Below are 110,150 nucleotides of genomic sequence, written 5' to 3'. Positions count from 1 at the left end.
GCGGGATGCCCGGTCCGAAGGTCGTCGAGACGGCGCCCTTCGTGATGTAGCGGCCCTTCGAGGCGCTCGGCTTGAGGCGGACGATCTCCTCGAGCGCGGTCGAGATGTTCTCGTCGAGCTGCTCCGGGGTGAACGAGGCCTTGCCGACGACGAAGTGCACGTTGGCGTGCTTGTCGACGCGGAACTCGATCTTGCCGCCCTTGATGTCGCCGACGGCCTGCGCCACGTTCGGCGTCACGGTGCCGGTCTTCGGGTTCGGCATGAGGCCACGCGGGCCGAGCACCTTGCCCAGACGACCGACCTTGCCCATGAGGTCCGGCGTCGCGACGGCGGAGTCGAAGGCGGTGTAGCCCTCGGCGACCTTCGCGATGAGCTCGTCGCCACCGACCTCGTCGGCGCCTGCGGCGATGGCGGCCTCGGCCGCAGCGCCCACGGCGAAGACGATGACGCGGGCGGTCTTGCCGGTGCCGTGCGGCAGGATGACCGTGCCGCGGACCATCTGGTCAGCCTTGCGCGGGTCGACGCCGAGCTTCAGCGCGACCTCGACGGTGGAGTCGGTCTTCGCCGAGCCGGTCTCCTTCGCGAGGGCGACTGCCTCGCTCGGGGTGTAGAACTTGTCGGCCTCGATCTTCGCGGCCGCGGCCTGGTAGGCCTTGGACTTCTTCGCCATGGTGTTCTCCTTGCAGAGCTACGTGGTTGACGAGCCGGCGAGGCTCTCCCACGGAAGGGGTGAGGGGGTGTGCCTGGTCAGGCGGAGACTTACGCCTCGACCGTGATGCCCATCGAGCGCGCGGTGCCGGCGATGATCTTCGCGGCCTGCTCGATGTCGTTGGCGTTCAGGTCGGCCTGCTTGGTCTCGGCGATCTGACGGACCTGGTCCATCGAGATCTTCGCGACCTTGACCGTGTGCGGGGTCGACGACCCCTTCTGCACGCCCGCAGCCTTCTTGATGAGCTCGGCAGCCGGCGGGGTCTTGAGGACGAACGTGAACGAACGGTCCTCGTAGACGGTGATCTCGACCGGCACGACGTTGCCACGCTGCGACTCGGTCGCGGCGTTGTACGCCTTGCAGAACTCCATGATGTTCACGCCGTGCTGACCGAGCGCAGGACCGATCGGCGGGGCCGGGTTGGCGGCGCCCGCGTTGATCTGCAGCTTGATCAGGCCCGTGACCTTCTTCTTCGGTGCCATGGTGTGCTTCCTCCTGGAATCGAACGCACGGGGTCCCGTGCACTCTCCCGCTGGTCCGGCGGATCCGGACCGCGGTGAAGCCCCGCACGCTGGGCGCGCGGGGCCAAACCTCAGTAGTCTACCCGATCCTCCAGACCGGGTCGACGGGTGGGGACGACCTAGAGCTTCGTGACCTGGTCGAAGCTGAGCTCGACGGGGGTCTCGCGCTCGAACAGCGACACGAGGACGGTGAGCTTGCCGCTCTCCGGCTTGATCTCGGAGATCGAACCCGGCAGGCCCGCGAACGAGCCCTCCTTGATGGTGATGGTCTCGCCGATCTCGAAGTCGACCTCGGCCTGCGGCTGCGCCTGCACGGCACCGCCGGACTTGCCGCCGCCCTTGGTCGGGGCCGCCTCGGCGACCTGGACCAGCGACTTCAGCATGCCGAACGCCTCGTCGAAGCGGAGCGGGGTGGGGTTGTGCGCGTTGCCGACGAAGCCGGTGACACCCGGCGTGTGGCGCACGACGGACCACGAGTCCTCGTCGAGGTCCATGCGGACGAGCACGTACGAGGGGATCCGGACGCGGGTGACCAGCTTGCGCTGCCCGTTCTTGATCTCGACGACGTCCTCCATCGGGACCTCGACCTGGTAGATGTAGTCCTCCATCGACATCGAGACCATGCGGTTCTCGATGTTCGACTTCACGCGGCGCTCGAAGCCCGCGTAGGAGTGGATGACGTACCACTTGCCCGGCTTCATCCGCAGCTCGGCCTTGAAGGCCTCGTACGGGTCGACCTCGGCGGGCTCCTCGTCGGCGTCGTCGGCATCGAGGGCCTCGTCGGCGGCGAGCGTCTCGTTCGCGTCGGCGGCGGCGGCGTCCTCGAGCTCGGACTCCTCCTCGTCCTCGACCGCCTCGACGGCGGCCTCGGCCTCGTCGGCGGAGTCGATCTCGAGCGCGTCGTCCACGACGGCGTCGGCCTCGGGGTCGCGGGACTCGGCCAGGGCCGTCAGGGCCTCGTCGATCGAGGTGTCGACCGTGCCGTCGTCGGGCTCGTCGCTCAGGCCGAGGGAGTCGTCGTCCTCGTCCTCGACGGAGATCGCACGCTCCTCGGCGGACTCGACCGAACGGGCCTCTGCGGTCTCGACGTCGCCTTCCTGGTTCTCCTCGACCTCGGAGGACTGCTCGGCAGCCGTGGCGAGGTCGATGTCGTCGCGGGAGTAGTCAGACACTGCGGTTCTTTCCGTTCGGTGGTGCGGATCGGGTGGTCGGCCGGAGCGGTGCGCATCGGTCGACGTCTCGGTGGCGACCGTACTCCTGTCGGGATCCGGTCAGGCCAGCCGCCGTCGGACCGACCACCATCGGGCCGGCCGCCGTCGGGTCAGACCGTGGGACCGTTGCCGAAGACGTAACCGACGCCGAGACCGAAGACGAAGTCGAGGATCGAGACGAGGATCATCATGACGACGACGAAGACGAGCACGACGCCGGTGTAGCTGAAGAGCTCCTTGCGCGTCGGCGTGACGACCTTGCGGAGCTCGCCGATGACCTGGCGGATGAAGAGCGCGATGGCAGCGAACGGCCCTCCGCGCGCGGCGCGGTCGGCCTTCGCCTTCGCGACGACGTCGTCCGTCGTCGTCTCCATGTCCTTGCTCGCCAACTTCACACCTTCCGGAACTTGCAGGGCGGACAGGACTCGAACCTGCAACCTGCGGTTTTGGAGACCGCTGCTCTACCAATTGAGCCACCGCCCTAGAGGGGACGAACCCCTCGGGGCACGGAGCGAGACCGTTCCGTGCGCCGGTGGTCGAGTGTACGGGAGTCCGTCACACGCTGTCCACTCGGCCCCCGCCACGGCGTGCCGCGTCGGTAGGCTGGGGACCGTGAGCACCGCAGCCCCCGGCCCCGAGTCCACCGCCCCCGAGTCCGCGACCACCGACCACCCGCGCATCGCCTCGCGCATCGCCGCGATCGCGGAGTCGGCGACCCTCAAGGTCGATGCCAAGGCCAAGGCGCTCAAGGCCGCCGGCCGCCCGGTCGTCTCGTTCGCCGCGGGCGAGCCCGACTTCGCGACCCCGCAGCACGTCGTCGAGGCGGCCGTCCTCGCCGTGCAGGACCCGGCCAACCACCGGTACACGCCGGCCACGGGTCTGCCGGAGCTCAAGCGCGCCGTCGCCGAGAAGACCGCGCGCGAGTCCGGCGTGACGGTCGACCCCGCGCAGGTCATCGTGACGAACGGCGGCAAGCAGGCCGTCTACCAGGCGTTCCAGACTGTCGTCGACACCGGGGACGAGGTCCTGCTCCCCGCGCCGTACTGGACCACGTACCCGGAGGCGATCCGGCTCGCGGGCGGCACCCCGGTCGAGGTCTTCGCCGGCAGTGACCAGGAGTACCTGGTCACCGTCGAGCAGCTCGAGGCCGCCCGGACGCCCCGCACCAAGGCGCTGCTGTTCTGCTCGCCGTCGAACCCCACCGGGTCGGTGTACTCCGCCGAGCAGACCCGGGCGATCGGCGAGTGGGCGCTCGAGCACGGCATCTGGGTGATCAGCGACGAGATCTACCAGGACCTGGTCTACGACGACGTCCGGTTCACCGGCATCCTCGAGGCGGTCCCCGCCCTCGCCGACACCACCATCCTAGTGAACGGCGTCGCGAAGACCTACGCGATGACCGGCTGGCGCGTCGGCTGGTTCATCGGCCCGGCCGACGCCGTGAAGGCCGCGTCGAACCTGCAGTCGCACCTGTCGTCGAACGTCGCGAACGTGTCGCAGCGTGCGGCGATCGCCGCGCTCACCGGTCCGCAGGAGCCGGTCGCGGCCATGCGCGAGGCGTTCGACCGCCGTCGCCGCGCGATCGTCGAGGGGCTCAACGCGATCCCGGGCTTCGTCACGCCGACGCCGAAGGGCGCCTTCTACGTCTACCCGGACGTCACCGCGCTGCTCGGTCGCGAGTGGGCCGGCACGACCCCGACCACGACCCTCGAGCTGGCCGACCTGATCCTCGAACACGCCGAGGTCGCGGTCGTCCCGGGCGAGGCGTTCGGCCCGTCGGGCTACCTCCGCCTGTCGTACGCGCTGGGCGACGACGACATCGCCGAGGGCGTGCGTCGCCTGGCGGCGTTCTTCTCCGCGTGACACGGACGACGGCCCGCCTCCGGCAGGAGGCGGGCCGTCGGTCTGCGCCGTCGTCCTGCCGGGAGGCGCGTGACCGGCCCGGTGGTCAGCTCGCGGCGAGCAGGTCGCCGACCACGACGGGCTCCGGCACCAGGGAGACCCCGAAGCGGTTGAGCACCGTCACCTGCACGTAGCGGGCCAGCTCCGCGACCTGCGCAGCCGTCGCGTCGCCGCGGTTCGTCAGCGCGAGGGTGTGCTTCGAGGAGATCGCGGCGCGCGACCCGGGCACTGCGTACCCGCGGTGCACCCCGGCGTGCTCGATGAGCCAGGCGGCGCTGAGCTTGACGTCGTCGCCGGCCGGCCACCGGGGTGCCTCGGTCGGCAGCGTCTCGGCGAAGGCCGCGGACACGATCGGGTTCGTGAAGAACGACCCCGCGCTCCACGTGTCCAGGTCGGCGTCGTCGAGCACCATCCCCTTCGAGGACCGCAGGCGCAGCACCGTCCGCCGGATCGTGAGCGGGTCGACGGGCGTGCCGAGCTCGACGCCGAGCGACCCGGCGAGCTGGGCGTAACGGACCGGAACACCGGCGTCCGCCGCGGCCCCGAGCCGGAACTCCACGGTCAGCACGACCCCGCGCCGCCCGTGCTTCAGGGTCGAGGTGCGGTAGCCGAGCGCCAGCTCGGCCGCGTCCACCCACGCGCGGTCCCCCGTCGACGCGTCGAGGAACTCGATCCGGGTGAGCACGTCGGAGAGCTCGACCCCGTAGGCGCCGATGTTCTGCACGGGGGCGGCACCGACCGTGCCCGGGATGCCGCTCAGTGCCTCCAGGCCGGTCCAGCCGTTCTCGACGGTCGTGGCGACGAACCGGTCCCACGGCTCACCGGCCGCGACGCGGACGGTGACGCCGTCGTCGTCGGGATCGGCCTCGAGCCCGTGCGTGCGGACGAGCACGACCGTGCCGGCGAAGCCGTCGTCGGCGACGAGCAGGTTGCTGCCGCCGCCCACGACCAGCCACTCGTCGTCCTGCCACGCGGTGTGCGCGTGGGCGACGAGTTCCTCGGTCGTGTCGGCGGTCAGGAGCGTCGCGGCGGGTCCGCCCACGCGGAACGTGGTCAGGTCGGCCAACCGCGTCGACACGGTCAGCGGAACACCACCGTGACCTGCGCCTTGCCGAGCACGGTCTGCCCGGCGGCGGTCACGGTCAGGTCGATGCGCTGCGGACGACCCTGGTCGTCGACCGTGCCGACCTTGGCGACGACGCCGACGGTGGCGCCCTGCTCCGGGTCGACCACGACGGGGCGGGTGAACCGGACGCCGTAGCCCGCGACCCACCCGGTGTCGCCGAGCCACTCGGCGACCGGCTGCACGGCGAGGCCCATGGTGAGCATGCCGTGCGCGAGGACGCCGGGGAGCCCGACCGACGCGGCGACGTCGTCGCGGTAGTGGATCGGGTTGAAGTCGCCCGAGGCGCCGGCGTAGCGGACGAGGGCGTCGCGGGTCAGGTGGACCTCGCGCTCGGCGACGACGGTGCCGACCTCGAGCGCGGTGGCGGGTGCGGCGGTCATGCGTCGTCTCCTCGGACCACGAGGGTGGAGGTCGCCGTGACGACGTGCTCCCCCGTGGCGTCGTCCATCGTGCTCTCGGCCGTCACCATGGCGTTGCCGCCGAGGGTCTTGACGCTCGTCACCGTGAGGGTCGCGGTGAGCTCGTCGCCCGCCACGATCGGTCGGTCGTACGTGAAGGACTGCTCGCCGTGCACGACACGAGAGAAGTCGATGCCGGCGTCGGGCTCGGCGAGGAGCTGCGCGAGGGTGGCCTCCTGCACGACGACGGCGAAGGTCGGCGGCGCGACGACGTCGGCGTACCCGGCGGCGCGGGCGGCCTCGGGCTCGTGGTGGATCGGGTTCGTCGCGAACACGGCGCGCGAGAACTCGCGCACCTTCTCGCGACCGACCAGGTAGGGCTGGGCCGGCGGGAACGTCCTGCCGACGAGCTCGGGGTTCACTGACACGGACGGCAGTCTACCGAGCGCCCGCGACACGCCCCCGGTCGTGAGGTTGCATCGGCTATGCTCGTCGCACGGCTTCCGGGGGGAGGTCGGGGAGGACTCCGGGTTCGGGGAGGAACACATGGAGCACACGACGCAGTACGCCGTCCACACGGGAGACCGCTGCACCGCCATGGAGGTCGCCGGTGCGGCGCTCCGGCAGAGCGGCCACCGGGTCGAGTCGACCGGGGGCACGATCACGGCGACGACGGGGAACCGCCTGCTGACCATCCTGCTCGGGGCGATGGTGCACCCGTCGCGGGAGTTCCGGCGGTACGAGCTGTCGACGACCGTCACGGGGACCTCGACCACGATCACGCTCCGCCACGCGCAGCACGCCACGGCGGTGTCCGGCGGCAGCATCGGCGCGGGACGGCGGCGCACCGCGTGGCGGCAGGTCTCGACGACGCTGGAGCGGGCGCTCCGCGCCGCCGGGCTGCTGACCACTCCCACGCGCTGAGGGGCGGCGGGGGTCCGGGGGTCGGGGCGGACCGATACGGCGCTGTGCAGCTGCGGGGCCCCTGGCGAGTTCGGGCGTGCCCGGCGGGATCGGGAGTACCTGGCGAGTTCGGGCGTGCCTGGCGGGATCGGGCGTACCTGGTCGCAACGGACGACCAGGTGTGCCCGGTTCCGCTCGGTACCGCGCATGCGATGGGAAGGAACGGGCAGCGGGAGCGCCGGGCGCAGCGGGAGGGCGGACGCGCCCGGGAACGACGAAAGCCCGGCGAACTGATCGCCGGGCCCGTGGTAGCGAGGACGGGACTTGAACCCGTGACCCCACGATTATGAGTCGTGTGCTCTAACCAACTGAGCTACCCCGCCAGAGATCCGGAGCGACTGCCGCTCCGGGTCGGAGCCCCGAGTCAGGATTGAACTGACGACCCCTTCCTTACCATGGAAGTGCTCTACCACTGAGCTATCGGGGCGAGTGCCGCTCGGCGGCACCACACGAGAGTAGCAGACGCGCGGCGGTGGTCAGGAACCGGGCGTGACGCCCGGGCGTGCCGCCGCTCCCCCGCTAGTTCGCGTTGGCGCGGAGCCAGGTCAGCGGGTCCACCGGGACACCGTCGACGTGGATCTCCAGGTGCAGGTGCGGGCCGGTCGAGTTGCCCGTCGAGCCGACCTCGCCGAGCTCGTCACCCACGGCGACCTGCTGGCCGGTGACGACCTTGAACGTGCCGTCCTTCATGTGCCCGTAGACGCTGACGAACTGCTTGCCGTCGACGTCGTGCTGCACCCAGACGTCGTTGCCGAAGCCGCCGTCGTGCGCCTGCACCTTGATGACCGTGCCGGCAGCGACGGACCGGATGGGCGTGCCCTCGCCCGGGGCGAAGTCGACGCCCATGTGGTTCGTCGAGCAGAACGAGCAGCCCTCGACCTGCCGACCGCCGAAGCCCGACGTGATCGGGACCCCCGTGAGGAACGGCCACTGGATCGTGCCGTTCGGGTCGTTGGAGAACGAGGACGAGTCGACGTTGGCGTACTGCGTGGCCGCGGTCACGGAGTACTGGTCGCGCGCGGTCTCCGCGTCGCCGGCGGCCTGTCCGACGCTGAGCGACTGAGCGTCGCCCGCGGTCGTGCGGAGGGCGGTCGTGTCCGCCGGCGGGACCCAGAGCGCCTGCGCCGGCAGGGACGTCGAGACGACGAGCCCGGCGGCGAAGAGGAGTGCGCCGACGGCCGTCACGCGCGAGGCGGTCCGCCGGAAGGACACGCCCCGGTCGACGTGCGGAGCTGCCGCGGGTGCCTTCGGCGTGGCCGGGATGTGCCGGGTGGCCCGGTCGACGTGCACGGCGGCGGCGGCCCGGGACGCACGCGGCGGTCGGTCGGCTGAGGGCGCGCGTCCGGTCCCGCGACGCGCCCGCTCGGGCGCCGGGGCGACGGACGTCGGCGTGTGCGTCGCATCGGCCGCCGGGACCGCGTCGAGCACCGGCGCCACGTCCGGCGAGACCGGGGCCGGCGGCGTCACGGCGCCCGCCGAGGGGGAGGGGCGGACGGGCGAGGCCGGCGCGAGATCGATCGGCGAGACCGGGGCGGCAGGCGTCACCGGCGCGGCGGGACCGTCGATGGACGGCTGTACCGCGGCCGCAGCAGCCCGTCGCTCCGCTTCGATGCGTGCACGTCGGGTGAGGTGCACCACCGGCTGGGGACCGGTCGTGACGTCGGGCGAGGTGAGCGTTCGGGGAGCGTGGGGCATGTGTTCGGTGGTGATCCTGATCGGGGCGCGAGGCGCTCGTTGGTAACGAGCAGGTAACGGGACTGCAGCACGCTAGCAGGGGCCGCCGCGCGCCGCCAGTCGGGTGCACGTCGGTGCAGTGCCCAGAGGGAGAGCCGTCGGCGGTCAGCCCCCGAGGACGTCGGCCTCGAGCCGCCGGACCAGGGCCTCGAGCTCGTCGGCCACCGCGGGGGCGGTGAACAGGAAGGAGCGGGTGCCGCCGGCCTCCCACACGCGGACGACCGCACCGGCCTCGGCCGCCACCACCGCACCGGCCGCCATGTCCCACGGGTTGATGCCGCGCTCGTAGTACGCGTCGACCGTCCCGGCCCCGACCGCGCAGCAGTCGAGCGAGGCCGCTCCGGCACGCCGGACGTCGCGGACCTCTCCGATGAGCCCCGCCAGGACCGCGACCTGCTCGCGCCGCCGGTCGGCCGTGTAGCCGAAACCGGTCGCGACGAGCGTCTCCGCCAGCGACGCCGGAGCGGCGACCCGGAGCGGTGCGCCGTCGCGCGTCGCACCCTCGCCGCGGGCCGCCCGGAAGACGGTGCCGGTCGCGGGGACCACGACCACCCCGGCGAGTGCCTCCCAGGTCGTCGGGTCGGCACTCCCCCGCACGACGCCGATGCTGACGCCGTACTGCTCGCTGCCGTACAGGTAGTTGACCGTGCCGTCGATCGGGTCGACCACCCACGTGATGCCCGTGGTCCCCGCGCCCGACCCGGACTCCTCGCCGTGGAAGCCGTCGTCGGGTCGCGCCTCGGCGATGCGGGACCGGACGAGTGCCTCGACCTCACGGTCGGCGGCCGTGACCACGTCGACGATGCTCGACTTCCGGTCCGCGACCTCGACGCCCTCGGCCCGGCGGCGGGCGGCGAGGGCCGCGGCCTCCCGGGCGATCGACTCGGCGAGGTCGGCGAACTGCGTGGGCGTCAGCATGTCGGACATGCGACCAGCCTGCCCGAACGACGTCGTGCTCGCCGGGATCGCAACCGGTGGAACGAGAACAGCCCCGTCCGATCCGGACGGGGCTGTTCGATCCGTTGCGGACCGTGGCAAGTGAGGGATTCGAACCCCCGAAGGCTACGCCGGCTGATTTACAGTCAGATCCCTTTGGCCGCTTGGGTAACTTGCCGTGTGCGCACCCAGCCGGTGTGATCACCAACCGAAGGCGCGGTGAAGAGCATAGCCGATCCCGGAGGGTGCTCGTGACCACAGGGGGACGTGACGAGGCGCTCGTCCACAGCCGCCGGGAGTGACCGAACCGGGCCCGGCGTGCGCCGTTAGGCTGTCCGGCATGGCAGACAGTTCCTTCGACGTGGTCAGCAAGGTCGACAAGATGGAGGCGGAGAACGCCCTCAACCAGGCCGCCAAGGAGATCGAGCAGCGGTACGACTTCAAGGGCGCCGACGCGTCCATCGCCTTCAGCGGTGAGGACGTGCTCATCAAGGCGAACTCCGAGGAGCGCGCCAAGGCCGTCCTCGACGTGCTGCAGAGCAAGGCGATCAAGCGGAACATCTCGCTCAAGAGCCTCGACGCCGGCGACCCCTACCCCTCGGGCAAGGAGTACCGCATCGAGGTGAAGTTCAAGAACGGCATCGAGCAGGACGTCGCGAAGAAGATCGGGGCGTTCCTCCGGGCGAACGCGCCGAAGACCGTCAAGAACCAGATCCAGGGCGACGAGCTGCGCGTCTCGTCGAAGAGCCGCGACGACCTGCAGAACACGATCCAGCTCCTCAAGGGTGAAGAGTTCGACGTGCCGCTGCAGTTCATCAACTTCCGCTAGCGCCCCCGTGGAGCACTGGCTCGGCGTCGCGATCACCGTTCTCCTGGTCCTGCTGGACCTGGCGATCCGTGTCTTCTCGATCATCTACGTCCCGTACAACCGGAAGCCGCAGACCGCGACGGCCTGGCTGCTCGCGATCTTCCTCATCCCGTACATCGGGTTCATCGTCTTCCTGATCATCGGGTCGACGAAGCTCCCCCGGGCACGACGCGAGAAGCAGACCGAGATCAACGCGTACATCCTCGAGCAGACCGAGGGCATCGAGCGCGTGCGTCGCGACCACCCGTGGCCGCCGTGGCTGGAGAGCATCACGAAGCTCAACCGCGGGCTCGGCGCGATGCCCCTCGTGGGCGGCAACTCGGCCGAGCTCTACCCGGACTCGTACGAGTCGGTGCAGGAGATGACGCGGGAGATCGACCGGGCGCGGCGCTTCGTGCACGTCGAGTTCTACATCGCGACGCTCGACGACACGACCCGGCCGTACTTCGAGGCACTGGCGCGGGCACAGGCCCGCGGGGTCACGGTCCGGTTCCTCCTCGACCACTGGGCGAGCCGCGGGTACCCGGGCTTCAAGGACGCCCTCGCGTTCCTCGACCGCGCGGGCATCGAGTGGCACCTCATGCTCCCGCTGCAGCCGCTCCAGGGGAAGTTCCAGCGCCCGGACCTCCGCAACCACCGGAAGATCATGGTGATCGACGGGTCGGTGGCCTTCACCGGGTCCCAGAACCTGATCGACCCGTCGTACGACCTGAAGTCCCACATCGAGCGGGGCATGGTCTACAAGGACCTGTTCGCCCGGTTCGAGGGCCCGGTCGTCGCCGGCCTCAACGCCCTGTTCGTCACCGACTGGTACAGCGAGACCGACGAGCTCCTGCTCCGCGAGAGCGATCCCGTGCAGCGCGCGGACCGCGGGGACGCCCTCGACTGCCAGGTGGTCCCGTCGGGCCCCGGCTTCGACGGCGAGAACAACCTGCGCCTCTTCAACGCCCTGCTCTACGCCGCGCAGGAGAAGGTGTCGATCACCTCGCCGTACTTCGTGCCGGACGACTCGATGCTCTACGCCATCACGACGACGGCGCAGCGCGGGGTCGAGGTCGAGCTGTTCGTCGGCGAGATGGGCGACCACGCCATGACGTGGCACGCCCAGCGGTCGTACTACGAGGAACTCATGCGCGCCGGGGTCCGGATCTGGCTGTACCGCGCACCGACGATCCTGCACGCGAAGCACTTCACGATCGACGACGACGTGTCCGTGATCGGGTCGAGCAACATGGACATGCGGTCCTTCAGCCTCAACCTCGAGGTGTCGGTGATGGTGCGCGGCCGCCGGTTCGTCGACGCCCTCCGCGAGGTCCAGGACGCCTACAAGGAGGCGTCCTTCGAGCTCACGCTCGACTCGTGGCTCGAACGACCGCGCCGGTCCCAGGTGCTCGACAACATCGCGCGCCTGACCGCCGCCCTGCAGTAGCGTCCGGCCGGGAGGCACCTGCGCGCGTCCGTCACGCGGGTCGCGGGACGACGTGCCCGCCTGACGGCGTGGGACGGCGTGCCCACGGACGACGCGGGACGACGTGCCCACGGACGACGCGGGTCGTCAGCGCGGCGCCGTGACGACGTCCGCGACCCAGGCGACGAGGCGTTCGAGCGGGCCCCGTCCGAGGAACGCCCGCCACGACATCGCGAACAGGACCGACCCGATCGCGAACCAGGCCCACGCGGCACCGGAGTCCGGGTACCCGGGCAGGCAGGCGATGACGACGATGTGGCCCGCGTAGACCGTCAGCGGCATCGAGCCGACCGCGGCGAGGGGGTACGCGATGCGCGCGACCGTCCGCCCCCGGCCGTCGACGAGCAGCGTGCAGAGGGCGACCACCGCGACGGCGATCCCCGCCGTCCCGACGACGTCGACGATCGACGACGAGTGGTCCCGCGGCGACAGGAACAGCTGCGCCAGCGCCGCCGACGGCGAGCTGCCGTCGGGCGCGTACGGCACGCCGGGGAAGGCCAGCCCGGTGCTCGCGGGCACCGGGGCGAGCGCGTTCCCGACGGCGTACGCGGCGGCGGCGGCCACCGTGCCGGACGCGAGGAGCGCGACCTGCGCACGCCGCCCCTCCAGACCGACCCGGGCGACCGCGAGACCGACCAGCACGTACGCCAGGAAGGTGACCACGGGGTAGACGAGGCCCAACTGGACCTCCCACGTGCCGGCGCCCGCGTAGAGGGGCGCGACGGCGATCGCCACGAGTGGTGAGACCACCGCGCAGACGACAGCGAGCAGGACGAGCCAGACCGGGCGCACCCGGAGGACCGGCAGCACGAGCAGGAAGAGCGCCCCGTAGGTGGGCAGGATGACGTAGATCGGCGTCTCGAGCGCCATCAGGGCCAACCCGATCGCCACCACGACGATCGCGCGGACCGCGAGCCGGGCGCGGACCAGTCCGATCGCCGGCGGCCCGGGCGGACTGGTCCGACCGCTGGTGAGGCCGACCGAGACACCCGCGAGCACCGCGAACAGCGTCGAGGGCCGGCCGTGGGCGACGGCGGACCACGTGCCCGGGTCGGACCAGTCGACCTCGTCGGCGATCCCGCCGATGTGCGCGGCCATCATGCCGAGCAGCGCGAGCGCGCGGGCGACGTCGACCCCCTGCAGGCGGCCGGGAGCGACGAGCACGCCCCGCGTCGCGGTGGGCGGTGCGGGGCGTGCGGTGGTCATCGTGCGGCGCTCAGCTCGTCGCCGAGCTGACCCGACGCAGCGAGACGTCGACCATCTCGTCGCGCGGCACGACCTTGATGCGCTCCCGGCCCTCGGGGGCACCGAGCGCCTGCTCGTGCTCGTCGAGGGCGTGCCAGCCAGCGAGGTCGGTGAAGTCGACACCGCGGTCCCGGAGCAGCGCGGGGACGGCCTCGGGCGAGGGGTCCGCCGGGGTCCACCAGGACGCCTGGTCGTTCACGATGTGCTGCACGGTCTCCATGGCGTCGGACTTCGTGTGGCCGATCAGCCCGACCGGTCCGCGCTTGATCCACCCCGTGGCGTACACGCCGGGCACCTGGGAGCCGTCCTCGTCGAGCACCTGTCCCCCACGGTTCGGGATGACGCCGGTGCGCGCGTCGAACGGGACACCGGGCAGCGGTGACCCGAAGTAGCCGACGGCGCGGTAGACGGCCTGCACGGCGAGCTCGCGCACCTCGCCGGTGCCCTCGACGCCGCCCTGCCCGTCCGGCCGGGTCCGCTCGTACCGGATCGCGCTGACGTGGCCGTCCTCGCCGACGAACTCGAGCGGCTTCGCCCAGAAGTGCAGGTGGAGCCGGCGGCTCGCCCGGCCGACCTCGCGCGTGCGCCACTGCTCCAGGACCCGGTTCATCACCATGACCTGCTTGTTCGTCTGGATCGCCGTCAGCGATGCCTCGTCGTGGTCGAAGTCCTCGTCGTACACGACCATGTCGACGTCGCGGAGCTCGCCGAGTTCGCGGAGCTCGAGCGGCGTGAACTTCACCTGCGCCGGACCGCGGCGGCCGAAGACGTGCACGTCGGTGACGGGCGACGCCTTGAGCCCCTCGTACACGTTCGCGGGGATCTCGGTGGGGAGCAGGTCGTCGGCGTGCTTCGCCAGGATGCGCGAGACGTCGAGGGCGACGTTGCCGTTGCCGATCACCGCGACGCTCGACGCCGTCAGCGGCCAGGTGCGCGGGACGTCGGGGTGGCCGTCGAACCAGCTCACGAAGTCGGCCGCACCGTACGAGCCCTCGAGCTCGACGCCCGGGACGTCGAGCTCGGCGTCCTTGATCGCTCCCGTGGAGAACAGCACGGCGTGGTAGTGCTGCTTGAGGTCGTCGAGCGTGATGTCCTCGCCGAAGCGCACGTTGCCGAAGAGCCGGACGACACCGCGGTCGAGCACGTCGCGCAGCGCGTTGACGATGCCCTTGATCCGCGGGTGGTCGGGTGCCACGCCGTAGCGGACCAGGCCGTACGGCGCCGGCAGCTGCTCGAAGAGGTCGATCGACACGTCGGTGCCGTGGGCCTCGCGCAGCAGGATGTCGGCGGCGTAGATCCCGGCGGGACCGGCGCCGACGATGGCGAGTCGGAGGGTTGGCACGGATGGCTCCAGTTCGTTCGGGCGGGATGCTCCCGGTGGGTCAGCGGCTGCGTTCGACGACGGACTCGGCGAACCGGGTCAGCGCCCGCTTCACGGTGCCGCCGGGCAGCGGTTCCAGGGCCGCGACGGCCTCCTCCGCCCAGCGCACGGCGACGGCCCGGGTGGCCGTGGTCGCCTCGTGCTCGCGCAGGGCGGCGACGGCGGACTGGTACGGCGACGAATCGACGGCATCGTCGGGCGCGTCCTTGACGTCGTGCTCGATCCGGGCGACCAGCGCCGCGGCACCGTCGTCGCGCGTGGCGAGCCGGCGGAGCTGCAGCAGCGGCAGCGTGTCCACGCCGGCGCGCAGGTCGTTGCCGGCGATCTTGCCGGTGCGGGCCCCTGCCGGAGCGAGGTCGATGACGTCGTCGACGAGCTGGAAGGCCACGCCGACCTTCTCGCCGAACGTCCCGACCGCGTCGAGCCAGGCCCGGTCCGCACCCGAGAACATCACGCCGGCGCGGGCCGCGGTCGCGATGAGCGACCCGGTCTTGTCGCTGAGCACCTGGATGTAGTGCTCGACCGGGTCGTCGTCGGGCTGCGGGCCGGTGGTCTCGTGCAGCTGCCCCATGCAGAGGCGCTGGAAGGTCTCGGCCTGCATGCGGATGCCCTCGGTGCCGAGGTCGGCCGTGATGAGGCTGGCCCGGGCGAAGAGGAGGTCCCCCGTGAGGATGGCCACGTTGTTGCCGTAGGTCACGTGCGCGGCGGGGACGCCGCGGCGCACCGGCGCCTCGTCCATGACGTCGTCGTGGTACAACGAGGCCAGGTGCGTGGTCTCGATGCTCACGGCGGCCTTGACCACCGCGTCGGTCACGCCCTCGCCGAGCTGCGCGATGAGCAGCGTGAGGGTCGGACGGATCCGCTTGCCACCGGCGGAGAGCAGGTAGCGGCTCGTGGTGTCGGCCAGCGTGTCGGTCGACCGCATCGCCTCCTCGAGGCCCCGCTCGACGAGCTCGAGCCCGTCGTCGACCGCGGCGATGAAGCGTCGCTCGGACGGCGTGGCGAACAGTCGCTCGCCGATGCCCAGCGAGGCGCGGAGGCTCGGTGCGCGGCGTGCGACCGGGACGCTCGGGTTCAAGTGCTGCTCCGTGTTCGGGGTCGAGGACCGGTCAGGCGTCGGTCGGGTCGACGCTCGGCTGCTCACCGGTGTGCTGGTGCTCACGGCGTGCCCGGGCCCGTCGGGCGACGGACTCGCGGACGGTGCCCTCGACCGGCTTGCGCCCGCGGTGCAGGGCCACGATCCCGGCCGTCAGGTTGCGGTGCGCGACCATCGTGAAGCCGACGCCGCGCAGCCACTGGCTGAGCACGTGCTGGTCGGGCCATGCCTCGATGGACTCGGCGAGGTAGCGGTAGGCGGCCGGGTTGCTGCTCGACAGCCGCGCGATGCCGGGGAGCACGCGCTTGAGGTACGTGCCGTAGCCGAAGCGCAGGAGCGTCATCGGCGGCGTGGAGAACTCGCAGATCACGACGCGGCCACCGGGCTTGAGCACCCGGAGCATCTCGGTGATCGCCTGCATCGGGTCGTTGACGTTCCGCAGCCCGAAGGAGATGGTGACGGCGTCGAACGTGTCGTCGTCGAAGGGCAGCTGCTCGGCGTCGCCCTCGACGAAGGTGATCTCGGGGTGCCGCTCGCGTCCGACGGCGATCATGCCGGCCGACAGGTCGAGCGCGGTGACCTCCGCGCCCTTCTTCGCCAGGGCCGCGGCGCTCGTGCCCGTCCCGGCGGCGATGTCGAGGACACGCTCCCCCGGCTGCGGGTCGACCGCACGCACCGTCGCGACGCGCCACAGCGGGGCGTTGCCCGCCGACAGGATGTCGTTCGTGAGGTCGTACTTCGCGGCGACGTCGTCGAACATTGCCGCCACCTCGTCCGGCCGCTTGCTCAGGTCCGCTCTGCTCACCGCACCATCCTAGAGGTCCCGGCCCGACGGTGGCCGGACGCCCGGCCGGGGTCCGGCCACCGGCCGCGCGCGTACGATCGGTCCGTGACCCGAACCACCACGGCGGCCCCCTCGCTCACGGTCTCGACCCGGATCCTCGACGACCCGGGTGACGTCCTCCGCCACACCCTGCGGGACACCCCGTTGGCGTTCGTCCGGGGCGGCGACGGCATCGTCGGGATCGGCGAGGTACTCCGCTTCACGTTCTCGGGTCCGGACCGCATGCGCCGGGCGTCCGCCGTCTGGCGCGACCTCGTCGGCAGCGCGCGGGTGGACGACCCGGTGCAGCTGCGCGGGACCGGTCTCGTCGCGTTCGGGTCGTTCACGTTCGCCGACGACTCCGCCGAGGAGAGCGTGCTCGTCGTCCCGCGGGTCGTCATCGGCAAGCGGCGCGGGAAGGCGTGGCTCACCGCGGTCGACACGACCCCGGACCCCGAGCCCCTGGCGTTCTCCCGCACCTCGGCCCCGGTGCCGAGCGTCGGCGGCCACGTGTCGGTCGCCCTCCGACCGGGCAGCATCGACGAGGACGCCTACGCCGCCGCGGTCGCCGACGCCGTCCGCCGGATCGCCGCCGGCGAGGCCGACAAGGTCGTCCTCGCCCGCGACCTCGTGGGCACGCTGCCGCCCGGTGCCGACCGGCGCGCGGTCCTGCTGGACCTGGCGGCGGCGTACCCGCAGTGCGTGACGTTCGCCGTCGACGGACTGGTGGGGGCGACGCCGGAGACCCTGGCGCGCACCGACGGCACCGAGCTGTCCGCACGGGTGCTCGCCGGGAGCGCGGCCCGCGGGACCGACCCGGCGTCGGACCGTGCGGCCGCCGAGGCGCTGGCGTCGAGCGCGAAGGACGTCGAGGAGCACGGCTTCGCGATCGCGAGCCTGCTGCAGGCGCTCCGGCCGATCGCGACCGACCTCCGCGCCGACCCGGAGCCCTTCCGCCTGCAGCTGCCGAACCTCTGGCACCTCGCCACGGACGTGCGCGCGACCCTGCCGGTCGGGACCACGTCGCTCGACGTCGCGGACGCGCTCCACCCGACGGCAGCCGTGGCGGGCACCCCGACCAACGTCGCGGTGCGGCTCGTCGCGGAGCTCGAGGGCGTCGACCGTGGCCGCTACGCGGGACCGGTCGGGTGGCTCGGGGCGAACGGCGACGGCGAGTGGATGCTCGCGCTCCGCAGCGCCCGGATCGACGCCGACGGGACGGTCCGGGCATGGGCCGGTGCGGGGATCGTCGCCGGGTCGGACCCGGCGCGCGAGGTCGCCGAGACCGCCCTCAAGTTCCGTCCGGTGCGCGACGCCCTGGCCTGACGCGACGCGACCCGACGCACCGCACCGCACCGCTCCGGCCTGACCCGACGCAGCCGGCGCCGGCCGCCCGTCAGTCGGTCAGCGGCACCTCGACCACGAGCCGCTGCGCCGGGTCGGTGAGCACGGCCTCCAGGTCGCCCCACGTGGCCGCGCGCCGGTACTCCCAGCCGAGCCCGGTGACGACCCGCTCGACGTCGACGTGCTGCGGCGTGGTCATCATCCGGCGCATGTCCTCGTCCGGCGTGGTGCGTGCGACCTCGAGCCCGCGGAAGATCGCGCCGCCCGAGTCGTTGCCGACGACGACCTGCACGCGGTGCGTCCGCTCCTCGGTCCCGGTGACGAACGCGCCGAGGTCGTGCAGGAACGTCAGGTCACCGACGAGCACCCGCGTGGTGCCGACCGAGTCCGCCGTCCGCTCCAATGCCGCGGCGATGCCGAGCGCCGTCGACACGGTGCCGTCGATCCCCGCCAGGCCGCGGTTGGCGTGCACGCGGAGCTTCTTGCCCGCGACGTGCGCGTCCGCGACGCGGATGAGCTGCGACGCCCCGAGCACGAGCCGGTCGTGCGGCCACGTCACCCCCCACACGGCCTCGACCAGCATCGTGCGGTCGACGGACCGGCGGCGCAGTGCGACCTCGTCGCGCAGGAAGCGGTTCCGCTCCGCGCGGTCGCCCGAGCGCTTCGCGTCGAGGTCGGGACCGGCGTCGCCGTCGCCGAGCACCGCCCGGCTCGTCGTCACCCACCGGCCGACCCACGCGCGGTGTGCCGGGGTGGTCCGGCCGGTCACGCGGACGTCGGAGACGAACGTGGTCGCCGCGTCCGGACGGGAGGCGCGTGCCGGGTCGTACGGGTCGGCTCCCGCCCCGCGGACCACGATCGTCTCGACGTCGGGTCGCTGCAGGAGCGCGGGGACCTCTCGGCTGAGCGTGGGGTGGCCGAGCACGACGGCGCGGCGGACCGCACCGCCGAGCTCCGCGTCGCGGAGCAGGTCGCGGTAGGCCACGACCAGGTTCCGACCGAAGCGCGCACCGCTCGAGACCTCCGCCAGCAGCGGCGCACCGAGCTCCCACGCGATGCGCTCGGCGTCCGGCCCGGCGTCGTGCCCGGCGATCACGACGGTCGCGGGCTCGTCGTCCGGCGTCAGCTCGGCGACCGCGAGTCCGGCGTGCACCCGGCGCTGCGCGTGTTCGAGGTCGACCTCGTCGTCCGGTACGCCGGTGACGTCCTCGGCGCGGAGGCCGGCGGAGAGCGGTTCACGGAAGGCGACGTCGAGCTGCACGGGCCCGGGTTGGCCGGTGTGCCCGGCGGCGACCCCGACGGCCTCGCGCGCCAGCGAGCGCACCGCGTCGACGTCGACGCTGCCCGCCGTGGGTGCCTGGACGTCGCGCACGAAGGACACGGCCGGTCCGAAGAGTCCGGGCTGCACGGTCGTCTGGTTGCTGCCGATGCCCCGGAGCTCGGTCGGCCGGTCGGCGCTCAGCACGATCATCGGCACGCCGGAGTGGTGCGCCTCGAGCACGGCCGGGTGCAGGTTCGCCACCGCGGTGCCGGAGGTGGTGACGACGGCGGCGGGCCGACCGGACTCGACGGCGAGCCCGAGCGCGAAGAACCCCGCGGTCCGTTCGTCGAGCCGGACGTGCACGGTCACGCCGCCCGCGCGCTCGAGCGCGACCGCGGCCAGGGCGAGCGCCTGCGAGCGGGAGCCCGGACTGACCACGACGTCGGTGACGCCCGCGCGCGCGAGCTCCTGCAGCAGCGCCAGGGCGAAGTCGGTCGCCGGGCTGCCCGATCCGGCGGACCCGTCAGCGATCGGCGGTGCTGCCGTCGTCGCGTTCGTCCCGCTCGCGGAGTCGGTCTTCGAGGTCTCGGAGGGTTGCGTCGTCCTGGTCCGTTCCGGTGCGGGGTGACCCGGGGGCACGGGGGCCGCCGAGGAAGTCGGGGTCGTCTTCGGGACCACGGTACCGGGGCGTCGGTCCGGGCGTCGCCGGGGCGCGGCCGAGCACGAACCAGAGCAGTCCGCCGAGGACCGGCAGGACGATCACGAGCAGGATCCACCAGCCGCGACGCAGTGAGCGGATGCGTTCCCGGGGCATGGTCGCGCAGTCGATGGCCGCGTACACCGTGAACGCCACGGCGGCGACGGCGAGGACCAACCAGAGACGGACCATCCCAGGAGCCTACGGACCGCGCCTGGGACGTACCTGCCGGTCAGCCGTTCCCCCACCGCGGGTTCCGTAGACTCGTCGGGTGAAAGCGTGGCTCGTCTACACCCTTGCCCGACTCGGCATCTTCGCCGCGGCGCTGGCCGTCCTGCTCGTCATCGGCCTGCGGTGGTACTGGGCGGCGATCGGTGCGGCCCTGATCGGTCTGCTCGTGTCCTACATCGCCCTGCCGGGGCTGCGCGGCCGGGTGACGTCGAGCATCGCGTCGCGTCGCGCCCGACCGGAGCACGACGCGGACTCCGACTTCGAGGACGACTTCGTCGACGCCGCGGACTCGGACGCCGCTGACACCGCCGCTGCCGAGCACGCCGCGCCGGCCACGCGTCCGGTCTCCGACGCCGAGCGTCACCGCGTCCGTCACGAGCGCGACGAGGACTGACCCGGCACCCGACGGCAGGACCGAGCGGCTACGGCAGGAGCACGAGCGTCAGGCCGAGCACGACACCGAACGCCAGCGACGCGAACGACGACAGCTGCAGCGCGGTGACGAGCTCGCGGGGCTTCCGCGTGGAGACGCCGATGACGAGCGCCGGCAACGCCAGCAGCAGTGAGAAGTAGGCGAACCCGGTGCGGAAGTAGAGCAGGACGAACCAGAGCAGCACGACGTACGGCAGCATGAGGAACAGGCCGTACAGCACCCGGGCGACCGGACGTCCGACCACGACGGCGAGCGTCCGCTTGCCGGCCAGTCGGTCCTCGTCGATGTCGCGGATGTTGTTCACCATGAGCACGGCGCAGGCGAAGAAGCCGGCCGCGACCGCCGCTGCCCAGCCGCTCGTGGTGACCTCGCGGATCTGCACGTACTGCGTCCCGAGCACCGCGACCAGGCCGAAGAAGACGAAGACGAAGACCTCGCCGAGCGCGTTGTACCCGTACGGCTTCTTCCCGCCGGTGTAGAACCACGCGGCGACGATCGCGGCCGCACCGACGACCAGCAGCCACCAGAGGCCGGTGAGCGCGACGATGAGCAGGCCGGCGACCGCCGCGAGCCCGAAGAACGTCAGCGCGACGGTGAGCACCGTGCGGGGCTTCGCGAGCCCGGCGCCGGTCAGACGCGCCGGTCCGACGCGGAACTCGTCGGTCCCCCGGACACCGTCGGAGTAGTCGTTGCTGTAGTTCACACCGATCTGCAGGAAGAGTGCGACACCGAGGGCGAGGAGCGCGACCGCCAGGCGGTGGTCGTGCCCGAGGTAGGACCCGAAGTCGCCCGGCTCGCCGGAGTCGACGAACGCGACACCGGTGCCGAGCACGACCGGGACGACACCGAGCGTCAGCGTGCGGAGCCGGGCACCGCCGATCCAGTCACGGGCGGTCGCCCGCTGCTTGCCGCGCTGCGGTCGGGCGGCCTTCGCGGGGTTGCCGCTGCGGCCCTTGGTCCGGTTCGTGTTCTTCGTACGTGCCACGACCGACCATCGTATCCGCGCTCGCTACGCCGGCGGTGCACCGTCGGGGTCGGCGAGCACGCGGACGGCCCGTCGGTCGGGCTTCCCCGTGCCGAGCATCGGCACCGCGTCGACGACGAGGACGTCCGCCGGTCGGGCAGCCCGCCCGAGGAGGTCCCCGACGTGCGCGCGGACGGTGTCGAGGTCGAGCGGCTGCTCCGTGACGACGACCGGCACCTCGCCCCACTCCCCCGACGTCCGACGCGTCACGACCGCGGCGTCCTGCCCGGGGAGCTCGCGGACCCGCCGTTCGACCGCGCCGAGCGGCACCTTCTCGCCGCCCGACACGATGACGTCGTCGAGTCGGCCGAGCACCCGGAGCCGGCCGTCGTCGTCGAGCGCCGCGGCGTCGCCGGTGCGGTACCAGCGGAGCCCGTCCCGCTCGGTGAAGGTGCGCGCGGTGCGGTCCGGGTCGTCGAGGTACCCCTCGGCGAGCATCGGGCCGGCGAGCTCGAGCGCCCCGTCGACGAGTCCGACGCGGACGGTGCCGAAGGGGGTGCCGTCGTAGACGCAGCCGCCGCTCGTCTCGCTCGCCCCGTAGGTGGTGACCACCCGGACGCCCGCCTCGAGCGCGCGCCGGCGGAGCGGTGCCGGGGTCGCCTGACCGCCCACGAGGACGGCGTCGAAGCGGGTCGCCGCGGCCCGGGCCCGTGGGTCGTCGAGCACGCGGGCGAGCTGCACCGGGACGAGCGAGGTGTAGCGCCGCGGGGCCTCCGGACCGACGTCGAGCCGGTCGACCGCGTCGGCGAACGCGGCGGCCTCGAAGTGACCGGGTGGCACCACGACGGGCGAGGTGCCCGAGGCGATCGACCGCGTCAGGACGTTGAGGCCCGCGATGTAGTGCGTCGGCAGCGCGAGCACCCAGCGCCCCGGGCCGCCGAGTGCGGCGTCGGCCGAGGCGGCTCCGGCGAGGAGCGCATCGGCGGACAGCGCCACGCGCTTGCCGGTGCCGGTCGACCCGCTCGTCTCGACGACCAGGGCGACCCGCTGCGCGACGTGGGACGGTGGCGGCGTCGGCAGCGCCGGGGTGTCCACCGCGACCGGCAGGAGTGCGGGGCCGCCGGCGAGGGCGGCCTCCAGTCCGCGCAGCACGGCCGTCGGGTCCGACGCGCCCAGCGCGACCAGCGGACGGGTCACCGCAGGTCCCCGGCCCTCAGTAGTGCCACGGGAAGGCGGTCCAGTCGGGCTCGCGCTTCTGGAGGAAGGAGTCGCGCCCCTCGACCGCCTCGTCCGTGCCGTAGGCGAGCCGCGTCGCCTCGCCCGCGAAGACCTGCTGACCGACCATGCCGTCGTCGACCGCGTTGAAGGCGTACTTCAGCATCCGGATCGCCGTCGGCGACTTGCCGAGGATCGTCTCGCCCCAGCGGAGCGCCTCGCGCTCGAGGTCGGCGTGCGGCACGACCTTGTTCACCGCACCCATCTCGTACGCCCGCTGCGCGGAGTACTCCTCCGCCAGGAAGAAGACCTCGCGCGCGAGCTTCTGCCCGATCTGCCGGGCGTAGTACGCGCTGCCGTAGCCGCCGTCGAAGGACCCGACGTCGGCGTCGGTCTGCTTGAAGCGCCCGTGCTCGGCGCTCGCGATGGTCAGGTCGCAGATCGCGTGCAGGGAGTGCCCGCCGCCGGCGGCCCAGCCGGGCACGACCGCGACGACGACCTTCGGCATCATCCGGATGAGGCGCTGGACCTCGAGGATGTGCAGGCGGCCCATCGAGGCCTGCGCGGCGGCCGGGTCGACCCCCTCGGGCGGAGCGCCCTCGTCGCCGACGTACTGGTAGCCGCTCCGGCCGCGGATGCGCTGGTCGCCGCCGGAGCAGAACGCCCAGCCGCCGTCCTTCGGGCTCGGGCCGTTGCCGGTGAGCAGGACGACGCCGACGCGCGGGTCCTGCCGGGCGTCGTCGAGGGCGCGGTACAGCTCGTCGACCGTGCGGGGACGGAAGGCGTTGCGGACCTCCGGGCGGTCGAACGCGACCCGGACGATGCCCTGCGAGACGTGCTTGTGGTACGTGATGTCGGTGAACTGCGCCGCGACCGGGGCCTCGGTCCAGACGTCGGGGTCGAAGAGGTCGGAGACGGGAGCAGCCATGCCTCCACCGTACCGCCGGCGGATCACGTGCCACCGGTGCCACCGGCGCCACCGGGCTACATGCCGGTGAGAGCCTCCGGCGCGACGACGACGAGCAGCACGATGAGGATCACCGGGTTCGCGAAGAACGCCAGCACCACCCCGACCGCGCCGTACCACCGGCCGAAGGAGCCGACCGCGGCGATGAACCCGAGCACCGCGGCGATGAGCGTGAGGAACACGACCACGAAGCAGATGCCGAACGCGAAGGTGGTGTCGCCGCCCATGAACACCGCGAAGGCGCTGGCGTCGACCGCGGCGGACACCACCGCGAGACCGAGCGCGATCTTGCCGATGACCGGGTTGCGGCGCCGACGGCTCTGCGCGAGGGTCCGGGTGTCCACCGAGCCCCGCTGCAGCATCCGCTCGAAGTCGCCGTTCGCAGCGGTCGTGCCCGAGGTTCCTCGTCCGCGGGGCGACGCCGCAGCCCCCTCGGTCCGCTGCGGGGTGCGTTGGGCCGGACCACGCGGAGCGGCGGCACGCTGCGGCGCTGCTGCTCGCTGGGTCGCGGTGCGCTGCGCGGCGGCACGCTGCGCGGCGGCACGCTGTGCTGCGGCGCGCTGGGCGGCGGCGCGCTGGGCGGCCGCTCGCTGCTGGGCGGTCACGGGGTCGTCCGACGTCGGGCGGCCGGTTCGCTGGCCACGCTGCTGCGGATCCGACGCCACCGGCCCTCCCTCTCCTCGGTCGCCACACGTCCGTGCCGCGAGCTGCCGCGGCACCGCCGACGCTGGGCCGACCGGTGCATGCTAGTGCCCGGCCCTGGCGGTCGGCTCCGAGGTGTCGGCGCGAGCGCTGGGTGCCGTCGCGGTGGCACCGACCCCGACCGCGCGGGTGATGATGGGGTGTGCTCCCCGACCTCGACGACCTGACCGCCGACGCCCACGTCGTGGCCCTGCCGATGCGCGTGCGGTTCCGTGGCATCACCGTCCGCGAGGCCCTCGTCCTCCGCGGTCCCGCCGGCTGGACGGAGTTCTCGCCGTTCGTCGAGTACGACGACGCCGAGGCCGCCGCATGGCTCCGCGCCACGGTCGACTTCGGGTGGACCGACCACGAGCCGGCCGCGGACTCGGTGCCCGTCAACGCCACCGTGCCCGCGGTCGCCCCCGACGAGGTCGCCGGGCTCCTCGCCCGCTACCCCGGCTGCACGACCGCGAAGGTCAAGGTCGCCGAACCCGGCACGACCGTCGACGACGACGTCGCCCGGGTGGCGGAGGTCCGCCGGGTGATGGGTGTCGACGCGGACGTCCGGGTGGACGCGAACGGACTCTGGAGCGTCGACGAGGCCACCCGGGCCCTCGAGCGACTCGCGCCCTACGGCCTGCAGTACGCCGAGCAGCCCTGTCGGACCGTGCCGGAGCTCGCGGCCCTGCGCTCGCGCACCGCCGGGCTCGGCGTGCCGATCGCCGCGGACGAGAGCGTGCGGAAGGCCGCCGACCCCCTCGCCGTCGCGCGCGCGGGAGCCGCCGACGTGCTCGTCGTGAAGGCGCAGCCGCTCGGCGGCGTGACCGCGGCGCAGGCCGTGGTCGCGGACGCGGGACTGCCGTGCGTGGTGTCCAGCGCGCTGGACACGTCGGTCGGACTCGGCATCGGGGCGTTCCTCGCGGCGGCCGCGATGACCCCCGGCTACGCGGCCGGGCTCGGGACGGCGGCGATGTTCGCCTCCGACGTCACCGCGTCACCGCTGCTGCCCGTCGCCGGGCGGGTGCCGGTCCGGCGCATCGAGGTCTCGCGGGACCTGCTGGAGCGGAACGCGGCGTCGCCGGAGCGGACGGCGTGGTGGCTGGCGCGGCTCGCGCGCGTGCACGCGCTGCTCGCCGCGGCCTGACGACGGACGGGAGGCGCGGTGCCAGCTGGCACCGCGCCTCCCGTCCGTCGTGTCGTGTTCAGCGACTCACAGGCCCGAGTAGCTGTGCAGGCCCTTGAAGAAGACGTTGACGACGGAGAAGTTGAACATCACCGCGGCGAAGCCGATGAGCGCCAGCCACGACGAGCGGGCGCCGCGCCAGCCGCGCGTCGCGCGAGCGTGGATGTACCCGGCGTAGACGACCCAGATGATGAATGTCCAGACCTCCTTGGTGTCCCAGCCCCAGTAGCGACCCCACGCACGCTCGGCCCAGACGGCGCCGGCGATGAGGGTGAAGGTCCACAGCACGAAGCCGACCAGGACGACCCGGTAGGTCAGGACCTCGAGCCGGTCGGCGTCCGGCAGCGTCTCCATGAAGCGGAGCTGCTTGGAGACCGGGCGGCCCTGTCGGTAGGTCTGCACGAGCTGCGCCACCGCGAGCCCGGCGCCGAGCGCGAAGAAGCCGGTGCCAGCGATCGCCACGAAGACGTGGATGACGAGCCAGTAGGACTGGAGCGCGGGCTGCAGCGGGACGACCGGGACCCAGTAGTTCACGGTCGCGATGCCGAGCAGGATGATCGTCAGGCCCGTGATGAAGACGCCGAGGAACTTCAGGTTCTGCCAGAGCTGCACCAGCAGGAAGATCAGCGTGATGAGCGCCGTGCCGGTCAGCGAGAACTCGAACATGTTGCCCCACGGCACACGGTCCGCAGCGATGCCCCGCAGCACGGTGGCCGCGACGTGCAGCACCAGCGCGAGGATCGTCATCGCCATGCCGACCCGCTCGAACTTCGTGCCGCCACCGCCGGACCGACCGGAGGAGGTGTCGACCTTCTCGAGCACGACGGTCCCGCCCTGGACGGTCGCGACGGTCCGTTCCTCGGGCGCTGCGGCACCGGCAGCCGCCGTCACCTGACCCGCACGCTTGGCCATGTCGAGCGCGAACGAGATGAACGCGATGACGTAGACCGCCATGGCCGAGTACGTCAGCACGACCGAGTAGGTCGCCAGGTTCGTCGTCATGTCGTTCACGCAGGAATCCTAACTCCGAGGTCCGACAGGTGCCGGCGGGCGATGTCGTCGACGGCGCGCTCGAGGTTGGGGTCCTCGCCTCGCGCCAGGCCGGCGTACTCCAGGTCGTACTCGCCGTGCTCCGCGCCGCGGCGCGGGACGGCCTTCACCCACACGCGGCGGCGCGGGACGAACAGCGACACGAGCAGGCCGAGGGTGGAGAGCAGCGCGAATCCCGCGACGTACGCCTGCGACGGGTCGTGGTGCACGTCGAGCGAGACGTAGCGCTTCACGCCGTCGAACGTGATCGAGCCGGTGCCGTCGGGCAGGGTCTTCGTCTGTCCGGGCTTGAGCTCGATGCTCGCCGTCGACGACTGCCGTCCGGCGATCTGCTCGAGGCCGCTGGTGTCGAGCGAGTACACGCTCTGCGGGACCCCGCTGTCGAGCCCGAGGTCGCCGCGGTAGACCTGCAGCGTCAGGAGCGGGTTCTGCGCGTCCGGGTAGGCGCTCGCGAACGCCCCGGTCGAGAGCTTCGACGCCGTCGGGTAGAAGAAGCCGACCATGCCGAGCTGCGACGGCTTCGCGTCGGGCACCTTGAGCACACCCGTCGACGTGTAGTTCGCATCCTCCGGCAGGAAGGGCACGACGTCCTGGAACGCGACGTTGCCCTGCCCGTCGCGGACGGTGACCTGCATGGCGTAGCCGTTGCCGAGCAGGTAGACGTTCGTGCCGCCCACGGCGAGCGGGTCGTTCACCCCGATGCGGCTGGTCTTCGCAGCTTGCCCCTTCTCCTGGCTCGTGACGGTCGCCGAGTAGTCGAGCGCCTGCCCGAGGGCGTCGAGGTTCTTCTCCTCGTACGTGGTCGTGAACTTGTCGAGCGTCAGGTTGTAGCCCTTGAGGTCCGTCTGCCGGAACCACCGACCCGGGTTGAACGAGTCGTACGATCCGAGGACGTTCGAGAACGTCTGCCCCTCGACGAGCAGTCGCTGCCCGGTGTAGCTGAAGCCACCGCCGAGACCCACCGCGACGAGCACGCCGACCAGCGCCGCGTGGAAGACGAGGTTGCCGGTCTCGCGCAGGTAGCCGCGCTCCGCGCTCACCGAGTCGCCGAACCGCTCGACGCGGTAGCCGGAGCGCTTCAGGAGCGCCATGGCACGCGTGACGGCGTGGTCGACGGACGGGAGGCCCGTGGCCGCGTCCGTCGCACCGCTCGCGCGGGTGGCGGGCGCGGTCAGGGCGTCGGCGTCCACCGGCACGGACCGGTAGCCCGCCAGGCGGCCGAGTCGCACCGGGGTCCGGGGCGGTCGCGTCCGGAGCGCCTGCCAGTGGTGCTTCGTCCGCGGGACGATGCAGCCGATGAGCGAGACGAAGAGCAGCAGGTAGATCGCCGAGAACCACACCGAGGTGTAGGTGTCGAAGACCTGGAGCGCGTCGAGCACCGGGAAGAGCTGCGGGTGGTCCGACTTGTACTGCACCACACCGTTCGGGTCCGCCGTGCGCTGCGGCACGAGCGAGCCGGGGATCGCCGCGAGGGCGAGCAGCATGAGCAGGAACAGCGCCGTGCGCATGCTCGTCAGCTGCCGCCAGGCGAAGCGCAGCGACCCGACGAAGCCGAGCTTCGGCTGGGTCACGCCCCCGTCGTCGCCGGAGGCCGCCGGGGCTGCGCTGTCGACGTGGTCGGACGGCCGCATCGGGTCGCCGCCGGAGGTCGTGTCGTCGACGGGCGCCGGACCGGCGTCCGTGCCGACGGGCGTGGTGTCGTGCTCAGACCGCGGGGACAAAGCTCTGGATCACCGCCCCGACGCTCGACATGACGGCCGACCAGATGCCGGTGACCATGAGCAGACCGATGACGATCAGGATCGCTCCTCCGATGATGTTGACGGTGCGCATGTGGCGCTTCACGGCGCGGATCGCACCGGTCGCCCAGCCCGCACCGAGGGCGACGAGGACGAACGGGATCCCGAGGCCGAGGCAGTACGCGACGCCGAGCCACATGCCCTGCCACGCGCTGCCCGACTGGACGCTGAGCAGGTTGATCGCGGCCAGGGTCGGGCCGAGGCACGGGGTCCAGCCGAGCCCGAACACGATGCCGAGCAGCGGGGCACCGACGAGCCCGGTCGCGGGCGTCCACGACGGCTTGATCGTGCGCTGCAGGAACGTGAACCGACCGACGAACACGAGGCCCATCGCGATCACGACGACGCCGAGCACCTGCGTGATGAGGTCACGCCAGCGGACCAGCCAGAACCCGAGCGCGCCGAACACCGTCGTGTACGCCACGAACACGGCGGTGAAGCCGAGCACGAACAGGAGCACCCCGAGCACGACCCGACCGCGACGCTGCCCGCCCTCGGCGATGCCGCCGACGTACCCGAGGTAGCCGGGAACCAGGGGCAGCACGCACGGGGACAGGAACGAGACGAGCCCGGCGAGTGCGGCGACGGGGAGCGCCACCAGCATCTGGCCGCTCAGGATCGCGTCGGCGAAGGGGTTGCCGGGCACGGGTCAGGACGCCTTGCCGGAGAGCTCGTCGCTGACCAGGGTGTCGAGGATGCTCTTCCCGTCGATCGCACCCAGCACCCGGGCGGCGACCCGGCCCTGCTTGTCGAGGACGATCGTCGCCGGCACCGCGTTCGGGGCGATCTGGCCGGACAGCGCCAGCTGCACCGTGCCGTCACGGGCGTCGAGCACGGTCGGGTAGTCGACGCCGAAGGTGCGCTCGAACGCCGCCGCCGTCCCTTCCTCGTCGCGGACGTTGACGCCGACGAAGGCCACGTCGTCGTCCGCGTGCTCGTCGTGCACCTGGTTGAGGTACTTCGCCTCGGCACGGCACGGCGGGCAGCCGGCGTACCAGAAGTTGAGGACGACGACCTTGCCGCGCAGGGCCTTCGCCGAGACGGTGTCGCCGTCGGTGTCCTTCGTCGTGAAGTCCACCGGGTCAGTCCGCTTGTCCACCGCGACCTCGGTCACCGCGCCGGTACCGGAGATGTAGTTCTGGGTCGTCCCGCTGCCGTACTGCTCGGACAGCTTGTCGTTCGACGACGAGCACCCGGCGAGCGCCAGGGCTGCTATCACCGCCGTCGCCGCGAGGGTGGCGAACCGGGTCCGGGTGGGCATCAGACTGCTCCTTCGTCGACGGCGGACACGCGCAGGGACTGCGCCGGGTCCGCGTACCCGACCTCGGTGAAGCGACCGGACGAGGTGGCGGGCACACGCTCGAGGGTCGTGATGCTGGAGAGGTCGCACCGTCGCTTGCGCGGGTCGTGCCAGAGCGGCTCCCCCGCGAGCTTGCGGTGCACGGTCCAGATGGGCAGCTGGTGGCTGACGAGGACGACGTCGCCGCCGTCCGTGCTCTCCCACGCCGACGTGACCGCGGCGAGCATCCGGGACGCGATGGAGTCGTACGCCTCGCCCCAGCTCGGGCGGAACGGGTTCGCGATCCACGGCCACTCGGTCGGGCGGCCCACCGAGCGCTTCGTGAAGCCCGGCCGCTGCCCCTCGAAGCGGTTGGTCGGCTCGATGAGTCGTTCGTCGAGCGTGACGTCGAGCCCGTACGCGGCAGCCCACGGTGCGGCGGACTCCTGCGTGCGCTGGAGCGGCGAGGCGACGATCCGGCGGACGTCGACCCCGGCGTCGTGCCACGCGGTCGCCGAGGCGGCGGCCATCCGGGTGCCGAGCTCGCTCAGGCCGAAGCCGGGCAGTCGGCCGTAGAGCACTCGCCCCGGGTTGTGGACCTCGCCGTGCCGGACGAGGTGGATCCGTGTCGCGGGCATGGGTTCCAGTGTAGGTCGCTCCACCGACCTCACCCGCCCCACAGCGGATCCACGGCATGTGCGACCGTTCAGCCCGGCCGTCAGTCGAGACGGCCGGTCAACCTGCCGTGCAGGGCGACGGAGCCGGTGTTCAGGTTCACCACCTCGACGGTCGAGCCGTGCCGCGCGTACCGCTGCTCGATGCCGTCGAGCGCCGCGACCGTGCTCGCGTCGAAGACGTGGGCGTCGGACATGTCGATGACGACGCGCTGCGGGTCCTCGGCGTACGAGAACCGCGTGACGAGGTCGTTGGACGAGGCGAAGAACAGCGCACCGCGGACCCGGTAGCGCACCGTGTGCTCGTCGACCGGCTCGCGCACGACCGAGACGACGTGGGCTGCCCGCCGGGCGAAGACGAGCGCGGCCACCACGACGCCCACGATCACCCCGGTGGCGAGGTTGTCGGTCGCGACGACGACCACGACGGTGATCACCATGACCGCGGTCTCGCCGAGCGGCATCCGGCCGAGGGTGCGCGGTCGGACGCTGTGCCAGTCGAAGGTCGCGACGCACACCATGAGCATCACCGCGGTCAGCGCGGCCATCGGGATCTGGGCGACCAGGTCGTGGAGCACGATCGTCAGCACCAGGACCGATGCGCCCGCCGCGAAGGTCGACACCCGTGTCCGTGCCCCCGCGGTCTTCACGTTGATGACGGTCTGCCCGATCATCGCGCACCCGCCGGTCCCCCCGAAGAAGGCCGAGGCGATGTTCGCGATCCCCTGGCCCCACGACTCGCGCCACGCGCTCGACCGGGTCTCGGTGAGCGAGTCCACGAGCTGCGCGGTGAGGAGCGTCTCGATGAGCCCGACGATCGCGACGCCGAACGCGTACGGTGCGACGATCTGCAGGGTCTCGAGAGACAGGGGCACGGTGATGCCGCCGAAGCCGGGCAGCGCGGTGGGCAGGGCCCCCTCGTCGCCGACGGTCGGGACCACGACCCCGAAGACGATCGTGATCGTGGTGACCACGACGACCGCGATCAGCGGCGCGGGGACGGCCCTGGTCAGGAACGGGAAGCCGATGATAATGCCCACGCCGAGCGCGGTGAGCGGCCACACCACGAACGGGACGTCGGGTCCGAGCAGGTTCGGCAGCTGCGCGGTGAAGATGAGGATGGCCAGGGCGTTGACGAAGGCGACGTTGACGCTGCGCGGGATGAACCGCATGAGCCGGGCCACGCCGAGGAACCCGAGCACGACCTGGAACACGCCGCCGAGCACCACGGCGGGGACGAGGTAGGCGACGCCGTGGTCGCGGACGAGCGGTGCGATGACGAGTGCGACGGAGCCCGCCGCCGCGGAGATCATCGCCGGGCGGCCGCCCACGATCGAGATCACGACCGCGATCACCACGCTCGAGAACAGCCCGACGGCCGGATCGACGCCGGCCACGACCGAGAACGAGATCGCTTCGGGGATGAGGGCGAGCGCGGTGACGACACCGGCGAGGACCTCGCGCGTGAGCAGGCGGGGTGACCGGAGTGCACTGAGGACGCTGGGTGCCGCGGGGGCGTGGGGTGCGATGGACATCGTCCGTAACCCTACCCTGACGTGAGGGTAGGGTTGCCGCAGGGACCCGGGGACAGCCCGGAGGAAGGTCTGCGAGCATGACGTCCGTGAGCACCATCGAGCCAGGCGACGCGACCGAGAGCGCCGACACCATGCACATCGGCGAGCTCGCCGAGCGCGCCGGCATGTCCCTCCGCACCATCCGTCACTACGACGAGGTCGGCCTGCTCGTGCCCAGTGGACGGACCACCGGCGGGTTCCGCGTCTACACGGTCGGGGACCTCGAACGACTGCTCGTGATCCGACGCATGAAGCCACTCGGCTTCACGCTCGACGAGATGGCGGAACTCCTGCGCGTGGTCGACGCGCTCGCCACGGCCGACCCGGAGGGCCGCCCGGCCCTCGCCGCCCGTCTCGACGGGTACCTCGACGATGCCCGCGCCCGGCACGCGAAACTCGTGGAACGCGCGGGCATGGCCGAGGAGTTCATCGGCACGCTCGGCACCCTGCGCGCCTCGCTCCCCTAGCGGCGTCGACCGACCTGGAGCTCGCCGTTCCGGACCAACCTCGCGCGCTCCTGCCGCGCCACCCGCCACTCCTCCTGACGACGCAGCAGTTCGTCGTGCTCCCAGATGAGCCGCCGGGCCTTCCACGGGCGGAACCGGTAGCGCCGGCGGACGCGTTGCCGCCACTCTTCCTGCCGTCGCTCGATCAGGGCCAGTACCGGGTCGTCAGCCGTCATCGTCATCCCTTCCCGTGATGAGTCCCAGCACCAGCGTGCCGAACACCGAGTCGTCACCGCGAAGACCCTGCATGTCGTACATCGCGTTGGCACCGACAGTGCCGACCTCGGCGCGGCCGACATCGCCGTCACAGACCTGGTCGACCGTCCACACGAACCGCGCCCAGGCCCGGTCGCGTTCCTCCCGCGCCACGTCCCGCCGCCACCGCAGCACGGCCCACAGCCCGCCGACCAGTGCGCCGACCAGCGTCAGCGCCGACCCGACCGCCGCGGCCACCACCGCCGCCACCGCGGCGGGTGGCCAGGCCGCGAGTCCCACTCCCGTCGCCGTCATCCGGGACCCCCTCTCGACTCGCGACCCGACCACGCAGACGACGGTACGGATCCGCCCGACGCGACCCGGGCCTCCCGGCCGTATCTGTGGAGACGACCCACGAAAGCAGCCCCTGTGGAGGAGGCCGTAGACTCGACGACCGTGATCGAACGCACCCGCATCGCCGACCTCGCCGCCCTCCCCGACGGCCCCGTTGCCGTCGCCGGCTGGGTGGAGACCGTCCGCGACCAGAAGAAGGTCCAGTTCGTCGTGCTCCGCGACGAGACCGGCGCCGCCCAGCTCGTCAACCCGGCGACGCGCGAGGCCGAGGACGGTGACGACGACGCCCGGGCGCGACTCGCCATCACTGACGAGATCTCCGGGCTCGCCCACGGCACCTTCGTGCACGTCCGCGGGACGCTGAAGCACGACGAGCGCGTGAAGCTCGGCGGGCTCGAGGTGAAGGTCGGCTCGCTCGAGGTCGTCAGCGCCGCGAAGCCGGAGACGCCCATCGCGGACGACTCCTCGCTCGACAAGCGCCTCGACTGGCGCTTCCTCGACCTGCGCAACCGCAAGCAGAACCTGATCTTCCGCATCCAGACCACGATGGAGCACGCGTTCCGCACCTACTGGGTCGAGCGCGACTACATCGAGATCCACACCCCGAAGCTCATGGCGTCGGCGTCCGAGTCGCGCGCCGAGCTCTTCCAGCTCGAGTACTTCGAGACGACCGCCTACCTGGCGCAGTCGCCGCAGAACTTCAAGCAGATGGCGCAGCCCGCCGGCTTCGGCGCGGTGTTCGAGATCGCCGACGCCTTCCGCGCGGACCCGTCGTTCACCAGCCGCCACGCCACCGAGTTCACGAGCGTCGACGCCGAGATCTCCTGGGTCGAGTCGCACCACGACGTCATGGCGATGCACGAGGAGCTCCTCGTCGCGGGCTTCACCGCCGTCAAGGAGAAGTACGGCGAGGAGATCGAGGAGGTCTTCGGCTTCGAGTTCGTCGTGCCGACCGCCCCGTTCCCCCGCGTGACGCTCGCCGAGGCCCGGAAGATCGTCGCCGACAGCGGACACGACGTCGTGCGGGCGGACGGCGACCTCGACCCCGAGGGCGAGCGCCGCGTGAGCGCGTGGGCGAAGGAGACGCACGGCTCCGAGTTCGTGTTCGTGACCGACTACGACGCCACGATCCGGCCGTACTACCACATGCGGCACGCCGACGACCCGACGCTGACGAACAGCTACGACCTGCTGTTCAACGGCGCGGAGATCTCGACGGGCGCCCAGCGCGAGCACCGTGTGGAGACCCTCGAGGCGCAGGCCGTCGAGAAGGGTCTCGACCCGGAGGAGCTCGGCTGGTACCTCGACTTCTTCCGGTACGGCGTCCCGCCGCACGGCGGGTTCGGCATGGGCCTGGCGCGCGTGCTCATGCTCGCGCTGCACGAGCCGTCGATCCGCGAGGTCACGTACCTGTTCCGCGGCCCGACGCGCCTGACCCCGTAGACAGCGGGCGCGGCGCGACCTGCCGTCGCACAACAGGAAGCGGCTCGAACCGGGGAATCCCGTGGTTCGAGCCGCTTTCCGTTGTGCGGAGCGCGCAGCGGCGCAGCGGCGCAGCGCGGCCGTCGCAGCCCGAGGCCGCCGGCCGGGAGGCGCGCCTCACCCCTCCCAGTCGATGGCGGCCCGCCCCGTGACGAGTTCGCGGATCTGCGCGGCCGCAGCCTGGTGCTCCGGGTGGAACTGGTACTCGTCGAGCCCGGCGAGGTCGTCGAACGTCGCGACCACCGCGACGTCCTGGTTCTTCCCCGGGTAGGCGACGTTCTCGACCACCTCGAGCGAGCGGATCGACCCGATCGTGCCGACGAGGCCGGTCAGCAGCTCGCGGATGCGCGTGGTGACCTCCACGCGGTCGAGGTCCTCGCGGACGGTCCAGGAGACGACGTGGTGGATCATGCGCGGGCCTCCGCCTGCTCGAGGGCACGACGGAGCCGGTCGGCGTCGACGTGCCAGTTGCTGTGGACCCGGCCGTCGACGAGCACGACCGGGATGTCCTCGGCGTACTCCTTGCGCAGCGCGTCGTCGTCGAGGATCGACCGCTCCTCGAGGGTCGCGCCGGGGTGCGCCGCCACGACCTGCTCGACGACCGGTCGGGCGTCGTCGCAGAGGTGGCAGCCGGGCTTCGTCAGGAACGTCACGGCGGGCATGGCTCCATTATGACCATTCCGGGGAACACGAAAGCCCCGGCGGACCGGGGCTTCGGGTGCAAGTACTGGACTTGGCGCTTACTTCTTGTTGCGACGCTGGTGACGCGTCTTGCGAAGGAGCTTGCGGTGCTTCTTCTTCGCCATGCGCTTGCGACGCTTCTTGATGACAGAACCCATAGTGGACCTCGCTCGGAACGATGCTGATGTGTGGACACCGGGCCCGAAGAGACCGCGGAAAATCAACCCGGTCGAGTCTAGCGGAGCGCAGCGGTCCTGTCGAACGAGCCGCTCAGCCGACGTCGGCGATGCCGCCGCGCAGGAGCTCGGCGACCGCCGACTCGGGCACGCGGAACGAGCGGCCGAACCGGATCGCAGGGAGCTCGCCGGCGTGGACCATGCGGTAGACCGTCATCTTCGAGACGCGCATCATCTCGGCGACCTCAGCGACGGTGAGGAAGCGCACGTCGTCGAAACTGCCGGTCATGGTCCGCCTTCGGGTGGCCGTGCGCGTTCGGTTGGGCGCACGGATCGGTGTGACCTGTGTGGTCAGGGGTAACTGTAGGGGCGCGTGGGACCGCGTGTCCAGGAGACTCCGAGCGGACGCACGACCGGGTGCGTCAGTCGTCCTCGCCCTTGCGCGTGAAGCGCTTGCGGCTCCGGTCGACGACACGCTCCCAGCCCTGCTGGGCGCCCGTGAACGCCGCGGTCGCGCGGTGCGACGCCTCGGCCATCACCCGTCCGAGCTCGGTCCCGACCTCGACCCCGGACCGGCTCGGCGTGCCCGTCCGGCGGAACGACACCGGCTGGCCGTCGAGCGTCCAGGACGTCGTCGCCGGGGTGCCGTCGGCGTCGACGGCGCCGGTGAACGGCACGACCCACTCCTCGAGCCGCACGAGCGGTTCCGGGTCGAGGCGGTAGAAGCGGTGCTGCCCCTCCTCGCGACTCGACACCAGCCCGTGGTCGCGCAGGACCCGGAGGTGCTTGGACACGGTCGGCTGGCTGACGCCGATCTTCGCCACGAGCTGGCCGACGCTGAGCTCCCCGCCGGTCGCGTCCGACCCGTACGCCGTGAGCAGGGCGCCGAGCAGCTCCCGCCGGGTCGGGTCCGCCACGACGGTGAAGATGTCGGCCATGCGGCAAGGCTAGCCGCGCCGTCACGGATGTACCATGACCGCTGTCCGACGCCCATGTCCCCGGAGGCATACGATGCTCGACCGCACCGAGGCGCTCCCGCCGCAGGTGAGCGACTCCCGGCGGCAGGCTGGCCGGATCGCCGCCGTCCTCCGGTCGTCGCCGTCGCGGCTCGCGATCCTGGTCTTCGTCGCGCTGATCCTCGTCTTCACCGTGCTGTTCACGACCCCGCTGGCCTCGGCTGACGGCACCACGACGCACTTCGCGGACGCCCTCTTCACCGCAGCGTCGGTCGTGTGCGTCACCGGACTCGCGACGGTCGACATGGCCACGCACTGGTCCGTGTTCGGCAAGGTCCTCATCGTGGTCGGGACGCAGATCGGCGCCGTCGGCGTGCTGACCTTCGCGTCCATCCTCGGGCTCGTCGTCACGCGGCGGCTCGGCCTGCGCGCGAAGCTCATCGCCGCGGGTGACTCGAACCCGCTCCGCACCCACAGCGGCGCGGTGCCCGAGGGACAGGCCGTCCGCCTCGGCGAGGTCGGCACCCTCCTCCTGACCGTCGCCGTGAGCACCCTGACCATCGAGGCCGCCGTCGGCCTGCTCCTCCTGCCGTCGGTGCTCGTCGCGGGCTACCCCTTCTGGACGGCGGTCGGCGACTCCTTCTACTACGCCGCGATGGCGTTCACGAACACGGGCTTCTCGCCGAACGCCGAGGGGCTGGCCCCGTTCGCGAACGACTACTGGTTCCTCACCCTGCTCATGGTGGCGGTCTTCGCCGGGTCCATCGGGTTCCCGGTGATCCGGGCGCTGACCAAGCAGTTCCGCACCCCGCGACGCTGGCCCATCCACGTCAAGCTGACCCTGACCACGAGCGCCGTGCTGCTCGCCCTCGGCGCCGTGGTCTACACCGCGCTCGAGGCGTCGAACCCCCGGACCCTCGGCGACGCGGGAGCGGGGCACACGGCGTTCCAGGCGCTCTTCTTCTCGATGATGACCCGGTCGGGCGGCTTCGCGACGATCGACGTCGAGCAGATGCACGGCGCGAGCCTGCTCGTGACCGACATGCTCATGTTCATCGGCGGCGGATCGGCGTCGACGGCGGGCGGCATCAAGGTGACGACCCTCGCCGTGCTGTTCCTCGCCGCCGTCGCCGAGGCCCGCGGACGCCGGAGCATGGAGGCGTTCGGGCGCCGGATCCCGAGCGACGTGCTCCGCGTGGCCGTGGCCGTCGTGCTCTGGGGCGCGACCATCGTCGCCGTCATGACGATCGTGCTGCTGCAGATCACGGGCGACTCGCTCGACCGGGTGCTCTTCGAGGTCATCTCGGCCTTCGCCACCTGCGGACTGAGCTCCGGCATCTCCGCCGAGCTGCCGGAGGCCGGCAAGTACGTGCTCGCGGCCACGATGTTCCTGGGCCGGGTCGGTACAGTGACGATCGCCGCCGCGCTCGCCGCCAGTCAGAGCCGGCAGTTGTTCCGTCGTCCCGAGGAGAGGCCGATCGTTGGCTGACCGCCGTCCCCGCAGTGCACCCCACCCCGCCACCGGAGCCGTGAGCCACGACGCGCCCGTGCTCGTCCTCGGCCTCGGCCGGTTCGGCGCCGCGACCGCCGGGCAGCTCGAGCGCCAGCACCGCGAGGTGCTCGTCGTCGACACCGACGCGGGGCTCGTGCAGAAGTGGTCGGACCGGGTCACCCACGCGGTGCAGGCGGACGCGACCGACATCGACGCCCTCCGGCAGATCGGCGCGCAGGACTTCGCCATCGCCGTCGTCGCGGTCGGCTCGCACCTCGAGTCGAGCGTGCTCATCACGTCGAACCTCGTCGACCTCGGCATCCCGCAGATCTGGGCGAAGGCCGTCAGCCGCTCGCACGGCACGATCCTGTCGCGGATCGGGGCGAACCACGTCGTCTACCCCGAGCGCGAGGCCGGCGAGCGGACCGCGCACCTCGTGTCCGGTCGGATGCTCGACTTCATCGAGTTCGACGACGACTTCGCCGTGGTGAAGATGTTCCCGCCGCGCGCCGTGCGCGGGAAGGACCTCGCCACGACCGTGATCCGCACGCGGCACGGGCTCACCGTGCTCGGCATCAAGTCACCGGGTCGCGCCTTCGTGCCGGCGACGCCGGAGAGCGTCATCGGCGAGGACGACGTCATCATCGTCTCGGGGACCGAGACGGACCTCGAGCGGTTCGCGGCGCTCGAGTAGCGACTGCGAACGCACGGGCGGACGGACGGGAGGCACGGTGCGGGCCCGCACCGCGCCTCCCGTCCGTCGGTCGGTCACCGCGGCCGTCAGGACGCGGCGATCTCCTCGGCACGCGCGATCGCCGCGTGCGACGCGCGTGTGAAGGTGCCGGCCAGGTCGGCGTCCTGCAGGACGGCGATCGCCCGCTCGGTGGTGCCCTTCGGGCTGGTCACCGCGCGTCGGAGGTCGGCGGGCTCGCGTCCCGACGCGGCGAGGAGCTCGACCGCGCCCCGCAGCGTGCCCTGGACCATGACCGCCGCCTGCTCCGGCGTGAAGCCGAGGCCCTCGGCGGCCTGCTGCCACTGCTCGACGAGCAGGAAGACGTAGGCCGGGCCGGAACCCGACACGGCGGAGAGGGCGTCCAGTCGCGCCTCGGGCACCTCGATGACCTGTCCGGAGGCGGTGAAGACGGACGAGGCGAGGGCGACCGCTCCGGCGTCGGCGGTCGAGCCCGCGCTGATGCCGGTGACGCCGTGCCCGACGCCGATCGGGGTGTTCGGCAGGGCCCGGACCACGCGCACGCCGGCGGGCACGCGGGCCTCCATCGACGCGGTGGTGGTGCCGACCGCGACGCTGACCACCACGGCGCCCGGGTGCAGGGACGCGGCGACCTCGTCGAGGACCTCGCCGACCAGGTACGGCTTCACGCCGAGCACGACGAGTCCGGCATCGCGGACCGCCGCCCGGTTCGCATCGGGGTCGGTCTCCGTGGCCGCGGCGTCCAGCCCACGACCGCGCCAGGCCGCCGCGGAGCCCTCGGACCGGGTGGTGAGCGTCACGGTCGCGGGGTCGAGACCGGCCGCGAGGAGACCGTCGAGGACACTGCCGGACATCGACCCGACGCCGAGCATGGCGGTGCGGGGCAGTTCGATCGTCATGCTCCCGACCCTATCCACCGCCCGCGCCTAGGATCGGTGCCGTGAGCGCATCAGGAGGCACGCGGGCGATCTTCGCCGCACTGGCCGCGAACATCGGCATCGCGATCGTGAAGTTCGTCGCGGCGGCGATCAGCGGGTCGGCGGCGATGCTGGCCGAGGGCGTGCACTCCCTCGCCGACTCGGTGAACCAGCTCCTGCTCCTGCTCGGCGGGCGCCGTGCGCGCCGTGCCGCGGACGAGGAGCACCCGTTCGGCCACGGTCGCGAGCGCTACGTGTACGCCTTCGTCGTCTCGATCATCCTGTTCAGCATCGGTGGGGTCTTCTCGCTGTACGAGGGCATCGAGAAGCTCCGCGAGCCGCACCCGCTGACGAACTGGTGGCTCCCGGTCGCCGTGCTCGTGATCGCGATCGGGCTCGAGGGCTTCTCGCTCCGCACCGCCCTGCGCGAGGCGCGACCGCAGAAGGGCTCCCGGTCGTGGGTGCAGTTCGTGCGTCGCGCGAAGGCTCCCGAGCTCCCCGTCGTCATGCTCGAGGACACCGCTGCGCTGACCGGCCTGGTGTTCGCCTTGCTCGGCGTCGGCCTGACCGTCGTCACCGGCGACGGCGTGTTCGACGCGATCGGCACGATCCTCATCGCCCTGCTGCTCATCGCCGTGGCCGTCGTGCTCGGCATCGAGACGAAGAGCCTGCTCGTCGGCGAGGGTGCGACCGCCGCCGACGTCGAGCGGATCAAGGCCGCCGTGCTCGACGGGCCCGAGGTCGACTCGATCGTGCACCTGAAGACCCTGTACCTCGGGCCCGACGAGCTGATGGTGGGCATGAAGGTGGCCGTCGACGGCGACCGGCGGCTCGGCGACGTGGCGGCCGGGATCGACACCGTGGAGCAGCGGGTCCGGGAGGCGGTGCCGATCGCCCGCGTCATCTACATCGAGCCCGACGTGCTCCGGACCGGGCCCCGGCCACCGACCGAGGCGATCGTCATCCGCGCGGCCGACTGAGGGCTCGGCGCCGCTCGCGGAAGAACGCGTCGAGCAGGTCGGCGCACGCCTGCTCCCGGACCCCCGCCACGACCTCGGCGCGGTGGGGCAGGCGGCGGTCCCGCGCGATGTCGTACAGGCTGCCGCTGGCGCCCGCCTTCGGGTCCCAGGCACCGAAGACGATCCGCGGGACCCGTGCGGCCAGGGCGGCGCCCGCGCACATCAGGCACGGCTCGAGCGTGACGACCAGGGTGTGCTCCGCCAGGTGCCGGTCCCCCGTGACCGCCGCAGCGGCGCGGAGCGCGAGCACCTCGGCGTGCGCGGTGGGGTCCTGTCGTGCCTCGCGCTCGTTCCGCCCCACGGCGACGACCGCACCCGAGGCGTCGACCACCACGGCACCGACCGGCACGTCACCGGTCACCAGGCATGCGCGGGCCTCGTCGAGCGCGCGGTCCATCGCGGCGGTCCAGGGGCGGGCGGCTGGGTGTTCCACGCGTCGATCCTGCCCCATCGGCACGGTACGCTCGACTCCATGCGAGTCCACGTCGCCGACCACCCGCTCATCACCCACAAGCTCTCGGTGCTCCGCGACCGGACCACACCCTCCCCGACCTTCCGGGCCCTCACCGAGGAGCTCGTCACGCTCCTCGCGTACGAGGCGACGCGGAACGTCCGGGTGACGGCCACGCCGATCGACACCCCGGTCGCGCACACGATGGGCGTCTCGATCGCGAAGCCCCGCCCGCTCGTCGTCCCGATCCTCCGCGCCGGCCTCGGCATGCTCGAGGGCATGGTCAAGCTCGTCCCGACCGCCGAGGTCGGGTTCCTCGGCATGGCGCGCAACGAGGAGACGCTCGAACCGCAGACGTACGCGGAGCGGCTGCCCGACGACCTGTCCGGCCGCCAGTGCTTCGTCCTCGACCCGATGCTCGCGACCGGCGGCACGCTCGCCGCGGCGATCGACTTCCTGTTCGACCGCGGTGCCGAGGAGGTCACGTGCGTGTGCATCCTGGGCGCCCCCGAGGGCCTCGCGATGGTGGAGCAGGCCGTCGGCGACCGCAACGTGTCGATCGTCCTCGGCGCGCTCGACGAGAAGCTCGACGAGAACGGCTACATCGTCCCCGGTCTCGGCGACGCCGGCGACCGCCTCTACGGCCTGGCCGAGTAGCACCGCTTCCCCTCGACGCCGTCGTCCCGCGATCGCCCGCGCCGGGACGACGGCGTCGTCGCGCGCGGCCTGTCCACTCCGCCGCCACCGTCCGGTCGGACGGTTGACACCGCGTTGGTATACCGCCGATACTCGTGGCATGACTGCAACCGTGCCCACCCGAGTCCTCTGCGAGGCCCTGGGGACCGCCGGCACGATGATGCCGGCGACGGCGGTCATGCGTTGTCGAATGTGTGCCTGATCGGTACCCGTTCCAGCCGGATCCCCCGCGACACCACCCCGGTCGCGAGCGTGTGATCCCCGGGTGACGCCACCTCGTCGACGCGCAGGCATCGCGTCCGACGTGCCGGTCACCCTCCCGGAGGCCCCGGTCCACCGCAGGACCGCAGGGCGACACGGCGATCAGCCGTACCCGGACCGACGCATTCGACACCGCCGCGTTGCACCGCACCGCGACCACCCGCCCGGAGAACCACCATGTCGCTCACCATCGCCCAGCCCCGCACCACGCTCCGCACCGCCCCCGCTGCGCCGACCGACCTCGGCACGGTGACGCCGATCCGGGCTCGACGGCAGCCGGTGGCCCCGCCGGTGCCGACCGGCGTCCCGACCAGCCCGGTCGTCGCGCCGCAGCGGAACCGCGCGCTGCCCGAGGGCACCGAGGCCCGCGGCTTCGCGCTCTACGTGGGCATCGACGAGGCAGCGGCCGCGGCCGCCGGCACGACCCTCGCGGCCGTGGTCGAGCAGCTCAAGGCACTGACGGCACAGCTCGTCCCCTCGTCGGAGACGTACGCGGCCGTCGCGGTCGCCGCGGAGGGGTCCGGGGGCCGTGACGTCGACGTCGTCCGCCTCGCCCTGCAGGACCGGTCCGCGGTCGCCGCTCGGAAGCAGGCGGAGAAGCCCGAGCCCGAGGAGACCGGTGTCGTGATCGACATCTCGCGCAAGCGCGTGACCCTCGACGGTGAGGCCGCTCCCCTGACGTACAAGGAGTTCGAGCTGCTGCAGTTCCTCGTGCTGCGCGAGGGCCAGACGGTCGACCGTGCCGCCATCATCGACGGCCTGTGGTCCGACGACGAGGACGAGACCCCGAACGAGCGCACGATCGACGTGCACGTGCGACGGCTGCGGTCGAAGCTCGGTGCGTTCGAGGAGATCGTGCGCACGGTCCGGGGCGTCGGGTACCGCTTCGACCGCCACGCGGACGTCGCCGTGCGGTACGCGTCCACCCCGTCGCCCGACCTCTTCTGACCCGCTGAGCAGACGGTCAGCGAACTCGCAGCGATCGGTTCCAGGACACGCTGGCGCACCGTTACCGCGTCGTTATACAGTCGTCCCTGCAGGCAGTGTTTGCTGTGGCACGGCCTGCGGAATGTGATTGCAGGACACTCTTGGTGCAAGGGAAGAGGCCGGTCGCCCAGAAGGCGACCGGCCTCTGTCGTTCCCGAGGGCTCCCCCGTGTCCCCCACGGGCGGTCCACGCTCCGCGCGGTGTCCCCGCCCGTCGGTAGTGTGGCTGGACCGCACGACCGAGAGGGACGACGACCGTGGACGACGCACGCCGCAGCGACAAGGCGACCGCCGTCGCGGCCTGGGAGGCACTCTTCCGCGCGCAGGTGACCGTGATGCGCGCACTCAACGCCGACTTCCCGGGCGGTGAGATCTCCTTCAACGAGTACGACGTGTGCTTCAACCTGTCGACGCAGCCCGGCCGACGCTGCCGGATGCGCGACCTCACCGGTCACCTCCTGCTCACCCAGCCGAGCGTGAGCCGTCTGGTCGAGCGACTCGCCTCGCGCGGGATCGTCGAGAAGCAGCCCGACCCGAACGACGCACGCGGCGTCGTGGTCGCCCTCACGGCCCACGGCTTCGACGTCTACCGCTCGGTGGCGGTGCAGCACGCCCGGACCATCGCGGACCAGGTCGGTGCCGGACTTGACGACGACGAGCTCCGCACCCTCACCGAGCTCTGCACCAAGCTGCGCGTGGCGGCCGGGGGTCCCGACCGCGACCGCCGTCCGCGCGCCGTCGAGGCGGTGTCGGCATGACCGGTGCGATCGTCTGGCTCCGCGAGGACCTCCGTCTCGCCGACAACCCGGCACTCCGAGCCGCGATCGACCACGGCGGCCCCGTGACCGTCGTCGTCGTGCTCGACGAGGAGTCTCCGGGCATCCGGCCGGTCGGTGCCGCCAGCCGGTGGTGGCTGCACCACTCCCTCGCCGCGCTGGACGCGGAGCTGCGCGACCGGCACTCCCGGCTCGTGCTGCGCCGTGGTCCTGCCGCACGCGTCATCCCCGAGCTCGTCGCCCAAGCCGACGCCGACGCCGTGTACTGGAACCGGCGCTACGGCAAGGTGGAGCGCGACCTCGACGCGGGCATCAAGAGCGCCCTGACCGACGACGGCACCGAAGCCCACAGCTTCGCGGCGAACCTGCTCTGGGAGCCGTGGACGGTCATGACGGGCCAGGGCGAACCCTTCAAGGTCTTCTCGCCGTTCTGGCGGGCCGCCCAGGCGATGCCCGAGCCGCGGCACCCGCTGCCGAAGCCGCGCGACCTGCCCGCCCCGGCCGACGTGGCGTCGGACGACCTCGACGACTGGGCGCTCCTGCCGACGAAGCCGGACTGGGCCGGCGGGCTGCGCGACGCCTGGGAGCCCGGCGAGGCCGGCGCGCACCGGAAGCTCGAGCAGTTCGTCCACGATGCGCTCGAGGACTACGACCAGCGCGACGAACCGGCCATGGCGGCGACGAGCGACCTCTCCCCGCACCTCCGGTGGGGCGAGGTGAGTCCGTACCAGGTGTGGCACCGCCTGCACGGCGAGCTCGAGCCCGCCCAGCGGCGACAGGCCCCGGCGTTCCTCCGGCAGCTCGCCTGGCGCGAGTTCAACTGGAACGAGTACTTCCACTGCGACGACATCGCGACGGTCAACGTGCGCCGCGAGTTCGACGCCTTCCCCTGGCGCGACGTGGACGAGGACGAGCTCGACCGCTGGCGGCACGGCCGCACCGGCTTCGACCTGGTGGACGCGGGCATGCGTGAGCTGTGGTCCTCCGGCGCGATGCACAACCGCGTCCGGCTGGCCGCGGCGAGCTTCCTCGTCAAGAACCTGCTCGTGGACTGGCGCATCGGCGAGCAGTGGTTCTGGGACACCCTGGTGGACGCGGACCCCGCGAACAACGCCGGCAACTGGCAGTGGGTGGCCGGGTCGGGCTTCGACGCCGCACCGTACTTCCGCGTGTTCAACCCCGACCGCCAGCTCGAGCGCTTCGACCCGCACCGCGAGTACGTGCGGCGGTGGGTGCCGGCGGACGAGGACCGACCGGAGCCCATGGTCGACCTGAAGGCCACGCGGCAGCGCGCCCTCGACGCCTACGCCGAGATGCGCCGGACGTGACGGTCTCCCCCGCGGTCCTCGCGGTCATCGACGCGCGGTTCCGTTCCCGGGTCGAGGACGGCACCACGCCGAGCAGCGTGTGGGGTGTCCTCGACCGGAGCGGCCTGATCGCGTCCGGAGGCCACGGCGACCGCGGCGACGGTCGGGCGCCGGACGCGGACACGGTCTACCGCATCGCCTCGTGCACGAAGAGCTTCACCGCGGCCACCCTGCTGACGCTCGTCGCCGAGGGACGGGTCGACCTCGACAGCCCCGTGACCGACGCGGTCCCGGCCTTCGCGGCCGTCACGCTGCCCTCCCCCGACGCGCCCGTCCCGACCCTGCGGATGCTGCTGACGATGTCCGGCGGCCTGCCGACGGACGACCCCTGGGCGGACCGGCAGGAGTCGATCACGGACGACGACCTCGACGCGGTGCTCCGCGGCGGGCTGCTCTTCGACTCCGTCCCGGGCACGCGCTTCGCCTACTCGAACACGGGCTACGCGCTGATCGGGCGAGCGATCGCCCACGCCGCCGGCGTCCCGTACGCGCAGGCGGTGACCGAGCGGGTGCTGACGCCGCTCGGGCTCGACGCCACCGTGTTCAGCGCCGCCGAGGCACGCGGGTACGTCGTGACGGGCCAGCGGGACGACGACGGTTCCTGGACCCCGCAGCCGATGACCGGCCCGGGCGCGTTCTCGGCGATCGGCGGCCTGTTCTCGACGGTCCGAGACCTCGCCCGCTGGGCCCGGCACCTGGCGTCCGCGTCCGGTGCCGACCCCGAACCCGGCCCGGTGACACCGGCGGACCGCCGCGCGGCGCAGCAGGCCCTGCGGGTCGTCCCGCCGTCGGTCGTCCCCGCCGCGCGCCGAGCGACCGCGTACGGCTTCGGGCTGTTCGTCGAGCAGGACCCGCGGTACGGCGAGATCGTGTCGCACTCCGGCGGCTACCCCGGCTTCTCCGCGCACATGCGGTGGTCGGTCGAGCACGGTCTCGGCGTCGTGGCGTTCGAGAACGCGACGCAGGCGAAGGTGTCCGCACCCGCGGAGCGGGCGCTCGACGAGCTCCTCGCGGACCTGCCGATGGACGTCGACGTCGAAACCGCGAGGGTGCAGCGGGCGGCAGCGGTCCCGGGGGTGCGCCGCACGGTCGACGCCGTGCGGGCGGCTCGCGAGGCGGTCTCGGCGCTGCTGCGCGGGTGGGCCGCCGACGACGTGGACGACGCGACGGTCGCCGCCCTCGGTGCCGCGGTCTGCACCCCGAACGTCCCGATGGACCGGCCGTGGGCGGCCCGCCGTCGTGCGCTGCTCGAGGCCGTGCGGACCGTCGGGGCCGACCTCGACGCCGCGCCGCTCGAGGAGCGCTCGACGGTCCCGTCGCAGCTCCGGTGGTGGCTCCCCGGCACCGCGGGACGACTCCGGGTCGAGATCCGCCTCGCCCCGCTCGCCGCCGGGCGCGTGCAGACCCTGCTGGTGACCGCCGAACCCACCGAACGGTGACACCGCAGGACGGGCAGTGACACTGGACGGCGCGCAGTGACGCCGCAGGACGAGCAGTGAGACCGGACGGCGAGCCCCGCTAGACCGGCGGGCGCGCCCCGACCACCCCGAGCGCGAGGGACGCGACGCGGACGCCCTCGCGGGCGGCGGACGCCACGCGGACGCGGTCCGTCGCCCAGGCGCGGAGGAACCCCGCGGCGAAGGCGTCCCCCGCCCCCGTGGTGTCGACGACCGTCGTGGCCGGCGCGGTGACGCGCAGCGGAGCCCGACCCCGTCGGCCGACCAGTGCGCCGTCGGCCCCGGTCGTCACGACCACGAGCGGCACCGCCTCGGTGAGCCGGCGCAGGGCCTCCGGCAGGTCCTCGGCCCCGCCCAGGGCGCGCGCCTCGGCGGCGTTCGGGAACAGGACGTCCACACCCGTCAGCGCGGACAGCACGTCCTCGGCGCCGACCGCGCGCACGACGGCCGTCGAGGACGGGTCCAGCGAGACGCGTGCCCCTCCCGATCGCGCGCGTGCGACGAGTCCGGCGATGCGCGCCGGACCGCCACCGAGCAGGGCCGCGCCGGTGAGGTGGACGATGTCCGCGCGGGACACCAGGTCGTCGCCGACGTCGTCGGCCCGGAGGTCGCCGCTCGCCGCCGGGTCCGACATGCTGGTCCGTCCCGCGGTGCTCCGGACCGACACGAGCGCTCCGGTGGGGACGCAGGCGTCGTACCGCAGGTGCGGCCGGACGCCGGCGTCGGTCAGGGCCCGCCCGTGCCGCACCACGTCGTCGACCCCGACCCGGGCGACGAGGTCGACCTCCGCGCCGAGCCACCCCAGCCAGCTCGCGGCGCCCCCACCGGCACCGGCCGGCTGGTGCCGGATCAGCGCGGCCGGGTCGTGAGCACCCACCGTGGTGACGGTGGTCTCGACGAGGACCCCGTCGAGCACGTCGCCGACCACCAGGAAGCGCTTGCCGCGGCCGCGACGCCGTCCCGCCACCCGTCGTCCGTCGGCGCCCACCGCGGGCCGTGACGGCACCGGGACGCGCTCGGGAGACGGTGACACGTCCGACACGGTACACGAACATGAGCAAAGCTCCGAAACACGCACCGCACTGATCCGCTAACATTTCAGGAGATCACCTCGGCGGACACGCCGCCGCCACTCGAGACCGCCCGGAGGGACCATGCCCAGGAGGCCCGACCCCACGCTCAAGCCCGCGATCATCGCGAAGGTCGCGCGTCACCTGCAGGACACCAAGGTCGAGGACGCCTCGGTGCGGAGCCTCGGCCGTGTCCTGGGCACGAGCGCCTACCCGATCGTCTACCACTTCGGCTCGCGCGACGCCCTGGTCGACGCCGTCGTGGACCACCTGTGTGCCGACGAGGACCGGCTGCTGGCACCGGACGCCGACCCCGACGCGCTCGCCGAGCACCTCCTCGCCGTCTACGGCCGGCTCGGCACCCCGGAACGCCTGCTCGCGGTCCGGCTGACCTTCGAGCTCGGCTGCGTCGAGGGGCTCGACGGCCGTGACCGCCAGCGTCGGCTCCACCGCCACCGGGTCGCCGAACTGACCGCGTGGTGTCGTACCCACGGGTACTGCGACGCCGAGGCGGACCGCGCCGCGCGGGCTGCGGTCGACGCCGCACGCGGCGCGCAGTGGTCGGCGCTGGTCGACCCCGAGCACGCGGACGTCGACACCGCCCTGCTCGCCGTCGCCCGGGGGCTCGCCGCCGACGTCCGACTGGCGGCCGCCTGACCGGGACGGCACGGACGACGGACGGGAGGCGCGGTACCGACCGGCACCGCGCCTCCCGTCCGTCGGTCGGTCACCGCGGTGACCGACGTCGCGTCACAGGGTGACGAACGACTGCGACTTGGCGTTCGCGAAGCGGGCCGCGACGTTCTCCCAGTCGACGATGTTCCACACGGCCTTGACGTAGTCCGCCTTGACGTTGAGGTAGTCGAGGTAGAAGGCGTGCTCCCACATGTCGAGCATGAAGATCGGGACGACGCCGAGCGGCACGTTCGCCTGCTGGTCGAAGAGCTGGAAGGTGACGAGCTTCTGACCGACCTGGTCCCATGCGAGGACGGACCAACCGGAGCCCTGGATGCCGTTGGCGACGGCGGCGAACTGTGCCTGGAACGTCGAGAACGAGCCGAAGAACTCGTCGATCGCCGCGGCGAGCTCGCCCTCGGGGACCTTGGTGTCCGGGCCGAGGTTGGTCCAGAAGATCGAGTGGTTGACGTGGCCACCGAGGTGGAACGCCAGGTCCTTCTCGAGCTTGTTGACCGCACCGAAGTTGCCGGACTCGCGCGCCTCGCCGAGCTGCTCGAGCGCGGTGTTCGCGCCGGTCACGTAGGCCTGGTGGTGCTTGTCGTGGTGCAGCTGCATGATCTTGCCGCTGATGTGCGGCTCGAGCGCGGCGTAGTCGTACGGCAGCTCGGGCAGGGTGTACTCGGCCATGGCGAGGTCCTTTCGATCGGTGGTGGTCTGACGTGGTCCCGCGGCGCTCAGGAGAGCCGGGAACGTTCGGAGAGGGAGTGGAACTCCCGGTTGTGGTAGACGAGCGGCTCGCCGTGGGCCTGGCCGACGACGATGTCGAGGACCTCGGCGACGACGACGGTGGACGAGCCGATCTCGGTCGTCGACCGGGGGCGGCAGCGCAGGGCCGTCGCGGCGCCGGGGAGGTACCGCTCGCCGGACGGCAGGGTGCCCCACATCGGGTCGTCGGCTGCCGGGCTGCCCGTGGCGGCGAAGCGCTTCGCGAGCCCGACGCTCAGCGAGTCGACGAGGTGCACGACGAAGACGTCGGCGCCCAGGACGACCCCGGCGGACCCGGACTTCGTCGACAGCGAGAACACGAGGACGGGCGGGTCCACCGCGACGCTCGCGACGCTGGAGGCGGTCAGGCCGGTGGGTCCGTCGGGCCCTTCGGCGGTGATGACGGCGACGCCGGCGGGGTGGCCGCGGAAGGCGGCCTTGTAGGCGTCGGCGGTCGTCGCGGGTGCTTCGTCGGGCATGGCAGTCGTGGGGATCCTCCGGGTGGGGTCGGCCGCGGCTGCGCGGCCACCTCCCAACGTAGGACCTCGACGGGGGTCCGCGTCAGCGATTCCCAGGTTCGTCCGATCCCGGGCGCGCCGCGCGACCGGGCCGACCGCGCCGCGCGACCGGGCCTGGCGCGCCGCGAGACCCGACCGCGCCGCCTCGGTCGGACCGAGCCTGCCTCGGTCGGACCGGTCCCGTCAGTCCCGCCGCAGCATGACCACCGAGGCCGCCGCTGCGACGAGCATGAGCACCGCGGCGACACCGGCCGTGATCGTGACGCCGGAGTCGAACGCCGCCCGGGCGCTCTCCAGGAGCGCCTGCCCCGCTGCACCGCCGAGGTCGGTCGCCGCGGAGACTGCACCGCCGAGGGTCTCCTGGGCGGCGGTCCGCGCCGAGCCGCTGAGACCGTCCGGGACCACCACGTGCGTCCGGTACGCCGTCGCGAGGATCGTCCCGAGCACGGCCGTGCCGAGCACCGCGCCGATCTCGTAGGCCGTCTCGGACACCGCCGACGCCGCTCCCGCCTTGTCCGCTGGGGCCGTCGAGATGATCAGGTCGTTCGTCACCGTCTCGGACGCACCGATGCCGATGCCGAGCAGCACGAACGCGACGGCCAGCGCGACGATCGTCGCGTCGTGTCCGAGCAGGGACACCATCGCGTACGCGGCGGCCGAGAACGTCAGGGAGACCGCGACCACCCAGCGCGGAGCGACCCGGGCCACGATCGGCACGACCACCAGGCCGGCGACGACGGTCAGGACCGAGCCCGGCACGAGCACCAGGCCGGAGGTGAACGGGTCGAGCCCGGCGACGAGCTGCAGGTGCTGGGCGACGAAGAACAGGAAGCCGGTGAGCGAGAACATCGCCGCCATGTTCATGAGCACGCTGCCGGTGAACGCGGTGCTCCGGAACAGCCGGAGGTCGAGCATCGGCGTGCGCGAGCGCAGCTGCCGGCGGACGAACGCGGTGCCGCAGAGGACGCCGACCGCGAGCATCGCGATCGCGAGCCCGCGCTCGTCGGGGTGCACGACGGACTTGATCGCCCACGCCGTCGGCGCGAGGGCACCGAGCGACAGGAGCATGCTCGGCACGTCCACCGGGCCGGGCGCGGGGTCGCGGGACTCCGGCACGAAGAAGGGCACACCGACGAGCATGAGCACGAGGATCGGGACGGCGACGAGGAACACCGCACCCCAGTGGAAGTGCGCCAGCAGGGTGCCGCCGACGAGCGGGCCGAGGGCGTTGCCGGCGGCGAACATCGTCGACCAGACGGCGAGCGCCATGCGCCGCTCCCCCGCGTCGACGAAGACGTTCCGGATGATCGAGAGCGTCGCCGGCATGAGCATGGCGCCGAAGACGCCCATCACGGCGCGCGCGGCGACGAGCATCCAGGCCTCGGTCGCGAAGGCCGCGGCGACCGAGAGCAGCGCGAACCCGGTGGCACCGACGACGAGGATCCGGCGGCGCCCGAGGCGGTCGCCGATGCTGCCCATCACCACGAGCAGGCCGGCGAGCACGAGCGGGTAGGCGTCGACGATCCAGAGCTGGGTCGTCGCGCTCGGGTCGAGGGCGCGCGCGATGGTCGGCAGTGCGAAGCTCAGCACCGTGTTGTCCACGGAGATGAGCAGCACCGGCAGCATGAGCACGGCGAGGGCCGCGAACCGTCGGGCGCGGCTGCCGGTGACGGCGGTGGCGACGGGGCTGGTGAGCAGAGCGGACACGGTGACTCCCTGGGGAACGAGCCGGACCAGGTCGACGGCGGAGCAGACGAGACGGGACGCGGAAGTCGACACGCGCCCCGTCAGGACTCCGTCAGTGTACCGTCTGGACGGTCATGGTTGCAAGTGCAACCACCGCCGGTCGGGAGGCCCGTGGCGGGCCCGTCACGCGCCTCCCGTCCGCCGTCCGCCCACCCGGGAGCCGTCAGGCGGACTCGCGCAGGAGCAGCCGGTGCCGGACCGTGCGCTGCACCGCCGCACCGGAGCGCGGCAGCTCACCGGCGAGCATGCCGAGGGCGAGGTCGAGCGCCTCACCGGCGACCACGTCGAGGTCGACGCCCAGGGTCGTCAGGGTCGGCGACACGAGCGTGCCCGTCGCGAGCCCGTCCACCCCGACGACCCGGACCGTCCCCGGGACGTCGACACCGGCGCGTCGGCAGGCCGCGAGCACACCGAGCGCCATCACGTCGTTGAAGGCGAGGACGGCGTCGAGTCGACGGAACCGGTCGAGCGCGCGGGCGGTCATGGCGGCACCGAGCTCCGCGGTCGGGGCGTCCGCGATCGCCACCTCGGGCAGGTACCCGCGGCGGCGGAGCGCGTCGAGCATGAGGCGCCCACGGCTGCTCGGGCGCCCGCTCTCCGACGCGTCGACGATCACGGGGTGCCGGACACCGGTGCGCACCAGGTGGTCGGCGAGCTCCTCGATCGCCGCGGTGGGGTCGATGCGGACCGCGGCACGGAGGACCTCGCCGGCGGGGTCGAGCTCCACGACGGGCACCGAGCCGAGTCGCTCGATCCACTCCGGAGCGCGCGCGCCGAGGTAGCCGACCACCACGTCCGTCTGCACGCCGAGCGCCTGCACCGCCCGGTCCGAGTCGCCGGCGAGCCCGACGTCCGCGAGCATGACGTTCCACCCCCGCCCCGCCGCGAGGCCGAGCACGGCGGCGGCGAGTTCCGGCGAGTAGGGGTTGCGGAGGTCGTTCACGACGAGCCCGAGCTGACGGTCACCGCCCGTCACGAGCCCGCGGCCGAAGCGCGAGGGGCGGTAGTCCAGGGCCGCGGCCGCCGCGAGCACCCGTTCCTTCGTCGCCGCGCTGATGCCGTACAGGCCGTTCATCGCGCGCGTCACCGTCTGCCGGGACACCCCGGCCGCCGCGGCGACGTCGTGGATCGTGGCACGGACGGCCGGCGGCCCGACGGTGTCCGGCGCACGCCGGAGCGACGCGGGTGCGGGCGTGACGGCCCCGCCCGCGTCGCCGACGTCGGCGCTCCCGCTCAGTCGCGCAGGTCCAGCCACGCGACCTGCTCCGGGCTCAGCTCCACCGACAGGCCGGTCATCGACGACCGGGCCTCGGCGATGGTGCGCGGGCCGAACAGCGGGAAGGTCGGGAACGGCTGGTGCAGCACGTACGCCAGGGCGATGGCCGTGGCCGGGACGCCGTACCGCTCCCCGAGCTCGCGGGCTCGGCGGAGCCGCTCGAAGTTCGCGTCGGAGTAGTAGCAGCGCACGAGCTCGGCGTCGCTGGTGTCCCCGGGGGCGGCCCGTCCGGTGAAGAAGCCGCGCGCCTGCGACGACCACGGCAGCAGCGGGACCTGGCGCTCCTCGAGCCACCGCTTCGACGCGCGGTCGGTCGCGTGCTCGCAGCCGTCCCACGGCACGTCGTACGCCTCGGCGAGCCCGAAGTGGTTGCTGAGGACCTCGAAGCCGTGCTTGCCGTTCGCCGCCGCGTACGCGTTCGCCTCGTCGAAGCGGGCCGGTGTCCAGTTCGATCCGCCGAACACCCGGATGCGCCCGGCACGGCGGTGCTCGTCGAGCACGTCGACGAACTCCCCGACCGGGACGTCCGGGTTGTCGCGGTGCATCATGTAGATGTCCGCGTGGTCGGTGCCCTGCCGTTCCAGGCTCTCCAGCAGCTGCCGGGTGAGGGACTCCGGGTCGCAGAACGGGGTGTGCGCGCCCTTCGTGATGACCACGACGTCGTCGCGGATGCCGCGGTTCGCGATCCACCGGCCGAGCCGACCCTCGAGGACCCCGCCGCCGTAGATGTACCCGGTGTCGAAGACGTTGCCGCCCTGCTCGAAGAACATGTCGAAGACCGCGCTGGCGTGGGCCAGGTCGGGCTGGTTGTCGACGCCCATGACGAGGCGCGACATGCGCTTCCCGATGCCGGGGACCTCGCCGTAGCGCATCGGGGCGTCGTCCCGCACGCGCAGGGGGCGGCCGCTCACCGTGGGGACGTCGGCGGTCTCGGCCTCGAACGGGTAGCGGAGGCCGATCGCGGCGCGCCAGCGGTCGAGCGTCCGGGCTGTGGCGAGCGTCTCGTCGAGCGTCATCTGCGCAGCCTCGACGGCACCGGCTGCCAGCGCCGCCGTCGTTGCGTCGGCCTCGAGCGCGTAGGGCTGCGCGCCGGCGAACGACAGCGTGCGGGGGTCCTCGTCGACGGTGCTGACCACGATCATCGGGTCCTCGGACAGGGTCCACGGGTCGGTCAGGACGATGCGCCCCCGCGTGCCGTGCACCGTGACGGCGTTGTCGTCCTGCACCCGGACACCGGTGCGCACCGAGGCGGTGATGCCGGTCCGGTAGGTCAGGTGCGCCACCGTCCACTCGTCGACGCCGGTGGGGCCGAGGGTGCCGGTCGCCGTCAGCTCGACGGGCTCCGCCACGGCGACACCGGTCGCGGCCTGGACCACCGCGGCCGCCATGGTGACGGGGTACCCGCCGACGTCGAGGATCCCGCCGCCGGCGGTCGCGACGTCGAACAGCCGTCCGGTGCGCTCCCCCGCGCGGAACGCGAAGGACGCGTCCACGTGGGTGACCTCACCGACCGTACCCTCGCGGACCAGGTCGAGCAGGGCCGCGGTCTGCGGGTGGAACCGGTACATGAACGCCTCGACGAGGGGCAGACCCGCCTGACGTGCGGCGTCGACGAGCGCCATCGCCGTGCCGTGGTTCGGCGCCAGCGGCTTCTCGCAGAGCACGGCCTTGCCGGCGGCCAGCGCACGGAGCACCAGGTCGGCGTGGCCGGTGTGCACGGTCGAGACGTAGACCGCGTCCACCGCCTCGTCGGCGAGCACCGTGTCGTACTCACCGGCGCGGACGTCGGCGAAGCCGTGGTCGGCGGCCTCGTCGGCGAAGGCCCGGGCGCGCTCGGTGGCGGAGCTGCCCGCGGCGACGAGGGTGCCCGTGCTCGCGGGCAGCTGGGAGAGGAAGCGGCGGGCGATGCCGCCGGGGCCGAGGACGGCCCAGCCGGGGGCGGGAGCACCGGCGGGTGGCGTGGTCGAGGGGGTCGCGGTCTGCGCTGACATGCGGATCCTGTTCGTGTCGTGAACCTTCACGGTCATGGCGACGCTAGCCGGGCAGGTGCAGCGGGACAAGGCGTTCGTGAACGTTCACGGAACCAGGCGGTCGTCACGGTCCGGACGGTTCCCTAGACTCGTCCGCATGGCAAGTGCCCGCGACCGCGTCCTGGACAGCTTCGTCGCCATCGTGTGCGAGGAAGGCGAGCGTCCGGCGACCCTCGACGCCGTCGCCGCGCGGGCCGGTGTCTCGAAGGGCGGACTGCTGTACCACTTCGGGTCGAAGGCCGCGCTGGTCGAGGGACTCTGCGAACGCCTGTCGGACCTCTCCGCGATCGACGTCGAGCGCATGCGCGAGGCCGAGGACGGTGCGCCGCGCTACTTCGTCCGCAACTGCCTCTACGTCGGCAGCGAGCTCGACCTCGCCCTGCTCGCGGCGAGCCGCCTCCAGCAGGCCGGGTACGAGGAGGCCGGGCGGACGCTCGACGAGACCGAGAACGCCTGGCTCGAGACCCTGGTCGACGCCCTCGGCGACGTCCCCACCGCGCAGGCCGTGAAGCTGCTCGGCGACGGGCTCTACCACCAGGCCTCGCTCGGCGCCGCGATCGCGACCGACGTGCGGCCGCACCGTGCCAGCGTCGACATGGAGGCCCTGCTCGCGGTGGTCGACCGGCTCATCGCGACCCGTCCGGGTGCGTGAACCGCCCGTCCTCGCGGTGCGCGTGAACCGGTCCCGCCCGACCTGGGGATAGACTGGTCCCGATCCACCCGCTCGAACCGGAGGTACCACCGTGGCCCGCGTCGTCGCCGCTTTCTTCTCGATCCTGCTGCTGCTGGTGTCGATGTACCTCTTCGGGTTCGCGTTCCAGGTGCAGTCCGGCCAGGCCTTCGTCTTCATGGGCGGCGTGCTCCTCATGTGCCTCTCCTTCTTCCTGCCGATCCACGTCTTCGGCAAGAAGTAGCCGGCAGCACGACCACGACGGCCCCGCACCTCCTCCGAGGTGCGGGGCCGTTCGTCGTCCACGGGCGCTGTCCTCCACGCCCGCGCCCTCGGATCGAGTCAGACGAGCGGCTCCGGCGTCGGCCCCGCTGCGTCCCGCCGACGGGCACCCCGCAGCTGACCGCGCCGAGCGAGCGCTCCCGCCACGCCGGCAGCGAGCCCCATCGGCAGCGCCGTGCCCACGTACGCCAGGGGGTTGCCGTACCCGTCCGACAGCAGGATCGCCACGACGGCGGTCGAGGCGACCGCGAGCACCGCGGCGGTAAGCGCCGTCCAGGCCACGTGCGCCCGGTCCGACCGCACCCGGCGGAGCCGACGTCCGACGACCCACGTCACCGGGAGCGACAGGACGGACGCGACGAAGGCCGGGACCGCCGAGAACAGCGGCACGAGGACGATCCACCACAGGGTCGACGTCGCGTCCGACACGGTGACGTCGCCCCCGACGAGCACCCCCACGAGACCGACGACCGTCGGCAGGAGGCTGAGCACGGGCAGGACGGCGAGGACCAGCCACCCGTACGCACGCGCCTCGAGCGCGATCGAGTCCTCCAGGGTCCAGGTGCGGCCCACCCCGGGGCCGGTGCCGGCCGCCCCGGCCAGAGGGTCCGCGACGGTCCGACCCACCTGCTCGCCGTCGCCGCTCATGCGTCCCGCCCCGCGACGATCCCGACGATGCGGGTCACCGAACGCCGGAACGGCCGGACGCGCAGCATCGGCAGCGCGAAGCGCAGGATCCCCAGTGCCGCGTCCACCAGGCGGTCGGTGCGACGTTGCCCCGGCGAGCCGTCGTACACCCAGAAGAGCGTGACGAGCAGGTACGCCGTCCACAGTGCCCGCGGCAGGTCGGCCTGCAGCTCCTCGGGCACCCGGTTCCGCGAGTGCGCGACAGCCCGTTCGAAGAGCCCGAGGACGACGTCCCGCGCCGGGGCCGACTCGGCCGAGAACGGGTTGTTCGGCGACCCTGGCGCGATCGCGGTGGTGAGGAACTGCGGCGCGATCGCGTGCCAGGACGACAGGTTGTCCAGCCCCGTGCGGACGACGATCCCCACGCGGTCCGTCAGGTCCTCGACCCCCTCGAGCGCGGGCGTCGCGAGGGCGACGTGCTCGTGCTGCACCTCGACGTAGAGCTCCTGGACGAGGTGGTCCTTCGTCGGGAAGTGGTAGTACGCGTTCCCGACCGAGAGCCCGGCCTCGGCCGCGATGCCCCGCATCGTCGTGCCGTCGTAGCCCTGCTCGCGGAACGACCGCAATGCCACCTCGCGGATGCGCCCGCGCGTGCGGTCACGCTTGGTGACCGCCTCCCCCTGCTTTTCGAACATGTTCAAAAACTACACCGGGGCGCTGTCGGTGTCCACGGACGACGAAGCGCCCCGCACCACGGGTCCGTGGTTCGGGGCGCTCCGTCGTCGGTCAGGCGAGCTGGCGCAGGCTCCGCAGCACGACCGCGGTCGCGATCGCCGCGTGCGCGGCCTCGGCGCCCTTGTCCTCCTTCGACCCGGGGAGCCCCGCACGGTCGAGGCCCTGCTGCTCGTCGTCGAGGGTGAGCACCCCGAAGCCGACCGGCTTGCCGCTCTCGAGGGCGACCGTGGTCAGGCCGCTCGTCGCCGCGCTCGAGACGTAGTCGAAGTGGGGCGTCCCGCCGCGGATGATCACACCGAGGGCGACCACCGCGTCGAACCCGGCCTCGAGCGCGGTCTTCGCGACGACCGGCAGCTCGAAGCTGCCCGGCACGGGGACGACCTGCGCCGTGGCCCCGAGACGCTCGACCTCGCGCTGCGCACCGGCGAGGAGGCCCCCGGCGATCGTCTCGTGCCACTGTCCGGCGACGATCGCGACCCGGATGCCCGAGCCGTCAACGTGGTCGCGCTCCGCTGCTCCTGCTCCGCTCATGCTGTGGTTCCCTCCTGGGGCGCGGACGACGCCGCTGCCCGGTCGGCCGCGTCGAGCCAGTCGACGAGTGCGGCGATGGTGATGACGGGCACGCCCTCGCGTGCCCCGAGTGCGACGAGGCCCGGCAGACGCATCATCTCGCCGTCCTCGCCGACGATCTCGCAGATCGCCGCCGCGGGCCGGAGCCCGGCTGCGGTGACGAGCTCGATCGCGGCCTCGGTGTGCCCGGCGCGTTCACGGACGCCGCCCGGACGGGCCCGCAGCGGCACGACGTGCCCGGGGCGGTGCAGGTCGTCGCGGACCGACGAGGGGTCCGCGAGCACGCGGAGTGTCCGTGCCCGGTCGTGCGCACTGATGCCGGTCGTCACGCCGACCGCGGCGTCGACGGTCACCGTGTACGCCGTGCCGCGGACGTCCTCGTTGTGGGCCACCATCGGCGGCAGGTCGAGGGCGTCGGCGATCTCCGCGCTCACCGGAGCGCAGATGAACCCGGACGAGTGCGCGACCGTCCACGCGACCCACTCGGGGCTCGCGAGCTCGGCGGCGAGGATCACGTCGCCCTCGTTCTCGCGGTGCTCGTCGTCGGCGACGATGACCGGGCGCCCCGCGGCGATGGCGGCGACCGCGTCGTCGATGCTCGACAGCACCGGGCCGCCCGTCTGCGCGACGGACGGGGTCCCCACGGCGGTCACCGTGCCTCCAGGACGGGCGCCGCGGCCTCGAGCCGCAGCATGCGGCGGACGTGCCGGGCGAGGACGTCGGTCTCGACGTTCACCCGGTCCCCCGGCACCCGCGACCCGAGCGTGGTCGCCTCGAGCGTCTCGGGGATCAGGCTGACCTCGAACCACGCGTCGGCGGGCGCGGTGGCCTCGTCCGAGACGGCGCTGACGGTGAGCGAGACGCCGTCGATCGCCACGGAGCCCTTGTCGACGACGAGCGGGCTGAGGTCCGGCGCCAACGAGAAGCGCACGCGGCGCCACCCGTCGCCGTCGGCGGTGGCGAGCACGGTCGCGGTGCCGTCGACGTGCCCCTGCACGATGTGCCCGCCGAGCCGGTCGCCGACGGACGCGGCGCGCTCGAGGTTCAGGCGGTCCCCGACCGTGAGCGTGCCGTGCGCGCTCATGTCGAGCGTCTGCTTCATGACGAAGGCGGTGAAGGTGTCGGCGGTCTGCTCGACCACGGTCAGGCAGACCCCGCTCGTGGCGATGGAGTCGCCGTGACGGGCGTCGGCGACGACCTTCGGGCCGTGCACGGTGAGCGCGACGGAGTCGCCGTGCTGCTCGACGGCGGTGACGGTGCCGAGTTCCTCGATGATGCCGGTGAACACTGGTGTCCTCTCAACGGGACTCCGGGGCGCTCGACGGTCGTCGGCAACAGCGGACGGGGACGACGGATCGTCCCTGCCCGCCAGCGCCACCTCTCATCCGGACTCTCACCGTCGGTCCCGGGATCCCACCGGGTCAGCATCGGTCGGGTCGGAACCCGTCGTCAGCTCGTGGACTGTCACCACCGGTTCGGACTTGCACCGACCCCGGAGCGCTTGCGTGACTGAAATGATACCCCACACCCCCGGGGCGCGTCCGCGGGCGTTGCGTCGGGTGACACGGACCGCGTGGCGGACGGGAGGCGCGGGGCGGGCCCGCCCCGCGCCTCCCGTCCGTCGCTCCCGCCCTTGCGCCGCACCCGTACCGGGATGCCGCACCGGCAGCGAGACGCCGCGCACGCGGCGGGACGCCCCCGGATGCGGCGGCGTCTCGCGCCACGAGGCGTGCCGGTCGGACGCCGGCGTCCCGCGCGACCGCGGCCCGGCTCAGCCCCGCCCGCGCACCAGCGCGACGGCCTGCCGCAGGGACAGGTCCGGCAGGTACGCCCGCACCACCGCGACGCCGATCGCGGGCAGCGCCACCGGGTCCGGGTACGCCAGCACGAGCGGGTGCAGGTCCGGGCCGAACTTCGCCTTGAACCGGAGCAGCGACCGGAAGCCGTAGACCGGCTCGAGGACGCCGCCCACCAGGTCGAGCAGGTCCTGCACGCCGTCGGCGGTCGGCGCGCCCTCGGCCGACTGCGCGAGCGGCGCGGCGGACAGGCTGAGGCGTTCCACCCCGTCCTCGCGCATCCGGTCCGCCGCGCTCGCGACGAGGAACTCCATGACGCCGTTCGGTGCCGCGTTCGTCCGGCGCATCACGTCGAGCGTCCATCCGACGACCCGGCCGGCCCGGTGGCTCGGCAGCCAGCTGGTCACCGCGAGCACGGTGCCCTCGGGGTCGAGCGCCACGAGCGTCCGCACCGCCGGGTCCCGCATCTCGTCGACGCCGCCGAGCGTGAAGCCCATCTCGGGCAGCTCCCGCTCCGACACCCACTCCTCGGAGATCGCCTCGATCTGCCGGACCGTCGACACGGGCAGGTCCTGCCACGACGACCAGAGGGCGGTGGTGCCCTCGCGCCCGGCCTTGTTCACCGCGGTGCGGACGTCCTGCTTCTTCTTCCCGGTCGTCGTCCAGGTGCGGGGGTCCAGGTCGGCGTCCTCCGCGACCGGCAGCGTGCCCCAGCCCTGCGCGGTCAGGGTTGCCGCGGACTCGGCACCGATGCCGTAGAAGACCGCCGTCCAGCCGTGGTCGTCGCACCACCGGGCGAACGCCGTCATGGCCGCGTCACGCGCGTCCGGCCACCCGAACGGCCCGCCGACGGTCACCGCGACGCGTCCGTTGCGCCGGAACGCGACACCGGCGCGACCGTCGTCAGAGAACCAGTACGCGTTGCCCTGCCACGTCGTCATCCAGCCGAAGGTGTCCCCGCCCGCCGCCTCGAGCAGCGTCCGGGCGCGGAGTCGGCTCTCGTGCAGGCCGTCGGCGTCGGCGTCGGCGTCGACCGCACCGGTGGGCCGGACCGCCGCGGCGGCGACGACCAGCCACAGCACCGGCCCGGCGGCGCCGAGCACGAACCGGAGGGCGGGGTCGAGCGCGGGCAGTCGGTCCCAGGTCACGACCGGGGAGAGCGGCCCGAGGGCGGCGACCACGAGCCGCAGGGGGTCGGCGACGGCGCGCGGCGACGAGGCCGTCGTGACGAGCACGACGGTCGTGACGATCACGAGTGCGGCGACCACCACGACCAGGAAGGTCACCACGCGGCGCCGCGCCGGCAGGACGGTGAAGGACCGGCGGAGCAGCACGAGGACGAGCGCGGTGGCGAGCGGCACGACGACCGACGCGACCACCGAGACCGAGACGACGAAGCGGTTCTCCGTGCCGTGCAGCTCGGCCATCCGCGACGGCAGGACGCTGTAGGTCACGGCGGCGGCGACCGCCAGCACGGTGTCGACGACGACCGCGAGCCACACGGCGAAGCGGCTCCCGCGGAACAGTCCGAGCCCGGCGACGACGAGCACGAGGAGCGGCGCGACGGCGAGCACGAGCGTCCACGGGTCGGTGGCGCGGTAGGCCAGCAGGCCACGCAGGCACTCCCCCGTCACACCGTTCTCCGAGCAGCCGCGCACCGGCGTCACCGGTCCCGTGCCGACGACCGCGGCGAGCGGTGCGAGCAGGCCGACGCGGGCGCGGGAGAGGAGTGCGATGACGGGACCGATCGCCGACACGAGGACGACGGTGCCGAGCAGCACCCGGGTCTCGCGGTGCGAACTGCGCGTCCACCCGAGCCGTGCGGGCCCCCGGCGGAGGAGGTCACCGAGGAGCCACCCGGCGGCCACCGCGAGCGCGGCGGAGAGGTCCGCCACGTGTCCCGCGTAGAGGAGCAGCGCGGCGACGACCGCCACGGCGTTGACCCGGATGCGTCGGCGCCAGAGCGGCCCCGCGAAGGCGCTCGCCGTGACGATCGTCCCGAGGATCGCCGTCCACGGGTCGAAGCTGGTCGCGCGGCCGACGAGGAGCGCACCGACCTGGTGGCCGTCCCGGTCGAACAGGGCGGTCAGCGCCGCCAGCCCCGTCCCGACGACCGTCGTGGCGACGAAGGCCAGGACGGTCCGACGGCTCCCCATCAGCCGCTCGGCGGCACCGACGAAGGCGACGACACCGGCGAGCGTGAGGACCAGGGCGAGCGCCCCGGTGGTCACGGCGAAGACCCGGAACGGTCCGAAGTGGACGGCGTCGACGGACCCCGTGTGCCCGACGACGCGGATGACGAGGCCGGCGATCGAGGTCACGAGCACGAGGACCGCGACCACCGCCGTGACCGGGTACCCGCGGACGGCGCGCAGGGCGCGGGTCCAGGTCCTCGTCGGAGTCGGTACGTCCGTGCTCACAGTGCCCCCTCCTGCTGCGGCAGACCGAGGTGTGCGAGCACGGCGGGCAGCCCGTTCGCGAGCACGTACCGCACGGTGTTCCAGTCGTGGGCCGAGCCCGGCGAGACGATGAGCTGCGTCTGCTGGCCAGCGCGCTCCGCGGCGGCGCGGAGCGTCTCGGTCGACGCCCGGTACGGGGCGTCGTCCTGACCGTAGCCGAAGACGGTGAGGTGGTCGTGGTACGGCGCGTGCGCCGCCATGATCGCGACGGGAGCGGCCGCCCGGTACGCGGCCGACGAGCCGCCGAAGGCCAGCTGGGTGCTCAGCTGCGCGTTGCCCGTGATCGGCGCGAGCTCGCTCGAGATGGCCAGGGCGCTGCCGAACACGTCGGGGTGGGCGGTCGAGAACTGCATCGCACAGGTCGCCCCCTGCGAGAACCCGAGGACGCCCCAGGCGTTGGGGCCGCTCTCCACGGGGAGGTGGTGCTCGATCCACTGCACCGTGTCCGTCATCACGTAGGTGGCGCTGCGCCCGAGGCGCCGGGAGTCGACGCACATCGGGTTCCGGTTCGGAGCGGCGAGCTGGTCCGGCGACACCACGATCGGCCCGAGGCCGTGGTGGGCGGCGGCGTAGCGGTCGAGGAAGGAACCGAGGTCGCCCGTCTGGAACATGTCCGCCGGCTGCCCGGGCTGCCCGGACAGGGCGATCAGGACGGGCAGCGCCGGCGGGTGCGCGACCCGGGCGGCCGGGGGCAGCCAGACGACGGCCTTCCGCGCCCGGAAGTGCGACACGGTGCCCGGGATCTTGACGCTGACGGTCTCGCCCGCTCGCGGCATGCCGGCCGGCGCGTGCCAGTCCGCCAGGTCCACCGGCTGGCCGGCGGTGCCGTGCGTGGACACCGGGATCGTGACCGACCGGTAGGGGTCCGTGGCGACGGCCTGCTCGACGTTCTTGTAGAAGCCGAAGTCGACGTTCACCCCGAGACCGGCGGAGAGCAGCAGGGCTGCGGCCGCGCCGACCGCGAGCACCCGTGCGAGCCAGCGGCCCTGCACCGCGACCACGACCAGGAGGGCGACGCCGGCGAAGGCGAACGCCACCCACATGCGCGTGACCGGGGTGAAGGCCACACCGAAGTCGTCCTGCACGTCACCCGTCCACCAGACCGTGACGAGACCGATGGCCGCACCGACCACGGCACCGCCGACCCGGAGCGCCGCGCGTCGACCCCGGTGCCGCTCGCGGGTCGGACCGACGAGGACCCAGAGGGCGAGGACCGCGGCCAGGACGTACACGGGGACGAGCAGCCGGGGGCCGGTGATCGGGATGCGCAGGAGTTCGTGGAGCACGCTCTCATCGTGGCGCTGCACCACTGCCGGAGAGCCTCGGAAGCGCTTCCACTGCGCACAGGTTGGACACCGAGTGCTCCCAGGCAGGGCCCAGCGGGTCCTCAAGCAGACCGCTGGCGCGCGCACGGGTCGGAGGGGCACCGCGGACGGTGCCCCTCCGACCGGTCAGGCCGTCAGACGGTGCGACGGCGGAGGACCAGCGCGGCCGCCCCGAGGAGCAGCAGCAGGAGCGCCGCGGCCGCGGGGACCGCGGGCGATCCGCTACCGGTGTACGCGAGTGCCGACGGCGTCCCCGAGGTGGCGACGGCGGCGGTGTCCACCGCGGCCGGCCGGGAGGCACTGGTCGCCACGACCACGCCGGTGCCGGTGACGCCGGTGGTCGTCGCTGCGCCGGTGGTCGCTGCACCGCCGGAGCTCACCACGGGTGTCGTGGTCGCCGGCGTGGGGGTGTCGCCGCCGACGGTGGCGTCACCGGGCGTCGTGGTGGTGGGGTCCGTCACCGGGTCCGTGCCGGTCTCGGGGTCAGTGCCCGTGCCCGGGTCCGTGCCCGTCCCGGGGTCCGTGCCCGTGCCCGGGTCCGTGCCGGTCCCGGGGTCCGAGCCGGGGTCCGTGCCCGGGTCCGTGCCGGTACCCGGGGTCGTGCCCGTACCCGGGTCCGTGGTGCTCGTGCCGTCACCGACGATGCCGATGCCGTTGCCGCCGACCGAGATCGGGACGCTGACGACCGGGGTCACCTGCGTGCCCGAGGCCCCACCGTCCGAACCCGACGTCGTACCACCGGCCGACGGGGCCGAGGACCCCGCACCGGCCGTCGGTGCCGTACCCGTCGCCGTGCCGTCACCGACGACGCCGATGCCGTTGCCGCCGACCGAGATCGGGACGCTGACGACCGGGGTCACCTGCGTGCCGGAGCCCACACCGTCCGAACCCGACGTCGTACCACCCGCAGACGGGGCCGAGGACCCCGCACCGGCCGTCGGCGCCGCACCCGTCGCCGTGCCGTCACCGAGCAGCCCGATGCCGTTGCCACCGATCGTCACCGGAACCGAGACCACCGGGGTCACCTGTGTTCCCGAGGCCACACCGTCCGAACCCGACGTCGTACCACCGGCCGACGGGGCCGAGGACCCCGCACCGGCCGTCGGCGCCGTACCCGTCGCCGTACCGTCACCGAGCAGCCCGATGCCGTTGCCACCGATCGTCACCGGCACCGACACCACCGGCGAGACCTGCGTCCCCGAGGCCACACCGTCCGAACCCGACGTCGTCCCACCGGCCGACGGGGCCGAGGATCCCGCACCGGCGTCGGTCGCGGGCGGGGTCGACGTGGCGCCGGCGTCACCTGCGACGGCGACCGCGTTGCCCGTCGCCGTCACCGGAGCGGTCACGGCACCGACCACCTGCGTCCCGGAGGCGACGGCGTCCGTGCCGGACGTCGCAGGAGCAGGAGCGGGGGCTGCAGCCGGAGCAGCAGGCGCAGCGGCCGGAGCCGTCGCCGCGGCGTCGCCGGCCACGGCGACCGCGTTGCCCGTCGCCTGGACGGGAGCGGTCACGACGGGCGCGACCTGCGTCCCCGAGGCGACGCCGCCCGCACCGGACGTCACCGGTGCGGCGGACGCGGCCGGAGCCGGGGCAGGGGCGGGGGCAGCCGCCGGAGCAGCGGTCCCGGACACGGCGTCACCGAGGACCCCCAGGGCGTTCCCGGTGACGGACACCGGCACGCTGACGGCCGGAGCCACCTGGGTGCCGGACAGGATGCCGTCCGCACCGGAGGTGGTCGCGGCGTTCGCGGCCGCTGTCCCTCCGAGCGTCAGGCCTCCGACGAAGAGGGTGAACCACAGCCCTCTCGAGACGTACTTGTTCATGGTCGTTCCTCACTGATCGAGATCTGACCCGACCGCGATCGCGGTCGGGTGGTGCGTGCCTGCCGTGCGGACAGGCGCACCGACCTCAGTCAGGAGCGACGTCGTGGTCGCCGACGACCGACGCGGGGACCACGTCGTCGGCGAGGGCGCCGCGCGACCCCGCGGCGAGGGAGAACCGGACCACGGCGGTGCCGTCGACGCCGACGGGCGCAGCGCCCGCCGAGCCGGAGGACGATCCGCCGGCGGTGCCGGAGGCTTCGGGGCCGACCGGCAGGCCGTGGTGGCCGTCACCGTCCGCCGGCACGAGCAGGGCACGCCCGCCGAACGTCACCGCGGAGCCGGCGACGGGGCTCGCGGCCGGTGCCGCGACGACGGTCGCCACGCCGCCCGTCCGCTCGGCGGTCGCTCGTTCCTGCGGGGCTGCCGGGTGCGCCTCGCAGGAGGCGGCTCGCGGCAGCGCGACGTCGCCGGCAGCCGGACCGGTGGGGCCGGCAGGAGCTGCCACGGGCGGTGTCACCGGGCCGCCCACCGGGGTCGGGACGACGTCGGTGACGCCGGTCGCGCCTCCCGGCAGGACGGGCGAGGGCGATCCGGGCAGGACCGGCGGCAGCGTCCCGGGCAGGACCGGCCCGACCGGGACGGGCAGGACCGCCTCGACGGGCGGGAGCACCTGCTCGACCGTGCCGGGGAGGTCGCCGACGGTGCCGCCGACACCGCCGACCACGTCGTCGACGAGGTCCGTCACCGGGGCGGTGACGGCACCGACCGTGTCGTCGCCGAGCAGGTCGCCGGTCACCGGCAGGGCGCCGACGACCTCGTCGACGGTCGCGACGACGCCGCTGACGGGCCGTCCGTCGGTGACCCCGCGGACGGCGTCGGTGACGGGACGGACCACGCCGGTGACGGCGTCGGTGAGCGGCCGGGAGGCACTGCCCCCGCCCGTCGCGCCGGTCCCCGTCGCGGGGACGGCCGGCTGCGTCGCGGTCGGCGCGTGGTCGACGGCGGGTGCCGGCGCGGGGACGGTCGGCGTGGCGTGCACGGGGGCCGGACGGACCGGGACGGTGTGCGACGGAGCCGGTGCCGCGGCTGGTGCGGGTGCTGGTGCGCTCGGAGCGTGGACCGCGACCGGCGGTGCGGCCGGTGCCGAGGCAGCCGGAGCGGGTGCCGGTGGTGCGACGACCCCGCGGACCGGTGCCACGGCCGACCCGAGGGTCGTCCCGACGCCGTCGGTCACGCCCTGCACGGTGCCGCCGACGTCCTGCACGAGCCCGCCCACGAGCCCGCGGTGCTGGGCCGGGCCCTCCGCGGCGGACGCGGGACGGGCACCGAAGAGCAGCGACAGCAGCACGAGCGCAGCGGCGACCCCGACGCCGACGACGGCGGTCCGGAGCAGCGCGCGCCAGGGGTCGCGCAACGGCTGGTCCATGCGCTCACCTCCTGATCTCGGCTGCGCACGTAGAGTGGTTGACCGGCACTGTACGCCGAACCCCACCGGACCGCACCCGGTCTCGGGAGGAACTCTCAGGAAAGGCCGGACGTGGTCTCGATCTTCAACGCCCCGACACGCAACCTCGACATCGTGACGCTGCACGAGATCCTCCGCCTGCGGCAGGACGTCTTCGTCGTCGAGCAGGAGTGCGCGTACGCGGACATCGACGGCCGCGACCTCGAGCCGGGCACGCTGCAGTTCTGGGCCGGTCAGGGCTCGGTCGACGCCACCCTGCGACTCCTGCGCGAGGAGGACGGCACCGAGCGCATCGGTCGCGTCGCCACCGCACGGCACGCCCGGTCGCAGGGCCTCGGCGCGCAGCTCATGGAGGCCGCGATCGCCGAGTCGCGCTCCGGGTCGATCGCGATCAACGCGCAGGCCCACCTCGAGCAGTGGTACGCCCGGTTCGGCTTCGTGCGGTCCGGCGACGACTTCCTCGAGGACGCCATCCCGCACGTGCCGATGACCCGCACGCGCTAGCCGACCGGACGTGCGCGGGCGGCGCTCAGGCCCGCCAGCGCCGGAGCTCGTCGAACGACCGTCCCTGGTGCGAGCGGTCGGCGACGAGCCGTTCGAACACGATGTTCGTCTGCGTCGTCGCGACGGCCGGGTCGCCGCTCAGCTCGTCGGCGACGAAGTCCCGCAGCTGCTCGGTCGACGTGCACGCGATGTGCACGAGGAAGTCCTTGTCGCCCGCCAGGAACGACACGTCCTGCACCACGGGGACCCGCAGCAGGCGCTTGGCGAAGTCACGCAGCTCGTGTCGTGCGGCTGCGTGCACGCGCACGGACACCATGGCCTCGATCGCGAAGCCGAGCTTCGCGACGTCGACGTCCGCCCGGTACCCGCGGATGAGCCCGGCGTCCTCGAGTGCCCGGACCCGCGTCAGGCACGTGGAGGGCGCGACCCCGACGGCTGCCGCCAGGCGGTTGTTCGGCATGCGGGCGTCGGCCGCGAGCGTCCAGAGGATGCGCTCGTCGACCTCGTCGAGACGTGGCGCGGCGGGGCGTGGCGCGGCATCGGGGCGGCGGACGGGACGATCGGACACGTCCCGACGGTACCGCGGGACGCGGCTGCGCGGGACGCCGCTGCAAGGGACGCCGCTCCCGCTACATCGCCAGCGTCATGCCGATCACCGCGACGGTCATGGCGAACACCTCGCCGCTCCGGACGGCGCGACGGTCCTCGCGTCCCCACTCGTGGCGCAGCAGCCACCCGCTGAACGCGCAGTACCCGACCACCCCGGCGCCGAGCACCGCCGAGAGCGCGATCCCGTGCCCGGCGTGACCGTCGGTCAGCCCGGTGGCGTGCCCCATCAGGAGCATGCCCGCCATCACGACCGACGACAGCGCACGGTGGACGTCCATCGGCTCGGCACGGCGCCCGTCCGCACGTCGACGACGCACGACCGGCAGCGGGGCCAGCAGGAGGAGCACCGCGGCGGCCAGCAGGGTCCAGGACGCCCCGGCGTCCACGACCGGCATGAGCATCGCCACGAGCATCACCGAGGCGGGGACGATGACGCCGGGACGGGGACGGTAGCGGTCACCGACGATGCAGCACACCGAGGCGAACTGCGGCACGACGAGCATCGCGTCGGCGACGGTCTCGTGCACGGTGGTCCCGCTCGGTCAGTCCTGGGCGCGAGCGGCGGCCTTGTCGGCTCGCTGCTGCTTCACGCGGGCGTTCTCGCTGTGCACCTCGGCCTGGGTGGCGCGCTCGCGGACGAGCCACTCGGGCATCTCCTGCAGCAGCGCCTTGATCTCCGCGGTCGTCAGCGGCTCGTCGACCCCGGCGCGGGTGAGGCCCGAGATGGAGATGCCGAGCTTCTGCGCGACGACGGGACGGGGGTGCGGTCCCTCGCGGCGGAGCTCCTCGAGCCATGCCGGCGGCTCGGTGCGGAGCTCGTCGAAGGCCGTCCGCGTGACGGGGCCCTCGCGGAACGACTCCGGGGCGGCCGCCAGCAGGATGCCGAGCTTCTTCGCAGCCGTCTCGGCCTTCATCGTCTGTTCCTGCGCCATGGGTACCAGGGTACGGCCCCTACACTCGGTTGCATGACCGCGGCCCTCACCATCGCCTTCGTCCCGGGGGTCTCCCCCGCGAAGTGGGTCCGGGTCTGGCGGGACCGCTTCCCGGACACCACCCTCGGCCTGCTCCCGATCGGTCCGGACGAGGTCGACGAGGCCCTGACCGGGGAGGCCGACATGGCCTTCGCGCGGATGCCCGTCGGCGCGCACCTCAACAGCATCCCGCTCTGGACCGAGACCGCGGTCGTCGCGATGCCGAAGGACTCCCCCCTCGCCGACGCCGACACGGTCACCGACGCCGACCTGGCAACGGTGCACGTCGTCGACGCCGGCCCCGTCCCCGCGGACATCCCGGCCGCACTCGACCTGGTCGAGGCGAACGTCGGCGTCGTGGTGCTCCCCCAGTCGCTCTTCCGCGCCGCGAGCCGCAAGGACCTGGTCGCCCGCCCGCTGGAAGGCTCGGCCGGCACACGGGTCGCGCTGGTCTGGCGGGACACCGACGCCTCCGACACGACGGAGGAGTTCATCGGCGTGGTGCGCGGGCGGACCGCGAACAGCTCGCGGGCAGCCCAGGACCGGCCGGGAGGCCCGTCCCGCGCCGACGACGACGGCGCACGCGGGCAGCGTGCCGGTTCCGGCGCCGGTGGCAAGGCGACCGCGAAGCAGGCCTCCGGTGGCAAGGCCGGCGGCAAGGGCGCGCGCAAGCCCCGCGGCTCCGGCCGTCCCGGCACGCAGCGACTCGGCAACGGCAAGCCGAAGCGCGGCTCAAAGGGCAACCGGTGACCGGCACTCGGCTCGTCCCGATGCCGGCCGAGCGGGTCCCCGCCTGGCTCGACCGGACGATGACCGAGTACGTCGCCTCGCGGATGCGGTCCGGCGAGAGCCGCACGCGGGCCGAGGCCAATGCCCAGGGGTCCCGCGACCGCTGGTTCCCCGGTGGCGCTCCCCTGCCGGACCACTTCGTCTGGGACGTGCTCGACGACGACGACGCGGTCGTCGGGTACCTGTGGATCGGCCCGTTCTCCGCCGAGGCCACCACGGAGTGGTGGGTGTTCGACGTCGAGATCGACGCCGCCCACCGCCGGAACGGACACGCCCGACGTGCGCTCGAGGCCGGACAGCGGGTCGCCCGCGAGCACGGCGCGACGAGCATCGGGCTCAACGTGTTCGGCTACAACACGGGCGCGCAGGACCTGTACGAGCAGCTCGGGTACCGCGTCACCTCGACGCAGATGCAGCTGCCGCTGACCTGATCGCGCGAGGCACCCGGACCGGCTCCGGGCACCCCGACCGCCTCCGGGCATCCGGGCCGCGTCAGTGCCAGACGCCGGACGTGCCCCGCCGGTGACTGCCGACGAGGTGCGTGTCGACGATCCCCAGCGCCTCCATGAGCGCGTGCATCGTCGTCGGCCCCACGAAGGCGAACCCCCGCGCGCGGAGTGCCTTCGAGAGCGCCGTCGACGCGTCGCTCGTGGTCGGCACCTCGGCGGCCGTGCGGGGTGCGGGTGTGGCATCGGGCCGGAACGACCACACGAGGTCGGCCAGACCACCGTCCGCGCGGAGCGCCACCGTCGCCGCAGCGTTCGTGATCGTCGCGCGGATCTTCGCCCGGTTCCGGACGATGCCGGCGTCGCCCAGCAGGCGCTCGACGTCGTGCTCGTCGAACCGCGCCACGACGTCCGGGTCGAAGTCGGCGAAGGCCGAGCGGAACGCCGGGCGCTTCGCGAGGATCGTGCGCCAGGACAGGCCGGACTGGAACGCCTCGAGGGAGAGCCGCTCGAACACGCCCCGTTCGTCGTGGACGGGCATGCCCCACTCGGTGTCGTAGTAGTCGCGGAGCATCGGGTCGGCCGCCGCCCAGACGGGGCGCGCGAGTCCGTCGGGCCCGGTCACCAGGTCGGACGGGGCGATCGCGGGGTCGGTGCTCACCGCTCCATCCTGGCGGTGACCGCCGACGCGGCGCTACTCGTCCTCCGTGCCGCCCTGGCCCGCCGCTCCGCCCATCGCCTGCTGGTCCATCCAGACGTACTCCCACCGGTGGCCGTCCGGGTCGGTGAAGCTGCGCTGGTACATGACGCCGAGGTCGACCTCCGGCCGGTCCTCGTCCCCGCCGTTCATCACGGCCGCGTCGACGATGCGGTGCACCTCGTCCTTCGACGCGGCGCTCAGCGAGTTGATGACCTCGATCGTGCCCGGGTCGGCGATCGCCTTGTCGGTGAACTCCTGGAACTTCGCGTGGGTGAGGAGCATCACGTACACCGTGTCGCTCACGACCATGCACGCGGCGGTCTCGTCGGTGAACTCGGGGTTCGTCGCGTAGCCGAGCGCCTCGTAGAAGGCGACGGCCCGGTCGAGGTCGGCAACGGGCAGGTTGATGAACACCATCTGGTCCACGGTGGTTCCCTTCGTCACCACCAACCTGGCCCGGCCACGCACCGGGCGCAACCGTTCCGTGGCGGAACCGACCCGTGCCTCCCGGCCGGGCGTGCTCGTTCGTTCCCAGGACCGGTGCGGTGGGAAGCGGGAACGGGCGTAGCTGGACGGGAGATCCGACCAGGTACGCCCGTTCCGACGAGGGACGCCCGTTCCCACCGAGCGGGAGACAGCCTGGGTCAGGCGGGGTCGCGCCCCTCGCCGGCGGCGCGCTGGTCGGCCTCGGCCTCGGCCTGGCCGATGATGTCCTCCGCCGGTACCGGGTTCAGCCGGTCCCAGAGGAAGAACAGCAGGCCGCCGACGAGCAGCGACAGTCCCACCCACAGGTTGATGTGGATGCCCCCGGTCTTCTGCGGGTCGGTGTCCCAGTGGACGATGCCGACGATGGTCGTGATGACGCCGTAGAGCACGAACAGGCCGCCGAGGATGCGGCGCAGGTCGAGTCGTCGGGTGGAGCGGACGAGGGCTGCCTGCTCCTCGGTCAGCGCGGTGGTGTTCTCACGCACGGTGGTTCTCCTTCGGGTCCGGGCCTAGAGGAACGGCAGGTAGAGGGCGACGCACAGCACCAGGGCGACGGTGCCGAGCAGGGCGGGCGAGCGGTACCAGGCGGTGTCGGTCGCGACGGCCCCGGCGGTCATGTCGATCTTGCCGACGCCGTAGACCAGGCCGCCGAGCTCCGACACGTCCTTCGGCTTCGTGGCGAGCGAGACGAGGACCCCGACGACGAGCACCGTGACGAACGAGATGATCGCGCCGTACATCGTCTCCGCGGTCGCGGTGGAGAACAGCTTCGGGTTCACCAGGTACGCGACCCACGTGATGGTCGGCGTCACGATGCCGAGCACGTAACCCCAGAGCGCGCCCTGCGTGGTCATCCGCTTCCAGAGCAGGCCGAGGATGAAGACGCCGAAGAGCGGTGCGTTGAAGAACGAGAACAGCGTCTGCATGTAGGTCATGATGTTGCCGGCCTGTGCGGCGAGGAACGCCGTGCCGATGCCGATCACCACGCCGACGACGGTGACCCAGCGGCCGGTCGTCAGGTAGTGCACGTCGGGCATGTTCGGCTTGATGTAGCGCTGCCAGATGTCGTACGTGAAGACGGTGTTGAACGAGGACACGTTGGCCGCCATGCCCGCCATGAACGAGGCGAGGAGGCCCGTCACCGCGATGCCGAGCACACCGGTCGGCAGGTACATCTGGATGAGCTTCGGGATGGCGTCGTTGTAGGTCAGCTCCCCCGAGGCGAACTGGTTGCCGACGACCGCCGCGGCGATGAGGCCGGGGATGACGACGATGAACGGGATGAACAGCTTCGGGATCGCGGCGATGAGCGGCGTCCGTCGGGCGGCGGACATGTTCTTCGCCGAGAACGCCCGCTGCACCTCGGTGAAGTTCGTCGTCCAGTAGCCGAAGGACAGCACGAACCCGAGGCCGAGCACGATGGCGAGCCAGTTCGCCCCGATCGGGTTCGTGACGTCGCCGATGCCGGTACCGGCCCAGGTCTGCAGGTGCTGCACGCCCTGCGTCTCCTTGATCGCCTCGGTGAGGCCGCCCCAGCCGCCGACGCGGTGCAGGCCGACGATCGTCAGCGGCACGAGGCCCGCGATGATCACGAAGAACTGCATGACCTCGTTGTAGATCGCGCTCGAGAGCCCGCCGAGGGTGATGTAGGCGAGCACGAAGGCCGCCGACACGAGGATGGCGAGCCACTCCGGCCAGCCGAGCATCGCCTCGATGACGATCGCCATGGCGTAGAGGTTGATGCCCGCGATGAGGACGTTCGACACCGCGAACGCGATCGCGTTCACCAGGTGCGGCGCCTTGCCGAAGCGGCGGAGCATGAACTCCGGCACCGAGCGCACCTTCGACCCGTAGTAGAACGGCATCATCACGAGGCCGAGGAACACCATCGCCGGCACGGCGCCGATGAGGTAGTAGTGCAGCGTCGCCATGCCGATCTGCGCGCCGTTGGCGGCCATGCCCAGGATCTCGGTCGCGCCGAGGTTCGCGGACACGAACGCCAGGCCCGTGATCCAGGCGGGCATCGACCTGCCGGACAGGAAGAAGTCCATGCTCGTGCGCACCTGGCGCCTGGCCGTGAACCCGATGCCGATGACCACCGCGAAGTACACGATGATCATCAGGTAGTCGACCCAACCCAGTTCGAGCCGGATCCCGTTGGTCGCCGCAGCGAGAACCATGCGATCTCCACATCAGTGTGTTGCAGTCGGCAACTGCGCCGACCCGGACGGAGACGTTACACGCGATGTGACCGTTCACACACCTCGACCGTCGTCCGCCGTCCCGCGTCCGCGCGCTCGGTAGGCTCTCCCCCATGAGCGAGCCGGCCACCGACACCACGACACGCCCGCGGCGGATCCTCGTCCTGAACGGGCCGAACCTCGACGTCCTCGGGCGGCGCGATCCCGCGCAGTACGGCACCGTGACGCTCGCCGAGCTCGAGGCGATCGTGCACACCGAGGCGGCGGTGCACGAGCTCGAGGCCGACTTCCGCCAGACCAACCGCGAGGGCGAGCTCGTCGAGTGGCTGCACGAGGCGCTCGACCACTTCGTCGGCGTCGTGATCAACCCGGCGGCCTACGCCCACACCTCGGTGGCGCTGCACGACGCGGTCGAGGCACTCGACGTCCCCGTCGTCGAGGTGCACCTGTCGAACACGTGGAAGCGCGAGCCGTTCCGGCACGTCGACCACGTGGCGACGGCCGCGACGGCCGTGATCGTCGGCGCGGGCGCCGACGGCTACCGCCTGGCGGTCGCGCACGTGGCGTCGCTCGTCAGCACGGACGCGCAGCCGGAGTGAGCCGCGCCGGACGGGAGGCGCGTGGCGGCCCCGCCACGCGCCTCCCGTCCGGCGCCGCGCACCGGCCGGCCCGCGTGCCGTGAGCCGGCACGAGCCGTCACGCTCGACGCCCGTCGGCGACGGGAACCGACCGCACCGCGACCGGCCGGCGGCGTGTCCTGCCCGCTCGCGCAGGCGGGCCGGTGGCGAACGGCTGGTGGCGTGCGGCCCCCGGCGACAGGTCGGCGGCTAGAAGTCGGCGGGGCGGCGCACGTCGTCGGCGCCGACCGCCGCGAAGCCCCCGCGGACGATCGGCAGCGCGCGACGCACGGCCTGGTCGATCCGCAGCTCGAGGTCGACGCTCGTGATGTCGTAGCCGCCCTCGTGCTTGGTGAAGTCCCGCTCGTTGCCGAACACGCCGAGCGGCAGCGTCGTCGACTGGAAGAAGCCGAACAGGGGACGCATCTGGTGCTCGACGAGCAGCGCGTGCCGGTCGCTGCCGCCCGTCGCGGTCAGGAGCACCGGGGTGTCGACGAGGTCGTACTGCCCCACCCAGTCGAAGAAGAGCTTGAACGCGCCGGAGTACGCGGCGCGGAACGCGGGGCTGCCGACGACCAGGACGTCCGCCGCCTCGACCGCCTCGAGTGCGCGACGGGTGCGCTCGGACATCGCCTCGCGCGACCAGGCCGCACCGAGGTCGGCGAGCAGCGGGCCGATCTCGACGGTCTCGGTTCGGGCGTCCGGCAGGTCCTCCGCCAGCCGCGCCACGGTCGCCGCCACGAGGGTCGACGTCCGCGAGGGGTCCGAGGGGCTGCCGCTGACTCCGACGACGCGTGCTCCGATCATGCGTCCGATGCTCACACGGTGGTCGGGAGCGTGCCCGGGTGTGACGACTTGTGTCGCGTTCCAGCGGCCGCGGGTACCGTCCGGGAGATGCAGACCTTCCTGCCGTACGCCGACTTCCGCGCCTCCGCCGAGGTGCTCGACGACAAGCGGTTGGGGAAGCAACGCGTCGAGACGCTGCAGGTGATGCGCGCCCTGACCCTGCCGGGCTACGGGTGGCAGCACCACCCCGTCACCGCGATGTGGCGCGGCTACCGGCCGGCGCTCATGGCGTACCAGGACGCGACCTGCCGGGTCTGGCTCGAGCGCGGCCACGTCGACACCTGCCTGGAGAAGACGCTGCTCGACCTCGGGCGCGTCCCGGAGGACCTGGCGGCGTACGAACGTGGCGACTACGCCGTGCCGCCGTGGAACGCCGACCCGGCCGTGCACCGGTCGCACCGGTCGAAGCTCGTGCAGAAGGCGCCGGAGCACTACCGGCCGCTGTTCCCGGACGTGCCCGACGACCTCGACTACCTCTGGCCGGGGACGCCCGTGCCCCCGTCGGGTGCGTCCGCGGCACCGCGGCCCGTCGTGGACTGACAGGGGGGTGCGGCGCCGGTCAGGGTCCGGCGCAGCGTCCACGACGGGCGCGGCGTCCGCGACGGGGCGCGACGACAGGGGAACGTCGCGCCCCGCGCGCCGGACGCGGTCAGGGGAACCGCGTCCGGTCAGCAGCACCGTGGGCCCCTCGGGGGTCGGGGCCGTCCGGTGCTGGTCTCGGGTGTCCTACCTTCGGGGGTGTCCTACCCTCGGGGGTGTCCGGTGTCCCCTCGGTAGCGGTCCGACTCGACCGGCGCGGCCATCGGCCGTCGGGGCGCCGTCGGTCGGAGCATCGGGAGCAGTGCGCTGGCGACGGTCGCGAGCGCGCCGACGGCCGCGACGACCCCCAGCGGAGCGGCGCCGAGGTCGTGCTGCGCAGCGAGGGCGAGCGCGACGACGGTCGCGGGTGCCGGCAGGAGCTGGACCACCCGGAAGTGGTCCTCCTGCCCGGTCCGGGTCACGATCACGTCTGCCATGTCCCCATCCTTGCGGACACGACTTGTCGGCAGAAGGGGGGACACGCCCCCAACTGTGGAGTAGAACGTCTAGTACGCCCCGCCGAGCGCTCGGACGGTGTGGACCGCGTCCGCGACCGCGGCGACGACGACCGGGACGTCGTCGTCCGTGAGCTCCGCGTCGAACGTGAGCCGGAGCGCGGTGCGCGCGGTCTCGTCGTCGAGGCCGATCGCCGTGAGGACGTGGGACGCCTCCGCGCTGCCGGCGGCGCAGGCGCTCCCCGACGAGGACACGACGTCGCGCTGTTCGAGTTCGAGCAGCACGGTCTCGCCGTTCACCGCCGCCGGTCCCCCGGGCACCCCCGGGAAGCAGAACGACGCGTGTCCGGGCAGCCGCCGTACGGGCGAGCCGGTGAGCACCGCGCCCGGGACGGTCCCGGTGACCCCGTCGACGATCGCGTCCCGGGTGGCCGTCGCGCGGGCGGACGCCGTGTCGCGCTCGGTCGCCGCGAGCGTCACCGCGGTCGCGAGGGCGACGGCACCCGCGACGTCCTCGGTGCCGGACCGCCTCCCCCGTTCCTGTCCGCCGCCGTGCAGGAGCGGCTCGAGCGGGACCCCGCCGCGGAGCGCGAGCACGCCCGTGCCCTTCGGGGCCCCGAGCTTGTGCCCCGAGAACGAGAGCGCGTCGACGCCGAGCCGGTCGAGCCCGATCGGCAGCCACGGGGCGCTCTGCACGGCGTCGGTGTGGAAGCGGGCGCCGACGTCGTGCGCCACGGCGGCGAGCGCGGGGAGGTCCTGCACGGTCCCGATCTCGTTGTCGGCGTGCGCGATCGACACGAGGGTGGTGTCGGCACGGAGTGCGGCCGCCAGCACCGCCGGCGCGACGAGTCCGTCGCGGTCGACCGGTAGGACCGTGACGCTGAAGCCGTGGTACCGCTCGAGGTACCGGCAGCTCTCGAGCACCGCCTCGTGCTCGATCGCGCTCGTGACGACGTGTCGGCCACGGGGTGCGGCGAGGGCGATGCCCTTCACGGCGGTGTTCGCGCCCTCGGTGCCGCCGGTGGTGAAGACGACCTCGCCGGGACGGCAGCCGAGGAACGCCGCGACCGCGGCCCGGGCGTCGGCGAGCCCGCGTGCCGCGGCGTCGCCCACGCCGTGGGTCGACGACGGGTTGCCGAACACCCCGGTCAGGTACGGCCACGCCGCCTCGAGCACCTCGCGGCGCACCGGCGTGGTCGCGGCACGGTCCAGGTAGAACACGTGCGGGTCAGGCGGGGTCGACGGGGGCAGCGGCGTCCACCCGGACGTCGAGCCCGAGGTCGAGCGCCCGTGCCGAGTGCGTCAGCGCCCCGACGGAGACGACGTCGACGCCGGTCCGGGCGATGCGCCCCACGGTCTCGAGCGACACCCCGCCCGAGGCCTCGACGAGCGCCCGCCCGGCCACGAGCCGCACGCCCTCGACCAGCTGCTCCGGCGTGAAGTTGTCGAGCATGATCGTGTCGACGCCGGCGGCGACCACTGCCTCGACCTGGTCGAGCCGGTCGACCTCGACCTCGAGGTGCACAGTGTGCCCGAGCCGGCGTCGGGCCTCGGTGATCGCATCGCCGATCGCCGTCCCGCCCGCGAGCAGGACCGCCAGGTGGTTGTCCTTGGCGAGCACCGCGTCGGACAGCGAGTTCCGGTGGTTGTGCCCACCGCCGCACCGTACCGCGTAGCGTTCCAGGGCGCGGAGCCCCGGCGTGGTCTTCCGGGTGTCGGCGATGCGCACGCCCGTGCCGGCCACGGCGTCGACGTGGCGCGCGGTCACGGTCGCGATCCCGGACAGTCGCTGGACGAGGTTGAGCGCCACCCGTTCCGCGCGGAGCACGGAGCGCGCCGAGCCGTGCACCGTCGCCAGGACCTGACCTGCGGCGAACGCCGTGCCGTCGGCGACGTGCAGCTCCGTCCGGACCGTCGGGTCGACAGCCTGGACGACCGCCGCGAACACCCCGCCGCCGGACAGCACGCCGGGCTCCCGTGCCGCGAGCACCGCGGTCGAGGTGGCATCGGCCGGGATGAGCGTCTCGCTGGTGACGTCACCCCAGGGCGCGTCCTCCTCGAGCGCCGTCTCGATGACCCGGCGCAGGGCGTGCGGCGGGACGGTCCCGGGGTCGGTGGTGGTGACGGTCGCCGAGACGGTGTCGGGTGCGGTGCTGGTCATGCGGGGACTCCCTGCGGGGTGGTCGTGGTGGTGGCGGCCCGTCGCGCCCGCCCGCCCGGGCGCTGCGCCCGGACCCAGGCGGTGCTGATCGGCGCCGACGGGTCGGTGTCGGGGTGGTCGGTGCGGGCGTGCGCCCCGCGCGACTCGGCTCGTGCCTCGGCGGCCAGGGCCGTGAGCCGCGCCAGGTCGAGCAGCGCCCGGTCCTCGTGGTCGCGGACGGTGCGCGGAGCGGGCGCGACGAGCGCCTCGAGCGCGCGTCGCGCGGTCGCCAGTCCCGCGGCGTCACGGAGCAGGCCGACCCGCTCCGTCATCTCGGTCTGGACCACCCGGCGGACGTCGGTGTCGTCGGTGCCGCGCGCCGCGCCTCCCGGCAGACGGTGTGCCGGACGGGAGGCACGGGGCACGCCCGCCCCGTCCGTCGCGTCGACCTGCACCCGCTGCACGGGCAGCGCCGCGTCACCGCGCAGGCGCAGGCGGGCCGGACGCGGTGCGCCGAGCGCGTCCGCCGCTCGGACGCCGAAGACCAGTCCCTCGAGCAGGGAGTTCGACGCGAGCCGGTTGGCGCCGTGGACGCCGGTGCACGCGGCCTCCCCGACGGCGAGGAGCCCGGGCAGGCTCGTCCGCCCCTCGGCGTCGGTCACGATCCCGCCCATGGCGTAGTGCGCGGCCGGCGCGACCGGGACGCCCTCCCGCGTCCAGTCCCAGCCCGCTTCCCGGACGGCGCGTGTGAGGCCCGGGAAGCGCGCGACCAGGTGGTCGGCGTCGATCCCGGTGGCGTCGAGGAACACGGGCACGCCGCCCTGGTCGCGCACGGCGGCCGCGATCCCGCGGGCGACGACGTCCCGCGGGGCGAGCTCGGCGTCGGGGTGCACCGCGGTCATGAACCGTCGGCCGCTCGCATCGCGGAGCACGGCACCCTCGCCGCGGACCGCCTCGGACACGAGCCCACCGCCCGGCACCGCGAGGCGCGTCGGGTGGAACTGCACGAACTCGAGGTCCGCGACGAGCGCACCGGCACGCCAGGCCGCGGCCGTGCCGTCCCCGGTCGCGACGAGCGGGTTCGTCGTCTCGCGGTACAGGTGCCCCGCTCCCCCGGACGCCACCACGACGGCGTCGGCGGCGATGCGCTGCGGTTCGCCGAACAGGTCGAGGACGTCGACCCCGACGACCGCTCCGTCACGGACGACCAGGTCGGTCAGGCACGTGCGCTCGAGGACGGTGACGTGCTGCCGGTGCAGCGCGGCGACGAGCGTCCGTTCGATCGCCGCCCCGGTGGCGTCGCCGTCGGCGTGCACGACGCGCCAGCGCCCGTGCGCCGCCTCGCGTCCGCGGGCCAGGTCGTCGCCGTGGCGGTCCAGGCTCGCGGGGTCGTCCGTGCGGTCGAACGGCACGCCGAGGGACAGCAGGTCGCGGACCCGCGCCGGACCGTCGGCGCACAGGACGTCGACCGCGCGCCGGTCCGCCGAGGCGGCGGCCGCGACGTGCGTGTCCGCGGCGTGCAGCGCGACCGAGTCGTCGGCCCCGAGGGCGACGGCGACCCCGCCCTGCGCGTACCGGGTCGCACCGTCCGCGAGCAGGCCCTTCGTCACCACGGTGACGTCGTGGCGGACGCTCGCGCGGATCGCGGCGGTGAGCCCGGCGATGCCGGACCCGACGATGACGACGTGCACGGTGGCCCTAGCCGCGCGGCTTCGCGGCGAGCATGCGTTCGAGCGCCACCCGGGCGTCCGCCTGCACGTCGGCCGGCACGACGATCTCGTTGAGGACCTCGCCCCGCACGAGCCCCTCGAGCACCCAGGCGAGGTAGCCCGGGTGGATGCGGTACATCGTCGAGCACGGGCACACGACGGGGTCGAGGCAGAAGATCGTGTGCTGCGGGAACTCGGCCGCGAGCCGGTTCACCATGTTGACCTCGGTGCCGATCGCGAAGGTCGTCGGCTCGGTGGCCGCGGCGACGGTCTTCCGGATCAGGTCGGTGCTGCCGGCGACGTCTGCCGCGTCGACGACGGCCATCGGGCACTCCGGGTGCACGACGACCCGGACGCCCGGGTGCTCGCGCCGCGCCTGCTCGATCTGGTCGACGGTGAAGCGGCGGTGGACCGAGCAGAAGCCGTGCCAGAGGATCACCTGCGCGTCGAGCAGCCCGGCGGCCTCGTTCCCACCCCCGGGCAGGCGCGGGTTCCACATCGGCATCCGGTCGGTGCTGATCCCCATGGCCTTGGCGGTGTTCCGGCCGAGGTGCTGGTCGGGGAAGAAGAGGACCCGCTGGCCCCGCTCGAACGCCCACTCGAGCACGGTGGCCGCGTTCGACGACGTGCACACGATGCCGCCGTTCCGCCCGCAGAACGCCTTGAGGTCGGCAGCGGAGTTCATGTACGTCACCGGGACGACGGGGACGCGTCCGTCGGCGTCGGGTTCCGTGCCGTAGAGCGCGGTGAGCTCGGCCCACGCGGCCTCGACGCTGTCGATGTCGGCCATGTCGGCCATCGAGCAGCCCGCGGCGAGGTTCGGCAGCACGACCCGCTGGTCGTCGCGCGCGAGGATGTCGGCCGTCTCCGCCATGAAGTGGACGCCGCAGAACACGATGGCCTCGGCGTCGGGCTTCGTCAGGGCCGCGTTCGCGAGCTGGAAGGAGTCGCCGAGGAAGTCGGCGTGCCGCACCACCTCGTCGCGCTGGTAGAAGTGCCCGAGCACGACGACCCGGTCGCCGAGCGTCGCCTTCGCCCGCTCGATCCGCTCGTGCAGCTCCTCGTCGCTCGCCCGGCGGTACTCGTCGGGGATGACGCCCTGGCGGGGCGCGGTGGTCGGGATGACGTCGGACATCGACGAGCCCGGGCCGTAGCCGGGCCGGGCGTCGACGTCCCAGGTCGGCATCGCGAGGTCGGGCGTGCAGGTGCTGCCGGCGGCCCGGCCGTTCGAGATGCGGTCGATGGTGGTCGCGATGGACACGGTGGTTCCTATCGGGTCGGGGAACCCGCGGGGAGCGGGGTCGTCAGCGGACCGTTGTCGGCGTACGCCAGGTCGGGGTTCGAGCGGTAGAGCCGTGCGGGTCGGTGCCGACCGCCGCTCGTCGTCTCGTCGGTGGGCAGCACGGCGTCGCCCTGAGCGACCTGCCGCCGGAAGTTCGCCGGGTCGAGCGTGCGCCCGAGCACCGCCTCGTACACGCCGCGGAGCTCGGCCAGGGTGAAGCGGTCGCCGAGGAACGCCTGGGCGATCCGCGAGTACGACACCTTGTTGCGCAGGCGCCACAGGGCGTACGCGACGATGCGGTCGTGGTCGAAGGCGAGGGGCGGGTGCTCGTCGGCGAGGAACCAGCGCACGTTCCAGTCGTCGGGCACCGAGTCGGCCTCGTCCGGGTGCACGAGGGCCCAGTACACGACGGACACGACGCGCGACGGCGACCGGTCGACGTCGCCGAAGGCGTAGAGCTGCTCGAGGTAGCGCGGCTGGACGTTCGTGGTCTCCCGGAGGCGTGCCGCCGCGCTGTCCTCGAGGCCCTCGTCCGGTCGCACCCAGCCGCCCGGGAGCGCCCACGACCCGTCGAACGGCTCCGCGACGCGGCGGACGAGCGGCATCCAGAGCGCGGGCTCGCCGGTGTCGGGGTGCGGGCGGAGGGCGACGATCACGGTGGAGACCGCGACGCGGATCCCGGCGGTGGCGCCGTCGTCGGCGTGCGCGTCGGTGGTGGTCGTCATGCGGAGCTCGTCCCGTGTTCAGGTCATGCTGACCCGAAGTGTTCGGGTTGCTGCGACACTATCACCGGTTTCACGAGGACGAAACAGGACGGCAAACTCCGGGGACAGCAGCACGCCTAGCATCAGCGACATGACGACGGTGACGAGGGTGCACGCCGTGGTGTCGGGATCGGTCCAGGGGGTCGGGTTCCGGTACTGGACGGCCCGGAAGGCGGACGGGCTCGAGCTCGTCGGCTACGCGAGGAACCTGTTCGACGGGACCGTCGAGGTCGAGGCAGAAGGTCCATCCGAGGCGGTCGACGCCCTCATGGCGTTCCTCCGCACCGGGCCGCCGTCCGCCGAGGTCACCGACGTCGCCCTGCGGAGCGTCGTCCCGCACGGGGACGGCGACGGGTTCGCGATCCTGCGCTGACGGGCGTCCACGAACCCGACACCCGGAAGCGGAATACTCGCATCCGTTCAGGTGGTTGCCCTGTCTGCGCCACGCGCGCCCCTCGTCAGCTGCACCCCGATCCACCAGGAGCCCCGCATGACCCAGGCCGTCGATTCCGCACCCCGCACGGGGAGCGTCTCGCAGCCCTCCGCCGGCGAGACCCGACTCGTGATCGGGCTGCTGCTCGTCTCGGCGTTCGTCGTCATCCTCAACGAGACGATCATGGGTGTGGCCCTGCCGCGCCTGATGGAGGACCTCGGCATCTCGGCCGCCACCGGCCAGTGGCTCACGACGGGCTTCCTGCTGACGATGGCGGTCGTCATCCCCGTGACCGGCTTCCTGCTGCAGCGCTTCAGCACGCGGCAGGTCTTCATCGCGGCCATGGCCCTCTTCTCGGCCGGCACGCTCGTCGCGCTCCTGGCCCCCGGGTTCGGCATGCTCCTGGTCGGCCGGATCGTGCAGGCCAGCGGCACCGCGATCATGATGCCGCTCCTCATGACGACCGTGCTCAACCTCGTCGAGCCCGCCCACCGCGGCCGCATCATGGGCAACATCTCGATCGTCATCTCGGTGGCGCCGGCCATCGGTCCGACGATCTCCGGCCTGATCCTCAACGCATTCTCGTGGCGGTGGCTGTTCGGCTTCGTCCTGCCGATCGCCGTCGCGGCGCTGCTGCTCGGTGCCCTGAAGGTCCGCAACGTCACGACGCCGCGGCGCGCGCCGCTCGACGTCCTGTCCGTCGTGCTGTCCGCCGTCGCGTTCGGCGGGATCGTCTTCGGCCTGTCCAGCTTCGGCGAGGCCGGGTCGACCGGGCCGCTCGTGCCGGTCCTGGCGCTCGTCGTCGGCTTCGCCGCGCTGGCGGTCTTCGTCCTGCGCCAGACGCGCCTGCAGCGCACCGACAGCGCCCTGCTCGACCTCCGCACCTTCCGCACCAAGGGCTTCACGGTGCCGATCGTGGCGATGGGCCTGAGCTTCATGGCGATGTTCGGCACGCTCATCCTGCTGCCGATCTACCTCGAGCGCGTGCTCGGGCTCGAGGTACTGCAGGTCGGACTCCTGCTGCTGCCGGGCGGTCTGATCATGGGGCTGCTCTCCCCCGTCGTCGGCCGGATCTACGACCGCCGCGGCCCGCGGGTCCTGCTCGTCCCGGGCTCGATCATCATCAGCGCGGTGCTCTGGGCACTCTCCACCGTCGGCACGGACACGAGCGTGTGGTTCGTCCTCGGCGCCCACGTCGTGCTGAGCATCGGCCTCGCGCTGACCTTCACGCCGCTGTTCACCGCCGCGCTCGGCGGCCTGCCGCCCCGCCTGTACTCGCACGGCAGCGCGGTGCTCGGCACCACCCAGCAGCTCGCCGGCGCGGCCGGGACCGCGCTGTTCGTCACACTCCTCACCGTCGGTGCGGCGACGGCCGGAGCGGACGCCGACGCGGCCGGGGTCACGGCGGCGACAGCCTCCGGCGTGCAGACCGCGTTCCTGGTGGGCGCCGTCATCTCGCTGTTCGGCATCCTGACCTCGTCGCTGGTGCGCCGCCCGGCGACGCCCGAGGGCGCGCCCGCCGGCGCTCCCGCGATGCACTGAGACCACGAGCAGGGCTGCGCACCGGCACAGCCCGACCACGCGCGGCCCACGGTGCCCCGTCGTCGACGACGTGGCATCGTGGGCCGCATGCAGTCGACGATGCCTGAGCTGAACTGGTCCGGTACGGTCACCTACTCGGCGGAACGGGTCGTACGACCGCGCACCGTCGACGAGGCCGCGGAGCTCGTCGCGCGATCCCGCAGGGTGCACGGCCTCGGCACCCGGCACTCGTTCAACGACGTCGCCGACACCACCGGCGTGCTGCTCGACCTGACCGGCATCCCCACCGACCTCGTGGTCGACACCGCCGCCGGCACCGCGACGATGGGCGCCGGCACCCGGTACGGCGTCGTCGCGCCCGACCTGGACGCCGCCGGGGTCGCCCTGCACAACACGGGTTCGCTCCCGCACATCTCGCTCGGCGGCGCGATCGCCACCGGGACGCACGGTTCCGGCACGCGGCTCGGGTCGCTCAGCACGGCGGTGCGGTCCCTGGAGGTGCTCGGGGGCGACGGTGAGCGACGCACCGTCGCGCGCGGCGACGAGGGCTTCGACGGTGCCGTCCTGCACCTCGGGCTGCTCGGCATCGTCACCCGCGTCGAGGTGGACGTCGAACCCGCCTACCGGATGCGCCAGGACACCTACGGCCCGATCCCCTGGGAGCGGTTCGTCGCGAACGTCGCCGACGTGCACGCCGCCGCCTACTCGGTCTGCTCGTACACCGTCTTCGGGGACGAGGTCAGCGAGGTCCTGCTGAAGTCCCGCGTCCCCGACGGCACCGAGGACGTCGCCGTCCCCGACGCCCTGCTCGGCGCACCCCGGTTGCCCGGGCGCCCCGCGGACGGACACCACACCGCACGGGACGGCTCGGTGGGCCCCTGGTGGGACCGGCTGCCGCACTTCCCCATCGACTCGGTGCCGAGCGTCGGGTCCGAGGTGCAGAGCGAGCACTTCGTCCCCCTGCGGCACGCGGCCGCGGCGCTCGAAGCCGTCCGCGGGCTCGCCGACCGGATCCAGCCGCACCTGCACGTCTCGGAGCTCCGGACGATGGCCGCGGACCCGGCGTGGCTCAGCCCGACGCAGGGCGAGGACGTGCTGTGCATCGCGTTCACGTGGAAGAAGCACCCGGACGCGGTCGCGGCGCTGCTGCCCGACCTGGAGGCACGGCTCGCCCCGTTCGGCGGGCGCCCGCACTGGGGCAAGATGAGCTCGCTCGACGCCGACGCGGTCGAGGCGCTCTGGCCGCGGCTGCCGGACTTCCGCCGGCTCGTCGCGGCGGCCGACCCGGACCGGACGTTCGCGTCCGCGTTCGGCGAGCGGGTCCTGCGGACCTGAGCCGGGCCTCCCGGCCGACGCCGCTCACGCGACGGGCGTGACGGTCTTCGTCTCCCCGTCCCAGTGGCGCACCCCGCCGACCGCCAGGGTCTCCGGCAGCGGCGCGGACCGGAGCGCGGCGACCGCCGCGGGCAGGTCGACGTCGCGCACCCGCCGCGCGAACGTGAGGTGCGGCGACCACGCTCCGGGCAGGGACGTCTCGACCGCGCCCGGCGCACCGCGGTGCACCGCGGCGTGGAACGCGGCGAGCGCCGGGTCGACGACCACCGCGCGCACGAGCACCGACCGGTCCGGGCCGGCAGGGAACAGCAGCACGCCGCCCAGCCGCAGGGTCGTCGGGACCGGCACGTCGAACCCCTCGGGCACGGGCAGGTCGTCCCCGGCCGCGAGGGTCACGTGCGGACTGTTCGTCCCGGAACGCCCGAGGCTCGGCAGGTCCGCCGCGGTGAGGGCCTGCCACGCGGCGCGCACGGCGTCGTCGGAGTCGGGGTCGAGGACGAGTTCGATGCTGCGCACGGTCCGAGTCAACCAAGCCGTGCTGCGTCCGGACCTTCCCCGTCAGCGGCTGTGGAGAACCCGCCGTGATGTAACACGGCGGAACGGACTCGTCGCCCGGGGCCGACGCCCGACACACTCGATGACAGGCCGCGGACCACCGCGACCCCACAGCACGGCCCACGAGGAGCACCCATGTCCGCAGCACCCGTCCTGCCCCAGAAGCCGAAGGGCAAGCGCCCCGTCGGCTGGATCATCGCCGCGGCGGTGGTCGTCGTGGCGATCGTCGTCGCCGTCGTCGTGGCCGCCGTCCGCTCGGGCGGGTCCGGTGGGAGCGCCGCCGGCAGTGGCACGCAGGAGACCGTGACGATCGGGGTCGCCGACAAGTCGCTCGGCTACTGGAGCACGTACACGAAGCTGGCGAAGGACGAGCTCGGCGTCACGGTGAAGCTCACGAACTTCTCCGACTACTCGCTGCCGAACCCGGCGCTCAAGGACGGCCAGCTGGACATCAACCAGTTCCAGCACATCCAGTACCTGGCGGACTACAACGTCACCTCGGACGACGACCTGCAGCCGATCGGCTCGACGGCCGTCTACCCGCTGCCCCTCTACGCGACGAAGTACGAGAAGACGAGCGAGCTGCCGGCGAACGCGAAGGTCGCGATCCCGAACGACTCGATCAACCAGGCCCGCGCGCTGCTCATCCTGCAGTCCGCGAAGCTCCTCGAGCTCAAGGACGGTGGGTCCGCGTTCTCGACCACGACCGACATCGAGTCGTCGAAGGTCGACGTCCAGCCGCTCGACGCGTCGCAGACCGCGAACGCCCTGCAGCAGGGCTCCGTCGCCGCCGCCGTGGTGAACAACAACTTCGCCACCGCTGCGAAGCTGCCGACGAGCGACATCATCTTCCAGGACGACCCCGCCAGCGCGAGCGCCGCCCCCTACGTCAACGTCTTCGCCGTGCGGAACGCCGACAAGGACAACGAGACCTACCTGAAGCTCGCCGAGCTGTTCCAGGACAGCGCCGTGCAGCAGGCCTTCAAGAAGGACCTGCCCGAGGCGGTCGCCCGCGACGAGAGCGCCACGAAGCTCCAGAGCGAGCTCGCCGAGGTCGAGCAGGACGCGAAGGCGGCCAAGCAGTAGTGCCGGTCCTCGTCGAACTCCGCGGCGTCTCGAAGCACTACCGCCGCGCCGACACCGGCGAGACCGTGGTGGCCGTCGAGGACGTCTCCCTGGACGTGCACCAGGGAGAGGTCCTCGGCGTCATCGGGTACTCCGGCGCCGGCAAGTCCACGCTCGTCCGGCTCGTCAACGCCCTGGAGCTGCCCACCTCGGGCAGCGTCACCGTCGGCGGCCAGGAGCTCACCGCGATCCCCGAGCGGGACCGCCGTCTGGCCCGCCGGAAGATCGGCATGATCTTCCAGCAGTTCAACCTCTTCCGGTCGCGCACGATCGCCGGCAACGTCGCGTACCCGCTCAAGGTCGCGGGCGTCGGCAAGGAGGAGCGCGACCGCCGCGTGGCCGAGCTCCTGGACTTCGTCGGGCTGCTCGACCGTGCGTACGCCTACCCGGAGCAGCTGTCCGGCGGCCAGAAGCAGCGCGTCGGCATCGCCCGCGCGCTCGCGTCGAACCCCGAGCTGCTGCTCGCCGACGAGGCGACGAGCGCCCTCGACCCGGACACCACGTCCGAGGTCCTCGCGCTCCTGCGCCGCGTCAACCGGGAGCTCGGCGTCACGATCATCGTCATCACGCACGAGATGGACGCGGTCCGGCAGATCGCCGACCGGGTCGCCGTGATGGAGCAGGGCCGCGTCGTCGAGGTCGGTGACGTCTACGACGTCTTCGCCAACCCGGGGACGGGCGCCTCGCAGCGGTTCGTCCGCACTGCCCTGCACGACCGACCGTCCGCCGAGCAGCTCGCCCGGCTGCGCGAGCACCACCGCGGACGGCTCGTCACGGTGCAGATCACCGACGAGGTCGGGCTGCAGAACCGCATCGACGCCGCCTTCCGCGCGACCGGCGTCAGCGCCGAGCTCGTCTTCGGCGGGGTCGGCGAGATCCGCGAGCGGCGCATCGGCTCGCTCACCTACGAGTTGACCGCCGACGACCCGGCGGCGGTGGACCGGGCGATCGGAGCCCTGCGCGACGGACGGGTCACCGTCGACGAGGAGGTGGCGGCGTGAACGGCTTCCAGAGCGTGATCGACACGTCCGACGTGTTCTTCGCCGCGATCCGCGACACCCTCGTGATGACGCTGGTGTCCCTCGTGTTCGCGGGCGTCATCGGGCTCGCCCTCGGGCTCGTCCTGTACGCGACCCGTCCGGGCAACCTGCTCGGCAACCGCGCGGTGTACACGATCGTCAACGTGCTCGTGAACATCGTCCGGCCGATCCCGTTCGTGATCTTCCTGGCCGCGATCGCGCCGCTGTCGCGCGTCGCCGTCCAGACCACGATCGGCGTGCCCGCGGTGACCTTCGCGATCTCGCTCGCGGCGTCGTTCGCGGTGTCGCGGATCGTCGAGCAGAACCTGCTCGCGGTCGACCCGGGCGTGGTCGAGGCTGCGCGGGCATCGGGTGCGCACCCGGTGTCGATCCTGCTGACGGTGCTCATCCCCGAGGGCGTGGGGCCGCTCATCCTCGGCTACACGTTCATCTTCGTGGGCATCGTCGACATGACCGCGCAGGGGGCGCTCATCGGCGGCGGCGGGCTCGGCGAGTACGCGATCGTGTACGGCTCGCAGCGGTACGACTGGTGGATCGTCTACGTGTCGGTGGCGGCGATCGTGGTGATCGTGCAGCTCGGGCAGTTCGTCGGGAACCGGCTGGCGCGGGCGACGCTGCGCCGCTGACGCGACGCGACCGGCCGACGGACGGGAGGCGCGGTGCCGGCTGGCACCGCGCCTCCCGTCCGTCGTCGGTGCGGGTGTCGGCGTGCAGGCCGGTCGCCGGTTGCCGGTTGCCGGTTGCCGTCGGTCCGCGACTCGCCGGCCGTCGGTCGTCGAGGTTCCGCGACTCGCCGCTCGTCCATCGCTGAGGTCCCGTGAACGTCGACGAGGTGTCAGGAGATTCCAGAATTGCGGAACCTTGCGGGGACAGTCGAGCGTGTCGACGCCGGTCTGCCCGGCACCCGGCACCCGGCACCGGGACTCAGGCGGCCGGGGCCTCCGGGACGGCGACGGCGCCCGTCGCGCCCTCGTGCTCGTAGTGGGCCCGCACCAGGATCGGGCGGTGGTCGGAGATGCCCGCCGGGAGCGTCTCCACGCCGGCGATGTGCAGCCCGACGCTCGTCGCGAAGTCGAAGTGGCCCGTGAACTTGCGGTAGCGCAGGTACGTCGGCTGGTCGGAGAGCGACAGGGCGAAGCCGTGCTCCTCGATCTTGCGACGCAGGTTCGTCTGGAACCACGGGTAGTTGAAGTCGCCGACCATGATCGCCGGGGCCTCGGCCGACAGCTCGCGGACGAACTGGTGCGCCGCCTCGATCTGCTTGCGTCGGAGCGAGTTCGTCGCGGTCAGCGGCGAAGCGTGGAACGACGCGACGATGACCTCGGTGTCCGCCTGGGTGTCCCGGAGGCGCATCGCGATGAGCCGCTCGTGCGCGGGCGCGAGGACCCGGTCGTGCAGCGACTTCTGGAGCGAGTGGATGCTGAAGTCCTCGACCTCGAACCGGTCGTCGCGCTTGTAGATCGCGAGTCCGAGGCGGTTCGCCTTGGTCGAGGCGGCGAGCGAGAGACCGGCGACGCTCGGCGCGAGGTCGTTGCTGTCGCACTCCTGCACGCAGATGACGTCGGCCTGGGAGGCCTCTGCCAGGGCGGCGAGCTCGCTGTTCGCGGTGTGCTCGCGGAGGTTGTAGCTGACGACGCGCAGCTCGGTGGGTTCCACGGCGGTGTCGTCCGCGATCGATCCCTGCTGCTGTGGCCCGGCCATGCTGCCTTCCGTCCTGGGTGTCTCGGTCACCCTGCCGCGGCAACCGTACTCGGCGGTCGCGGGCAGTTCCTGTGACGGTAGCGCACGGCGGGTTTCGTGCGTGTGACCACGGCACGAACGGTCGTCGCGCGGCTCGGCCGCGGGCGACCGGTCAGCCGGCGACGCGCCGCACCCGGGCCGCCGGTCGCACGGTCTCCCCCGCCGTCCGGCTCATCAGGACCCCCTCGACGCAGGCCACCACGAGCAGCACCACGATGACCCAGAACGCCACGTCGTACGGTCCGGAGCCGCCGAGGCCCGAGGCCGCCCGGATGGCCACGGCTGCGACGGCGACCCCGAACCCCGCCGCGACCTGCTGCAAGGTCGACGACAGCGTGTTCGCGGGGGTCATGTCCGCCTGCTCGACGTCGGCGAACGCGATCGTGTTGTACGCCGTGAAACCGACGGACCGTGCGGCACCGCTCACGACGAGCAGCACGGCGAGGAGCCAGAACGGCGTGTCCTCGGTCAGGAACACCATCGCGACGACGCTGAGCGCCGCGACCGCGCTCGACACGACGATGACCGGCCGGTACCCGAACCACCGGAGGAACGGGGTCGTCATCGGCTTGATGCCGAGGTTGCCGACGAACACCCAGAGCACGGCGGAACCGGCGAGCACGGCGCTCCACCCCCAGGCGTCCTGGAAGAGCAGGGGCAGCACGAAGGGCACCGCGGACACCGCGAGGCGGAACAGGCTGCCGCCGGCGTGCGAGACCCGGAACGTCTCGAGCCGCAGGGACTCGAGCCCCATGATCGGGTGCGGCGCGCGGCGGAAGTGCCGGACGGCGGCCCAGCAGCACACCGCGCCGACGACCCCGGAGACGATCACCGCGACGAGCGGGATCGTGTCGAGGGCGAGCAGCGAGGCCATCACGACCAGGGACCCGAGGCCGAGGCACGCCAGGAGCGACCCGCGCCAGTCGAACGGCACCCGCTCGGCCGCACGCTCCTGCGGCACGAGCACGAGCGCGGCGACGAACGCGACGACGCCGAGCGGGATGTTGACGAGGAAGATCCAGTGCCAGCTGAGGGTGTCGACGAGCACCCCGCCGACGAACGGCGCGATGATCGGCGCGGCGAGCGCGGGCCAGGTGAGGATCGCGATCGCGGTGACGAGCTGCTCGCGCCCGGCGCCGCGGAGGACGACGAGCCGGCCGACCGGCACCATGAGCGCGCCGCCGAGCCCCTGGAGGACGCGCCACAGCGTCAGCTCGACGAGCCCGGTGGACGCCGCGCAGAGGGCGGACGCCACGGTGAAGAGCGCGATGGCCCCGGCGAACACGGTGCGCGACCCGATGCGGTCGGTCAGCCACCCGCTCACGGGGATGAACACGGCGAGCGTGACGAGGTACGCGGTGATGGCGACGCCGATCGCCGCGGAGTCGACCCCCAGGTCGCGGCCCATCGCCGGGGCCGCGGTGGCGAGGATGGTGCCGTCGAGCAGCTCCATGAAGAAGGTGCCCGCCACGAGCACGGCCACCGCCGTGCTGCCCGGTCGTCGTGTCGTCGTCATCGTCATCATCAGGTCGAATGCTATGCCCGCTCGGTTTCCGCCCGCGCCCGCAGCACACGACGCCGACCGCCGTTCTGCAGCGCACAATGACCAGGAGGACGACGTTGCCCGACCGACCCCGTCACCGGGAGCGTTGCCCCACCGCGACCACGCAGGAGGACCGATGACGACCACCCCCGCGGACGACCGCCCCACCACGGCGACCCGCGTGCCCGGCACCGTCACGACGAAGGGTGCGCCGGACCCCGCCGCCCCCGCCGTCGGCCGTCACGTGCTCGACCACGCGCACCTGCCGGCGATGACCCTGCGCCAGTCCGCGCTGGAGCACAACACGACCGTCGTGCAGGCCTACGCCGATCGGCACGGCCTGCTGCTCGCGCCGCACATGAAGACGCACATGGCCCCCGCCCTCGCCGACCGGCAGGTGCGTGCCGGCGCGTGGGGCGTCACCGTCGCGTCGGTGCAGCAGGCGATGGTCGCGTGGGCACACGGGACACACCACGTCCTCGTCGCCAACGAGGTCCTCGACCCGGCCGGCCTCGCGTGGCTCGCCTCCCGCCGCACCGAGGACCCGACCGCCGACGTCCTCTGCAACGTCGACTCGGTCGCCGGCGTCGAGGCCGCCGCCCGCGCCCAGCGCGACGTCGACGGCAACGTGCACGTCCTCGTCGAGGTCGGCTTCCCGGGCGGACGCACCGGCGTCCGAACGGCCGACCAGGCACGCGCCGTCGCCCGGGCGGCCGTGGACGCCGGGCTGACGCTCCGCGGGGTGACCGGGTACGAGGGCGGGCTGCCCGACGTCGACACCGCGCGGGACTGGGTGACGGAGGTGCTCGCGGTCGCGGTGGAGCTCCGTCCGCTCGTCGCGGCGGACCGGGCGCTCTTCAGCATGGGCGGGAGCGCCTGGTTCGACGGCGTGGTCGACGCCGTCGCGGACCGGCCGGACGACGTCGACGTGCTCCTCCGCTCCGGTGCGTACCTCACCCACGACGACGGGTTCTACGCCGAGCGCACCCCGTTCCGCCGTCGACCGGAGGAGGGCTCGCTCCGCCCCGCGATCGAGGTCTTGGGCCGAGTCACGTCGTGCCCCGAACCGGGTCGGGCCCTCGTCGCCGTCGGCAAGCGCGACGTCTCCTTCGACGAGGGCCTGCCGGTGGTGCGCGGGATCCGGCCGGGAGGCACGGCACACGACCCGCAGGTCGTCCCGCCTCCGGGGGCGGTCACCGTCACCCGCCTCGACGACCAGCACTGCTACCTGACGCTGGCGGACACCGCGCCCGGGCTGACGCCCGGCGACGTCGTCGTGCTGGGGGTCTCGCACCCCTGCACGGTGTTCGACAAGTGGCGGCAGGTGCAGCTGCTCGCGGACGACGACACCGTCACCGACACGATCGCGACGTGGTTCTGATGGCGACCGACCACCGTGCGGGCACGACCCCTCCCGAGGAACCGCCGGCCCGGAACGCGGCACTGTCGCTGCGTCGCGGTCTCCGGGTGCTCGACCACGTCGCGGAGCGCACCCGGACCGGTGCCGTCTCGGTGTCGCTCGGCGAGCTCGCCGCGACGCTCGGCACGGCGAAGTCGACCGTGCTGCGACTCACCGCGCCGATGGTCGAGACCGACCTGCTCCGCCGCACGCCGGACGCCGGCTTCACGCTCGGTCTCGGTGCGCTCCTGCTCGGGCAGAGCTACCTCGAGGGCATCGACCTCCGCACCGCGGCCGCGCCGTTCCTCCGCCGGACCGCGGAGGCGACCGGGCTGACCTGTCACCTCGTGGTGCCGGACGGCACGGACATCGTGTACGTCGACAAGGTCGAGACCCGCGGCACGGTCCGCATGGGCTCCCGCGTCGGGAACCGACTGCCGATGCGCAACACGGCGTCCGGCAAGGCCATCGTGGCGTTCGGCGACCCGGACCTGCTCGGTGCGGTGCTGGCGGTCCCCGTCGAGGCGACGACCGAGCAGACGATCACCGACGACGACCGCTGGGTGCGGGAGGTCGACGGGACCCGCGCCCGCGGCTACGGCATCGACGACCGCGAGAACGAGCCGGGCATCCGGTGCGTCGCCGCGCCGGTACTCGACCACGCGAACCAGGTGGTCGGCGCGATGAGCATCTCCGGTCTGGCGTCGCGGTTCCCGGCAGCGGCCGTCCGCGAGGCCGGCGACCGCGTCGTCCGGACCGCGCTCGAGATCTCGGTGGCGCTCGGGTCGTCGTCGGCGCGGCTCGCGCTCACCCGCACGGCGCCGGTCGGAGCCGCCCGGTGACCCGCGACACCGCGGCCGGCGTGCTGACGCTCGGCGAGACGATGCTGCTGCTGTCCGGCACCGGCGTCGGCGAGGTCGGCGACCTCGACCACCTGCGCATCGGCACCGGCGGGGCGGAGAGCAACGTCGCGATCGGCGTGGCGCGCGCCGGGGTCCGGGCCACCTGGGTCGGGCGCGTCGGCGCCGACCCCGCCGGCGACCGGGTCGTGCGCGACGTGCGGGGCGCCGGTGTCGACGTGGTCGCCGTCGTCGACCCCGACCGCTCGACCGGGCTGATGATGAAGGAGCGGCTCGCCGACGGGCGGACGCGCGTGACCTACCACCGGCGCCACTCGGCCGGGTCCGCACTCACCCCCGACGACGTCCCCGCCGGCATGGTCGAGCGGGCGGCCCTCGTGCACCTCAGCGGCATCACCGTCGCGCTCTCCGACAGCGCGCGGGAGACGGTGCGCTCGGTCCTGGACCGCGCCGAGGCCGCCGGGGTCCCGGTGTCCTTCGACGTGAACCACCGCCCGAAGCTGCTCGACGCGGCCACCGCACGCGAGCACTACCTCGCCGTGGCGCGACGTGCCGCCGTGGTCTTCGCCGGCGACGACGAGGCACACCTCCTCCTCGGCGCCGACCCGCAGGCGACGGACCCCGACCCCGCCACGGACGAGGACCTCGCCCGGCGGCTCGCCGCGCTGGCGGGCGGCCGAGCGGTCGTGAAGCTCGGCTCGCGCGGGGCGGTCGCGGCCGTCGACGGCCGGACCACGCGACGGGCGGCGACGCCGGTGCGGGTGGTCGACCCGGTCGGGGCCGGCGACGCCTTCGTCGCGGCCTGGCTCGCGGCGACGCTCACCGGGGCGACACCGGACGACGCGCTCGACCGGGCGGCCGACGCCGGAGCCCTCGCCTGCACGGTCGACGGCGACTGGCGGTCCCCCGACCACCCACCCACGCGGGACGGGCGCGGCGACGACGGGCGCGTCCACGAGTGGCCCGGCGTCGACCCGGGCGTGCACGACCGCGTCGACCGCTAGCCCGACGACGACCACCGCCGACGACGACCACAGACGCGACCGACCCGCACCCGCACCCGCACCCGCACGAACCCCGAGGAGCGCGCACCATGACCGACACCCGTCCCACCACGCCGGCCGGCACGCCAGGGCCGGACCACCGCGCGCGGCACGCCGCCGGGCCCGCCGTCGCGGTCCTCCGAGGCGGCACCGGCGAACACGTCGAGGCGGTCATCGCGACCCTGCTCGAGGCCGGGGTGCGCGCGATCGAGCTCACGACCAACACCCCGCGGTGGCGCGAGGGAACCGCCTGGGCCGCGCAGCAGCACGGCGCCGCGGTCTCCGTCGGCGTCGGCACCGTGCTCGAGCCGGGCCAGGTCGACGAGGCCGCCGACCTCGGTGCGACGTTCGCCGTGAGCCCGCACCTCGACCCGGCGATCGGCGCCCGTGCCCACGAGCGGGGGCTCGGCTGGTACCCGGGCGCGGCGACGCCGACCGAGATCGTGCACGCCTGGCGGCTCGGCGCGCGGGCGGTCAAGGTGTTCCCCGCGGCGCAGCTCGGCGGCCCGGCGTTCCTCCGCCAGGTCCTCGCGCCGCTCGACTTCGTCGACGTCGTGCCGACCGGCGGGATCGGGGTCGACGACGCCGCCGACTACCTCGACGCCGGCGCGGTCGCCGTCGGCCTCGGCTCACCGCTCGTCGGCGACGCCCTGACCACGGGCGACCTCGTCGCCCTCCGGTCGCGGGCGGAACGGCTCGTCGCCGGACTGGCGCGATGAGCCGCCCCGTCGTCCTCCGCGGCGGATCCGTCGTCGGCGCGGACGGACCGGTGCGCTCCGACGTGCTCGTGGACGGCGGGCGGATCCTCGCGGTCGGCCCCCGGCTCGCGGTGCCCGAGGATGCCGACCGGCTCGACTGCGGCGAGCGCGTCGTCCTGCCCGGCGGGGTCGACGCGCACTCCCACGCCGGGTCGCGGGTGTTCGACGCGGACGTGCAGGAGGCGCTGCTGCGGCAGGGCGTGACGACGATCGTCACCGGCCAGGACGGGGTCGGACCGGCACCGGGCGACGGTACGTGGGCGGACCGGTACTTCGCGGCGATCGACGGCCCGCACCCGCGGTACACCGGCGGCGGGATCGCCGGCCTCCTCGCGACGTACGACGGTACGACCCCGGTGAACGTGGCGACGCTCGTGCCGGCCGGCACCGTGCGGCACGAGGTCGTGGGCGACGAGGACCGCCCGGCGACGGCCGCCGAGACCACGGCGATGCGCGGACTCGTCCGCAGGGGGCTGGACGAGGGTGCGGTCGGGCTCGCCAGCGGGCTCGACTACGTGCCCGGGCTGTACGCCGACACCGAGGAGCTCGCGGCGCTCTGTGCCGAGGTCGCCGCCGTCGACGGGCTCTACGTCACCCACATGCGCGGCGGGTACGAGGCGAACGTGCGGGTCGGCCTCGACGAGGTCGCGGCCATCGCCCGGACGAGCGGTGTCCGCGCGCACGTCTCGCACCTGCACGCACCGGTCGACACGGCCCTCGGCGCGCTCGCGGACCTGGCGGCGGACGGCGTCGGCCTGTCCTTCGACGCCTACCCGTACTCGCGCGGCTGCACGATCCTGTCGATGCTGCTGCTCCCGGCGGCGCTCGCCCGCCCCGGCACCGACGACCTCGCCCGCGCGGTCGCCGACGACGCCGGACGCGACCGGGTCCGGACGGCCGCACTCGACCGGGTGCTCGGCCGCGCGGACCTCGGTGCCGGCTGGGCCGAGCAGGTGACGCTGTCACACGTCCCGTCGCCGGCGCACCACGCCCTGCAGGGCCGGACCCTCGCCGAGGCGGCCGCCGCGACCGGCACCACCCCGGTCGACCTGGCGATCGACGTGCTGGTCGCCTCCGCGCTCCAGGTGACCGCCGTGATGCGTGTGCCGCACCCGCGCACCCCCGAGGACCTCGCGCCGCTGTTCCGGCACCCGGGGCACACGGCGGGCTCCGACGGAATCCACGTCGGCACCCACCCGCACCCGCGGGCCGCCGGGACCTTCGCGCGGTACCTCGGCGACTTCGTCCGCGCCGGACTGCTGTCGTGGCCGGAGGGACAGCGGCACCTCGCCACGACCGCGGTCGAGCGGTACCGGCTCGGCGACCGCGGCGTGGTGCGACCGGGTGCCGTCGCCGACCTCGCCGTGGTCGACCCGCAGCGGGTGACGGCACGGTCGACCTACGAGGACCCGACGCGGACGGCGGTCGGCGTCGACGACGTCCTGGTCGCCGGCGTGCCGGTGCTCACCGGCGGTGCCCTGACCGGGGCGACCCCCGGCACCGGACTGCGGCGCTCCGGATCGGGAGCGGCCGGCAGCGGCACCGGGGGTCGGTGAGGTTCCGCTCAGGAGGCGCTGCGCGTCAGGAGGCGCTGGGCAGCACCGCGACGACGTCGATCTCCACGAGGATGCCGGCCAGGTGCGACTGGACCGTCGTGCGGACCGGGTACGGCTGCGAGAAGTGCTTCGCGTACTCCTCGTTGAAGGCCGGGAAGTCCCGGTCCGAGTGCTCGAGGTGGACGGTCGACTTGACGACGTCGTCGAGGGTCGCACCGTGCTCGGCGAGCACGGCCGCGACGTTCGCCAGCACCTGGGCGGTCTGGCCGGCGACGTCGTCCGCCATCGCCCCCGTCGCCGGGTCCTGCGGTCCGAAGCCCGCCGTGTACAGGAAGCCGTTCGCGACGATGCCCTGGCTGTACGGGCCGGCGGGCTGCGGGGCGTTCTCGGTGGTGACGGCGGTCTTCGGCACGGGGGCTCCTCGCGGGTCGGTGACCGGTGGTCGGTCGACGGGACCTCCAGGCTAGGGGCGGGTGCGCGGCGGGGCCCGGCCACCCGCCGGATCCGTTCCGGACTGCACAACGTGGGCGCGCCTCCCGGCCGGTGCGCCGGATTCCCGGGCGGGCTGGATACCCTCGTGGGGTGCCCACCGTCTGCCCTGCGCCCGTCGGAGCGGGCCGGTGAGCCGGACCGACGGTGCCGTCACCGGGTCGCTCGCGAACGGTCGTCGCCGCATCGTCGACGTGGCGACGAGCCTGCCGGCCTGGGCGGCCGTGCTGCTCGTCTGGGGCGGCGGACGCATCGTCTCGACGCTCTGGCTCGCGCTCGCGTACCCGCTGATGGGCCGGGCGATGCCGGACAACGCCATCTGGGGCAACGCGCACGGGTTCGGCGCCTTCCTGACCGCGTGGGACGGGCAGTACTACGAGCAGATCTCGGTGCACGGGTACCCGACCTCGCTGCCGCTCGACGCCGGTGGGCACGTCGCGCAGAACGCGTGGGCGTTCCTGCCCGCGTTCCCGTTCACGATCCGGGCGCTGACCGCGTCGACGGGCGTGCCGTTCGAGGTCGGCGCACCGCTCGTCGCACTGGCGGCGGGGCTCGTCGCGACGTTCCTGCTGCACCGGCTGGTCAGTGACCGCGCCGGGCACGCGGCGGGCATGTGGGCGGTCTTCTTCTTCACGTGCGGTCCGCTCTCGTTCCTGCTCCAGGTCGGGTACGCGGAGAGCACGTTCCTCGCGCTGACGTTCGGTGCGCTCCTGGCCCTCGAGCGTCGGCGGTACGGCCTGCTGACGCTGCTCGGGGTCCTGGCGGCGTTCACCCGGCCCGGTGCGCTCGCCGTCCCGCTGCTGCTCGGGGTCGTCGCGCTCGTGCGGTGGGTGCGCGCCCGACGTGCGGCCGCGGGCACCGGCGTGCGGTCGCTCGACGCGTTCCCCGTCGCCGAGCGCGTCCGGGTCGTGGCCGCCGGTGTGGTGATGGCCGCCGCGGGTGTCGCGTGGCCGGTGATCGCGTCGCACGTGACCGGGCGGCCGGACGCCTACCTCGAGACCGAGATGTCGTGGTGGGTGAACTTCATCGGGCGGGTGGACTTCACGCCGATGACCCCGTGGTTCCTGCTCGCCGGCAGGTGGCTCGGCGTCGGCGGCATCCTCATCGTGGTGTTCCTGCTCGTGGCGTACCCGGTGTGGCTGCTCCGCCGGTCGACGCTCCGGCTGGGGTCGACGACGGTGCTGTACTCCGCCGCGTACGCGCTCTACATCTTCGCGGTGTCGCTGCCGATGGCCTCGACCCCGCGGCTGCTCATGCCGCTCGCGCCGCTGTTCGGCTCCCCTGAGCTCGTCGCGCGGCCCTGGATGCGCTGGACCTTCGTGAGCTGCGCGGTCCTCGGCCAGCCGGTGCTCGTCGCCGTGCTCTGGCTGCTCGGCCCGCCCTGACCCCGGCTGCGGGGTCTCCGGACACCGCGAGACGCCCCCGACACCTCGAGACGCCCCCGGTTCCGGGGGCGTGTCGTCGATGTGGGGGCGCCTCGGGCGGACGGGGGCGTCCGGCTAGAGCTCGACGGTGCCGTGGCGACCGGTGTCTGGCTGGCTCTGCTTGCCGATCGCGGCCTTGAGCGTCTGCACGAGGCTCCCGACCGGGCCGGTGTCCTGGGTCCAGTACTCGACCGAGTCGCCCTCGACGGTGAGGAGTCGGATCGAGGGGTCCTGACGACCCTCGGGGAACCAGGCCTCGGCGAACGGCGACCACAGCTCGTCGATGACGGAGTCGTCCTGCGTCACCGTGGCGGTCCCGGCGATGGACAGGTACCCGCCCTGCGACTCGATGGCGACGTTCACGTGCGGGTTGCGGGCGATGTCCTCCACTTTCTCGCTGCCGTCCTGCACGAGGAAGCGGAGCGTCCCGTTGAACGCCTTGTCCTGCACGGCCAGGGGTCGTGCGTGCAGCTGACCGTCGTCGCTGACGGTCGTGAGCAGGGCGGTGCGGGCGCCGTGGACGATGTCCGAGATGGCTGCGCGCTGGTCTGCCTGCGTGTCGGTCATGATGCTCCTGTTCGTCGTGCGCCCCGTTGTGCTCGACGTCCGGCCGGGCACTGCCCGGGCGCGTTCCGTTCCGGCCAGTGTGCCCCTCGACGCTGGGACGTGCCCGGCGGGACCGGGCGTACCCGGTGGGACCGGGCGTACCCGGTCGATCAGGACGACCAGGGACGCCCGGATCGACCAGGCATAGCGGGTGTGATGGGAAGCATCGGGCGCGGGGCGCAGGGCACGCGCGCCCGACCCGTCAGGAGGCGGGTTCGCGGATCGTGGTCTCGACGTCGACGACCTGCGGCACCCTCGGCATCGACGCGAAGCCGAACGCCACGGGCGGGTCGAGCGGCGCCAGGGTCCCGAGCGGCTCCCCCGCCCACGTCCCCGTGACCGCCGTCACGTCGTGCGCCCCGGTCACGCCGTAGTACTCGCGGCGCCCGCCTCCGGCCGTGCCGGCGGTCCCGGCACCGGGCGCGACGAGCCGTGCCACGGGGTCGATCGCGCGGAGCCACCGGGGGTCCCGGGCGACCGGCTTCGGGACGATGCGCAGGACCCGACCGAGCGGCGAGATCGCGCCGACGTCGATCGTGGCCCGCAGCGGTCCGGCGTCGAGCTCGATGCCGCGGGCGGTGCGGCGGGCGTCGACGTCGACGACGGACACGGTGTCGAACCGGTAGGTGCCGGACACGTACGCGGCGACGATCTCGTCCGGTGCGAGCAGGACGCTCGACCCGTCGGGCTGCTCCACGAAGACGTCCGTGAACGCACCGAACGGCGAACGCTCCCACATCCCGACGACGAACCGCACGCCCGACGTCGTCCCGACGCCCGTGATGCGACCACGGAACCGACGTTCGACGATGTTGGAGCGGGGCGACATGCCCTGGACCGTACCCGGCGCTCCCGTGAGCCGACGCGGCGGGGGCGAGCCGTGCCTCCCGGCCGCGTCACGACGGGACGACGACGCGCCACGACGGGCGACCGACGTTGCCGGACACACGAAGCGTGCCCGGAGCGCGCCGAACCGGCGCGCCCCCACACGCACCAGCTCTACGGCACCGGCACCGGCTCGGCGAGGAGCTCGCGCACCCGCGGGGCGACCCGCGTGCCGTAGAGCTCGATCGACCGCATCATGTCCTCGTGCGGCAAGCGACCGGTCGCGTACCGCATGTCGAAGCGCGAGACCCCGAGGATCCGCATGTTGCGCGCGATCTTCCGCGCCACCGTCTCCGGCGACCCGACGTACAGCGAACCGCCGGCGGAGAGCCCGGCCTGGTACTGGGCGGTGTCGAGGGGCGGCCATCCGCGCTCGCGTCCGAGCCGGTCGGTGACGGCCTTGTGGTACGGCCAGTAGCGCTCGGCGGCCTCCTCGTCGGTCTCGGCGACGAAGCCGGGCGAGTGCATGGCGATGGGCTGCTGCGGGAGCTCGAGCTGCGTGAGCGCCTGACGGTAGAGCCGCGAGAAGGGGGCGAACTGCGCCGGCTGCCCGCCGATGATGGCGAGGAAGAGCGGCAGTCCGTACGAGGCCGCGCGGATGACCGACTGGGGCGAGCCGCCGACGCCGATCCACGTCGGGATCGGACCGTGCTCGAGCTTCGGGTAGACGTCCTGGTCGGTGAGCGAGGCGCGCTTCGTGCCGCACCACGTGACGGCGTCCCCGCCGCGGAGCGCGTTCCAGAGCTGCAGCTTCTCCTCGAACAGGACCTCGTAGTCGGACAGGTCGTAGCCGAACAGCGGGAAGGACTCGGTGAAGGAGCCCCGGCCGAGGATCACCTCGGCGCGACCGTTCGAGAGCGCGTCGACCGTCGCGAACCGCTCGTAGACGCGGACCGGGTCGTCCGAGGACAGCACGGTGACCGCGGAACCCATCCGGATCGTCGACGTTCGGGCCGCGATGGCGGCGAGCACCACCTCGGGCGCGCTGACGACGAAGTCCTCCCGGTGGTGCTCGCCCACGCCGATGAAGTCGATGCCGACCTGGTCGGCGAGGACGGCCTGGTCGACGACGTCGCGGATGGCCTGCGCGTCGGACCGGAGGGAGCCGTCGGGGCGCTCGGTGACGTCGCCGAAGGTGTCGAGGCCGAGCTGCACCGGGCCGATCCGGTCGGGTGCGGGCGGCGGGACGTCCGAGGGGCGGCCGGTGCCGAATGCGTTGCTCATCGCGTCCTCCAAGTGAATGCGTACGCATGAAACTACCACGGCGCGCGACGGAGCACCAGGCACCCGGCCAGGCCCACCGCGTACCGTGCCGCGCATGCCGAACATCCCCGACCAGACCGGCCGCCGCATCGTCGTGACCGGAGCCAACAGCGGCACCGGCGAGGAGACCGCCAAGCGCCTGGCCGGTGCCGGCGCGAGCGTCGTCCTGGCGGTCCGGACCCCCGCGAAGGGCGACGCCGCGGTGGACCGCATCCGCCGCGAGCACCCGGACGCCGACGTCGAGGTGCGCGAGCTCGACCTCGCCGACCTCGGGTCGGTGCGCCGGTTCGCCGCCGGCGTCGAGGCGGACGACCGGCCGCTCGACGTGCTCGTGAACAACGCCGGCGTGATGGCCCCGCCGCAGCGCTTCGAGACCGCCGACGGATTCGAGCTGCAGTTCGGCACGAACTTCCTCGGACACCTCGCCCTGACGAACCTGCTGCTGCCGACGCTGCTACGCGCGGGGCGGGACGGCACCGGTCCGGCGCCCCGGGTGGCGACGATGTCGAGCCTCGCCGCGATCCCCGGCAGCATCCGGTTCACCGACCCGCAGTGGGAGCGCGGCTACAACGGCTGGCGCGCCTACTCCCAGTCGAAGCTCGCCGACCTGCTCCTCGCGCTGCACCTGCACCGGCTGTCCGTCGAACGGGACTGGCCGCTCGTCAGCACGGCCGCGCACCCCGGGTACACGCGGACGAACCTGCAGTCCGCCGGCCGCTCGCTCGGCCGGTCCCGCCCCGTCCGGTCGAGCGACCGGGCCTTCCCGCTCACGCAGGCGGTCGAGCAGGGCGCGGAGCCGCTGCTCTACGCGGCGGTCGGTCCCGCGGCGGTGGGCGGCGCGTACTACGGGCCGTCCGGGTTCGGCGGCCTGACCGGGCCGACCACCACGGTGTCGGTGCCGCGCTCGGCCCGGAGCGCGGACCTCGCCCGCTCGCTGTGGGCGGTCGCCGAGGACCTCACGGACACGCGCGCGCCCGCCTGACGTCGGGGTCCCGGACGGGAGGCCCGCCTCGCTCCCGCCACGGGAGCGTCAGAACCGCAGGTGGTCGCGGGAGAAGGCGTCGATCACCCCTGCCTCGAAAGCTCGCTGCCCCCGCGCGGTCGGGTGCACGTCGTCGGACTGCATCCAGTCGGCGTGCCCGGACAGCGGCTGCCCGATGTCGACGTACGTGCCGCCGTCCTTCCTGACCGCGCGGTGCAGCGCCGCCGAGATCGTCGCGAGCTGCGCCGGCGGCGCCTGCTCGTTCCACACCGCGCTCAGCCCGACGACGCGTGCCCGCGGCAGGTCGCGGTGCACGAGCGCCACGAGCTGGTCGGTGGCGCTCGTCACCTCGGCGTCGTCCTCTCCGAGGTCGTTCGAGCTCGCCTGCACGAACACGACCCGCGGACGCAGGTCCACCGCACGGCGGACGAGCCCCGGGTAGGCGCTCGCGCACTCGTCCGCGTCGCCCTCGGCGACCACGCCCGCACCGTCGCACGACAGGTTCGTCAGCTGCCACCGCTCCGTCCGCGCCAGGAGCGCCGGCCACGCCTGCTCCGGCGTGAGGCCGTGACCGCCGCTCACCGAGTCGCCGATGACCACGATCCGCTCACCGGGCGCGTGGTCCCAGGCGCGGTCGGTCGCGGTGGGGCTGGGCGCCGCCTCCGAGGAGTCCTCGCTGCAGCCGACGAGCGCGAGCGCGGTCACGGCGGCGAGCGCCGCCGCGACGACGGCGCGGACCGGTCGTGGGCGGTTCGGTGCGCGGGTGGTGCGTGCCGCCAGGGGGTGGGCGGTCGACGGGGTGCTCGGGGTCACGTCCGGGACCGTACGCCGCCCGTGCCCGTCCCGGACGGCCCGCGCGCTGCTGCTCCTCACAGCATCGCCGGACGCGTCGGCGACACGGGCGCCCCCGGACCCGGGAGCGGTCAGGCGCGGTGCAGCTCCACCGATCCGTCGAGCCGGCCCGGCCGCTCCAGGCGCGCGTGCTGCAGCACGGTCCGGTCGCGCCCGACGGCCGCCGCGACCACGGACAGCGTGGCGACGTGCCCGTCCGGCTCCACGGCGTCGCGGAGGATGGCGTCGGGATCGTCGGCGGGCAGTGCGGTGGACGCGGCGAGCACCCCGAACCAGCCGCTCCACCCGTCGCCCGGGTCGGTCCCCGCGTCCGCGGCGCGGAGCTCGTCGAACGGCCCGAGCACCGGCGGCCCGGCGGGCGCCGGCACGGCGCGGAAGGCGTCGAGCCACCGTCCGATGCGCGGCGCGGCGGGGTCGTCGGGCGCCCCGTGGGTGACCATGTGGACGCCGGGGCCGAGCACCGTCGTCCGGACCTCGGTGCCGTCCCAGGTGTCCACCGCGGCACCCTCGGCGGTGGCACGGACCAGGTTGAACGCCCGCGTGGTCGGCAGCTGCCCGTCGGCACCCGGCACGGTGCCGGTCACCGCGTCGAGCGGGAGCACGCCGCGGGTCGTCCAGGTGCCGTCGTCCGTCGGCACCGGCTCGGCACGGTTGAGCACGACCGCGAGGCCGGCGGCGTCGGACGCGGCGAGCCAGGCGCCGCCCGCCGACCGGTCCCGCACGCCGCGGACGGTCGGGTCGACCTCGGGCCACCAGGCCGCCGGCGGGTCCCAGGGGCGCTCCGGGGACTCGTCGCGGAGCGCGAGCACGGTGACGGGCCACTCGGCCGCTGGGTCGACGCGGACGACGACGGTGCACATGCGTTCGATCCTCGCACGCGCGAGTCCGGGTAGCGTGACCGCCGTGGATGCTGCAGCAGGTCGCCGTCTGTCCGTCGTCGTCGGGATCACCGGTGGCATCGCCGCCTACAAGGCCGTCGGGGTCGTCCGCGGCCTCGTCAAGCGCGGCCACGACGTCCACGTCGTCCCGACCGAGGGCGCCCTGCGCTTCGTCGGCCTGCCCACGCTCGAGGCGCTCAGCCGGAACCCGGTCACGACGAGCGTCTGGGACGACGTCGCCGAGGTGCGCCACGTCGCCCTCGGACGCCGGGCCGACCTGGTCGTCGTGGCCCCCGCGACCGCGGACTCCCTGGCGCGCATGGCCGGCGGGCTGGCCGGGGACCTGCTCGGCACGACGCTGCTCGCGACCGAGGCCCCGGTCGTCGTGGCCCCCGCGATGCACCCGCAGATGTGGGAGCACCCCGCGACCCGGGCGAACGTCCGGACCCTGCAGGACCGCGGCGTCCGCTTCGTCGGTCCCGTCGTCGGCGCACTGACCGGGGACGACGCGGGCATCGGCCGCATGGCCGAGCCGGAGGACATCGTGACCGCCGCGCTGGCGGTGCTCGACGGGCCGGCGGAGGCGAGCCGAGCGGAGGCGAGTCGAGCGGACGGGGGCGGGGCGCGCCTCCCGGCCGGTTCCGGGACCACCGCGCGGGGTGACCAGGGCGACCTGGCGGGCGTCCGTGTCGTCGTGAGCGCCGGTGGCACGCGCGAGCCGTTCGACCCGGTCCGCTTCGTCGGGAACCGCTCGAGCGGTCGCCAGGGCGTCGCGATCGCCGCGGACGCCGTCCGCCGCGGCGCCACCGTGACGCTGGTCGCCGCGAACGTCGACGCCGGGCTGACCGCGGGGCTCGGCGCGACCGTCGTGCCGGTCGGGTCCACGGAGGAGCTCGCGGCCGCCGTGCACGGTGCGGCCGCCGACGCCGACGTCGTGGTGATGACCGCCGCGGTCGCCGACTACCGTCCCGCCGAGGTCCGTGCCGAGAAGCTGAAGAAGGACGACCAGGGCGACACCATGACGCTCGAGCTCGTCCGGAACCCCGACGTGCTGGCCGACCTCGTCGCCGCCCGGCGCACCGGGCAGATCATCGTCGGGTTCGCCGCCGAGACCGAGCCCGACCGCGACGCCCGGATCGCGCTCGGTCGCGCCAAGATCGCCCGGAAGCCGGCAGACCTGCTCGTGGTGAACCACGTCGGGTGGGACGCCGGGTTCGAACGCGAGGAGAACGCGATCGAGGTCCTGGTGCCCGGCGGCGACGTCGTGCGGGAGACCTCGGGCAGCAAGGCCGACGTCGCCACCGCGGTGCTCGACCTCGTCGCCACCGCGCTGACCTGACCCGACCCGACCCGAGCGGACCTGACACTCGTCCGGGTCGCGGCGGGCACGATGGGACCATGCGACGACGCGAGCGCACCCGACGCGCCACCCGGACGGCCACGATGCTCGCCGTGCTCCTCGGCGGAGCCGGTGTCACCCACTTCCTGCGGCCGCGCGGCTACGACCGCATCGTCCCCGCGGGCCTGCCGCCCCGCATCACCACGCTCGCGTCCGGCGTCGCCGAGCTCGCCGTCGCGGCGGGGCTGACGGTCCCCGCCACCCGGCGGGCGTCCGGGTGGGCCGCTGCGGCGCTGTTCCTCGCGGTGTTCCCGGCCAACGTGACGATGGCGCGCGACCTGCTCGACAGTCCGCGGTCCACCCGCGCGGCGCGGCTCGTCGCGGTGCTGCGCCTCCCCCTGCAGGCACCGCTGGTCGGCTGGGCCGTCCGCGTCGGGCGACACGCGGCCCGACGGTGACCGCCACGTCGCGAGCGGCCGCCCCGCTGCGCCACCGCCCCGTCGCCGAGCACGCGTGGGAGGACATCGTCCTCGCCCACTGGCGTCGCGACCCGGCCTCGCTCGAGCACCTCGTCCCGCGGGGCACCCGACCCGACGTCGTGGACGGCAGCGCCTGGGTCGGGTTGACCGCCTACGTCTTCCGGCAGACGGCGGTCCCGCCGTTCCCGCCCTCCCGCCGGCTCGGGTCGATGCGGGAGGTCACGCTCGAGATCCCGACGGTCGACCGACGTGGACGCCGCGGGATCACGTACCGGACCGTCGACACGGGCCACGTCCCGGCGATCGTCGCCGCGAACACGATGCTCGGGGTGCCCTACACGTACGCCCACGTGCGGTCGCGACGTCAGGGCGACACGCTCGACCACCGGTCCGTGCGGCACCCCGCCCGTGCCGCCCACCCCGTCCGGTGGCTGCGTGACGTCCGGCACACCCGCCGGCCCACGGCACCGCGGCCCCGGCACGACGTCGTCCTGCGCGTCACCGCGGGTGGGGTCGTGGACACCCCGCTCGCAGCCGACCTGACCACCCGCGCCGGCATCCACGCCCGGCTCTTCTCGCGGACCGTGTTCTGGCAGCGGCAGCACGCGCCGCTCACGATCCGGTCGGCACGGCTCGAGCGGCTCACGGGCGACCTGCCCGACGCCGTCGGCCTGCCGGGGCTGTTCGACCGCGAGCCCGATTCGCTGCTCGTGGTCGACGGCACCACCGTCCGCTACGCGTGGGGGGACGTGGTCCGGTGAGCGACGACGAGCACGACCTCGACCGCTTCGTCCGTGCGCAGGACGGCGTGCACGACCGGGCGCTGGCGGAGCTGCGCGCCGGTCGCAAGCAGTCGCACTGGATGTGGTTCGTCTTCCCGCAGCTCGCAGGGCTCGGCAGGAGCACGACGGCCCAGTACTACGCGATCGACGGACCGTCCGAGGCGCGGGAGTACCTGGCGCACCCCGTGCTCGGACCGCGGCTCGTCGAGGCGGCGAGGGTGGCGGCCGCTGCTCCGGCGTCCGGAGCGGACGCCCTGTTCGGCGGCATCGACGCCATGAAGGCCCGGTCCTCCATGACGCTCTTCGCCCGGGCCGCCGACGACCCGGCTCCGTTCCGTGCCGTGCTCGACCGCTGGTTCCACGGCAGCGAGGACCCGCTGACCGTGCGGCTGCTCGAGCGCGACGCCTGACCGGCGGAGCGCCCGCGCGCACACACCCCGGCGGCAGCTCTTTCCGCCGTTCCCGCAGCGGTACGGTGATCTCGCGCTCGCACCGCCTGGTCGGGCGCCGCCGACGTCCGTCCACCGACCACGAGGACACCCGCATGCCGGTCCCCAGCAGCGCCCCCACCGAGCACCAGCTGCTCCGCGACACCGTCCGCCACAAGATCCACGCCGCGATCATGGACGGCACGCTGGAACCGGGCGAGCGCCTGAACGACGACGAACTGATCGCCTGGCTCGGCGTCTCCCGCACCCCGATCCGCGAGGCCCTGAGCCAGCTCGCCCGCGCCGGGCTCATCGAGATGGCCCCGAACCGGTACACCCGGGTGACGACGCCGGACCCCGCGCAGGTCGTCGAGGCGATGCAGACGCTCGGCGTGCTCTTCGGGGGCGTGGTCCGGCTCGCGGTGCCGCTCCTGACCGCGGCGACCCGGAAGAAGATCCTCGCGCAGCTCGACCGCACGATCGCCGAGCTCGAGGCCCACGACGTCCCGGCGGTGAACCGCGACGCCCTCGCCGTCTTCGGCCTGTACGTCGATGCCTGCGACAACGCGGACCTCCAGCGCGTCTGCCGGGACACCTCGGACGGCCTCGCCTTCCGCCTCCGCCTCCCGAACCTCGACGAGCTCGTCGACTGGGACCGGATGACGGCGGACTTCCGGCGGCTCCGTGCCGCCACCGAGGCGGGCGACAACGTCGCGGCCGAGCTCGCCACGGAGGCGATCCACCTGCTCCCCGGCGAGAAGCGCTGACACGACCTGTACCGTCGTACAGGAACACCGTCCGGGCGCCACCGGGAGCGGTCCACCGCGGCCGGTCGTCACGCTCGGACACGGCCCGTCGGGGACCGGTAGCATCGGCCGGACCCGCCTCGGGCCCCGCACGGCCCGACCCCGCCTCGACCACCCGGAGCACCGCATGAGCCACCGCCAGCCGGACCGCGCCGAGATCGCCGCACGCCTGGCCGCCGCGGTCGGCCGCATCAACCGGCGCGCCCGGACCGACTCGGCCTCGCTCGGGTGGGGCCTGGTGTCCGCGCTCGCGACGATCCAGACCGAGGGACCCCTGCGTCCCGGCGACCTGTCGCGGATCGAGGTCGTCACCAAGCCGACGATGACCCGCATCCTGACGGAGCTCGAGCAGCGCGGCTTCATCGCCCGGGAGGCCGACCCCCGCGACGGCCGCGCCTTCATGGTGTCGGCCACGGTGGAGGGCATCGCCGCCGTCGACCGGGCCCGTGCCGACCGCACCGGGATCGTCGCCGAACTCATCGCGGACCTGCCGCGCGAGGACGTCGAGGCAATCGCAGCGGCCCTCGGTGCACTCGAGCGCATCGGGCAGGGCGAGCGCGCCCAGGAGATTCCCACTTCCGCTCGCTGACGAGGCCGTTACCGAACCGTTACCAGGGGGCCGTCGGGCCGTCCTGCCAGCACTCCTGGACCCGATGCCCAGGCTGCCGCGTCATCGTGTCGGCTTCGCCCGAGCAGGCGGCCCCGCGCCGCCCGAGCGGCGGACGGACGGGCCCCACACCACCGTCCGGTCCTCCCCGGCTCGCGACTCCCCCACGACCTCCCGTGCACGCCCACCCCACCCGCGTGCCCGGCACCGCCGTGGACCGGGAGGCGCGCCCCAGCCGGCCGACCACCGGAACCGATGACCCAGAACACCGCAGAACCCCAGCGCACCCCCGAGCCAGGCAGCACCCCCGAACCCAGCGCGACCACCCCGACCACGCGTCGGCAGGCGCTCGACACCCCGAACCGCCGTCGCCGTCGCGCACTCCGCCGCCGCGCCCCCCTGCTCGTCGGGGGCGCCGCCGCCGTGGCACTCGTCGGCGGCATCGCGACCGTCGGCACGCAGCCCGCGATCGGCGAGGCGCTCGGCGTCCCGAGCGCGAGCGGCGCCGCCACCAGCAGCGCCCCGGCCCTGCACGGCGCCTCCCTCGACCGGGCCCAGGCGGCCGCGACCATCGTCACCGCGCGGACCGTGCTGGCCGACGCGAACGAGAAGACCGACACCACGACCCTCGAACGCCGGGTGCGTGCGCTGTCGGACTACCGCGAACTGTCCGGCGGCGCGATCACCGCGCGCATCGCGTCGACCGTCGACGCGACCACCGCGGTCGCCGACGCGAGTGCTTCGCAGGACAAGGCCGACGCGGACGCCGCCGCAGCAGCGGCGGCCCGGGCGAAGGCCGAGGCCGAGGCGGCGGCCGCCGCCGAACGCGCCGCCGAGGCCGCGCGGGCGCAGGCCGCGGCCAACACCGTCGCCGGCGCCAAGGCGACCGCGTCGTCGATGGCCGCGTCGCAGTACGGCTGGGGAGCGGCCCAGTTCCAGTGCCTCGACAGTCTCTGGACCAAGGAGTCCGGATGGGACTACCGGGCCGTGAACCCGAACGGCGGCGCCACGGGCATCCCCCAGGCACTGCCCGGGTCGAAGATGGCCACGGTCGCCGCCGACTGGCAGACGAACGCCACGACGCAGGTCACCTGGGGGCTGCGGTACATCAGCGCCGCCTACGGCACCCCGTGTGCGGCGTGGGCGCACTCGCAGGCGAACAACTTCTACTGAGCCGACGCGTGCCGGTCGTCACCCGGCGGCGGACGGGAGGCGCGGTGCCGGGCCGGCACCGCGCCTCCCGTCCGCCGCAGCGTGGGTGGGTCAGCCCACCCGTGCGATGCGGACGTCGACCCGCGCGAGCGCGACGCCGCGAGCGGCGGCGGCCTCCCAGGCCGCCAGGTGCGCGGCGCGCGCCGTCGCGGGTGCGGGCAGCGACCCGTCCGTCCCGATCACGACGCGCAGCACGTCCTCGTCGAGCACCACCCGGGGTCCGGGGGTGCGCGCAGCGAGCCGCTTCGCGGAGTCGACGGCGCTGCCGAGTGCGCTGCCGAGGGTCGGCCGCGCGCGGTAGAGCTCCGCGACGCCGGGCACCGCGAGCACGGCCGCCTCGATCGCCGCGGTGGTGTCGTCGTCCAGCGTCATGCTCGGTCCTCCTCGTCGTCGTGCGGGTCGACCGACCCGGGCTGCGGGGGCAGCAGGTCGCGGACGCGCACGTCGACGGCTGCGAGGACCAGGTCGGTCTGCTCCGCGAGCACCGCGGCGACCGCTGCCCGTACCTGCTCCGCCACCGGGTGGATCGGCACCCCCGACCGGACCGCGAGCTCGACCAGCACCCGCACGGGCGCGTCGAGCTCGGTCACGTCGCCCTCGAGCGAGCACCGCGCGATCACGACCCCGGGCACGACGTCACCCGCCGTCCGGACCATCGAGCGGATCGCCCCCTCGGTCATCACCGGCCGCTCGGTCGGCGCGACCGGCCGGAGCGGGACGTCGCGACCGGCGCGCGCCTCGAGCGAGATGTTCGCGAGCACGCCACCGATCCACGACTCTTCCGCCGGTTCCTCGTGCTCCGCGGCGGCGTCCAGGGAGCCCATCGAGGACTGTCGGAGTCGCACCAGCGCGGCGAGGGCGTTCTGGCACGCGGCCGAGTCGTCGATGCTCGGGTCCGCCGGCTGCATGCCGGCGTCGAGGTAGTCGGCGAGCTCGTCGATCGTGTGGCCGTCGAGGTCCTCGGGCTCGAGGGTGTCGAGGCGCAGGTCGTCGGGTCCGGTCATCGCCAAGCCTCCATGAGACGGATCATGTTCTT

The 110,150-nt window shown here is 73.3% G+C and carries 119 protein-coding genes, 4 tRNA genes, 1 pseudogene and 1 riboswitch (2 of these 125 cut by a window edge); of the genes and pseudogenes, 45 read left to right on the top strand and 79 right to left on the bottom strand.

The window, feature by feature from the left end:
* From rplA to QUG92_RS01385, 5 genes are all read right to left on the bottom strand, one after another.
* Positions 1 to 670, bottom strand: the 5' portion of a protein-coding gene (gene rplA, locus QUG92_RS01405) for a 50S ribosomal protein L1 (RefSeq protein WP_069712137.1). It extends 20 nt beyond the left edge of the window; 670 of the gene's 690 nt are visible here — the first part of the coding sequence; the start codon lies at positions 668 to 670; its stop codon lies beyond the left edge, outside the window.
* Between the two features lie 89 nt (positions 671 to 759).
* Positions 760 to 1,191 carry a 50S ribosomal protein L11 gene (rplK, locus tag QUG92_RS01400; protein WP_017888638.1) on the bottom strand — a complete coding sequence of 144 codons (432 nt, stop codon included), beginning with the start codon at positions 1,189 to 1,191 and terminating at the stop codon, positions 760 to 762.
* A gap of 158 nt (positions 1,192 to 1,349) precedes the next feature.
* Positions 1,350 to 2,402 (bottom strand): transcription termination/antitermination protein NusG, encoded by a 1,053-nt coding sequence (gene nusG, locus QUG92_RS01395; RefSeq protein WP_289457406.1) that lies wholly within the window; start codon positions 2,400 to 2,402, stop codon positions 1,350 to 1,352.
* Positions 2,403 to 2,551: 149 nt separating this feature from the next.
* Entirely contained in the window at positions 2,552 to 2,815 is a 264-nt protein-coding gene (gene secE / locus QUG92_RS01390; RefSeq protein ID WP_411266605.1) for a preprotein translocase subunit SecE, read from the bottom strand.
* Between the two features lie 36 nt (positions 2,816 to 2,851).
* Positions 2,852 to 2,924, bottom strand: a tRNA-Trp gene (locus tag QUG92_RS01385).
* Between the two features lie 129 nt (positions 2,925 to 3,053).
* Between QUG92_RS01385 and QUG92_RS01380 the strand changes: the two genes are divergently transcribed.
* Positions 3,054 to 4,304: a pyridoxal phosphate-dependent aminotransferase gene (locus QUG92_RS01380; RefSeq protein WP_289457404.1), complete on the top strand. Its 1,251-nt coding sequence runs from the start codon at positions 3,054 to 3,056 to the stop codon at positions 4,302 to 4,304.
* 85 nt (positions 4,305 to 4,389) lie between these two features.
* Here the strand turns inward: QUG92_RS01380 and QUG92_RS01375 are convergent, their stop codons facing one another.
* Genes QUG92_RS01375 through QUG92_RS01365 form a run of 3 tightly spaced genes read right to left on the bottom strand, consistent with a single transcriptional unit; the run spans position 4,390 to position 6,295 of the window.
* Entirely contained in the window at positions 4,390 to 5,409 is a 1,020-nt protein-coding gene (locus QUG92_RS01375) for a UDP-N-acetylmuramate dehydrogenase (RefSeq protein ID WP_289457402.1), read from the bottom strand.
* A gap of 14 nt (positions 5,410 to 5,423) precedes the next feature.
* Positions 5,424 to 5,849, bottom strand: a complete 426-nt coding sequence (locus tag QUG92_RS01370; RefSeq protein WP_289457401.1) for a MaoC/PaaZ C-terminal domain-containing protein — start codon at positions 5,847 to 5,849, stop codon at positions 5,424 to 5,426.
* Positions 5,846 to 6,295 (bottom strand): MaoC family dehydratase N-terminal domain-containing protein, encoded by a 450-nt coding sequence (locus tag QUG92_RS01365; RefSeq protein WP_083263847.1) that lies wholly within the window; start codon positions 6,293 to 6,295, stop codon positions 5,846 to 5,848. The genes QUG92_RS01370 and QUG92_RS01365 overlap by 4 nt, the downstream gene beginning before the upstream one ends.
* Before the next feature lie 118 nt (positions 6,296 to 6,413).
* On the opposite strand from QUG92_RS01365, the gene QUG92_RS01360 reads away from it, so the two are divergent.
* Positions 6,414 to 6,791: a hypothetical protein gene (locus tag QUG92_RS01360; RefSeq protein ID WP_182045970.1), complete on the top strand. Its 378-nt coding sequence runs from the start codon at positions 6,414 to 6,416 to the stop codon at positions 6,789 to 6,791.
* A 285-nt stretch (positions 6,792 to 7,076) separates the two neighbouring features.
* On the opposite strand, the gene QUG92_RS01355 is transcribed toward QUG92_RS01360, so the two are convergent.
* The 5 genes from QUG92_RS01355 to QUG92_RS01335 all read right to left on the bottom strand — a co-directional run bounded on the left by QUG92_RS01355 (position 7,077) and on the right by QUG92_RS01335 (position 9,678).
* Positions 7,077 to 7,153, bottom strand: a tRNA-Met gene (locus QUG92_RS01355).
* A 32-nt stretch (positions 7,154 to 7,185) separates the two neighbouring features.
* Positions 7,186 to 7,257 (bottom strand) — tRNA-Thr (locus QUG92_RS01350).
* A 92-nt stretch (positions 7,258 to 7,349) separates the two neighbouring features.
* Entirely contained in the window at positions 7,350 to 8,525 is a 1,176-nt protein-coding gene (locus QUG92_RS01345; protein WP_289457399.1) for a M23 family metallopeptidase, read from the bottom strand.
* Between the two features lie 144 nt (positions 8,526 to 8,669).
* Complete coding sequence (locus QUG92_RS01340; protein WP_434533033.1) at positions 8,670 to 9,482, bottom strand: inositol monophosphatase family protein; 813 nt, start codon at positions 9,480 to 9,482, stop codon at positions 8,670 to 8,672.
* Between the two features lie 114 nt (positions 9,483 to 9,596).
* Positions 9,597 to 9,678, bottom strand: a tRNA-Tyr gene (locus tag QUG92_RS01335).
* A 162-nt stretch (positions 9,679 to 9,840) separates the two neighbouring features.
* Between QUG92_RS01335 and QUG92_RS01330 the strand changes: the two genes are divergently transcribed.
* Positions 9,841 to 10,329, top strand: coding sequence for a YajQ family cyclic di-GMP-binding protein (locus tag QUG92_RS01330; RefSeq protein WP_069712130.1), 489 nt, complete (start codon positions 9,841 to 9,843; stop codon positions 10,327 to 10,329).
* 7 nt (positions 10,330 to 10,336) lie between these two features.
* A complete protein-coding gene (gene cls / locus QUG92_RS01325; RefSeq protein WP_289457396.1) occupies positions 10,337 to 11,797 on the top strand; it encodes a cardiolipin synthase in 1,461 nt (486 codons plus the stop codon).
* A gap of 126 nt (positions 11,798 to 11,923) precedes the next feature.
* Here the strand turns inward: cls and QUG92_RS01320 are convergent, their stop codons facing one another.
* The 4 genes from QUG92_RS01320 to QUG92_RS01305 are packed head-to-tail and all read right to left on the bottom strand — an operon-like array spanning position 11,924 to position 16,363.
* Entirely contained in the window at positions 11,924 to 13,042 is a 1,119-nt protein-coding gene (locus tag QUG92_RS01320; protein WP_289457395.1) for a heparan-alpha-glucosaminide N-acetyltransferase domain-containing protein, read from the bottom strand.
* 10 nt (positions 13,043 to 13,052) lie between these two features.
* The gene (locus tag QUG92_RS01315) at positions 13,053 to 14,423 is read right to left on the bottom strand and encodes an FAD-dependent oxidoreductase (RefSeq protein WP_289457394.1); all 1,371 of its coding nucleotides are present in this window, start codon (positions 14,421 to 14,423) and stop codon (positions 13,053 to 13,055) included.
* A 40-nt stretch (positions 14,424 to 14,463) separates the two neighbouring features.
* Complete coding sequence (locus QUG92_RS01310) at positions 14,464 to 15,540, bottom strand: polyprenyl synthetase family protein (RefSeq protein ID WP_069712326.1); 1,077 nt, start codon at positions 15,538 to 15,540, stop codon at positions 14,464 to 14,466.
* Positions 15,541 to 15,571: 31 nt separating this feature from the next.
* Positions 15,572 to 16,363, bottom strand: coding sequence for a demethylmenaquinone methyltransferase (locus QUG92_RS01305; protein WP_069712126.1), 792 nt, complete (start codon positions 16,361 to 16,363; stop codon positions 15,572 to 15,574).
* An 84-nt stretch (positions 16,364 to 16,447) separates the two neighbouring features.
* On the opposite strand from QUG92_RS01305, the gene QUG92_RS01300 reads away from it, so the two are divergent.
* The gene (locus QUG92_RS01300) at positions 16,448 to 17,707 is read left to right on the top strand and encodes an isochorismate synthase (RefSeq protein WP_289457393.1); all 1,260 of its coding nucleotides are present in this window, start codon (positions 16,448 to 16,450) and stop codon (positions 17,705 to 17,707) included.
* Positions 17,708 to 17,777: 70 nt separating this feature from the next.
* On the opposite strand, the gene menD is transcribed toward QUG92_RS01300, so the two are convergent.
* Together menD and QUG92_RS01290 are read right to left on the bottom strand one after the other, a co-directional pair.
* Positions 17,778 to 19,517, bottom strand: a complete 1,740-nt coding sequence (menD, locus tag QUG92_RS01295; RefSeq protein WP_289457553.1) for a 2-succinyl-5-enolpyruvyl-6-hydroxy-3-cyclohexene-1-carboxylic-acid synthase — start codon at positions 19,515 to 19,517, stop codon at positions 17,778 to 17,780.
* On the bottom strand, positions 19,510 to 19,875 hold the full coding sequence (locus QUG92_RS01290) for a PLD nuclease N-terminal domain-containing protein (protein WP_182045964.1): 366 nt from the start codon (positions 19,873 to 19,875) through the stop codon (positions 19,510 to 19,512). Before QUG92_RS01290 ends, menD begins: the two co-directional genes overlap by 8 nt.
* Before the next feature lie 79 nt (positions 19,876 to 19,954).
* Here QUG92_RS01290 and QUG92_RS01285 point away from each other — a divergent pair, with 79 nt between their 5' ends.
* The gene (locus tag QUG92_RS01285) at positions 19,955 to 20,308 is read left to right on the top strand and encodes a DUF4229 domain-containing protein (RefSeq protein WP_289457391.1); all 354 of its coding nucleotides are present in this window, start codon (positions 19,955 to 19,957) and stop codon (positions 20,306 to 20,308) included.
* A gap of 28 nt (positions 20,309 to 20,336) precedes the next feature.
* Here QUG92_RS01285 and QUG92_RS01280 read toward each other — a convergent pair whose 3' ends face one another.
* From QUG92_RS01280 to QUG92_RS01265, 4 genes are read right to left on the bottom strand one after another with little or no spacing between them, the layout of a single operon-like run.
* On the bottom strand, positions 20,337 to 21,332 hold the full coding sequence (locus tag QUG92_RS01280; RefSeq protein ID WP_289457390.1) for a 1,4-dihydroxy-2-naphthoate polyprenyltransferase: 996 nt from the start codon (positions 21,330 to 21,332) through the stop codon (positions 20,337 to 20,339).
* Positions 21,333 to 21,356: 24 nt separating this feature from the next.
* Positions 21,357 to 22,508, bottom strand: a complete 1,152-nt coding sequence (locus QUG92_RS01275) for an AMP-binding protein (protein WP_289457389.1) — start codon at positions 22,506 to 22,508, stop codon at positions 21,357 to 21,359.
* 16 nt (positions 22,509 to 22,524) lie between these two features.
* Positions 22,525 to 23,454, bottom strand: a complete 930-nt coding sequence (locus tag QUG92_RS01270; RefSeq protein ID WP_289457388.1) for a 1,4-dihydroxy-2-naphthoyl-CoA synthase — start codon at positions 23,452 to 23,454, stop codon at positions 22,525 to 22,527.
* A gap of 56 nt (positions 23,455 to 23,510) precedes the next feature.
* Positions 23,511 to 24,098 (bottom strand): hypothetical protein, encoded by a 588-nt coding sequence (locus QUG92_RS01265; protein WP_289457387.1) that lies wholly within the window; start codon positions 24,096 to 24,098, stop codon positions 23,511 to 23,513.
* A 239-nt stretch (positions 24,099 to 24,337) separates the two neighbouring features.
* Between QUG92_RS01265 and QUG92_RS01260 the strand changes: the two genes are divergently transcribed.
* Positions 24,338 to 25,318, top strand: coding sequence for an o-succinylbenzoate synthase (locus QUG92_RS01260; RefSeq protein ID WP_289457386.1), 981 nt, complete (start codon positions 24,338 to 24,340; stop codon positions 25,316 to 25,318).
* 66 nt (positions 25,319 to 25,384) lie between these two features.
* On the opposite strand, the gene ccsB is transcribed toward QUG92_RS01260, so the two are convergent.
* From ccsB to QUG92_RS01230, 6 genes are all read right to left on the bottom strand, one after another.
* Positions 25,385 to 26,359, bottom strand: coding sequence for a c-type cytochrome biogenesis protein CcsB (ccsB, locus tag QUG92_RS01255; RefSeq protein WP_289457552.1), 975 nt, complete (start codon positions 26,357 to 26,359; stop codon positions 25,385 to 25,387).
* A gap of 5 nt (positions 26,360 to 26,364) precedes the next feature.
* Positions 26,365 to 28,038 carry a cytochrome c biogenesis protein ResB gene (gene resB, locus QUG92_RS01250; protein WP_289457551.1) on the bottom strand — a complete coding sequence of 558 codons (1,674 nt, stop codon included), beginning with the start codon at positions 28,036 to 28,038 and terminating at the stop codon, positions 26,365 to 26,367.
* Positions 28,039 to 28,111: 73 nt separating this feature from the next.
* Positions 28,112 to 28,810, bottom strand: coding sequence for a cytochrome c biogenesis CcdA family protein (locus QUG92_RS01245; RefSeq protein WP_182046021.1), 699 nt, complete (start codon positions 28,808 to 28,810; stop codon positions 28,112 to 28,114).
* A gap of 45 nt (positions 28,811 to 28,855) precedes the next feature.
* A complete protein-coding gene (locus QUG92_RS01240; protein ID WP_289457385.1) occupies positions 28,856 to 29,467 on the bottom strand; it encodes a TlpA family protein disulfide reductase in 612 nt (203 codons plus the stop codon).
* The gene (locus QUG92_RS01235; protein WP_289457384.1) at positions 29,467 to 30,123 is read right to left on the bottom strand and encodes a histidine phosphatase family protein; all 657 of its coding nucleotides are present in this window, start codon (positions 30,121 to 30,123) and stop codon (positions 29,467 to 29,469) included. Before QUG92_RS01235 ends, QUG92_RS01240 begins: the two co-directional genes overlap by 1 nt.
* An 80-nt stretch (positions 30,124 to 30,203) precedes the next feature.
* The gene (locus QUG92_RS01230; RefSeq protein WP_289457382.1) at positions 30,204 to 31,694 is read right to left on the bottom strand and encodes a SulP family inorganic anion transporter; all 1,491 of its coding nucleotides are present in this window, start codon (positions 31,692 to 31,694) and stop codon (positions 30,204 to 30,206) included.
* Positions 31,695 to 31,771: 77 nt separating this feature from the next.
* Between QUG92_RS01230 and QUG92_RS01225 the strand changes: the two genes are divergently transcribed.
* Complete coding sequence (locus QUG92_RS01225; protein ID WP_182045955.1) at positions 31,772 to 32,200, top strand: MerR family transcriptional regulator; 429 nt, start codon at positions 31,772 to 31,774, stop codon at positions 32,198 to 32,200.
* On the opposite strand, the gene QUG92_RS01220 is transcribed toward QUG92_RS01225, so the two are convergent.
* Together QUG92_RS01220 and QUG92_RS01215 are read right to left on the bottom strand one after the other, a co-directional pair.
* Positions 32,197 to 32,415: a hypothetical protein gene (locus QUG92_RS01220; protein ID WP_182045954.1), complete on the bottom strand. Its 219-nt coding sequence runs from the start codon at positions 32,413 to 32,415 to the stop codon at positions 32,197 to 32,199. The two genes, QUG92_RS01225 and QUG92_RS01220, sit on opposite strands and share 4 nt — an antisense overlap.
* A complete protein-coding gene (locus QUG92_RS01215) occupies positions 32,405 to 32,734 on the bottom strand; it encodes a hypothetical protein (protein WP_289457379.1) in 330 nt (109 codons plus the stop codon). Before QUG92_RS01215 ends, QUG92_RS01220 begins: the two co-directional genes overlap by 11 nt.
* 156 nt (positions 32,735 to 32,890) lie before the next feature.
* Here QUG92_RS01215 and aspS point away from each other — a divergent pair, with 156 nt between their 5' ends.
* A complete protein-coding gene (aspS, locus tag QUG92_RS01210) occupies positions 32,891 to 34,231 on the top strand; it encodes an aspartate--tRNA(Asn) ligase (protein WP_289457377.1) in 1,341 nt (446 codons plus the stop codon).
* Between the two features lie 156 nt (positions 34,232 to 34,387).
* Here aspS and QUG92_RS01205 read toward each other — a convergent pair whose 3' ends face one another.
* The 5 genes from QUG92_RS01205 to QUG92_RS01185 form a co-directional block, all read right to left on the bottom strand.
* On the bottom strand, positions 34,388 to 34,681 hold the full coding sequence (locus QUG92_RS01205; RefSeq protein WP_289457376.1) for a Dabb family protein: 294 nt from the start codon (positions 34,679 to 34,681) through the stop codon (positions 34,388 to 34,390).
* The gene (locus tag QUG92_RS01200; protein WP_289457374.1) at positions 34,678 to 34,932 is read right to left on the bottom strand and encodes a glutaredoxin family protein; all 255 of its coding nucleotides are present in this window, start codon (positions 34,930 to 34,932) and stop codon (positions 34,678 to 34,680) included. The genes QUG92_RS01205 and QUG92_RS01200 overlap by 4 nt, the downstream gene beginning before the upstream one ends.
* A gap of 78 nt (positions 34,933 to 35,010) precedes the next feature.
* Positions 35,011 to 35,109, bottom strand: a complete 99-nt coding sequence (locus tag QUG92_RS01195; RefSeq protein ID WP_003792170.1) for a 30S ribosomal protein bS22 — start codon at positions 35,107 to 35,109, stop codon at positions 35,011 to 35,013.
* A gap of 112 nt (positions 35,110 to 35,221) precedes the next feature.
* The gene (locus tag QUG92_RS01190) at positions 35,222 to 35,416 is read right to left on the bottom strand and encodes a helix-turn-helix domain-containing protein (protein WP_058729786.1); all 195 of its coding nucleotides are present in this window, start codon (positions 35,414 to 35,416) and stop codon (positions 35,222 to 35,224) included.
* Between the two features lie 133 nt (positions 35,417 to 35,549).
* Positions 35,550 to 36,065, bottom strand: a complete 516-nt coding sequence (locus QUG92_RS01185; RefSeq protein WP_069712110.1) for an ArsR/SmtB family transcription factor — start codon at positions 36,063 to 36,065, stop codon at positions 35,550 to 35,552.
* A gap of 73 nt (positions 36,066 to 36,138) precedes the next feature.
* On the opposite strand from QUG92_RS01185, the gene QUG92_RS01180 reads away from it, so the two are divergent.
* A complete protein-coding gene (locus QUG92_RS01180) occupies positions 36,139 to 37,572 on the top strand; it encodes a TrkH family potassium uptake protein (RefSeq protein WP_289457371.1) in 1,434 nt (477 codons plus the stop codon).
* A gap of 40 nt (positions 37,573 to 37,612) precedes the next feature.
* Positions 37,613 to 38,269: a potassium channel family protein gene (locus tag QUG92_RS01175; protein ID WP_141718877.1), complete on the top strand. Its 657-nt coding sequence runs from the start codon at positions 37,613 to 37,615 to the stop codon at positions 38,267 to 38,269.
* 86 nt (positions 38,270 to 38,355) lie between these two features.
* On the opposite strand, the gene proC is transcribed toward QUG92_RS01175, so the two are convergent.
* Positions 38,356 to 39,186 carry a pyrroline-5-carboxylate reductase gene (gene proC / locus QUG92_RS01170; RefSeq protein ID WP_289457368.1) on the bottom strand — a complete coding sequence of 277 codons (831 nt, stop codon included), beginning with the start codon at positions 39,184 to 39,186 and terminating at the stop codon, positions 38,356 to 38,358.
* Between the two features lie 41 nt (positions 39,187 to 39,227).
* Between proC and QUG92_RS01165 the strand changes: the two genes are divergently transcribed.
* Complete coding sequence (locus tag QUG92_RS01165) at positions 39,228 to 40,184, top strand: cation diffusion facilitator family transporter (protein ID WP_289457367.1); 957 nt, start codon at positions 39,228 to 39,230, stop codon at positions 40,182 to 40,184.
* Here QUG92_RS01165 and QUG92_RS01160 read toward each other — a convergent pair.
* Positions 40,165 to 40,620 carry a nucleoside deaminase gene (locus tag QUG92_RS01160; protein WP_289457550.1) on the bottom strand — a complete coding sequence of 152 codons (456 nt, stop codon included), beginning with the start codon at positions 40,618 to 40,620 and terminating at the stop codon, positions 40,165 to 40,167. The two genes, QUG92_RS01165 and QUG92_RS01160, sit on opposite strands and share 20 nt — an antisense overlap.
* A gap of 75 nt (positions 40,621 to 40,695) precedes the next feature.
* Between QUG92_RS01160 and upp the strand changes: the two genes are divergently transcribed.
* The 5 genes from upp to QUG92_RS01135 all read left to right on the top strand — a co-directional run bounded on the left by upp (position 40,696) and on the right by QUG92_RS01135 (position 46,199).
* Entirely contained in the window at positions 40,696 to 41,331 is a 636-nt protein-coding gene (gene upp, locus QUG92_RS01155) for a uracil phosphoribosyltransferase (protein WP_069712105.1), read from the top strand.
* A 477-nt stretch (positions 41,332 to 41,808) separates the two neighbouring features.
* On the top strand, positions 41,809 to 42,579 hold the full coding sequence (locus tag QUG92_RS01150) for a winged helix-turn-helix domain-containing protein (protein ID WP_069712104.1): 771 nt from the start codon (positions 41,809 to 41,811) through the stop codon (positions 42,577 to 42,579).
* 295 nt (positions 42,580 to 42,874) lie between these two features.
* Positions 42,875 to 43,375 (top strand): MarR family winged helix-turn-helix transcriptional regulator, encoded by a 501-nt coding sequence (locus QUG92_RS01145; RefSeq protein ID WP_182045947.1) that lies wholly within the window; start codon positions 42,875 to 42,877, stop codon positions 43,373 to 43,375.
* Positions 43,372 to 44,721 carry a cryptochrome/photolyase family protein gene (locus QUG92_RS01140; protein WP_289457365.1) on the top strand — a complete coding sequence of 450 codons (1,350 nt, stop codon included), beginning with the start codon at positions 43,372 to 43,374 and terminating at the stop codon, positions 44,719 to 44,721. The genes QUG92_RS01145 and QUG92_RS01140 overlap by 4 nt, the downstream gene beginning before the upstream one ends.
* On the top strand, positions 44,718 to 46,199 hold the full coding sequence (locus QUG92_RS01135) for a serine hydrolase domain-containing protein (RefSeq protein WP_289457364.1): 1,482 nt from the start codon (positions 44,718 to 44,720) through the stop codon (positions 46,197 to 46,199). The genes QUG92_RS01140 and QUG92_RS01135 overlap by 4 nt, the downstream gene beginning before the upstream one ends.
* A 79-nt stretch (positions 46,200 to 46,278) precedes the next feature.
* On the opposite strand, the gene QUG92_RS01130 is transcribed toward QUG92_RS01135, so the two are convergent.
* Positions 46,279 to 47,250 (bottom strand): carbohydrate kinase family protein, encoded by a 972-nt coding sequence (locus QUG92_RS01130; RefSeq protein ID WP_182045944.1) that lies wholly within the window; start codon positions 47,248 to 47,250, stop codon positions 46,279 to 46,281.
* A gap of 121 nt (positions 47,251 to 47,371) precedes the next feature.
* Here QUG92_RS01130 and QUG92_RS01125 point away from each other — a divergent pair, with 121 nt between their 5' ends.
* Positions 47,372 to 47,944: a hypothetical protein gene (locus QUG92_RS01125; protein ID WP_182045943.1), complete on the top strand. Its 573-nt coding sequence runs from the start codon at positions 47,372 to 47,374 to the stop codon at positions 47,942 to 47,944.
* Positions 47,945 to 48,037: 93 nt separating this feature from the next.
* On the opposite strand, the gene QUG92_RS01120 is transcribed toward QUG92_RS01125, so the two are convergent.
* From QUG92_RS01120 to QUG92_RS01100, 5 genes are all read right to left on the bottom strand, one after another.
* Complete coding sequence (locus tag QUG92_RS01120; RefSeq protein ID WP_182045942.1) at positions 48,038 to 48,652, bottom strand: superoxide dismutase; 615 nt, start codon at positions 48,650 to 48,652, stop codon at positions 48,038 to 48,040.
* Between the two features lie 47 nt (positions 48,653 to 48,699).
* Positions 48,700 to 49,209 (bottom strand): flavin reductase family protein, encoded by a 510-nt coding sequence (locus QUG92_RS01115; protein ID WP_069712098.1) that lies wholly within the window; start codon positions 49,207 to 49,209, stop codon positions 48,700 to 48,702.
* A gap of 222 nt (positions 49,210 to 49,431) precedes the next feature.
* Positions 49,432 to 50,955, bottom strand: a complete 1,524-nt coding sequence (locus QUG92_RS01110) for an MFS transporter (protein ID WP_289457362.1) — start codon at positions 50,953 to 50,955, stop codon at positions 49,432 to 49,434.
* 202 nt (positions 50,956 to 51,157) lie between these two features.
* Positions 51,158 to 52,249, bottom strand: a complete 1,092-nt coding sequence (locus QUG92_RS01105) for a LacI family DNA-binding transcriptional regulator (RefSeq protein ID WP_289457360.1) — start codon at positions 52,247 to 52,249, stop codon at positions 51,158 to 51,160.
* Entirely contained in the window at positions 52,228 to 54,261 is a 2,034-nt protein-coding gene (locus QUG92_RS01100; RefSeq protein ID WP_289457358.1) for an aldo/keto reductase, read from the bottom strand. The genes QUG92_RS01105 and QUG92_RS01100 overlap by 22 nt, the downstream gene beginning before the upstream one ends.
* A gap of 136 nt (positions 54,262 to 54,397) precedes the next feature.
* On the opposite strand from QUG92_RS01100, the gene QUG92_RS01095 reads away from it, so the two are divergent.
* Positions 54,398 to 54,952 (top strand): TetR/AcrR family transcriptional regulator, encoded by a 555-nt coding sequence (locus QUG92_RS01095; RefSeq protein WP_069712096.1) that lies wholly within the window; start codon positions 54,398 to 54,400, stop codon positions 54,950 to 54,952.
* A 91-nt stretch (positions 54,953 to 55,043) separates the two neighbouring features.
* Entirely contained in the window at positions 55,044 to 55,214 is a 171-nt protein-coding gene (locus QUG92_RS01090; RefSeq protein ID WP_182048001.1) for a hypothetical protein, read from the top strand.
* 98 nt (positions 55,215 to 55,312) lie between these two features.
* Here QUG92_RS01090 and QUG92_RS01085 read toward each other — a convergent pair whose 3' ends face one another.
* From QUG92_RS01085 to QUG92_RS01045, 9 genes and pseudogenes are all read right to left on the bottom strand, one after another.
* Positions 55,313 to 55,900: a hypothetical protein gene (locus QUG92_RS01085; RefSeq protein ID WP_289457356.1), complete on the bottom strand. Its 588-nt coding sequence runs from the start codon at positions 55,898 to 55,900 to the stop codon at positions 55,313 to 55,315.
* On the bottom strand, positions 55,897 to 56,574 hold the full coding sequence (locus tag QUG92_RS01080) for a TetR/AcrR family transcriptional regulator (RefSeq protein ID WP_182047999.1): 678 nt from the start codon (positions 56,572 to 56,574) through the stop codon (positions 55,897 to 55,899). Before QUG92_RS01080 ends, QUG92_RS01085 begins: the two co-directional genes overlap by 4 nt.
* Positions 56,575 to 56,665: 91 nt before the next feature.
* Positions 56,666 to 57,145: a 6,7-dimethyl-8-ribityllumazine synthase gene (gene ribH / locus QUG92_RS01075; RefSeq protein WP_069712093.1), complete on the bottom strand. Its 480-nt coding sequence runs from the start codon at positions 57,143 to 57,145 to the stop codon at positions 56,666 to 56,668.
* Positions 57,146 to 57,165: 20 nt separating this feature from the next.
* Positions 57,166 to 57,792 (bottom strand): annotated as a pseudogene (ribB, locus tag QUG92_RS01070) (3,4-dihydroxy-2-butanone-4-phosphate synthase); the annotation flags it as partial.
* A gap of 41 nt (positions 57,793 to 57,833) precedes the next feature.
* Positions 57,834 to 58,472, bottom strand: a complete 639-nt coding sequence (locus QUG92_RS01065; protein WP_289457354.1) for a riboflavin synthase — start codon at positions 58,470 to 58,472, stop codon at positions 57,834 to 57,836.
* 81 nt (positions 58,473 to 58,553) lie between these two features.
* A riboswitch (FMN riboswitch) is annotated at positions 58,554 to 58,687 on the bottom strand.
* Positions 58,688 to 58,955: 268 nt separating this feature from the next.
* Entirely contained in the window at positions 58,956 to 61,400 is a 2,445-nt protein-coding gene (locus tag QUG92_RS01060) for a bifunctional lysylphosphatidylglycerol flippase/synthetase MprF (RefSeq protein ID WP_289457353.1), read from the bottom strand.
* The gene (locus QUG92_RS01055) at positions 61,397 to 62,725 is read right to left on the bottom strand and encodes an alpha/beta hydrolase (RefSeq protein WP_289457352.1); all 1,329 of its coding nucleotides are present in this window, start codon (positions 62,723 to 62,725) and stop codon (positions 61,397 to 61,399) included. Before QUG92_RS01055 ends, QUG92_RS01060 begins: the two co-directional genes overlap by 4 nt.
* 173 nt (positions 62,726 to 62,898) lie before the next feature.
* Positions 62,899 to 64,590: a hypothetical protein gene (locus QUG92_RS01050; protein WP_289457351.1), complete on the bottom strand. Its 1,692-nt coding sequence runs from the start codon at positions 64,588 to 64,590 to the stop codon at positions 62,899 to 62,901.
* Positions 64,591 to 64,675: 85 nt separating this feature from the next.
* The gene (locus QUG92_RS01045; protein ID WP_289457350.1) at positions 64,676 to 66,016 is read right to left on the bottom strand and encodes a hypothetical protein; all 1,341 of its coding nucleotides are present in this window, start codon (positions 66,014 to 66,016) and stop codon (positions 64,676 to 64,678) included.
* Positions 66,017 to 66,127: 111 nt separating this feature from the next.
* On the opposite strand from QUG92_RS01045, the gene QUG92_RS01040 reads away from it, so the two are divergent.
* Positions 66,128 to 66,559 carry a GNAT family N-acetyltransferase gene (locus tag QUG92_RS01040; protein ID WP_182048017.1) on the top strand — a complete coding sequence of 144 codons (432 nt, stop codon included), beginning with the start codon at positions 66,128 to 66,130 and terminating at the stop codon, positions 66,557 to 66,559.
* Positions 66,560 to 66,584: 25 nt separating this feature from the next.
* On the opposite strand, the gene QUG92_RS01035 is transcribed toward QUG92_RS01040, so the two are convergent.
* The 3 genes from QUG92_RS01035 to QUG92_RS01025 form a co-directional block, all read right to left on the bottom strand.
* On the bottom strand, positions 66,585 to 67,127 hold the full coding sequence (locus tag QUG92_RS01035; protein WP_289457347.1) for an Lrp/AsnC family transcriptional regulator: 543 nt from the start codon (positions 67,125 to 67,127) through the stop codon (positions 66,585 to 66,587).
* A gap of 61 nt (positions 67,128 to 67,188) precedes the next feature.
* Positions 67,189 to 67,695 (bottom strand): hypothetical protein, encoded by a 507-nt coding sequence (locus QUG92_RS01030; RefSeq protein WP_069712088.1) that lies wholly within the window; start codon positions 67,693 to 67,695, stop codon positions 67,189 to 67,191.
* A gap of 15 nt (positions 67,696 to 67,710) precedes the next feature.
* Positions 67,711 to 68,100, bottom strand: coding sequence for a DUF5997 family protein (locus QUG92_RS01025; protein ID WP_182048020.1), 390 nt, complete (start codon positions 68,098 to 68,100; stop codon positions 67,711 to 67,713).
* A gap of 33 nt (positions 68,101 to 68,133) precedes the next feature.
* On the opposite strand from QUG92_RS01025, the gene QUG92_RS01020 reads away from it, so the two are divergent.
* Entirely contained in the window at positions 68,134 to 68,889 is a 756-nt protein-coding gene (locus QUG92_RS01020; RefSeq protein ID WP_289457343.1) for a LysR family transcriptional regulator substrate-binding protein, read from the top strand.
* A complete protein-coding gene (locus tag QUG92_RS01015; protein ID WP_289457340.1) occupies positions 68,886 to 69,359 on the top strand; it encodes a GNAT family N-acetyltransferase in 474 nt (157 codons plus the stop codon). The genes QUG92_RS01020 and QUG92_RS01015 overlap by 4 nt, the downstream gene beginning before the upstream one ends.
* Positions 69,360 to 69,420: 61 nt before the next feature.
* Here QUG92_RS01015 and QUG92_RS01010 read toward each other — a convergent pair whose 3' ends face one another.
* The 4 genes from QUG92_RS01010 to QUG92_RS00995 form a co-directional block, all read right to left on the bottom strand.
* Entirely contained in the window at positions 69,421 to 70,035 is a 615-nt protein-coding gene (locus QUG92_RS01010; RefSeq protein WP_289457338.1) for a DNA-3-methyladenine glycosylase I, read from the bottom strand.
* 33 nt (positions 70,036 to 70,068) lie between these two features.
* Positions 70,069 to 70,518 (bottom strand): VOC family protein, encoded by a 450-nt coding sequence (locus tag QUG92_RS01005; RefSeq protein WP_259346278.1) that lies wholly within the window; start codon positions 70,516 to 70,518, stop codon positions 70,069 to 70,071.
* A 200-nt stretch (positions 70,519 to 70,718) separates the two neighbouring features.
* Positions 70,719 to 71,045, bottom strand: coding sequence for a hypothetical protein (locus QUG92_RS01000; RefSeq protein WP_069712085.1), 327 nt, complete (start codon positions 71,043 to 71,045; stop codon positions 70,719 to 70,721).
* A 24-nt stretch (positions 71,046 to 71,069) separates the two neighbouring features.
* The gene (locus tag QUG92_RS00995) at positions 71,070 to 72,740 is read right to left on the bottom strand and encodes a sodium:solute symporter family protein (protein WP_182048025.1); all 1,671 of its coding nucleotides are present in this window, start codon (positions 72,738 to 72,740) and stop codon (positions 71,070 to 71,072) included.
* A 134-nt stretch (positions 72,741 to 72,874) separates the two neighbouring features.
* Between QUG92_RS00995 and aroQ the strand changes: the two genes are divergently transcribed.
* Positions 72,875 to 73,360 carry a type II 3-dehydroquinate dehydratase gene (gene aroQ / locus QUG92_RS00990; RefSeq protein WP_289457300.1) on the top strand — a complete coding sequence of 162 codons (486 nt, stop codon included), beginning with the start codon at positions 72,875 to 72,877 and terminating at the stop codon, positions 73,358 to 73,360.
* A 228-nt stretch (positions 73,361 to 73,588) separates the two neighbouring features.
* Here aroQ and QUG92_RS00985 read toward each other — a convergent pair whose 3' ends face one another.
* Complete coding sequence (locus QUG92_RS00985) at positions 73,589 to 74,185, bottom strand: NAD(P)H-dependent oxidoreductase (RefSeq protein WP_182047786.1); 597 nt, start codon at positions 74,183 to 74,185, stop codon at positions 73,589 to 73,591.
* An 87-nt stretch (positions 74,186 to 74,272) separates the two neighbouring features.
* On the opposite strand from QUG92_RS00985, the gene QUG92_RS00980 reads away from it, so the two are divergent.
* Positions 74,273 to 74,764, top strand: a complete 492-nt coding sequence (locus QUG92_RS00980) for an MSMEG_6728 family protein (protein ID WP_069712082.1) — start codon at positions 74,273 to 74,275, stop codon at positions 74,762 to 74,764.
* A gap of 203 nt (positions 74,765 to 74,967) precedes the next feature.
* Here QUG92_RS00980 and QUG92_RS00975 read toward each other — a convergent pair whose 3' ends face one another.
* The 6 genes from QUG92_RS00975 to QUG92_RS00950 form a co-directional block, all read right to left on the bottom strand.
* On the bottom strand, positions 74,968 to 75,240 hold the full coding sequence (locus QUG92_RS00975) for a hypothetical protein (protein ID WP_289457298.1): 273 nt from the start codon (positions 75,238 to 75,240) through the stop codon (positions 74,968 to 74,970).
* 69 nt (positions 75,241 to 75,309) lie between these two features.
* The gene (locus tag QUG92_RS00970) at positions 75,310 to 76,479 is read right to left on the bottom strand and encodes a cysteine desulfurase family protein (RefSeq protein WP_182047780.1); all 1,170 of its coding nucleotides are present in this window, start codon (positions 76,477 to 76,479) and stop codon (positions 75,310 to 75,312) included.
* 7 nt (positions 76,480 to 76,486) lie between these two features.
* Positions 76,487 to 77,419, bottom strand: a complete 933-nt coding sequence (gene nadC / locus QUG92_RS00965; protein WP_289457292.1) for a carboxylating nicotinate-nucleotide diphosphorylase — start codon at positions 77,417 to 77,419, stop codon at positions 76,487 to 76,489.
* On the bottom strand, positions 77,416 to 79,089 hold the full coding sequence (locus QUG92_RS00960) for an L-aspartate oxidase (RefSeq protein ID WP_289457289.1): 1,674 nt from the start codon (positions 79,087 to 79,089) through the stop codon (positions 77,416 to 77,418). The genes nadC and QUG92_RS00960 overlap by 4 nt, the downstream gene beginning before the upstream one ends.
* A gap of 7 nt (positions 79,090 to 79,096) precedes the next feature.
* A complete protein-coding gene (gene nadA, locus QUG92_RS00955; protein WP_289457286.1) occupies positions 79,097 to 80,368 on the bottom strand; it encodes a quinolinate synthase NadA in 1,272 nt (423 codons plus the stop codon).
* An 8-nt stretch (positions 80,369 to 80,376) separates the two neighbouring features.
* Positions 80,377 to 81,114, bottom strand: a complete 738-nt coding sequence (locus QUG92_RS00950) for an NUDIX hydrolase (protein ID WP_289457285.1) — start codon at positions 81,112 to 81,114, stop codon at positions 80,377 to 80,379.
* A 130-nt stretch (positions 81,115 to 81,244) separates the two neighbouring features.
* Between QUG92_RS00950 and QUG92_RS00945 the strand changes: the two genes are divergently transcribed.
* The 3 genes from QUG92_RS00945 (at position 81,245) to QUG92_RS00935 (ending at position 84,463) form a co-directional block, all read left to right on the top strand.
* A complete protein-coding gene (locus QUG92_RS00945; protein WP_182047772.1) occupies positions 81,245 to 81,526 on the top strand; it encodes an acylphosphatase in 282 nt (93 codons plus the stop codon).
* A 117-nt stretch (positions 81,527 to 81,643) separates the two neighbouring features.
* Positions 81,644 to 83,128 carry an MDR family MFS transporter gene (locus tag QUG92_RS00940; protein ID WP_289457281.1) on the top strand — a complete coding sequence of 495 codons (1,485 nt, stop codon included), beginning with the start codon at positions 81,644 to 81,646 and terminating at the stop codon, positions 83,126 to 83,128.
* An 87-nt stretch (positions 83,129 to 83,215) separates the two neighbouring features.
* On the top strand, positions 83,216 to 84,463 hold the full coding sequence (locus QUG92_RS00935; RefSeq protein WP_289457279.1) for an FAD-binding protein: 1,248 nt from the start codon (positions 83,216 to 83,218) through the stop codon (positions 84,461 to 84,463).
* 24 nt (positions 84,464 to 84,487) lie between these two features.
* On the opposite strand, the gene QUG92_RS00930 is transcribed toward QUG92_RS00935, so the two are convergent.
* Complete coding sequence (locus QUG92_RS00930; RefSeq protein ID WP_289457278.1) at positions 84,488 to 84,979, bottom strand: 2'-5' RNA ligase family protein; 492 nt, start codon at positions 84,977 to 84,979, stop codon at positions 84,488 to 84,490.
* Between the two features lie 174 nt (positions 84,980 to 85,153).
* On the opposite strand from QUG92_RS00930, the gene QUG92_RS00925 reads away from it, so the two are divergent.
* The 3 genes from QUG92_RS00925 (at position 85,154) to QUG92_RS00915 (ending at position 87,809) form a co-directional block, all read left to right on the top strand.
* Entirely contained in the window at positions 85,154 to 86,104 is a 951-nt protein-coding gene (locus tag QUG92_RS00925) for a MetQ/NlpA family ABC transporter substrate-binding protein (protein ID WP_289457277.1), read from the top strand.
* A complete protein-coding gene (locus tag QUG92_RS00920; protein ID WP_289457276.1) occupies positions 86,104 to 87,144 on the top strand; it encodes a methionine ABC transporter ATP-binding protein in 1,041 nt (346 codons plus the stop codon). The genes QUG92_RS00925 and QUG92_RS00920 overlap by 1 nt, the downstream gene beginning before the upstream one ends.
* Before the next feature lie 65 nt (positions 87,145 to 87,209).
* Positions 87,210 to 87,809 carry a methionine ABC transporter permease gene (locus QUG92_RS00915; protein WP_083263845.1) on the top strand — a complete coding sequence of 200 codons (600 nt, stop codon included), beginning with the start codon at positions 87,210 to 87,212 and terminating at the stop codon, positions 87,807 to 87,809.
* 298 nt (positions 87,810 to 88,107) lie between these two features.
* Here QUG92_RS00915 and QUG92_RS00910 read toward each other — a convergent pair whose 3' ends face one another.
* Entirely contained in the window at positions 88,108 to 88,884 is a 777-nt protein-coding gene (locus QUG92_RS00910; protein WP_083264011.1) for an endonuclease/exonuclease/phosphatase family protein, read from the bottom strand.
* Positions 88,885 to 89,035: 151 nt separating this feature from the next.
* Positions 89,036 to 90,448 carry an MFS transporter gene (locus QUG92_RS00905; RefSeq protein WP_289457274.1) on the bottom strand — a complete coding sequence of 471 codons (1,413 nt, stop codon included), beginning with the start codon at positions 90,446 to 90,448 and terminating at the stop codon, positions 89,036 to 89,038.
* A 154-nt stretch (positions 90,449 to 90,602) separates the two neighbouring features.
* Here QUG92_RS00905 and QUG92_RS00900 point away from each other — a divergent pair, with 154 nt between their 5' ends.
* From QUG92_RS00900 to QUG92_RS00880, 5 genes are all read left to right on the top strand, one after another.
* Positions 90,603 to 91,847, top strand: a complete 1,245-nt coding sequence (locus tag QUG92_RS00900) for an alanine racemase (protein ID WP_289457273.1) — start codon at positions 90,603 to 90,605, stop codon at positions 91,845 to 91,847.
* Positions 91,847 to 92,707 carry an IclR family transcriptional regulator gene (locus QUG92_RS00895; RefSeq protein ID WP_069713353.1) on the top strand — a complete coding sequence of 287 codons (861 nt, stop codon included), beginning with the start codon at positions 91,847 to 91,849 and terminating at the stop codon, positions 92,705 to 92,707. The genes QUG92_RS00900 and QUG92_RS00895 overlap by 1 nt, the downstream gene beginning before the upstream one ends.
* Complete coding sequence (locus QUG92_RS00890) at positions 92,704 to 93,729, top strand: sugar kinase (RefSeq protein WP_289457271.1); 1,026 nt, start codon at positions 92,704 to 92,706, stop codon at positions 93,727 to 93,729. Before QUG92_RS00895 ends, QUG92_RS00890 begins: the two co-directional genes overlap by 4 nt.
* An 89-nt stretch (positions 93,730 to 93,818) precedes the next feature.
* Positions 93,819 to 94,487: a bifunctional 4-hydroxy-2-oxoglutarate aldolase/2-dehydro-3-deoxy-phosphogluconate aldolase gene (locus QUG92_RS00885; protein WP_289457270.1), complete on the top strand. Its 669-nt coding sequence runs from the start codon at positions 93,819 to 93,821 to the stop codon at positions 94,485 to 94,487.
* Positions 94,484 to 96,082: an N-acyl-D-amino-acid deacylase family protein gene (locus tag QUG92_RS00880; protein ID WP_289457268.1), complete on the top strand. Its 1,599-nt coding sequence runs from the start codon at positions 94,484 to 94,486 to the stop codon at positions 96,080 to 96,082. Before QUG92_RS00885 ends, QUG92_RS00880 begins: the two co-directional genes overlap by 4 nt.
* Positions 96,083 to 96,107: 25 nt before the next feature.
* On the opposite strand, the gene QUG92_RS00875 is transcribed toward QUG92_RS00880, so the two are convergent.
* Positions 96,108 to 96,494 (bottom strand): RidA family protein, encoded by a 387-nt coding sequence (locus QUG92_RS00875; RefSeq protein WP_069713357.1) that lies wholly within the window; start codon positions 96,492 to 96,494, stop codon positions 96,108 to 96,110.
* Between the two features lie 208 nt (positions 96,495 to 96,702).
* On the opposite strand from QUG92_RS00875, the gene QUG92_RS00870 reads away from it, so the two are divergent.
* Positions 96,703 to 97,956: a hypothetical protein gene (locus QUG92_RS00870; protein ID WP_289457266.1), complete on the top strand. Its 1,254-nt coding sequence runs from the start codon at positions 96,703 to 96,705 to the stop codon at positions 97,954 to 97,956.
* A 114-nt stretch (positions 97,957 to 98,070) separates the two neighbouring features.
* On the opposite strand, the gene QUG92_RS00865 is transcribed toward QUG92_RS00870, so the two are convergent.
* The 3 genes from QUG92_RS00865 to QUG92_RS00855 form a co-directional block, all read right to left on the bottom strand.
* Positions 98,071 to 98,562 carry a pyridoxamine 5'-phosphate oxidase family protein gene (locus tag QUG92_RS00865; protein ID WP_069713358.1) on the bottom strand — a complete coding sequence of 164 codons (492 nt, stop codon included), beginning with the start codon at positions 98,560 to 98,562 and terminating at the stop codon, positions 98,071 to 98,073.
* Positions 98,563 to 98,803: 241 nt separating this feature from the next.
* Positions 98,804 to 99,430, bottom strand: coding sequence for a hypothetical protein (locus tag QUG92_RS00860; protein WP_069713360.1), 627 nt, complete (start codon positions 99,428 to 99,430; stop codon positions 98,804 to 98,806).
* Positions 99,431 to 99,600: 170 nt separating this feature from the next.
* Positions 99,601 to 100,710, bottom strand: a complete 1,110-nt coding sequence (locus QUG92_RS00855; RefSeq protein WP_289457264.1) for an LLM class flavin-dependent oxidoreductase — start codon at positions 100,708 to 100,710, stop codon at positions 99,601 to 99,603.
* A gap of 94 nt (positions 100,711 to 100,804) precedes the next feature.
* On the opposite strand from QUG92_RS00855, the gene QUG92_RS00850 reads away from it, so the two are divergent.
* The gene (locus QUG92_RS00850; RefSeq protein ID WP_289457263.1) at positions 100,805 to 101,731 is read left to right on the top strand and encodes an SDR family oxidoreductase; all 927 of its coding nucleotides are present in this window, start codon (positions 100,805 to 100,807) and stop codon (positions 101,729 to 101,731) included.
* Positions 101,732 to 101,779: 48 nt separating this feature from the next.
* On the opposite strand, the gene QUG92_RS00845 is transcribed toward QUG92_RS00850, so the two are convergent.
* Positions 101,780 to 102,544 carry an SGNH/GDSL hydrolase family protein gene (locus tag QUG92_RS00845; RefSeq protein WP_289457262.1) on the bottom strand — a complete coding sequence of 255 codons (765 nt, stop codon included), beginning with the start codon at positions 102,542 to 102,544 and terminating at the stop codon, positions 101,780 to 101,782.
* A gap of 110 nt (positions 102,545 to 102,654) precedes the next feature.
* A complete protein-coding gene (locus QUG92_RS00840) occupies positions 102,655 to 103,443 on the bottom strand; it encodes an NRDE family protein (protein ID WP_182047938.1) in 789 nt (262 codons plus the stop codon).
* Between the two features lie 67 nt (positions 103,444 to 103,510).
* On the opposite strand from QUG92_RS00840, the gene QUG92_RS00835 reads away from it, so the two are divergent.
* The 7 genes from QUG92_RS00835 (at position 103,511) to QUG92_RS00805 (ending at position 109,075) form a co-directional block, all read left to right on the top strand.
* On the top strand, positions 103,511 to 104,800 hold the full coding sequence (locus QUG92_RS00835; RefSeq protein WP_289457549.1) for a bifunctional phosphopantothenoylcysteine decarboxylase/phosphopantothenate synthase: 1,290 nt from the start codon (positions 103,511 to 103,513) through the stop codon (positions 104,798 to 104,800).
* 59 nt (positions 104,801 to 104,859) lie between these two features.
* On the top strand, positions 104,860 to 105,258 hold the full coding sequence (locus QUG92_RS00830) for a DoxX family protein (RefSeq protein WP_289457261.1): 399 nt from the start codon (positions 104,860 to 104,862) through the stop codon (positions 105,256 to 105,258).
* Positions 105,255 to 106,040 carry a DUF2071 domain-containing protein gene (locus QUG92_RS00825; protein WP_289457260.1) on the top strand — a complete coding sequence of 262 codons (786 nt, stop codon included), beginning with the start codon at positions 105,255 to 105,257 and terminating at the stop codon, positions 106,038 to 106,040. The genes QUG92_RS00830 and QUG92_RS00825 overlap by 4 nt, the downstream gene beginning before the upstream one ends.
* The gene (locus QUG92_RS00820) at positions 106,037 to 106,471 is read left to right on the top strand and encodes a DUF1810 domain-containing protein (protein ID WP_289457258.1); all 435 of its coding nucleotides are present in this window, start codon (positions 106,037 to 106,039) and stop codon (positions 106,469 to 106,471) included. Before QUG92_RS00825 ends, QUG92_RS00820 begins: the two co-directional genes overlap by 4 nt.
* Before the next feature lie 134 nt (positions 106,472 to 106,605).
* Positions 106,606 to 107,256 carry a GntR family transcriptional regulator gene (locus tag QUG92_RS00815; RefSeq protein ID WP_069713367.1) on the top strand — a complete coding sequence of 217 codons (651 nt, stop codon included), beginning with the start codon at positions 106,606 to 106,608 and terminating at the stop codon, positions 107,254 to 107,256.
* A 166-nt stretch (positions 107,257 to 107,422) separates the two neighbouring features.
* Entirely contained in the window at positions 107,423 to 107,884 is a 462-nt protein-coding gene (locus QUG92_RS00810; RefSeq protein ID WP_182045673.1) for a MarR family winged helix-turn-helix transcriptional regulator, read from the top strand.
* Between the two features lie 273 nt (positions 107,885 to 108,157).
* Entirely contained in the window at positions 108,158 to 109,075 is a 918-nt protein-coding gene (locus QUG92_RS00805) for an aggregation-promoting factor C-terminal-like domain-containing protein (protein WP_289457257.1), read from the top strand.
* A gap of 90 nt (positions 109,076 to 109,165) precedes the next feature.
* Here the strand turns inward: QUG92_RS00805 and QUG92_RS00800 are convergent, their stop codons facing one another.
* The 3 genes in view from QUG92_RS00800 to QUG92_RS00790 are tightly spaced (each overlapping or abutting the next) and all read right to left on the bottom strand, a layout consistent with a single transcriptional unit that may run on beyond the window.
* Positions 109,166 to 109,486 (bottom strand): hypothetical protein, encoded by a 321-nt coding sequence (locus QUG92_RS00800; protein WP_289457256.1) that lies wholly within the window; start codon positions 109,484 to 109,486, stop codon positions 109,166 to 109,168.
* A complete protein-coding gene (locus tag QUG92_RS00795; RefSeq protein WP_289457255.1) occupies positions 109,483 to 110,118 on the bottom strand; it encodes a hypothetical protein in 636 nt (211 codons plus the stop codon). Before QUG92_RS00795 ends, QUG92_RS00800 begins: the two co-directional genes overlap by 4 nt.
* Positions 110,115 to 110,150, bottom strand: the 3' portion of a protein-coding gene (locus tag QUG92_RS00790; protein ID WP_289457254.1) for an RNA polymerase sigma factor. 519 nt of this gene lie beyond the right edge of the window; only the last 36 of its 555 coding nucleotides appear in the window; its start codon lies off the right edge, out of view; the stop codon is at positions 110,115 to 110,117. The genes QUG92_RS00795 and QUG92_RS00790 overlap by 4 nt, the downstream gene beginning before the upstream one ends.

The sequence above is a fragment of the Curtobacterium citri genome, from assembly GCF_030362955.1.
Lineage (GTDB): Bacteria > Actinomycetota > Actinomycetes > Actinomycetales > Microbacteriaceae > Curtobacterium > Curtobacterium citri.
The sequence above is the reverse complement of the archived record's forward strand: the minus strand, read 5'-3'. Positions and strand labels throughout refer to the sequence as shown.

Bases quoted from the DNA above. Each gene is read 5' to 3' on its own strand.
- rplK (WP_017888638.1), bottom strand. From the start codon at position 1,191: ATGGCACCGAAGAAGAAGGTCACGGGCCTGATCAAGCTGCAGATCAAC.
- secE (WP_411266605.1), bottom strand. From the start codon at position 2,815: ATGGAGACGACGACGGACGACGTCGTCGCGAAGGCGAAGGCCGACCGC.
- QUG92_RS01370 (WP_289457401.1), bottom strand. From the start codon at position 5,849: ATGACCGCCGCACCCGCCACCGCGCTCGAGGTCGGCACCGTCGTCGCC.
- QUG92_RS01360 (WP_182045970.1), top strand. From the start codon at position 6,414: ATGGAGCACACGACGCAGTACGCCGTCCACACGGGAGACCGCTGCACC.
- QUG92_RS01345 (WP_289457399.1), bottom strand. From the start codon at position 8,525: ATGCCCCACGCTCCCCGAACGCTCACCTCGCCCGACGTCACGACCGGT.
- QUG92_RS01340 (WP_434533033.1), bottom strand. From the start codon at position 9,482: ATGCTGACGCCCACGCAGTTCGCCGACCTCGCCGAGTCGATCGCCCGG.
- QUG92_RS01330 (WP_069712130.1), top strand. From the start codon at position 9,841: ATGGCAGACAGTTCCTTCGACGTGGTCAGCAAGGTCGACAAGATGGAG.
- QUG92_RS01320 (WP_289457395.1), bottom strand. From the start codon at position 13,042: ATGACCACCGCACGCCCCGCACCGCCCACCGCGACGCGGGGCGTGCTC.
- QUG92_RS01290 (WP_182045964.1), bottom strand. From the start codon at position 19,875: ATGGTCCGTCTCTGGTTGGTCCTCGCCGTCGCCGCCGTGGCGTTCACG.
- QUG92_RS01270 (WP_289457388.1), bottom strand. From the start codon at position 23,454: ATGGCTGCTCCCGTCTCCGACCTCTTCGACCCCGACGTCTGGACCGAG.
- ccsB (WP_289457552.1), bottom strand. From the start codon at position 26,359: ATGACGACGAACCTGGCGACCTACTCGGTCGTGCTGACGTACTCGGCC.
- resB (WP_289457551.1), bottom strand. From the start codon at position 28,038: ATGCGGCCGTCCGACCACGTCGACAGCGCAGCCCCGGCGGCCTCCGGC.
- QUG92_RS01245 (WP_182046021.1), bottom strand. From the start codon at position 28,810: ATGCTGGTGGCGCTCCCCGTCGCCGCACTCGCCGGGCTCGTCTCGTTC.
- QUG92_RS01240 (WP_289457385.1), bottom strand. From the start codon at position 29,467: ATGCCCACCCGGACCCGGTTCGCCACCCTCGCGGCGACGGCGGTGATA.
- QUG92_RS01235 (WP_289457384.1), bottom strand. From the start codon at position 30,123: ATGCCCGCGACACGGATCCACCTCGTCCGGCACGGCGAGGTCCACAAC.
- QUG92_RS01230 (WP_289457382.1), bottom strand. From the start codon at position 31,694: ATGTCCATCGCACCCCACGCCCCCGCGGCACCCAGCGTCCTCAGTGCA.
- QUG92_RS01225 (WP_182045955.1), top strand. From the start codon at position 31,772: ATGACGTCCGTGAGCACCATCGAGCCAGGCGACGCGACCGAGAGCGCC.
- QUG92_RS01220 (WP_182045954.1), bottom strand. From the start codon at position 32,415: ATGACGGCTGACGACCCGGTACTGGCCCTGATCGAGCGACGGCAGGAA.
- QUG92_RS01205 (WP_289457376.1), bottom strand. From the start codon at position 34,681: ATGATCCACCACGTCGTCTCCTGGACCGTCCGCGAGGACCTCGACCGC.
- QUG92_RS01200 (WP_289457374.1), bottom strand. From the start codon at position 34,932: ATGCCCGCCGTGACGTTCCTGACGAAGCCCGGCTGCCACCTCTGCGAC.
- QUG92_RS01195 (WP_003792170.1), bottom strand. From the start codon at position 35,109: ATGGGTTCTGTCATCAAGAAGCGTCGCAAGCGCATGGCGAAGAAGAAG.
- QUG92_RS01190 (WP_058729786.1), bottom strand. From the start codon at position 35,416: ATGACCGGCAGTTTCGACGACGTGCGCTTCCTCACCGTCGCTGAGGTC.
- QUG92_RS01185 (WP_069712110.1), bottom strand. From the start codon at position 36,065: ATGGCCGACATCTTCACCGTCGTGGCGGACCCGACCCGGCGGGAGCTG.
- QUG92_RS01180 (WP_289457371.1), top strand. From the start codon at position 36,139: ATGCTCGACCGCACCGAGGCGCTCCCGCCGCAGGTGAGCGACTCCCGG.
- proC (WP_289457368.1), bottom strand. From the start codon at position 39,186: ATGACGATCGAACTGCCCCGCACCGCCATGCTCGGCGTCGGGTCGATG.
- QUG92_RS01160 (WP_289457550.1), bottom strand. From the start codon at position 40,620: ATGGACCGCGCGCTCGACGAGGCCCGCGCATGCCTGGTGACCGGTGAC.
- upp (WP_069712105.1), top strand. From the start codon at position 40,696: ATGCGAGTCCACGTCGCCGACCACCCGCTCATCACCCACAAGCTCTCG.
- QUG92_RS01150 (WP_069712104.1), top strand. From the start codon at position 41,809: ATGTCGCTCACCATCGCCCAGCCCCGCACCACGCTCCGCACCGCCCCC.
- QUG92_RS01140 (WP_289457365.1), top strand. From the start codon at position 43,372: ATGACCGGTGCGATCGTCTGGCTCCGCGAGGACCTCCGTCTCGCCGAC.
- QUG92_RS01125 (WP_182045943.1), top strand. From the start codon at position 47,372: ATGCCCAGGAGGCCCGACCCCACGCTCAAGCCCGCGATCATCGCGAAG.
- QUG92_RS01120 (WP_182045942.1), bottom strand. From the start codon at position 48,652: ATGGCCGAGTACACCCTGCCCGAGCTGCCGTACGACTACGCCGCGCTC.
- QUG92_RS01115 (WP_069712098.1), bottom strand. From the start codon at position 49,209: ATGCCCGACGAAGCACCCGCGACGACCGCCGACGCCTACAAGGCCGCC.
- QUG92_RS01100 (WP_289457358.1), bottom strand. From the start codon at position 54,261: ATGTCAGCGCAGACCGCGACCCCCTCGACCACGCCACCCGCCGGTGCT.
- QUG92_RS01095 (WP_069712096.1), top strand. From the start codon at position 54,398: ATGGCAAGTGCCCGCGACCGCGTCCTGGACAGCTTCGTCGCCATCGTG.
- QUG92_RS01085 (WP_289457356.1), bottom strand. From the start codon at position 55,900: ATGAGCGGCGACGGCGAGCAGGTGGGTCGGACCGTCGCGGACCCTCTG.
- QUG92_RS01080 (WP_182047999.1), bottom strand. From the start codon at position 56,574: ATGTTCGAAAAGCAGGGGGAGGCGGTCACCAAGCGTGACCGCACGCGC.
- ribH (WP_069712093.1), bottom strand. From the start codon at position 57,145: ATGAGCGGAGCAGGAGCAGCGGAGCGCGACCACGTTGACGGCTCGGGC.
- QUG92_RS01050 (WP_289457351.1), bottom strand. From the start codon at position 64,590: ATGAACAAGTACGTCTCGAGAGGGCTGTGGTTCACCCTCTTCGTCGGA.
- QUG92_RS01045 (WP_289457350.1), bottom strand. From the start codon at position 66,016: ATGGACCAGCCGTTGCGCGACCCCTGGCGCGCGCTGCTCCGGACCGCC.
- QUG92_RS01025 (WP_182048020.1), bottom strand. From the start codon at position 68,100: ATGGCGCAGGAACAGACGATGAAGGCCGAGACGGCTGCGAAGAAGCTC.
- QUG92_RS01020 (WP_289457343.1), top strand. From the start codon at position 68,134: ATGACCGCGGCCCTCACCATCGCCTTCGTCCCGGGGGTCTCCCCCGCG.
- QUG92_RS00995 (WP_182048025.1), bottom strand. From the start codon at position 72,740: ATGGTTCTCGCTGCGGCGACCAACGGGATCCGGCTCGAACTGGGTTGG.
- aroQ (WP_289457300.1), top strand. From the start codon at position 72,875: ATGAGCGAGCCGGCCACCGACACCACGACACGCCCGCGGCGGATCCTC.
- QUG92_RS00985 (WP_182047786.1), bottom strand. From the start codon at position 74,185: ATGATCGGAGCACGCGTCGTCGGAGTCAGCGGCAGCCCCTCGGACCCC.
- QUG92_RS00980 (WP_069712082.1), top strand. From the start codon at position 74,273: ATGCAGACCTTCCTGCCGTACGCCGACTTCCGCGCCTCCGCCGAGGTG.
- QUG92_RS00975 (WP_289457298.1), bottom strand. From the start codon at position 75,240: ATGGCAGACGTGATCGTGACCCGGACCGGGCAGGAGGACCACTTCCGG.
- nadC (WP_289457292.1), bottom strand. From the start codon at position 77,419: ATGACCAGCACCGCACCCGACACCGTCTCGGCGACCGTCACCACCACC.
- QUG92_RS00950 (WP_289457285.1), bottom strand. From the start codon at position 81,114: ATGACGACCACCACCGACGCGCACGCCGACGACGGCGCCACCGCCGGG.
- QUG92_RS00945 (WP_182047772.1), top strand. From the start codon at position 81,245: ATGACGACGGTGACGAGGGTGCACGCCGTGGTGTCGGGATCGGTCCAG.
- QUG92_RS00940 (WP_289457281.1), top strand. From the start codon at position 81,644: ATGACCCAGGCCGTCGATTCCGCACCCCGCACGGGGAGCGTCTCGCAG.
- QUG92_RS00935 (WP_289457279.1), top strand. From the start codon at position 83,216: ATGCAGTCGACGATGCCTGAGCTGAACTGGTCCGGTACGGTCACCTAC.
- QUG92_RS00925 (WP_289457277.1), top strand. From the start codon at position 85,154: ATGTCCGCAGCACCCGTCCTGCCCCAGAAGCCGAAGGGCAAGCGCCCC.
- QUG92_RS00915 (WP_083263845.1), top strand. From the start codon at position 87,210: ATGACGCTGGTGTCCCTCGTGTTCGCGGGCGTCATCGGGCTCGCCCTC.
- QUG92_RS00910 (WP_083264011.1), bottom strand. From the start codon at position 88,884: ATGGCCGGGCCACAGCAGCAGGGATCGATCGCGGACGACACCGCCGTG.
- QUG92_RS00905 (WP_289457274.1), bottom strand. From the start codon at position 90,448: ATGATGACGATGACGACGACACGACGACCGGGCAGCACGGCGGTGGCC.
- QUG92_RS00900 (WP_289457273.1), top strand. From the start codon at position 90,603: ATGACGACCACCCCCGCGGACGACCGCCCCACCACGGCGACCCGCGTG.
- QUG92_RS00895 (WP_069713353.1), top strand. From the start codon at position 91,847: ATGGCGACCGACCACCGTGCGGGCACGACCCCTCCCGAGGAACCGCCG.
- QUG92_RS00885 (WP_289457270.1), top strand. From the start codon at position 93,819: ATGACCGACACCCGTCCCACCACGCCGGCCGGCACGCCAGGGCCGGAC.
- QUG92_RS00880 (WP_289457268.1), top strand. From the start codon at position 94,484: ATGAGCCGCCCCGTCGTCCTCCGCGGCGGATCCGTCGTCGGCGCGGAC.
- QUG92_RS00865 (WP_069713358.1), bottom strand. From the start codon at position 98,562: ATGACCGACACGCAGGCAGACCAGCGCGCAGCCATCTCGGACATCGTC.
- QUG92_RS00860 (WP_069713360.1), bottom strand. From the start codon at position 99,430: ATGTCGCCCCGCTCCAACATCGTCGAACGTCGGTTCCGTGGTCGCATC.
- QUG92_RS00855 (WP_289457264.1), bottom strand. From the start codon at position 100,710: ATGAGCAACGCATTCGGCACCGGCCGCCCCTCGGACGTCCCGCCGCCC.
- QUG92_RS00850 (WP_289457263.1), top strand. From the start codon at position 100,805: ATGCCGAACATCCCCGACCAGACCGGCCGCCGCATCGTCGTGACCGGA.
- QUG92_RS00840 (WP_182047938.1), bottom strand. From the start codon at position 103,443: ATGTGCACCGTCGTCGTCCGCGTCGACCCAGCGGCCGAGTGGCCCGTC.
- QUG92_RS00830 (WP_289457261.1), top strand. From the start codon at position 104,860: ATGCGACGACGCGAGCGCACCCGACGCGCCACCCGGACGGCCACGATG.
- QUG92_RS00815 (WP_069713367.1), top strand. From the start codon at position 106,606: ATGCCGGTCCCCAGCAGCGCCCCCACCGAGCACCAGCTGCTCCGCGAC.
- QUG92_RS00810 (WP_182045673.1), top strand. From the start codon at position 107,423: ATGAGCCACCGCCAGCCGGACCGCGCCGAGATCGCCGCACGCCTGGCC.
- QUG92_RS00805 (WP_289457257.1), top strand. From the start codon at position 108,158: ATGACCCAGAACACCGCAGAACCCCAGCGCACCCCCGAGCCAGGCAGC.
- QUG92_RS00800 (WP_289457256.1), bottom strand. From the start codon at position 109,486: ATGACGCTGGACGACGACACCACCGCGGCGATCGAGGCGGCCGTGCTC.
- QUG92_RS00795 (WP_289457255.1), bottom strand. From the start codon at position 110,118: ATGACCGGACCCGACGACCTGCGCCTCGACACCCTCGAGCCCGAGGAC.